This window comes from Microbulbifer sediminum, from assembly GCF_021729035.1.
Taxonomy (GTDB): domain Bacteria; phylum Pseudomonadota; class Gammaproteobacteria; order Pseudomonadales; family Cellvibrionaceae; genus Microbulbifer; species Microbulbifer sediminum.
Map to the genome: position 1 here is coordinate 57,672 of NZ_JAJSAP010000005.1, position 115,343 is coordinate 173,014.

Genomic DNA, 115,343 nt, shown 5'->3' on the forward strand with positions numbered 1-115,343 from the left:
AGGGCATGAACTGCGGCTTCGAGGACTGCGTGGTGCTGGATCAGTGTATCGAGCAGTACGCCCCGGATTGGCACCAGGTATTTATCGAGTACGATCACCTGCGGGCGCCGAACGGCGAGGCGATTGCGGACATGGCCCTGGAGAACTATGTGGAGATGCGCGATTCGGTAAACGATCCCCAGTTCCTGCTCAAGAAGGCCATCGGCTTCGAACTGCAGAAGCGCTGGCCGGACCTCTTTACCCCGCGCTATGGCATGGTCATGTTCCAGCGCATCCCCTACGCCGAGGCCCAGCGCCGCGGGGAGATCAACCAGCAGATCCTGGACAGGCTGGCCTCTGGCATAGAGTCAGTGGAGGATGTCGACTGGGGCCTGGCCGAAACACTGGTCAAAAAACACCTCGGCTCGACCGCCTTGACTGCCTGAATTGCCCTGCAGTGATCGGCTTCGAAGCCTTCGACGTGTGCCCTGCTTCTGCTCCAGGGCCGCTCCAAACGTGCCAGCCGGTGGCGCAGAGTGGACACAATATGTCGCGCAGGAGGCGGGGATTCGGCAGCGTCTAGATCCGGCAGGCCTACAGCACATCCATACAGACCACCAAAATGCCGGCGCCAATTTCGCCTTTCCCGATCAGGCACATCACTGCCTTGGGACCAACCGCGAACCTTCAGCAATGCCAGGGATACTACTGGGCGAGGTTTAGGCAGAGGTAAACCAGCCCCTACGGAACAGGGAGAGCAGCAACAACAGCAATATCGGCACCCCTATGCTCCCCCCTCCCCCACCGCTATCACTTTTGGCATCGGCCGGGCTTACCGTCACAATGCTGCTGTCTGCAGATGACTCTCCGCCGTCACTGGCGCCAGGCCCGCCCAAGTCAGCCTCGTCGGAAGACTCCCGATCATCCCCTGCTGAGCCAGTCCCCTGCTCCACACCCTCGGTATCTAGCTCAGCCTGTGTGATTGTGGCCGGGCGCCACTTCCCGTCAATACCATTACCCACCAGCTGCCCGGGCGCAAGGTCACCAGCATAAAAGTGTAGGGGGCGCCCGGTAAGTAACACCTGGTGGCGGCCGTCCGGCAGCTCCTCGAGGCTGATATCGGCGAATTCTTTAGCTGCTTCAATCTCCTCACGGGAGTTCACAGTAAGTGGTGGCCAGAAGGCCGCACAATGAGCCACGTTAATGCCACTACAGCTATACCCCTGGTACTCAAGATCGACCAGGTACAATGCATGCTGGGGGCGACTTGATGATCGGCCGCCCACCAGGCGGCGCCCGAGTTGCGGGTCGTCCAGAACCTTCAGGGGAAAACCAAAGCAGGCGTCCCCCTTGCCATTGCCGTCGACATCGCGCTGCATGACATTCGCCCTCAGAGGACAGTTATCAGCGTCATTCACCACTCCATCCCGGTCCAGGTCGTCATCGGCCAGCGCAGTGTTGAAGGTTCTCAGGGAGGACACGTGGATATGCTCACTGACCGGAAGGTGATTCCCTTGGTAGCCCCAGAAGTCAGCCCATACCGCAAAAGCCGCTGTGTCGGCGCCGGGTAATCTGACCTGCTCCAGTTTCTCGATTTCCGAAGCGGGGATGGGGAGCTCTACCACAAATTCACGTCGCCCTTCAGGTACCTGTGTCTGAATCACCGCCTTCGAGAAGTTTAAGTCCAAGACCGGCTGGTTACCGACCCAGGCTGTCATATGATCGAAAACCGTCGCATAGGTTTCCGGCAGTTTGACTCGAGCTGTCATACGCAGGTAGCCATCGTCCCCAACTAGCAAATGCCCCCCCTGGTGGACGTCGAGCAATTCCACATCCGGGAAATTCAGGTCGAAAACATCCCGACTGGCGGTGGGCAGTGCGGGAAGCTCGAATTCATAGAAACCATAATTCGCCCGACCCGCATTGTCATTGAAGAACAACACCACCTTTGCCGGACGCGGTTCAGGCTTCTGGAAATTGAGCAGGTTGACTTCGTGAAAAATAATACCGGTACCCCCGGTCGCCTTGGGCGGGCGTGAATAGATGCTGCGCTTTTTTCCAAGCACACTCGCCCCCAGGTGTGCAATCACCTGCGCCTTGCCTTCAAAGTCCCAGCCGTCGATGCCAATTTCACCATAATCATCCAGGACCCGCACTGCGCCAAAAGAAGAAAAGAGCAAATGGCCCGGCACGAGGTTACTCAGCGGAATCAAGCTGATTTTGTCCTCGCTAATTATTAACCTAGGCAACTGCGTATCACTATTCGGCGCAGGATTGCTGTTACTGGTCACCAGCCGAAATACCCCAACATCGAAATCCGTTGTCAGGTAATTTCCAGGGACATTCATGGGGTGTACATGGACGCTCAGCAGATTCTCTCCATCGAAAAAATCTGCGGTATCCAGGGTAAAGGTTGTCTGCCACATCTCTTGATCGACGAAATGGTTGTGGCCATCTGCTTCCAGCGTCCTGAAATTTTTATAAAATTGTACATGTTGACCTGTCTTACCATAAACAGTAATCCTGCCCGTTACCTCTCCCGACACAACTTGTCCGGGGTTCACGGGAGCACCGGTGATATCAAATACCTCGATGACAATCGCGGGGTTGAAGACGGACACCGCAAAAGTGAGTTCAGCCGAGCGCCCGCCGACATGTGCGCGCACCGTTAAGCGTTCCTCACCGGGAAAACCGGCAGCCTGCAGCTGTAATTCATTCCCGACCACGCTGGCAGCCAAGACATTGCTCCTGTTTTCCCTCTCGATTACATAGCCAAGCGATTCATCCGGATGGGAAAATACCCGGCCGAGATCGATCCGGACCAGGCCGTCTTGTTCGATACGCTGATCCGGAATTCCGTTTATCACCTTTGGCGCCGCCCCTGGGCCATTACGCCCGTAGGCCACGCGGTAGGCGGATAGAGTATCCCCTACCGCAAACAGTACCCCGTCCGCCAGGGCAATGGCGGGCCCGGCATTCGCCAGACGGAATCGCTCTTCCAAAGAGAAACGGTCCAGGGCGAGCACTCCTGCATAGGTCGGTAGAAACAGAGAGTCATCAGTGAGAATGGGCTGGGTATGATCGAAAACGCCCCACTCAGGGGCTAGCTCGGCAAGAACAGTGCCATCAACTTCACTGATCACGCTCAGCATACGATCATGGGTGACATAAAGAAGGCCATCCGCCACTGCCAGCGAGTCGGGCCTTACCAGCTCAATAGACCAGTGGACGTCAAGACTGTCCTGGTCGATAGCCATCAGGGATGCGGCACCAAGTACGTACAGCCGACCATCACTCGTATAGATATCATTGGCAAGACTATCATTTAATATCGAAGGACGATTCAGCTCCAGCGTGCGCATTAAGGCGGTCGTGGTACTGCCATACTCATCGAGCCTGTCATCACGACCGACATATACCTTGCCCCGATGTACCGTCGGTGCCAACTTAAAAGCAGTAGCGTCTGTAGGGAAGGAAAAACGCTGGTTACCACTCACAGCGTCATAACCATAAAAACTCTGCCCGGGCCTGGCCTGTACCCAGACAGTATCTTCGGCCACTACTGGAGGTGGCAGATCACCAAAATCATCCTGGTTATAAGCCTGATAGGTCGCCTGCCAAGTTAATTCACCACTTGCGACATCAACGGCGAGCACTTCTCCACGGCTAGACCCGGTACCAGCGCTAACGACATTGCGCTGGAAAAATACCTGACCGCCGGCGACGCTTGGAGGAGACACCCGCAGGTCGCTATACAGACCCGAGTCCCACAAGTGCGTCCCAGTTATGGCAGAGCGTGAAACGACACTATAAGAGCGTGTCGTACTACCTGGCAGATCGTATCCGGGGAGGGGAAGGAATAGCTGGCCATCCACAACGGCAGGTGGGAGATAGTGATCGGACTCCCAGCCTTCTAAGGGATGCGCCCAGACTGTTTCTGGATCCTGGTGCCAAACAAAACCGGGCTGATAACTCTGCCGGCCCGGCCCATTTCCATAACCTGCCCAGTCACCGGGAATCTGCTCATCGCCCGCCGGCTTGACATGAAACACGACCAGCCCCGGGGATTCCTCCCCGCTCTCACTCACCAGGACGTAATGAAGGCGGTCATTGCCGGTGAAACCCGGGTCCGGGACATAACTGAAGGAACCGTCCTCGAGCCAGGTGAGAGCGCCATGTTCCGGTGCCCGCGCCAAACGGCCCACCAGTAAGGCCTGCCCAACTGTGCCCTCATCATTCGCAAGCCAGCCCCCGGTTGCCCCAACTTCCAACTGGGTGTCCTGTGTTAGGCGATAGAGATCAAAGTTTGCTCGTAGGGTTTGTCCGCTGGCATTAATGGCAGCTAGCAGAAAGCCGATGAGTACCACACAACGTGCACCACTTGTCGGGCTGAACATGATTTGGGCTCTGGCTCTTATGTCTTTGGGCAGTTGCCTTAAGGGAATTCGCAAATGCCTTGTGGGACTGCTCCGCCATAGTATTAGTTATTTGACTGTACGGGGTGTATCCGACGTTTACTCTGGTGACAAGTTACCGGGTCCCGAAAGTCACGGCTGTTACGCCGAACCACACAGGGTCTCTTAGCCAGCATGGGCGGAGACAGGGGCTAGGGAAAGGACTTACTGGCAACCTGCACTATTATTACGATTGATATCGCTTCTCATTTGCCTTAAGATTGCCGCAACAATGACAGGAACGGTCGTGCCCTATTCAGCCGACCTTTCCGCAACGCGTAATAGCCCGACCTTACGACGCATCAAGGAACCGAAAATGCGCTACCTGAATACCACGCTCGCCCTGGCCATTGCCGCTGCCAGTTCCGCCACCTATGCCACCGAAGATGGCGCCCGCATTGATGAGGAGGTAGTGGTAACCGCCAGCCGTACCGAGAAACCGCTGAGCAGCATCCCCAATACCGTCACCCTGATCGACGAGGCAGAGCTGACCCGGGAGCTGGCCGCCACCAATGACCTGTCCACCGTACTGGGCAACCTGGTGCCGAGCTTCTCCCCCAGCCGCCAGAAGATGACCAGTTCCGGCGAGAGCCTGCGCGGGCGCAAGCCGCTGTACCTGATCGACGGGGTCCCGCAGTCCAACCCGCTGCGCAACGGCGGCCGCGACGGCCACACCATCGACCCGCTGATGCTGGAGCGCGTTGAGGTCATCCACGGTGCCAACGCCATCCACGGCATGGGCGCCTCCGGCGGCATCATCAACCTGGTGACCCGGACGCCCAGCGAGGAATTCCAGCAGAGCCTGCGCGTGGAGTCCGCGCTGCAGCCGGAAGACCTGGGCGAGACCGCCGGTTACGGCGGCAGCTATAGCCTGTCTGGTAAAAAAGATGCGGTGGACGTGCTGGCCAGCCTCAGCTACCGCGACACCGGTATCAGCTACGACGCCAACGGCGATGTTGTCGGCTTCGACAATACCCAGGGCGACACCATGGACAGCCAGTCCATCAATGCGTTTATCAAGACCGGCTACAGCTGGGACGACCAGCGCCTGCAGCTGACCGCCAACCACTACAAGATCGAGGGCAACAACAACTGGGTCAGCGTTGATGGCGATATCAGCGCCGGCATCCCCACCACCGCGGTGGAGGGCCAGGTCCCGGGCGACGCCCCCTCCAACGACGTCACCACCGTCAACCTGCAGTACAGCAACGAGGCGTTCCTGGGCCAGAAACTGCGAGCGCAGGTGTTTTCCCAGGACTTTGCCGGCACTTACGGCGGCGGCACCTTCGGCACGTTCCAGGACCCGGCCTTTGGTGCGGACATCTTTGACCAGTCCCAGAACAACTCCGAGAAGCACGGCCTCAAACTGACCCTGCTGAAAGACCAGGTGGCCGGCGCCCCGGTGAGCGTCGCCTACGGCGTGGATATGTTTGAGGACGAGACCTGGCAGCAGCTGGTGCAGACCGGACGCGCCTGGGTACCGCCGACCCGCTACCGCAATGTCGCCCCCTACGTGCAGGGCGAATTCACCGGCATCGAGCAGCTGACCGTCACCGCAGGCGTGCGCCACGAGCGCTCCAAACTGGTGGTGGACGACTTCACTACCCTGTTTTCCTATGGCAGCCAGCAGGTGGAAGGCGGCTCGCCGGAGTTCAGCGAGACCCTGGGGAACATCGGCGCCACCTACGCCATCAACGACGCCCTGCGCGCCTATGCCAATTATTCCGAAGGCTTCTCCATGCCGGACGTGGGCCGGGTGCTGCGCGGCATCAACCAGCCGGGCCAGAGTGTCGAGAGCTTCCTCGACCTGCAGCCGATCCTCACCCAGAACCGCGAGCTGGGCCTGGACTTCAGCGGCGAGCGCTTTGCCGCACAGCTGGCCTACTACAGCTCGGATTCCGATTTCGGCCAGCGCCTGGCCCTCGATGCGGACGGCATCTACAGCGTCAAGCGTGAGCAGACCGAGATCGACGGCGTTGAGGCCCGCGGCCAGTGGTTCGTCACCGACTCCGACACGCTGGACCTGCGCTATGCCTACACCGATGGCCGCTACGACTCCGACGGCAACGGCAGCGTCGATACCGACCTGGACGGCCGCAACATCGCGCCCAACCGCATTAACCTCAGCTGGGCCCGCAACTGGACCGACAACTTCGCCACCCGCCTGCAGGCCAACTGGCTGATGGACCGGGATTTCGAGAACGCTGGCGGTGATGTCACCACCGAGTTCGACGGTTACACCACCATCGACGCCAGCGCGCAGCTGCAGGCACTTTCCGGTGAGTTCGCACTGGGGATCCAGAACCTGACCAACGAAGACTACTTTACCTACTATTCCCAGACCGCGGGCAACGACGGCCGCAACTTCAAGGGCATGGGGCGCAGCGTAAACCTGTCTTACTCCCGGATCTTCTGATCCCACTCCGCCAGGCCCGCCACGCCGGCCAACCCCGGCAGGGCGGGCGCACCGGGTTCACCATGCGCAAAGCCCTGTTCACTCTGCACAAGTACGCCGGCCTGCTCCTGGGCCTGCTGCTGTCATTCATTGGCCTCACCGGCAGCCTGCTGGTGTTCGACCATGCGCTGGATGAACGGCTGGCGCCACATACCGTCACCTTCAGACCGAGTGGCGCGCCGGCCAGCTATGCCGATATTCTCGCTGCGGCCCGCACCGCCGTGTCCGGCAACCCCGCCCCCACACGCCTGATGACCCCACGCCAGCCGGGCAGCCCGTATGTGGTGCGCTTTCCGGGACCAGAGGGCGCACCGGGGCCGATCGAAGTGAGCGTGTCCCCCACCGATGCCGAGGTGCTGGCCGTGCGCGGCTGGGGCACCACCGGTTACACCATGAGCTGGCTCTATCGCCTGCACTACACATTACTGTCTGGCAAGAAAGGCAAGACCGTCGTCGGGTTGATGGGGCTGCTGCTGATGGTGTTCTGCATTACCGGCGCGGTGCTCTGGTGGCCGAAGAAAAACCGTGCCGGCGACGGGCGTTGGGGAAAAGCTTTCCGCATCGCGCGCAACGGCAATCGCTTCCGCTTTTACTTCGACGTGCACCGGGTATTCGGCATCTACTTCCTGCCGCTGCTGCTGGTGACCAGCTTCTCCGGCGTCACCCTGGTGTTCCCGCAGCAGGTACGGGCGGTGGTCAGCGCCGTGTTCCCCACCGAGCCACTGGCCGCCCTGCCCGGCTCACATGCCGAACGCGGCCAGCCGATTTCACCGGACCGTGCCGCCAGCATCGCACAGGCGGAATTCCCCGGCGGCGACCTGAAGCGGATATACCTGCCCCGTGGTGGCGGCGACAGCTACGGAGTCTCGTTCCGCGCTGCCGGCGAGATGTGGCGCAACTACGGCGCCAGCTTCGCGCGGGTGGACCAGTACAGTGGCGAAATATTGATGGTCGAGGATGTCACCCGGATACCGCTTGGCAACAAGATACTGCGCTGGCAGTTCCCGCTGCACAACGGCGACGCCCTCGGCCTTGTGGGCCGCTGGCTGGTGTTGCTGGCCGGCCTGGTGCCCGCCCTGTTGTTCGGGACCGGGGTTTACCTCTGGTGGAAGAAACGGCGACTGCGCCGGGCGTCGAAGCGGTCGTCAGAAAAACGCAACTGGAAGACAACGGCCGGCAGCGGATTGCGCTCCGCACCTTGAAAAGCATCGCGGAGAGATAAGTATTAATCGCCAACGCAGTGATGATGCTGGCCTACCTGGCAAAGCTCCGGAGCACAATCCCGGGGACTGATTTCGTCCCGTTCGCCATTGCCCTGGGCTTCTTCTTCCTATCGTTATTTATTGACCAGAATTCCTTTGACTGGCTACCGGATCCCTACCTTATGGAGGACGGCGCCAGGTTTGCGGGGATCCTGTTCTGGCTGTTCTATTTTTTCCGGACGGCTTGCCAGGCACAGGCCGTCATTCATGACAAACCCGTTGATACTGAGGATCCGGCGCCGTGAAAGGCTACGTCACTGCCAGAGCAGGCGCCGGCCGGATGGCTGTTCAGCCGCCCTTCCCTCCCGGGCCGGCGAAATACCAGAGGATCAGGCCAATTACCGGCAAAATCAGCACCAGTAACACCCATATAATTTTCTTGAGTCCCCCCGCCGAGCTCTGCAGTATTTTGATAATGGCGTAAATGTCAGCTATAAGGATGAGAATCCCAAAAATCGCTTCCATAGTAGCGCTCCCTTTATTGCTAGTTTATTGCCAGTTGTTATTGACAGTTGTGGCTGGAGTGGAACAAAGGCCAGAGTATAGCTAACGGCTGGCGGTCGCAGTAAAAGCCCCGCAGCCCAACCGGAAAGCCGGAAAGACAGCGCATATACTCAAGGGCAGCCAGGGGAAACATTCCCCCATGGAAAATAAATCCAGCGCCGGGACCCGATTCTGCCTGGAAACATTCTGGTTCAGGACAGCCCGGGAGGTAAATGGAGTAAGAACTACCCCCTGGGTTTCAATGCTATATCCGCTGTAGAGCAACTCCTGTACTCTGGAGTTTTTCAGCGCCACTTGAGGGATGCATGACTAGCGATCGCGTCGATGCACAGGTATCACCCGTCGGACAGTTCGACATTCTGTCCAAGTACGAAATTAACAGGCTCACGGACGACAGCCGTGGCCCGCAGTACCAGATTTTCCGCAACTGCTCCCTGGCCGTACTCAACAGCGGCGGCTATATGGATGACGGCAAGGAGCTGCTCGAGAAGTATTCCGATTTCGATATCTCGGTTATCCCGACCGAGCGCAGTGTCAAACTCAACGTCAGGAACGCCCCGGGGATCGCTTTTGTCGATGGAAAAATGATACGCGGGATCAGTGAGCACCTGTTTTCCGTGCTCCGCGACATTATCTATGTCAACAGCGAAATCACCGGCGACCCCCGCTACGACCTGGTCTCCGCCCAGGGCATTACCGATGCCGTGTTCCATATCCTGCGCAATGCCGGCACCTTTGACCGGTCCCGCTCGCCCAGGCTGGTGGTCTGCTGGGGCGGGCACTCCATTTCATCAGAGGAATACGACTACACCAAGCAGGTGGGCTACGAACTGGCGCTGCGCCACCTCGACATCTGCACCGGCTGCGGCCCGGGGGCAATGAAAGGCCCGATGAAAGGCGCCACCATCGGGCATGCCAAGCAGCGCGATCGCCACGGGCAGTACCTGGGCATTACCGAACCGGGCATCATCGCGGCCGAGGCACCAAACCCGATCGTCAACCAGCTGGTGATCATGCCGGATATCGAGAAACGCCTGGAAGCCTTTGTGCGCACCGGCCATGGCATTGTCGTATTCCCCGGGGGCGCAGGCACCGCCGAGGAGATCCTGTACCTGATGGGCATCCTCCTGCACGAGGACAACCGGGAGCAACCCTTCCCGGTGATTTTCACTGGCCCGGCCAGCGCCGCGGACTACTTTATCCGTATCGACCAGTTTATTGCCTCTACCCTGGGCGAGGAGGCCAGGTCGCGGTACCAGATCATCATCGACGACCCGGCCGAGGTCGCACGGCAAATGGCGGCCGGCATCCAGGCTGTGAAGGAGTACCGCAAGGCGTCCGGCGATGCCTACTACTTCAACTGGAAGCTGAAGGTATCCACCGAGTTCCAGCGCCCATTTATCCCCACACACCAGAACATGCATGACCTGGCACTGCACACCAACCAGGCGCCCTACCTGCTGGCCGCCAACCTGCGCCGGGCCTTCTCCGGAATCGTTTCCGGCAATGTCAAAAACGAGGGCATCTGCAATGTGCAGAAAAATGGCCCCTACCAATTGCGCGGCGACCCCGGCCTTATGCGCAGCATGGATACCCTGCTGGCATCCTTCGCACAACAGCAGCGGATGAAACTGCCTGGCAAGGAATACATCCCCTGCTACCAGATCAGTGCGGACTGATACAGGCGGGCCGGCTGCCACTTTGCTGCCGAGCAGTGACCGGTACCATGACCAGGCACCAAGCACCGGACACCTGAGCCAGGTGGCTCACCTGTTACACCGGGATGGGCAGCGCCGATAATGCATGCGGCGCCGCCTTTCACGACCGGCCGCCTGGCCCTCCCCACTTACAGGGCGAAAACCGCAGCGCCTGGCCGCCCCACCTGCATATAAAGCCACCAACTTGATGCAAAATCCGCCACCGGAACTTCCCACCTGCCATCGAGGCTGATGCCCGGGATTGATACCTGCCCCACAGGAAACCCTCGGCTCGAACTTCCCCTCTGCGAGCGTCCTTGATGTGCGTTTTTTGTTCTGTCGCGCCACGGCCACATGACTAGCGGTTCAATGACCGGGACTGGTCATACAACCGTCCAAGAACTGATATAGTTCACATATTCTCACCACCCCGGGTGCAGCTGACGACCAACGATAACAAGAAGGAGAGCCCTCCCGTTGATTACCAAGGCCAAAGGCATTTTGCGGCACACCGCCAACGGTCTACAGGTGCGCCTTGTCCGTTTGTTACCGCGCCGCGTCCCGATTGCGTTCAAACTGGCGCTGGTCATGACCCTGCTGCTGGTGCTGGGGATGACGAGCCTGGGCCTGTTTATCAGCGATAACCAGAACCGCCTGATCCGGACCCAGCTGCATGAGTTCGGTAACACCATGGCCCTGCAGCTGGCGAAACTGGCCGGTGAACCGATTCTGTCAGAGAACGACCTGAACCTGCGCATGCTGACCGCCAACCTTGGCCAGGACGAGAAGATCCTCGGGGCGGGTATTTACGCTCGCGACGGCGAAGTACTGTCAGCGAGCGGCATCCAGCCGGACCTGACCGGCTCTCCTTTCGAGGCCGCCGGGCCTTTCGAGGCCGCCGGGGTCATATCCCGGCCCTGGTTCCGGGACACGGCTGGCGGCTCGCCCGAGCGGTTGATCAGCTTTATCGCCCCGGCCACCTACCTGGACGTCCGCGTGGGCTCGGTGGTGGTGACCCTGTCGGCATCGCAGATGGACCAGGCCGCAGCCCGGGCCCGCGATGCCATCATCTACGCCACCCTGGCCATGACCGTGCTGGCGTCCCTGCTGGCCTACTGGCTGAGCCGGCGCCTGTCGCTCCCAATCCACCACCTGATGGAAGCCACCCAGGCTATCCACCGCGGCGACCTGGCAACCCGGATCGAGCAGCAGCGCAACGACGAAATCGGCTACCTGTTCGAGGGCTTCAACAATATGGCGGCCGGGCTGCTGAGGAAATCGCAGGTCGAGCAGGTCTTCTCCCGCTATGTATCCAAAAACGTTGCCGACAAGGTACTCGCCAACCTGGATGAAATCCGGCTGGTGGACCGGCCGATTGAGGCAACGGTACTGTTCGCCGATATCACCGGTTTTACCGCGATGTCAGAAAAGCTCCAGCCGAGCCAGGTTTCCGAGCTGCTGAACGAGTATTTCTCGTATATCTCACGGGCCTGCTCACTGTATGGCGGCGTGGTCGACAAGTTTATCGGCGACTGTGCGATGCTGGCATTCGGTGTGCTGGAGGACGATACAGACCACGCGTTCAACGCGGTCAGCTGTGCAGTGTTGATTCAGCAACTGGCGGCACAGTTAAACGAGCAGCGCCGTGCCGACGGGCGGCCCGAAGTGCATTTTCGCATCGGCATCAACTGTGGCGCGATGCTGGCCGGTAACCTGGGTTCCGACGAACGGATGGAATACACGGTGGTCGGCGATGCCGTCAACCTGGCTTCCCGACTGTGCAGCGAGGCCCAGCCGGATCAGATTATCATTCAAAAACAATTATTCACCATGCTGCAGCCGCGCATCACCGCCCAGTCAGAGCGGACAATCCCGATCCGTGGCAAGTCAGCGCCGGTGGGGATCTATTCCGTGCAGGACATCCATCACAACGACCAACCACGGCTGCAGGCCAACCTGCAGAAGATACTGGATAGCCGGCCCAGCAAACAGGGCCGGAAGAAGGCAGCCGGCCATGTCTGATCGCCGCCTAGCGCTTGTATGGTTTTTGCTGTTGCCGCTGCTCCCGGCATGCAGCCTGGCCCCGACAGAGCAGCAGGCGCTGGAAGGTTTGCCAGCCGACACGCTGCAACAGGCCCAACAACAGTCCGCCGAACTCGGCCGGCTGCAGGGACTGGATACCGCGACGCCGGCCCAGCAACAGCAAATCAAGCAGTTGCACAGCAGCCTGCGACAATTCGAGCGCAACGCGATCCGTACCGCGAGCCAGCTGGAGAAACGGGAGGACTGGCAAGGCGCCGAGGAGGTATTGCAGGCAGCTACAGATGTACTGCCAGGCAACCAGGCACTGGACAGGGCACGGCAAGAGTTCTCAGAGCGACGTAAGTTACACGAGGAACGGCTGCGAATGGAGTTGGCGATCCACCGCGGTGAACAGTTACTGAAAGACGCCGAAGCCTACCAGCGCCTGCGTCAGCTCAAGGGCCCCGGCGTGCTGACCTGGCTGGAACAGAAGAATTTCCACCGCCAGTGCCGTGGGTCGGCACAGGCACTACAGGAGCACGCACAAAAGGCCTTGCAGCGGGGGGACTATGCCCTGGCCCAACACGGCTTGAAGGTTGCACGGCGCCTGTACGGCAACGACCTTCTGCAGGACAAGAACCAGCGAGAAAACATCGACCAGCAACTGGCAGTGGCCAACCGCCAGCTCCACCAGGCGAGACGCCAACCGGCCAGGCGCGCCCCGGACAGGGACAACAAGGCCCTGGTTACGGAATTGCAACAGGCCCTGGACGCCGGTGACCTGCCCGGCGCCCAGCAACAGCTGAAGCGGCTACGCCAACAGTCGCCGCAGGAGCCGCAACTACCGTCCCTGCAATCACAGCTCCAGACGCAGCTGAACGCCCGGGTAGACGCCGCGATCAAGCGCGGCAACGACCTCTACAGCGAGGGCAAAATCGAGCAAGCGGTGGAGATCTGGCGCGAAGCCAAAGCCCTGGACCCGGATAATGCCGAGTTGCTGACCAATATCGCCAGGGCCGAGAAGGTACTGGAAAACCTGAAAGCCCTGTCGTCGCCGCCCCGGGCCAAGCCTTAGGGGCTGTATCCCGGACTCCGGGTTATCTGTTTACCATTAATAAAAAATGAGGGCCGCCAAGGACAGACAATGCTCAATTTCCTGCTCTGGCTCATACTTTTCGTTCTCTGCTGGCCGCTGGCGCTGCTTGCGCTGCTGGTATGGCCATTCCTCTGGCTGCTGTCGTTGCCCTTTCGCCTCGTCGGTATCACCTTTGAGGCAATGTTTGCCTTCCTGCGTGCGGTGCTGTTGCTGCCAGCGCGTATCCTGGGGCATAAACCTGCGGCTTGAAAGCTATCTAGGACATCCATCAGGTCTCGGCCTGCGCTGTTCACTTCCTACAGGGGCCACTTCTGAGAGCAGCCCCTCAAGTCCCTGGAGATAGCGTCCATACGGTACGCAGTGCCTGCGGGCAGCTCGGCAAGCGGTGGTCGCACAGGATTCGCTATTGCGAGCGCTTCCGCTCTCCGCCAACTACCTCGCCCTCACGCGCCGGCGGCCGTGATACTGCGGCTCTCATGTGCCCGAAAAAGGTTACTTTAGCGCGACAAGTCACACCCCAGACATCATCTCCTATTTACCCGGGTAAGCCCGAGCCCTGACCTACATAGACGAAGGATAGCTCGATATTGACATTTGATAACTGTCCTTCTTATTCGTATTCCTCTGGGCTCTGCCTTACCCGGAGCGAAGATGCTTTACGCGCCAACTTAAGTTAATGGGTGTGCTTTTTATTTTTTGTCGTGTTACAGGAATCGAAATTAACGCTTCAGGAAATGAATCTATATTGAAAACATCCATTTGCTTCGTTATTTCAAATCTGCGGCTTCCAGCAAGGTATAAGTAAATCGGTTGCGCCGTAGCTTCGCCGACTTATTGGCTAACGATATGAGAATATTAAAGTCATTAATTCGCTGAAAAACCTGACAACCTGCTGAGTATCGGCCAACGCGCTCAGTAGTTCCGGTCTTGCGCGCGCGGTGGATATTAATACCATACCACCCTTCATAGATCTTCCCGGCCCGATCAAGCCGATTATCCCGGTTGCCATCACGCCACACCCTGACTTTGCCACCTCGCTGGACAAGGGCCTCGTATTTTCCCAGGTGCTTACCGAGGGTATAGGTATCCTCGTACTGATCCGGAACCAGAATTGCCACACCATCCTCATTCAGAAGCCTTTTCTGGCTATAATAAGAACCTGGATCAGTGGTTATGCTAAATTCCTCCGCGATCTGCCGACCCTGCTCATCGCGGTAAATCAAAAATAGCTTGTCATCAAAATTGTCAAACTGACTGGAGTGAGATCGGACACCAACGATATTAAGATGAAACGGGTTACTGTCATCCAATACCTTATACCCCTTCCTCTTCACGGCACGTAACACTCTCTCAGCAAGCGCGCCCCCTCCGGCACGAGGGCTATTGGCATTCTGAGCTCTCTGACGGTCCGGGGTAGAACCAGTTTGCCCAACGGGACTGCACACTTTAGGTTCCTTGTTAGCAAACAGAGCCGACCAGGTATTTCTTCCGATTACTCCATCAACGGAGAGTTTTTCGTTTCTCTGGAATAGACGGACCTGTTGCTCAGTCCCTGGCCCAAAAACTCCATCCACAAAAGTATTCTCATCGAGTTCTGGCAGGTGCCCGCAAAGCAGTCCCTGCGCCTTGCGTACGGATTTTCCTCGTGACCACTTACGTAGGGTCGGATGCCGAACCCTGTCAAATTGTTCTGTCACCGGGACCTCCTTGGCCGTGGGCGGCGGCCCGGGCGGCGTCCTCTACCACTCTCGACTGGCGACTCTACGATTTTTCCCGAGACCTTGCCTTCGGCTCTTTCGAGTTCAGTCATATAGGTTTTCAGGGCAGTGAGGGTTCCCTCTGACTGCTCCATGTTTAACCTCAGTTCCAGTTTGCATGTCGGGCATCGAACTGGCTGCGCTGCCAACAACGTATAAGGGTCAACCACAATGGGATGCTGGCACTGCGGGCACGGTAAACCAGGGACCCGGGAAAACTCTACCTGGGAACTCCTACTACCATTATCATGTTTCATTAGTTTCGTCCTGAACACTGAGATCTGCTGAATTCAACAGCCGCTCTATACCGAGCGGCAACGCCGACTGTGCCAGCTTTACGTTGACTTTCATATCGGCCTCCAGTGTTTGTTTTCCGTTAGAACGCGCCAGCCGAGTCGATAATCGTCTTTTCTTGCTGAACAGCCGTGGAAGACCTGAACTGGAAGAGCCACTTTCGACCTTACTTTCGACCTTGGTCACCTGATCAACCTTGGCAGCAAATTCGATAGTTGCCGTATCTACGGTCAAGAGAGGCAACGGAACCAGCGTAAGCGCAGGAATGCTGATACTGTGAGTTCGGACTTGGCCATCTGAATCACGGCGTTCCATATCAAACGTGACCATGCGTAAGGACAACGAACCATCATCTTTTCGATCAAACCCCACGGCCTCGATAAAATCGCTTGTACTTTGCGCCGCCTCTAACTCAGCTTCCACGAGCGCACTAACCTGAGCTCCCACCAGCTGGCCGAAGTCAACACTTTTAATCATTTTCATTCTCCAGTGCAGAACTATTCATCAACCAGCTGCTGGACGGATTCACCTTCTTGCTCCTCAATCTCCTGCCATCGCTGAGCGGTGAGGTCAACCGAAAAACTTATCCTGGAAATAGCGTCGGGGTTTAGTTCCGACAAAACTTCGGGCGCAGTCTGAACTCGCGGACGCACCACCCTCTTTCTTGGTTCGGCAGCCGTTAGCTTTGTATCAGTCGCGGCAACTATCCTGTCTATAGTTTTTAGGTCCGTTGCTGAGAGGTCCTTAACTTTGGCTGCGGATAATGCTTTCTTGATTTGATCCCTCATAACCGACTGGCGATCCTCGATTCGGCTACTCCGATCACTCTTGGCCACCCGCATAAACCTGGCCTCAAGGTTTTTCTTGAGTTTATCTCTGTCAGCTCGATTCCGGACAGCATCCGCCACCGGGCGCATTCGAAGAACCGAACCCGACAACCCTTCAAATACGGACTCAACACCACTAAGATTATCCCCTCCCACAGGAGAAGATTCAGCTTGGGAGAAAACGAATCGCAAGTCGACATCGACACTAGAAATATTTAGTGACGGAATACTAAATGTCCGCAAATCCGGATTTGCGCGATAATGCTGTGCAAGCTCCGCAGCCGCAACATCTGCCTGGAAGCGAGCATCGATCAGATCCTCAACCACTCCTTCCAACAGGGTTTTCAAATCCGTTTCCATAGCTCACTCCTTATTTCTAATTAGGGACTACTGGGCTTGGGCTCTGCAATGCTGGTTTCAAGCATGTCCAATACACGGCTCATACCATTAGGTATATCATCTTGTACAGCTCGAACATTGATATTGATGGTGTGTTCAGTCTTGTATCGATTGCTAGTGGCACTGGAAGATGAGTGCTTCGTCGACAAAGATGCCTTAAAGCCGACCTTTACAGGTGACAAGAAGTTACTGTACTTAATATTCAGGGATGCATCTGCGTCCACTGATGTGTCCCGCTTTTTGGTGCGCACCAGCTCTTCAGTTATCTTCGACGTGAAATCAATAGTCATGTCGTCGATACGAAGGTAAGGTATAGGAACAATAGTCAGTAAGGGAACACGAATGTCAGCCGTTCTGTCTGTACTGGTTTCAGCGTCATTTACCGTATAGGTGAAATTCACGTGCCTTGTCGCTCCCCATTCGGCACTATCGTCCATATTTTCAAAACCGACAGTGCGAATAAAGTCAATCGAAGACTGCGCTGCAAGTGCCTGCGCCTCCACCGCAGCTGTCATTGGCGCGCCTATCAACGTGCCATAAGGGATACTGCCAAGTATGCGATTTGCGTACGACATTTTCCTTTTCCTCTAATTAATTATTCATCCATGTTACGACCACAAAAAATACGTGGCGGTTTATCACCGCTTATCTATATTCAGATATGCGCATCAATAAAAGCATGTTAACAATGTCTACACAACCACATGTAATACCCTGTAATTGTCCTGCTAGTTTTTTATAAAGGCAGCGATTTTTTGCCAAATATATAAAGCACCCACGAAACATACAGCACCTCCCGCCACCGATATTGGAATTTCTATAGAAACAAGCAGAATACTTTGCATTCATACCGTTCTGTTTGCCCAGCGGTAACCAAGCCCGTAAGACCCTTATCTTCCCAATCTCTACTCTGTACTTCCACTGTGTATCACGCTGTGTTCAGCGGGTATTTCTGTACCGGCGGGATGATCGCACCGGGCAGTGCTTTGGGCATCCGCAGCAATGGATTGAGGACCGGATCCTGGAGCCTGGGCAGACTTTCCCGTGGATATCTGCGCCATTGCGGTAATGAGCAATCAATACCATGAGGTTCGGCACATCAACTCCGCGCAGGCGGCCAGCTGGGCGCTTCGCGAAGTGATGGCGCGCTGGCACCAGCTGTGCAAGAGCTCTCTGCTCCCAGCGCTTCATGCATGGTGAAATGCTGGATTCGGCAGAGCAGGCACGCCTTTCGGAGGCCGCGGAGGGCTGGCGCTCACGACTTGCCGATATCAGTTTGTTTATACGCTCCCTGAATGAGTCCATCGCCCGGGAGGCCAACCGGGAAGACCGGTGCAACGGTCGCTTCTGGGAAGGGCGCTTCAAGTCCCTGGCACTCCTGGATGAGTGGGCCCTGGCAGCTTGTATGGCTTACGTAGACCTGAACCCGATCCGTGCTACCTAGCCCTTGCCGCCTGAGAAAGCGCCACCCCTCACGCCGATGCGACCCTCCTGTACCTGAAAAAGCCACTTTGGCGCTCAAGGCCACAATTCAGGCATCTTGCTCCAGTTAGCCCGCCTGCCCGGCGTCACCCCCGCTTAGAGGAAGACTCTTCAGCTCGATATCCTCAGTTAGTGGGTGTCCTTTTTATTCATTGCTATTGAAACTGCCCGTTAACCGCTCCCGGCGTTCGTCCCCGCGCGTAACTTTTCAATGTCGCGCCTTGGTGGCGCGCCGAACAGGCGGCTGTACTCGCGGCTGAATTGCGACGGGCTTTCGTATCCCACCCTGTACGAGGCCGTGGAAGCGTCCAGGTGTTCGTTGAGCATCAGTCGTTTCGCCTCGCTCAGCCGCAACCACTTCTGGTACTGCAGCGGGCTCATGGCAGTGAGCTGGCGGAAATGGTGGTGGAAGGTCGGCGTGCTCATCTGCACCAACGCGGCCAGGCTTTCGATCCGCAATGGTGAAGTGTAATTCTCCTTCAGCCAGTCGATTGCCTTGGCAATGCGATAACCCTGACTGTCTACTGATGCGATTTGACGCAACAGGGCGGACTGGTCGCCCAACAACAGTCGGTAGTGAATTTCCCGCTGGATCAGTGGTGCAAGGACGTGAATGGCACCCGGCTCTGCGAGCAAGTTCAGAAGCCGCCGGAAAGGCTCCATGATCGCAGGCGTCATGGCACCCAATCCGGCACTGATCCCTTCTGGGCGCTCACCGAGCTGCGGCAAACCGCCCTGTGCAATCAATTCCGCCAGCATCCGGATATCGAGTTTCATGACCAACCCCAGGCAGGGATGCTCAGGACTGGCATCCAGCACTTGCGTGCTGCCCGGCAGGTCCAGCGAGGTAATCAGGTAGTTGGTCGTATCGTATGGATACGCCTCACCTCCGATCAGCATCTGTTTTGTGCCCTGCACGACCAGCACGATGCTCGGTTCAATCAGGCAAAAGTCTGGCTCCGTGGGCCTGTCGCGCCGAAAGAAAAGCAGGTCCGGGATCGGTGTCTCCCAGTCTCCAGTGCCCTGCGCCCAATCAGCGATTATTTGCGCCATCTCCCGCTGAAACGGACGAATCTGTGCGCTGTGATCGAAAGCTTTCACCATAAAATGTCCCTGCCTCTTTAGGATGCACTATAACTCAGGACCAAACGAACCCACCAGCAAAGACGATGAGACGCCATAGGATCAGGCAAGAAGACAATCGTATCGCTCTAACGACCTGGCGGGACGGTGCGGGAGAATAGCTTCTACAGCAGGAGGGGCGGACAGCCCCTACCAGCGGGCCCAGAACCACCGGAAGACTACCGCAGTCATCAACCCAAGGTGGCAGGAACCCGAGGCCGGACTTCTGCCCGGGGGCCCAGGCAAACCTGCTTCTGGTCTTGCCTGAAGCAACTGAACAGCAATGCAATTCCGAAACCCATGTCATGAGGAGGCTTCCATGATAGATAACGTGAAAGGCAAAGTAATTGTGATTACCGGCGCCAGCAGTGGTAATGGTGAAGCCGCTGCACGCCACCTTGCGGAGCGCGGCGCAATCGTTGTCCTCGCGGCGCGCCGCAAGGACCGCATCGAGGCGCTGGAAAAAGAGCTGGCATCTACCGGACACCAGGCGAAAGCGATAGTGACCGATGTCGCCGATAAAGAGCAGGTTAAAAAGCTGCTCGACACAACTGTGGAGACGTTCGGCAAGGTCGACGTGCTGGTCAATAATGCGGGTTTGATGCCCCTGGCCCCACTCGAGCAGCTTAAAACCGATGAATGGGACCAAATGATCGATGTCAATCTCAAGGGCACGCTGTACGGCATCGCTGCCGCACTGCCACATATGGCGAAGCAAAAGTCCGGACACATCATCAACGTGTCGTCCGTCTACGGACATAAGCTCGGGCCCGACGCCACCGTGTACTGCGCGACCAAGCATGCCGTGCGGACACTTTCCGAGGGGCTCCGCCAGGAGGTCAAGCCCTACAACATCCGCACGACCATCATCTCCCCCGGAGCCGTGGCAACAGAGCTGCTCGAGCATATCAGTGATCAAGAGATCCAGGCGCAGACAAAGGATTTTGTCAGCCAGATCGCCATTCCCGCCGACAGCTTTGCGCGCATGGTAGCGTTTGCGATCAATGAGCCGGAAGACGTGGACGTGAACGAAATCCTATTCCGCCCGACGGCCCAACCGATCTGATTTGGGGTGCCAGCTGAATTCCCGGGGATATTTCCCGGGAATTCAGGCCACTGATCACCTTCACCTCAATGCAAATGGAGAGGGAGTATGGTTCACCAGATTCACAAAACCTCTGCTTTTATAGCCAGCCAGGTAAAGGCGTCGGTCATCGGCTTTGCCGCGGCCTGCCTCCTGGTAGGCGCACTCACAGCTGCCCCACCGGCCGCTGCGGAAACGAAAGCCAACATCAAGGAGAGTGCAATGATCTTGCGAAAAAACGGCTCACAGGACTCCATCAAGGGTCCGGCTGATTGGTTTACCGGTGATGTGCGTATCGACCCGATTCACCTGGAGGCACAGGAGCCTTCACGACTTACGTCCGCACTCGTCACGTTCGAGCCGGGTGCTCGAACCAACTGGCATACCCACCCGCTCGGGCAGCTACTGATCGTGACCTCGGGAAAGGGTTGGACACAATGCGAGGGTGAACCCCGTGTCGAGGTTAACGCAGGGGACAGCATCTGGTGCCCACCCGGCCACAAGCACTGGCACGGGGCGACCAGCAGCACAGGCATGAGCCATATTGCCGTTCAGGAAGCACTGGATGGAAAAAACGTTGAATGGCTCGAGCCCGTGACGGATGAACAGTACCTCGATTAAGCCAAGGCCCGGGCTTCCCTGCGAAATCACATGCAGGGATTGCGGGGAAATGCGACTATATGGGACAGCCAGCAAACATAAAGCATCCGCCGCCAGGGGTATTCAGCTTTCTGTGGGCACAGGAAAAGTACTGTACATATATTCACACCATGTGCCGAGCAATGACCAGGACGCGCACGACTCTTATCTGCCCCAGCACCACGCCGTACTACCACTGCGTGTCACGCTGTGTACGGCGAGCATTCCTGTGCGGGGGGAGGGGGGTGATCGCACCGGACAGTGCTCTGAGCACCGGCGGCACTGGATTGAGGACCGGATGTCGGAGCTCGGGCGAATTTTTCCCCTGGATATCTGCGCCTATGTGGTAATGAGCAATCACTACCACGTGGTCCTGCACATCAACTCCGCTGAAGCGGCCAGCTGGGAGGACCGGCGCAGCGGTCGCTTTTGGGAGGGACGGGCACTCCTGAATGAACAGGCCCTGGCAGCCTGTATGACCTATGTGGACCTGAACCCGATCCGGGCCTATATGGCGAAAACACCCGAATCCTCGGACCACACCTCTATCAAGTGACGAGTCCCGGCGGCCAGGGCCGGCTTCCAGCCCGGGGAGCTGATGCCCTTCGCCGACAACCCCCGCGATCCGATGCCCGAAGAGATGTCCTTGCGGCTACGGGACTATACCAAACTGGTGGACTGGAGCGACCGCTGCCTGCGTGAAGACCAGCGCAGAGCCATCGACAGCAAACTACCACCCATCCTCGAGCCCCTGCAGATAGATTCCAGGCACTGGCTCTACCTCTACCGGCACTTCGAGAGCTGTTTCAAAAGCCTGTTGGGCAGTTCGCAGCGCCGGGAAAGCGCTGGTCCCACGGGGTTCGCGAATGCGAGCGCCCCCTTTCACCGCCAGCTACCTAGCCCTTCCTTGTAAGAAGTCGCCACCCGTCACAACTATGCAGTCCTCCTGTATCTGAAAAGGCCACTTTGGCGCGTAAGACCACATCAAAAGAGTCTTGACCCAGTTAAACTCCCTGCCCGAATTGAGCCTCGTTTCGGGGAAGACTCTTCAACACGCCATCCTCAATTGGTGGGTGTCCTTTTTATTCTGTCAGTTAGTGGATGACCTTTTTATTTCTCCCTTTCTATTTGTTTACCGTACAAGGGACGTACAGAGTTTCGTCGCCCCTTGCAGCGTGTGGTCATGCCTGCCTTACTGGACGTCGTATATACGTATTACAGCGACTTTGCCTTCCTCGATTTCTAGAATTTCTAACTTATGGTTGGTGTAACTGTTTCGTTTACCGTTATCGGGATGCACACCACTGGCTTCCTGGTTATAACGGAGTGCAACTCCGTTCTTGCCGAATGAAAGAACCTCAATCAGCTCGGCCTCATATTTATCATGAGAAGCTAGATAGTAGGTCATGCCTTTGCGCATCCGGTCTTTTGCATCAGGCGATCGAGAGTCATCCGTATCAAATGGTATATGTTGATGCCCCACATCATCCTTCAGCAAGGACAGATAGTTCTCGATATCCTCTGGTTTAGCGTTTGGCCTTTGAGTGGCCACAAATGCCTGAAAATATTCATTCGCGAATTTTTCGGCATCAAATTCTGTTTCTTGGGCAGAAGACGCGATGGTCGATAAAGTTAAAGCTATAAACAGGAACATCTTATTCATATTATTATCCTCTGGTTTCTGTAAATGATGCCCAACTCAGTGGATTAGTTGGGCTCAGCGGAAGCTGACCCGCTGCATCTGCCTGTCATGCACTTCCCTATAACGGTAAAGGCTACAATATTGAATTGGATGGATGAGCGACTGAGCACTCACAGCACCATTAAACCCTTTATTTCGGCACCTGAAAAGCAAGATTGTATTCGGCCTACACTCACGAGCACCCAATGCTTATATCAACTTGTTTGGACCGGTATAGAGCTATCCAGGACATCCATCAGATATAAAGCATCCTCGACCTACGCTATTGCACTTTCTACTGAGGGCTTCAGGTCCCACGCACTCGTGGATGAACGGGCCCTGGCAGCCTGGATGGCTTACGTGAAACCGAAACGCCATCCGGGCCAGGATGGCGAAGACACCGGAATTGTCAGCTGACGCCTCCATAAAGCAAGAGTTCTCGGCGGCTGAGAACGGCACCCCGCCCTGGGGCCTGGTGTCCCTCGGGCAGCTGGACTTTGTAGAGCTGGTGGACTGGAGGGGGCTGCTGCCTGCGTGAAGACCAGCGCAGAGCCATCGACAGCAAACTAGCACCCATCCTCGAGCTCCTGCAGATAGATCCCGGGCACTGACTCTACCTCAACCGGCACTTCGAGAGCCGCTTCAAAAGCCCGGTGGGCAGCGCCCACGCGGTGCGCAGCGCCTGTGATCAGCTCGGCAAGCACCGGGCCCACGGGATTCGCGATTGTGAGCGGTTCCTTCCATCGCCAGCTATCTGGCTCCTCCCTTGCAAGAAGGCGCCACCCGTCACGACTATGCAGTCAGCCTTTATCTGAAAAGGCCCCTTTGGCGCGTAACGCCACACTACAAGCATCTTGGCCCAGCTAGACCGCTTTCCCGAATTCACCCTCACTTAGAGAAGGCTCTCTAGCCTGATACCTGCAGTTGGTGGGTGTCCTTTTTATGCCTAATTGCTATTGGGGCGCCTGGAGTTGTGCCGGGCACTGGGGAAAAGCGCAGCTGCTGAGTAAACTTCCAGCAGTTTGCAACAGAGGGTGTGTCGCTATGCGCTATGCCATCGCAGTTCTGTTCAGCTTTGCCGTCGGGCTGGCGTGGGCGGATGATCGGGTGAGGTCCCTGCCCAGCGGCGCCTCACAAATCCTTGTAGGCGGCCAGACGTATTACTATTGGGTAGGTTCATTCTACCGGTCGGCCAAAGGTGGTTTTGTCCGCGTGGATTCCCCACTGGGCGCGCGGGTGCCGAATGTTCCAGGCAGCAGCGGTACCTTCACCATGGGTGGTGAGCGCTACTATGTCACTTCCAGGGGCACCTTCTTCGTATACGAACCTGACGGCGACGATTTCACGGTCGTAACCCCGCCCTATGGCTGGCGCGACTATTACAGCTACAGCGCGCCGCAGAGAATTGCCTCACTTGCCCCACCAACTCCGGCCCCGGCTCCGGCTCCTGCTCCGGTAGCGCCGCCTCCGGAAGTACGCCGGGTCTACCCGCTCCCCGCGCCGGGTTATCGCGGCGGCGGTGACTACGGAAGCTACCGCGGTGAATACGAGGGTTATTACGGGCGCTACCGTTTCCGCGACGATATCCGAGGTGAAAGTTACCGCGAGCTCCAGTCGACATGCCGTCGCGTCGCCTCGGATCAATCGCGTCGTGCCAGGGTCGGCCCCTACCGCCGCGAGCCGGGCAGCTTCCGGGACGAGTATGCGCGTTGCATGCGCTATTACTAGCTACCTGTCATAGGCAGTGCAGCTTAAGGAGCAGGCTTGTTACTGTAGTGATGGATAGGGGGAGTAAGTTTTTTGGGAAGAGCCGGGCACTGTGATGCACCCGGTTCTCTAATTTCAATCCGCTGATTGTGACAATGCGCGGTGCTGTATAAGGCCTCTCTACACCTGAAAAAGCCTTGTTGACGCAGAGGGCCACTCCCCTACCGTCCCTTCCTAACTACATCCCTGAGGCCGAGTGCAACCTCCCCATGAGGAAGGATCTTGAGTGCAGCAACAAGGGACACCCAAAAAACATAAAGCATTCGCCGCCAGAGCTATTGAGCTTTCTGGGGACACAGGCAAAATACTGTATACATATACAGACCTCATACCCAGCGATGACCAGAGCACGTAAAACGCTAATCTGTCCAGGCACCACGCCGTACTACCACTGCGTCTCTCGCTGTGTACGGCGGGCATTCCTGTGCGGGCAGGACGATCGCACCGGACAGTGCTTTGAGCATCGCCGGCAATGGATTGAGGACCGGATGTTGGAGCTCGGGCGGGTTTTTGCCCTGGATATCTGCGCCTATGCGGTAATGAGCAATCACTACCATGTGGTCCTGCACATCAACTCGGCGGAGGCGGACAGCTGGGACCTTCACGAAGTGGTGGAGCGCTGGCATCGGCTGTACAAGGGCTCCCTGCTCTCCCAGCGATTTCTGCGCGGTGAAACACTGGGATCAGTTGAGCATGCCCGCCTCTCGGAGGTCGCGGAGGGCTGGCGTACACGACTTACCGATATCAGTTGGTTTATGCGTTCCCTCAACGAGTCCATCGCCCGCGAGGCCAACCGGGAGGACCGGTGTAGCGGTCGCTTCTGGGAGGGACGCTTCAAGTCCCAGGCACTCCTGGATGAGCGGGCCCTGGCAGCCTGTATGGCCTACGTGGACCTGAACCCCATCCGGGCCAGGATGGCGAACACACCGGAGTCGTCAGCACACACCTCCATCAAACGACGGGTCTCAGCTGCTGATGAGGGCATCCAGCCCGGGGAGCTGATGCCCTTCGCCGGCAACCCCCGCGATCCGATGCCAGAAGGAATGCCCTTCCGGCTCCAGGACTACCTGGAACTGGTGGACTGGAGCGGCCGCTGCCTGCGTGAAGACAAGCGCGGAGCCATCGATAGCGAACTACCACCAATCCTTGAGCGCCTGCAGATAGATCCCAGGCACTGGCTCTACCTCAACCGGCACTTCGAGAGCCGTTTCAAAAGCCTGGTGGGCAGTGCCCACGCTGTCCGCAGCGCCTGTGAGCAACTCGGCAAACGCTGGACCCATGGGATTCGCGATTGCGAGCGCTTCCTTTCACCGCCAGCTACCTAGCCTTTTCCGTCCAAGAAAACGCCACCCGTAACGCCTATGCAGCCCTCCTGTACCTGAAAAGGCCACTTTGGCGCATAAAGCCACACTTGAGGCATTTCTACCCAGTTAGAGCGTCTGCCGGAGTTCACCCTCGCATAGAGAAAGGCTGTTCAGCCGGATATCCTCAGTTGGTGGGTGTCCTTTTTATTATTACTCGCATAGAGAAAGGCTGTTCAGCCGGATATCCTCAGTTTGTGGGTGTCCTTTTTATTCCCCCCTCCCTTGGAGTTCTGTCAATAACTGTACGGCGATGAACACTAAACCTTTACTTTCATAACCGGGTGAGCCCGATCAGCACCACCACCTGGAAACTTCGAGAAACATACAGGATCATGATCTGCAATGCCTGGCCCATAAATACTGTCATTATGGTAAAAAACATCCGTACCATTTTCGGAGATAAACCCCCACCGATATCGAGCATCACGCACCGAGCCCAAATAACGCTGTTCAATGGGGTAGCAAAGCGTTTCACACTCTTGCACCAATTCTCTCGCTGTAGGCCGGTCTTCTATCGTACGAGACATACAACGAGTTGCAAGTGCATAAATCTGTTGCACTAAGCCTGCAAACTGAGGGTTTACAAGTAGCTCTTCGGGTAACGCGGGCTCTTTATCAGACAGAATTTCTGTAATCGCCATTAAACCTGTTCCAAACGGCTTAGTGCCGGTCAGAACTTCATACATCATCGCACCAAGTGACCAAACATCGGATGGGTAGGCAGTTTTATCGGGAGCACTAATTGCTTCAGGAGACATATAAGGTAGCGCGCCCACAGCAGTTTGAGAGTTTGTAATGCTCTCCCCTCCTCCTACTGCTGCTTCAGTCAACTCTTCATCAGCCAGCTTCGCGATGCCGAAATCAGTAATTTTTACTGCTTCTATACTGACATCTCCAACAAGCATAATGTTGCTTGGCTTTAAATCCCGGTGAACCACGCCTGCGTCGTGCGAAACCCAAAGGCCTTTACTTAAATTATGAAACAATCTCGCAACTAAATAAGGGTCAACTGCGTAAAATTTTCGCAACAGGCCCTTATCTAAATCATTCCCCTCAATAAACTCTTCAGCGAGATAGGATCGCTCATCAAATTCAAGATAATCCAATGTCTTTGCGACATTTGGGTGGTTCACCCTTGCTGAAACCACAGCACTTCTACGAAAACGTTTCTGCGCCGCATTATTTTTTGGGGTTTTTAGCGCGACATACCTTCCCAGTAAAATATCTTTAGCAAGATACACAAATTGCATGCCACCTTCACCGACATACTCCTGAATTTCGTATCTTTCCCCAACCAAATCTCCGTTGCCATGAGGACCAATCACAGAACCACCTCCGGATTCGAGACATCAAAGGTAATGAATGCTCTTTCGTAGTATTTCCTACTAGCCGAACCTAGAGAAACAACGCATGAGCCAGGTATTTCTTCTCCAACATCCGGCTCTCGATTGTTTATGTAGGCCTCTCCCTGTCGATCTTTGACATAAAATCCGAGTCCGTTATATTCAATCTTTAACGAACCAACAGTATTTAGAGCAAGGGAAATCAATCTATTTCCAGAGTTCAAATTATGATATTTACCTTTATGTGTAGCTATAGCCTGGTGACGATCACGAAGCAGGTACTTAGAAAGCAACCTATGTACATCCGCCATGAGAGGCCTATTTTCAGCATTTTCGCTCAGGCACCCTAAAAGTACATCTTGGATTGGGACATCAAGATGAGAAAAAATTGTTCTAACCTGCGATTCAGAAAGAGGGGAAGGAGGCACCATTAGCAGCTCATCTGGCAAGCTTTTGCTTAACAAAAATATTGCCGTCGCACCAAATGCGTACACATCAACAGCTGGCGTAAAATCGACATGATCACCGGAAAATAGCTCCGGAGCAGCGAATCCATAGGTACCTTTAAAACCTACAGTATGGGCGCCAAGATCAGTTGGGCGAGCCAAGCCAAAGTCAAAGACTTTCACAATACCCTTTTCGTCTAACTTCATATTATTAGGCTTTACATCTCTATGGATGATTCCCGCCTCATGAATATCAGCTAGTCCTTTTGAAATTTGCCACAGGCATTTCAAGTAATTTTCGGGACTAGACTGAGGGAAATGGCTATCCCACAGATCTTCTCCATCAATATACTCTTCGACAATTCCAGCCAGGGAATCGCCTTCATAAACTACATCAAATACCTGAACAACATGGTTTGACCTAAGACTCATCAACCCCTGAAGCTCATCAACCAGCCTTTCCTTTTCACTTTCGGAGAGAATGGTCTTAATAGCCACATTACGTTCTAGATGAGAATCCATATAAATGCTTACGGAACCAAAACCACCACTACCACAAGCACTAACCAGCTGATATCTACTTGGTATATCCACTGTCATCCATCCTTAGAGTCATCAAATTTCATTTTCAACTGAGGTTTATTTTTTCGACTACTGGCTTCATCATCTTTTTTCCCCGGAGCTTCCGCTTTTGGCTTCCGCTTTTTGTGGCCACCGGTAGACTTTTTATTGCCAGCTGACTCAGATGATTTTTTAACAAGAGACTCTTTTTTATCTGGATCTGACACAATGGGGCTGGCATTACCGCTACTCCTGCCCACGTCTTGCACTGCATCCGTACTGGGAACTGAATTATCTATAAATAATTGTAAATCCCCAAAGGAGTCCCAAATTTCCAAGAGACCAGCCACCGGCCCTCGGAAAAAGTCCCAACTTTCCTCTGGTCGAAGCTGTACTATGCAAGTGGCGTTGTCATTTCCGCCCAACCATTTAGACATTTCAGTAAGCCTAAATGCAGCCACACCTGATTCAGAAGCGTTTTTGGCGACTTTCTCAAGCACTTCCGATGCCATAAAATGAACACCATCGGTTGAAATCAGCCAACCTTTTGACTCCTGAGGGAAGGGAATTGAATTCGGAACAATATCGCCACCCATCCCGACAAACTGAATTAATTCATGTCTGCCCTGGAATAGATTCCCATCATTCCCAAATTGACCTTCTAAAGTATCGTCTTTTGAAAGCTGCTTAAGATTTCCTTCAATAATTCCATAGACTCGACTATCCCCGACATTGACTGCATACATTTTGCCGGTTTCAGCGAAACAAATAGCGGATAACGTGGCACCACCGCGTCCATGATGTGCATGGTGAACATGCTTATCTGCCGTCAAGACGGCTTCATGCAACATTTTCTCAATTGGGGCTTCGATGTGCTGTAAACATCCCATTAAGAATGAAGAAACAGCTTTTACCGCACAATCTAGACCGGATTCCATGCCCCCCATTCCATCCGCGGTAACACAAATTATTCTGCTGGATGATTCCTTTTTCGTAAATCTAGCTACTACTGCTCGATCTTGGTTTTCATCTCGGACCGATCCTAGGTCAGTTGATAGCGCTATATTCGAGGCACCAACTCGCCGAACACCATTGGACTTGGTCCTCCTCTTAAGCCAAGTTTCTATCAGGGAAACATAGTTAGTACTTGATTTCATTTAAGACTACTCGCTAAAAGCATCCATTTTCATCTATCGCACAACAAAAAAATTCTTTGTATTTCTATACTAAGCACCACTTACCGCTGAGGGTCACAATTGCCTAGTTTTCCGAGCTTGGGACGACTTAAGCAACAGACCAAAAGGACAAGATCAAAGGTACTTTATTCTAGGATTATTCAGAAAGGGAGCATAACATCTTATCCACTTTTCCTCTCCTGAACGCTCACCTGGCGCTACTGGGTTTAGAGATTTGCACACACCCAAACAAGCAGAAATTAAGCAGAGCCCGACGCAGCTCGAGTAGCGTCCCTAGTTAACGGCGACGAATAATAGTGACAGGGGAGCAAAAGACGACTTATACGCTAGCCCGGCAGACACCTTCAAAGCCAAGCGGAATCCAGCCCCTAAATTTCCACTTTGGACTTAATATGGACTTAAATTTGAGACACAAAAAAGCCCGCACAAGGCGGGCTTTTTCGATCAAATAATGGTCGGAGTGGCCGGATTTGAACCGACGACCACCACACCCCCAGTGTGGTGCGCTACCAGGCTGCGCTACACTCCGACGGAGGCAAACCAGGCGCTCAGTTTTGCCCTCTGCGGGCGCTAAGTGCTTGATTTGTAAGGGGCATCGCATTGCGATGAGGCGCAAATCATACATTGTTGGCCGGGGAATGCAAGCCCGGATTCGCTTCATTTTACCAACCCTGGAAACCTCTGAAGCACGTCGCGAGCGGGTGGCTGGTGGTGGCCGCCGGAGCGCAGTAACCGGAGTGTACTGAAGTACATGAGGATTGCGAGCACCGCCGGACGCCGCCAGGCGCCCGCGCAGTAGTGATTCAGGGGTTTCCGTCAGGTTTCCAGCAGGGTTAGGACACCCTCCAGCTCGGCAATCACCTGCGGCAGTACCTGCTGCAGCTGCACCTTCTCCGCCTGCTGGCTGCCGGCTTCCATCTGGTGGCGGGCGCCGCCGATGGTGTAGCCCTCCTCGTACAGGAGTGCGCGGATCTGGCGGATCAGGAGGACATCCTGGTGTTGGTAGTAGCGGCGGTTGCCACGGCGCTTGACCGGGCTGAGCTGGGGGAATTCCTGTTCCCAGTAGCGCAGTACATGTGGCTTGACCGCGCAGAGCTCGCTGACCTCTCCGATGGTGAAATAGCGCTTGCCCGGGATAACAGGCAGTTCGCTATTGTTGCTCGCTTCCAGCATCTTCTTCTACTCGTGCCTTAAGTTTTTGTCCCGGCTTGAAGGTCACCACCCTGCGTGCAGAAATGGGGATCTCCTCGCCGGTCTTGGGGTTCCGTCCCGGGCGTGGGCTTTTGTCGCGAAGGTCGAAATTGCCGAAGCCGGACAGCTTTACCTGCTCGTTACTCTCGAGCGCATTGCGGATCTCCTCGAAAAAGTATTCGACGATCTCCTTTGCCTCACGCTTGTTGAAGCCCAGCTCTTCGTACAGTTTTTCGGCGAGCCCGGCCTTGGTCAGTGCCTCTGTCATTGGTTCCTACCAACAGATTCAGAGGCGTCAGTCCCGGATCGGAAGCGGCCCAAACCGCGGCGGCTTTCAACCCGGGAGCTGACGCTCTCGGGGTGCCTTAACCCGTAGTACCACCGGGCTAAACCGCTTGCACCCCGAGCGGAGCCGGGGGTCAGCGCAAGCTGGCGTTATATTTTTGTTCTAGCTGCTTAACCACTGCGTCAACCGCGGCAGTGATTTCTTCGTCATTAAGGGTGCGCGACGGATGCTGAAAGGTCAAGCCCATAGCGACACTTTTTCTATTGAAATCAATGCCTTCGCCCTGATAGACGTCAAAAATCTTGAGGTCCGTCAACATTTCGCCGGCGGTCTCGGCAGCAGTTTCCACCAGATTGGCGGCCTGAACATCGGCGTCGATCAGCAGGGCCAGGTCGCGGCGCACGGCCGGGAAGCGTGACAGCGGGCTGAATGCCGGCAGGCGCGCCTCGCCAATGGCGTCCAGGTCCAGCTCGAAAACGAAGGCTGCCTTGGGCAGGTCCAGCTGCTTCTGCAGCTGCGGGTGCAGGGCCCCCAGCACACCCACCTCGCGCTCGCCGCGCAGGATGCGGGCACACTGGCCCGGGTGCAGCGCCGGGTGCTCACCGGCCACGAAGCGGAACTCGTCGGCGGCGTTGGTCTCGGCCAGCAGGGCCTCCACGTCGGCCTTGATATCGTAGAAGTCCACCCAGTCCTTACCGCCGGTCCAGCTCTCCGCCTGGCGGGTGCCGTAGACCAGGCCGGCCAGCATCGGCTGCTGCTGCAGGTCGGTGCCGGGCACGAATCGCAGGCCGGTCTCGAACAGGCGCACGCGCTCCTGCTGGCGGTTCAGGTTGTACTGCAGTGCCTTGCACAGGCCCGGGATCAGCGAGGTGCGCATTACCGCCAGGTCGGCGCTGATCGGATTCTGCAGTGCCACCGGCTCGGCCTTGGGGTCGAACAGGGCCGCGGACTCGCGATCGATAAAGCTGAAGGTGATGGCCTCGTGGTAGCCACGGGCTAACAGGGTCTGCTCCAGGGCGGTGCCGTCCAGCTCCACCTCGTGCTCGGGCAGGATATCCAGCGCGGCACTGAAGCTGATGCTGGGGATGCGGTTGTAGCCGTACACCCGCGCCAGCTCTTCCAGCAGGTCGGCCTCGATGGCCAGGTCGAAGCGGAAGCTGGGGGCCAGGAAGGTCCAGCCGGCGTCGTCCTGGTCGATCTTCTCCAGGCCCAGGCGGGTGAGGATATCGATGATCTCGTCATCGGCGATCTGTACGCCCAGGCCGCTCTCGACCCGCGCGCGGCGCAGGGTGATGTGGCGCTCGGCGGGCATGGCGTCGTTCAGCTCGCGCAGGTGTACCGGGCCCGGCTCGCCGCCGACGATGTCCAGCAGCAGTTGGGTGGCGCGCTCCACGGCCTTTTCCTGCAGGCGGTAGTCCACGCCGCGCTCGAAGCGGTGCGAGGAGTCGGTGTGCAGGCCGTAGGAACGGGCCTTGCCGGCGATGGCCAGCGGGCTGAAGAAGGCGCTCTCCAGGAAGATGTCGCGGGTCTGGCCGGTAACGGAAGACTCCTCGCCCCCCATGATGCCGGCCATGGCCAGCGGCTTGCTGTCGTCGGTGATCAGCAGGGTGCCGTCGTTCAGGGTCACTTCCTGGCCGTCCAGCAGGGTCAGTTTCTCGCCCTGCTCTGCCAGGCGCACCTTGATGCCGCCGTCCAGCTTGGCCAGGTCGAAGGCGTGCATTGGCTGGCCCAGCTCCAGCAGGACGTAGTTGGTGACATCCACCACCGGGTCGATGCTGCGCAGGCCGGCGCGGCGCAGGCGCTCCTGCATCCACAGCGGGGTGGTGGCGCTCACGTCGATATTGCGGATCACGCGGCCCACGTAGCGCGGGCAGGCGTCGCCGGCCATCAGGGACACCGCCAGGCTGTCGTCGATGGTGGCGGCCACCGGCTCGATGGCCGGGCCCTCGACCGGGCAGCGGTTGAGCACGCCCACTTCGCGGGCGATACCGGCAATCCCCAGGCAGTCGGAACGGTTGGGGGTCAGGTCCACCTCGATGGCCACGTCGTCCAGCTGCAGGTATTCCCGCAGGTCGGTGCCGGTGGGGGCATCGGCGGGCAGCTCCCAGATGCCGTCGCTGTCCTCACCCAGTTCCAGCTCGGTCTGGGCACACAGCATGCCGAAGCTCTCGACGCCGCGGAGCTTGGCTTTCTTGATCTTGAAGTCACCGGGCAGCTTGGCGCCCACCAGCGCGAACGGGATCTTGATGCCGGCGCGGGCATTGGGGGCGCCGCACACCACCTGCATTTCGCCCTCCGGGTGGCCGGCCACGGTGCAGACCCGCAGCTTGTCGGCGTCCGGGTGCTGTTCGCAGGCGAGGATCTCGCCCACCACCACGCCGGTGAAGTCCCCGGCCACCGGCTCGATGCCGTCCACTTCCAGGCCGGCCATGGTGACCTGGTCGGCCAGTTCCTGCGCGGAGAGTTGCGGGTTTACCCATTCCCGCAGCCATGCATTGCTGAATTTCATAGTCGTTCTCTGTCCGAATTCTGTTTTGCTGTCTGTTCTTCGTTTTGCCGGGGGCGGTCGTTGCCGCTCTTCCCGGGTCGCGGCCAGCGGCCGCACCTACGGGGCTTTAGAACTGCTTGAGGAAGCGCAGGTCGTTGTCGAAGAACAGGCGCAGGTCGTTGACGCCGTAGCGCAGCATGGCCAGGCGCTCCACGCCCATGCCGAAGGCAAAGCCGGTGTACTCGTCGCTGTCGATGTTGCAGGAGGCGAATACGTTCGGGTGCACCATGCCGCAGCCCATGACTTCCAGCCAGCCGGTGCCGGAGCAGACGCGGCAGCCCTCGCCGCCACAGGCGGTGCACTGGATGTCCACCTCGGCGGAGGGCTCGGTGAACGGGAAATAGGACGGGCGGAAACGCACCGGTACGTCGGCCTCGAAAAAGGCCTTCAGGAACTGGTCCACGCAGCCTTTCAGGTGCGCGAAGCTGACGCCCTTGTCCACCACCAGGCCTTCCACCTGGTGAAACATGGGGGAGTGGGTCACGTCCGAGTCGCAGCGATAGACGCGGCCCGGGCAGATAATACGGATCGGCGGCGCCGCCTTCTCCATGGTGCGGATCTGCACCGGGGAAGTGTGGGTGCGCAGCACGGTGGACGGGTCGATGTAAAAGGTGTCGTGCATCGCCCGCGCCGGGTGGTGCGCGGGAATATTGAGCGCCTCGAAGTTGTGGTAGTCGTCCTCGATCTCCGGGCCCTCTTCCACGGCAAAGCCCAGGCGCACGAACAGTTTCTCGATGCGGCGCAGGGTGCGGGTGACCGGGTGGGCGTTGCCGGGCGCCTCACCGCGGCCCGGCAGGGTCACGTCGATGGTCTCGGCGGCCAGCTTGGCGTTGATGGCGGCCTCTTCCAGCGCGATGCGGCGGGCGTTGATCTGCTCCTGCACCTGCTGCTTGGCCTCGTTGATCCTGGCACCGGCGGCGGGGCGTTCCTCGGCGGAAAGCTTGCCCAGGCCCTTCAGCAGCGCGGTCAGCTGGCCCTTCTTGCCCAGGTAATCGACGCGCACCTGGTCCAGCCCGGCCAGGTCTTCCGCCTTGGCCACGGCGTCCAGCGCCTGTTCGGTGAGGGACTGCAAATCTTGCATTGAATCGTTCCCGTTTGACTTCAATTTTTCTTCGTGACTCTGATACGTATGCTTCGGGCCCTGCTTGCCCCCGGGCCTGCCAACCCGTGAATGATAGGCGACATGCGGGCATCGTATCCGGTTGGCACAGGCGGCCTGCCTGTTTTGTGGCCGCCGGCACAAAAAAATAGGGAAGGGCCACTACAGCCCTTCCCTACTTTTAAGGTTCAGTCTTTCAACTGAAACGCTACTTAAGCTGCCAGGGCTGCCTTGGCTTTTTCCACTACGGCAGCAAAAGCGGCTTTGTCGTATACAGCCAGGTCGGCCAGGACACGACGGTCCAGGGCGATGTCAGCCTTTTTCAGGCCGGCAATCAGGCGGCTGTAGCTCAGGCCCTCGGAACGGGACTGGGCGTTGATACGAGTGATCCACAGGGCGCGGAAGTTACGCTTCTTGACACGACGGTCACGGTAAGCGTACTGGCCGGCCTTGATCACCGCCTGCTTGGCTACGCGGAATACGCGCGAACGCGCACCGTAGTAACCCTTGGCCTGCTTCAGAATTTTCTTGTGACGACGACGCGCCTCTACACCACGTTTAACACGGGCCATAACTCTATCCTCTTAAACCTGTTAGCGATGGGCCAATTACTTGGCGCGCAGCATACGATCGACCAGGGTGGCATCAGACTTGTTCATAGTCGTGGTGCCGCGCAGCTGACGCTTACGCTTGGTGGTCATCTTGGTGAGGATGTGGCTCTTGTTGGCGTGCTTGTGCTTGTAGCCCGCAGCCGTCTTCTTGAAGCGCTTGGCGGCGCCACTATGGGTCTTTGCTTTCGGCATTTTGTACTCCAAAAGTAATTGTGCCTGCGAACAGGCTTAACGTAGAACCGCCGGCGGGCCGGCGGCGTTGCGGGAGTGAGGAGGCAGCCGTCGCCCAATCACTTCCCGAGAGGAGGCCCGGCGGTTACCCGCCGCGACTCACTTCTTCTTTTTGCTCGGTGCGATGACCATGATCATCTGGCGGCCTTCCATCTTCGGCCGCTGCTCCACCGTGCCCAGCTCCTCGAGGTCTTTCTCGATGCGCTGCATCATTTCCATCCCCAGCTCCTGGTGGGCCATCTCGCGGCCGCGGAAGCGCAGGGAAATCTTCGCCTTGTCCCCCGCTTCCAGGAAGCGGGTCAGGTTGCGCAGCTTGATCTGGTAGTCCCCGATATCGGTACCGGGGCGGAACTTCATTTCCTTGATCTGCTGCTGCTTCTGTTTCTTCTTGGCAGCATTTTTGGCCTTCTTGGCTTCAAAAATGTGCTTACCGTAGTCCATGATCTTACAGACTATCGGATCGGAGTCCGGCGCAATTTCAACGAGATCCAGATTGGCCTGCTGAGCTTTCTCCAGCGCTTCCTCGAGGGTGACAATGCCAACCTGCTCGCCGTCGGCGCCGATCAGGCGTACCTGTGATGCCTCAATCTGATCATTAATGCGGGCCTTCTTGGACCGTCCCTTGTTGTCTCGTTTAATAGCTATCGTCTCCAGTTACCAAAGAAATCAGTGCTCAGAACCTTCGCCCTCAATAGAGGTACGGCCACGGCGGTTCACGTCCTGCTCGAGGATCTCCAGGAATGACTCGAAAGTCATGGTTCCCAGGTCCTCGCCGCTGCGCGTCCGCACGGCGACCGTCTGGTTCTCTACTTCCTTATCGCCGATCACCAGCAGATAAGGAACGCGCTGTAATGTGTGCTCGCGGATTTTAAAACCGATCTTCTCGTTTCTCAAGTCGGCGACCGCACGGTAGTTCAGGGCACCCAGGTGCTGCTCCAGGTCGCGGCAGTAGTCGGCCTGGCGATCGGTGATATTCATCACCGCCACCTGCTGGGGAGCCAGCCAGGTGGGGAAGGCCCCCTCGTAGTGCTCGATCAGGATACCGATAAAGCGCTCGAAGGACCCCAGGGTGGCGCGGTGCAGCATCACCGGGGTCTGGCGGGAACCGTCTTCCGCCACATACTGGGCGTCCAGGCGGCCCGGCATGGAGAAGTCCACCTGGATGGTGCCGCACTGCCACACCCGGCCCAGGCAATCCTTCAGGGAGAACTCGATCTTGGGCCCGTAGAAGGCGCCCTCGCCCGGCAGCTCTTCCCAGGGCAGGCCGGCCTCGTCCAGCGCCTGCGCCAGGGCCTTCTCGGCCTTGTCCCAGCTCTCGTCGGAACCCACGCGCTGCTCCGGGCGGGTCGAGAGGCGGTAAATCACCTCCTCGAAGCCGAAATCCCGGTACACGGAGTGCAGCAGGTCCATGAAATCGGACACTTCTGACTGGATCTGGTCCTCGGTACAGAAGATATGGCCGTCGTCCTGGACGAAGCCGCGCACCCGCATCAGGCCGTGCAGGGAGCCGGACGGCTCGCTGCGGTGGCAGGAGCCGAACTCCGCCAGGCGCAGTGGCAGGTCGCGGTAGCTGCGCAGGCCCTGGTTGAACACCTGCACGTGGCAGGGGCAGTTCATGGGCTTGATCGCGAACTGGCGCTCCTCGCTGGTGAGCGAGAACATGTCGTCACCGAACTTGTCCGCGTGGCCGGACTTCTCCCACAGGCTGAAGTCCACCAGCTGCGGGGTCTTGATCTCTTTGTAGCCCGCCTTGCGCTGGCGCTGGCGCATGTACTGCTCGACGGTGCTGTAGATGGTCCAGCCGTTCGGGTGCCAGAACACCATGCCCGGTGCCTCTTCCTGAATATGGAAGAGATCGAACTTCTTCGCCAGCTTGCGGTGGTCGCGCTTCTCGGCTTCCTCAATGCGGTGCAGGTAGGCCTTGAGGTCTTTCTTGTTGCCCCAGGCGGTACCGTAGACGCGGGTCAGCATCTCGTTGCTGGCGTCACCACGCCAGTAGGCCCCAGCCACCTTGGTCAGCTTGAAGGCCTTGAGCTTGCCGGTGGACGGCACGTGCGGCCCGCGGCACAGGTCTTCGAAGTCGCCCTGGCGGTAAAGGGAGATATCCTCGTCGGTGGGGATATCGGCAATAATCTGCGCCTTGTACTCCTCGCCGATTTCGCGGAAGTGCTTCACCGCCTCGTCGCGGGGCATCAGGCGGCGGCTGACCGGGATATCTTCCTTGGCCAGCTCCTCCATGCGCTTCTCGATCTTCTCCAGGTCTTCCGGCGTAAACTGGCGCTCGTAGGCGAAGTCATAGTAGAAGCCGTCCTCGATCACCGGGCCGATAGTGACCTGGGCGCCCGGGTACAGCTGCTTGACCGCCTGGGCCAGCAGGTGCGCGGTGGAGTGGCGGATGATCTCCAGCCCTTCCGGCTGGCGATCGGTCACAATGGCCAGCTGGGTATCGTGGTGGATCACATAACTGGTATCCACCTCTTTGCCATCGACAACACCGGCGAGCGCGGCCTTGGCCAGGCCGGGACCGATATCGGCGGCAACATCGTGTACGGAAACCGGGTCAGAGAATACGCGATGGGAACCATCGGGAAGAGTGACAACAGGCATTGTACGTCCTTCTATCAGTGGCGATCCCTACGAAAGACCGCGTGATTACCTGCCCGTCGGCTGTCTGCCTTGCGGGCAGTTGGCCCTGTCTGTGGGCCAGGGAAACCCGGCGCCTCGGCGCCGGGAAGAGAATCTGGTAGACCCGAGCAGATTTGAACTGCTGACCTCTGCCATGTCAAGGCAGCGCTCTAACCAACTGAGCTACGGGTCTGGAGGCTTGCATGCGGGGGTGCCCGCTGCAGAGGACGCGAACTTTAGCACCACGGTTTGGGCTTTTCAACACACTTATGCCAGAAATTTATTACGCCAGCTGGCGCGCGATTCAGCAAGCGGTTCCCGCTACCGGACCGCGGGGAATACCCACCGCATGGCCACTTACTGTAGCTGCATGCACATCCCCTGTAGCATGTCCGGCCCGATCCAACCCCGCAAGGAAACCGCCGTGCCGGCCAGACCAGCCACAGGACCCAACCTGCTCGACAACGGCTATGCCCTCGCCTTCCTGGCCGCGGCACTGTTTTCAATCAAGGCCATCTTTATCAAGCTGGCCTACCGCCACGGCGTGGACGTGGAAACCTTTATCCTGCTGCGCATGCTGCTGGCCCTGCCCTTTTACCTGGCGATCCTGGCCAGCCTGTGCACCCGCGGGCAGTGGCGGCCGGTGCCCGGGCGCACCCTGGTGCTGACCGTCGCCCTGGGCATCTGCGCCTATTACATGGCGAGCTTCCTGGACCTGCAGGGGTTGCGCTACATCAGCGCCAACTTCGAGCGCCTGATCATCTACCTCTACCCCACCATGGTCCTGCTGCTGGGCTGGTGGGTGCAGGGCAAGCCGGTCGAGCCGCGCCAGCTGCTGTGCATTCTCGGCGCCTACGCCGGCATCCTGTTGATCTACTGCAGGACCAGCAGTTTTCCACCGGCGAGGCGGTGCCGGGCTGGACCGGCCTGGGCGCCACCAGCTGGGGCGCACTGCTGACCCTGGGCGCCGCTTTCTGCTTTGCGCTCTATGTGACTTTCAGTGAGGCGCCGATCCGCAGGCTCGGCAGCCGGCAGTTCACCGCCCTGGCGATGCTGGCCGCCAGCGGCGCCATCGCCATACACTTCCTGCTGCAGGGCAGCTGGCTGCGACTGGTTCAGCCGTGGCCGGTATACACCTATGCACTGGCGGTGGCCTTCCTGTGCACGGTACTGCCCTCCCTGATGATGAGCGCTGCCATCGAGCGCATCGGCTCGGCCAGCACCGGCGCCATCGGCAGTTCCGGGCCGGTGGTCACCCTGGTGGCGGCCGCCTGGGTGCTGGGGGAACCCTTTTCCCTGGTGCATCTGCTGGGCATGGCGATCATTATCGGCAGCCTGCTGCTGTTGAAATCCGGCAGGGGTAGCCCGGCAAGTGCCGGGGCGAGGCAAAAGGCCGCAGCTGGCAGTGCGGCCGGGGAAAATAAACCGGAAGGCGGTAACCCGGGACGCGGGAGCGCCGGCTAGCGCTCCCGCCGGAATCAACCGGCCTCTTTCAGGGCGGTGATCTCGTCGCGCAGCCGCGCGGCGGACTCGAACTCCAGGTTCTTGGCATGCTGGTACATCTGCTCTTCCAGCTCCTCGATCCTGGCCCACTTCTCCTTGTCGGACAGCGGCTCGGGCCCGGCCTTGTACTTGCCCTTGCCCTCGGCCACCTTGCGCCGGCCCCTGGGAACACCGGGGGCGATGGCGCCCTCCATGATATCGGCGACACTCTTGCGGATACCCTGGGGCGTGATGCCGTGCTCCTCGTTGTGGGCGAGCTGCTTCTCGCGGCGGCGCTCGGTTTCATCGAGGGCGCGCTGCATGGAATCGGTGACCTTGTCGGCGTAGAGAATCGCCCTGCCCTCGAGGTTCCGGGCGGCGCGGCCGATGGTCTGGATCAGCGAGCGGTCGGAGCGCAGGAAGCCCTCCTTGTCCGCATCGAAGATCGCCACCAGCGAAACCTCGGGCATATCCAGGCCCTCCCGCAGGAGGTTGATGCCCACCAGCACATCGAACTCACCAATGCGCAGGTCGCGGATAATCTCCACCCGCTCCACGGTGTCGATATCCGAGTGCAGGTAGCGTACGCGGACACCACTGTCGCTCAGGTACTCGGTCAGGTCCTCCGCCATGCGCTTGGTCAGCACGGTGATCAGCACCCGCTGCTCCGCCTCCACACAGCGGTGGATTTCCGAGAGGCAGTCGTCCACCTGGGTAGAGGCGGGCCGCACTTCCACCACCGGGTCCACCAGGCCCGTGGGCCTGACTACCTGCTCCACCACCGCCTGCGCATGCTCGGCCTCGTAAGGCCCCGGGGTGGCGGAGACGAAAACGGTCTGAGGCGCCAGGTGCTCCCACTCCTCGAATTTCAGCGGCCGGTTGTCCAGCGCCGACGGCAGCCGGAAACCGTATTCCACCAGCGTTTCCTTGCGCGAGCGGTCACCGCGGTACATACCACCGATCTGCGGCACGGTGACATGGCTCTCGTCGATAAACAGCAGGGCGTCGTGCGGCAGGTAGTCGAACAGCGTGGGCGGCGGCTGGCCGGAGTCGCGCCCGGAGAGGTAGCGGGAATAGTTCTCCACGCCGTTGCAGTAGCCCAGCTCCTGCATCATCTCCAGGTCGTATTTCGTACGCTGCTCCAGGCGCTGCGCCTCCAGCAGCTTGTCGTTGTCGCGCAGCTGCTTGAGGCGCACCCGCAGCTCTTCCTTGATCTGGTCGATGGCGCTGACAATGGTTTCCCTGGGCGTCACATAGTGGGACTTGGGGAAGATGGTGATGCGCGGCACCTTCTGCAGCACCTCACCGGTCAGGGGATCGAACAGGGTGATCTCCTCGATCTCCTCGTCGAACAGGGACAGGCGCACCGCCTCCAGGTCCGAGTCTGCCGGGTAGATATCAATCACGTCCCCGCGCACCCGGTAGGTGGCGCGGCGGAAGTCAGTGTCATTGCGGGTGTACTGCAGCTCCGCCAGCCGGCGCAGGATGGTCCGCTGGTCCACCAGGTCGCCCCGGTCCAGGTGCAGCACCATCTTCAGGTACTTGTCCGGGTCTCCCAGGCCGTAGATGGCTGACACGGTGGCCACCACGATCACATCCCGGCGCTCGATCAGCGCCTTGGTGGCCGACAGGCGCATCTGCTCGATATGCTCGTTGACCGAGGCATCCTTCTCGATAAAAGTGTCAGAGGAAGGCACATAGGCCTCCGGCTGGTAGTAGTCGTAGTAGGAGACGAAGTACTCCACCGCGTTCTTGGGGAAGAACTCCTTGAACTCGCCGTACAGCTGCGCCGCCAGGGTCTTGTTGTGGGCCATGACGATCGCCGGTCGCTGCAGCCGCTGGACAATATTGGCCATGGTGAACGTCTTGCCCGAGCCGGTTACGCCCAGCAGGGTCTGGTGGCTGAGACCGTCCTCGATGCCCTCCACCAGACTGTCGATAGCGACCGGCTGGTCCCCCGCGGGCTCGTACTTAGAAACAACCTGAAACGGACGCGATTCCATAAACTACTTCGCCTGAACCTAGTGAAAGCAATCCCGGATTGTAGGCCGAGGCACTCGCCGGCCACAAATCGACACGCCAGATCACCGCAAAGTCGTAGAACTGGACGCCTGGTCGCCAGTGTGCCGTGTTTTTGTACAATCCGGTGTCAAAATTAAAATACTGGTAAATCAATAAGTTAAAGTGCAAAAAAGGGGTTGACCTACCCGGGGGCCGTCTATACTATACGCGCCATCTGAACGGCACGGCCGACAAGATATTCCGCCTTAGCTCAGTTGGTAGAGCAATTGACTGTTAATCAATGGGTCGCTGGTTCGAGCCCAGCAGGCGGAGCCAAATACGAGAAAGGCCCCTCAGCGAGAGTTGAGGGGCCTTTCTCGTATTTGGCCTTCAAGTATGCGCTGGGCGAGAAGAGCCCAGTTGGGTGAGGCAAGTGTTTGCGACGGACACGTCGCACGCAGCCGAACGACGCCAATCTATGATTGGCGGCCGGAGGAGCCAAACACGAAAGCCCCTAGCGAAAGCTAGGGGCTTTTTTTGTTTGCGGAGCCTGCTGGGCGCAGGCCAGTTGGGTGAGGCAAGCGTTGGCGACGGACACGTCGCGTGCAGCCGAACGCCGCCAATCTGTGATTGGCGGCCGGAGGAGCCAAACACGAAAGCTCCAGGTGAAAGCCAGGGGCTTTTTTCGCTCCGGCAGACCCCTCTCAAACCAAATAAAAAGGGCCCCCCGATCCACACCGGGAAGCCCCTGTCCTGTTGCCCCAGCCTTGTATTGGCGGGCCCAGCAGCCAGCCGCTCCGTTACTTCACCGCCTCACCACTGACCGGTAACAGTTTCACTTCGCCCCCTTTTCTGACGGGCGCCTCACCCTCCTGGCGGGACCACACCACGTCGACCAGGCTCTGCCGGGGATTGTAGTCACGGACGGCGCTCTGCAGGAGCTGATGGACCCTGGTGCAGTCATAGCGTTTGCAGGCTTCCCTCAGGTCGGCAATCAGGGCCTGCAGCTGCTCGCTCTCGAGGCGCTCTTCCTCGGCTCGCATGATCATGGGGTGATCGGTGCCGGAGACACTGTCACCGAGCAACAGCTCCTCATAAAGCTTTTCGCCAGGCCGCAGACCCGTGATCTGGATTTCAATATCGCCTTCCGGGTTTTCTTCATCCCGCACGGAATGCCCCATAATCTGGATCAGGCGGCGGGCCAGGTCGTAGATGCGTACCGGCTCGCCCATATCGAGCACGAATACATCGCCATTGCGGCCCATACTGCCGGCCTGCAGGACCAGCTGCGCAGCCTCCGGTATGGTCATGAAATAGCGCGTTACCTTGGGATGGGTCACGGTCACCGGCCCGCCGGCATTGATCTGGTCTGAAAACAGCGGGATTACCGAACCGGACGAGCCCAGGACATTGCCGAAGCGGACCATGCAGATGCGGGTCTTGTTAAAGCGACGGCCAAAGTCCTGGCAAATCAGCTCCGCCAGACGCTTGGTGGCCCCCATTACATTAGTCGGACGGACTGCCTTGTCTGTGGATACCAGCACGAACTGCTCGACGCCACAGGCCTCCGCGGCCTCGAGCACCGACATAGTCCCGAGTACGTTGTTGTCAGCACCCATGACAACATTCTGCTCCACCAGCGGCACATGCTTGTACGCTGCCGCGTGATAGATGGTCTGGACAGAGAAGCTGTCGATGATCTCGGCCATGCGTGCGCGGTCACGGACATCCCCCAGCAGCGCCGTGACCTGGATCTGCTCCCCCTCATCCAGCTGTTGCTGGTAAAGCTCGCGCTCTATCTGGTAAAGCGCGAACTCAGAAGTCTCAAGCATAATCAGGTGGGCCGGGCGCCAGTGCGCGATCTGGCGACAGAGCTCCGAGCCAATCGAGCCACCGGCACCGGTCACCATCACCACCTTGCCACTGATCGAGGAGGCGATCAGGGACTTCTCCGGCTCTACCGGCGCGCGGCCGAGAACGTTCTCGTAGATCTGGGAAAGGTCAGAGCTTCGCCCCGCCCCGTCGACCAGCTCCTCGAGCCCCGGGATTACCTTCACCACCAGCCCGCGTTCACGCAGGTCACGGGTAATCTCCCGGCGACGGCGCTTGGGCACACCCGGCATGGCCAGCAATACTTCGGAAATATCGCGCTCGGCCACCACATCCAGGATATTCCCGGGGTTGTATACCAGCACGCCGTCAATCAGCGTTTTCTGCTTGGCGGCGTTGTCATCAAAAAATGCCACCGGCTTGTAGATCTCACCGTGCACCAGGGCCTTGTAGAGCTGCAGCCCGGCGGTACCCGCGCCATAGATGGCCACGCGGGTCTTGTGGATCTCCATGGCCATCTGGTAATAAAGACGCACCAGCCAGCGCGATCCGCCCACGGCAATCAGCGCAAAGCACCAGTAGATCACCGGCACCGAACGCGGCACCCCGGCGTAAGTCAGGTATGAAGCCACGGCCAACACCACAGCGGAGGCCGTGACTCCCTGCAATACAGCCACCAACGCCTGCTGGCCCATATAGCGGATGACGGTGCGGTAAAGGCCAAGCCTCAGGAAAATAAAGCTACTCGAGCCAAGGGTTAACCCGAGGCATATGAGCATCTCACTCTCGATCGCCCAGGCCACGCCATTCAGGCGGATCGACATGGCCGCCATAAACGCGGCACTGAGCATCACCAGGTCATGGAAAAGCATCAATGCCGGCTTGTAGTTTTTGTGCACCGATCGCAATAAACGCGTCACTGTTCTTTTTAGCTCCAAGCTTTCCCCAGCTCCCGGCTCCGGCCGGGTCATTTCTTCTTGATTCTCAAAGTTGCCGTGAAGTCGCCCTCGACGGCTCAGGCCACTTCCAGCGCAGCCAGCCCAATTGCGGCAATGCCCGCAGCGAGCATAAAGACCACCTGCCTGTGCAATGCGCTGCGCACCCCGATACTCAGGGCGCTGCGCTGGTAAAGATGCTCGCGGTGCGCCTCCCACCAGCGCTTGCCGTTCAGCACCCGCCGCACCAGTGTATAGGTGGCGTCCACCCAGAAGGGCGCAAACACCACCACTGGCACCAGCAGCCCGAAAGTATCCCGCTGCCAGCCAAACAGGGATACCGCCACCGCCGCAAGCCCAAAACAGGTCGAACCCGCATCCCCCAGGAAAATCGTTGCCGGGGGCCAGTTAAAGCGCAGGAACACCAGCGCGGTAACCACGACAGTGGCGCAAAGCCCCGCGAGGCCCCAGTCGGCCCGCCAGGCAGCCAGGAGCCCCAGCGAAGAGAAACCAATGGCGGCCATACTGCCGGCCAGGCCATCGATACCATCCATAAAGTTGTAAAGGTTCACCATCCATACGCCGGCAAGCAGCAACAGCGGGTACCACCACCAGGTGAGACCTGCGGGCAAGGCCAGTAATATCAGGCCCACTGCTGCGAAATGCACCGGCAGGCGAATCGCTGCGGAAACATGGCGAAAATCGTCAACCACCGAAATCAGCAACAGTATCCCGAAGGCTGCAGCCACCAGGGGCGACGGCGCCACCGGGGCTACGCCAGCCGCCAGCGCCCATCCCGCCAGCAGCGCCCAGCCGCCGGTACGCGGGACCGGTGCGTCATGCATGGAGCGGTGGTTGGGCACATCCATGGCCAGCCGCCCTGCCCCCGACAGCAATATTGTCGTTGCCGCGTAACTGCCTATCGCGGCCAGCACCAGGGGCAGCCACCAATCCGACATCCATTCTGTCACAGGTTACCTCGTAAATACTGGCTACAGCGCTGTTCCGCGCCCCGGGACAGCGCCCGGCGCAGGCGCGCAGCACTATAGAACTGCCCGGCATCCAGCTCAAGCGCGGCGCGAGTCGTGGGTCGTGACCGCAATGGCCGCCGCCCCGGCTTCGTGGCATAGAAAACCCGGTCCCCGGACTGGAACACAAAACCCGGGTCGGCGCCCGGGTTCAGGGAAATGGACTCGCGGGTATGCTGGGGACTGCGCGCGCAACAGGGGTTACCTTGCTGCGCGCGGGATATGGACACCACCGGCAGTCCGGATTCGACCAGCTGGTGGCACAGTGCCGCACCAATATAACCGGTGCCCCCGATAATTACCCAACGACTCATTCAGTTACTTCGTTTGTTGTTGTTCACTCAACCCGTTCTGGCCACCCTAGTGGAAAAACTCCGACTAAAACACCGGATACGGCCAAAAATCAGCGATCAGAGTGTGATTTTGTCGCGATTCTTCTCGAGTGTCGCGGTGCCGACCCCCTTGATTTCCAGCAGCTGCTCCACCGAGGTAAAGGGACCATTCTTCTTCCGGTACTCGATGATCATCTCCGCCCGTACTACGCCAATACCGTCAAGCTTCTCGGCGATTTCCTCTGCGCTCGACTGGTTGATATTGACCTTGCCGGCAGGCAGCGCGGCCTCATCGACTTTCTTGTCAGCGGCTGCCTCTTCCGCAACGGCAAAACTCGAGCCGTAGACCAGGACAAATACCGCGAACAGTGCAATCAGCGGGATGCGGATCAGTTTCATAAGTTGCCTCCAAGCATTTTCTCGTCTCCTTGATACCGGGACCGCTTTTGACTCCCCAGGCCAGAGAAACTCTACCAGCCCGGGCTGTCATTTTGGGGGCAAACTGATTACACACGCTTACACTGTTATTGAATTTCCTCGAGTATTGCTTTAAGGGCCTCCAGTGGCCGCTCGGCACCGGTAATGGGCCGACCGATCACCAGATAATCGGAGCCCCGATCGAGGGCGTCACGCGGTGTCACGATGCGGCGCTGGTCCTGGGCAGCGGCCCCTTTCGGCCGGATGCCCGGGGTTACCAGGGAAAACGCCTGGCCACAAAGTTTTTTCAACGCACCGGCTTCCTGGGCGGAACACACGACGCCATCCAGCCCGCTCTCCTGTGCCAGTTTCGCCAGCGCCTGCACCTGCTCGGGCAGCGGTCGCTCTACCCCCACCTCCGACAGCTCCTCCGCTGCAGTACTGGTGAGAACCGTCACCCCAATCAGCAGCGGCCGCTCATCGCCCAGCGGGGCGATTGCCTCTCTGGCGGCCTGCATCATACGTGCACCGCCGCTGGCGTGGACATTGACCATCCAGACACCCAGCTCCGCCGCCGCACGCACCGCACCGGCAACCGTATTGGGGATATCGTGGAACTTGAGATCCAGGAAGACCTCGAAACCGCGCCCCACCAGCGCCCTGACCAACTCGGGACCGGCGGCGGTGAAGAGCTCCTTGCCCACCTTGACCCGGCAGAGGCCCGGGTCCAGCTGGTCCGCCATGGCCAGGGCCTGTTCGGCGTTTTTATAGTCGAGAGCGACAATAACGGGGGAGGAAACCTGGGATTGCAATGTATAACCTCTGAAGTGAATGCTGCGCCGGGGCGCATTATAAAGCAACGACGGCCGGTAGCCCTACTCCCCCTCGATCCCCTTCACCGGGCGGACTGTGTCCCAGTGCTTGCAGCTCGGGCAAAGCCAGTGCAACTGGTTGCCGGAAAATCCGCAATTGTTGCAGCGATAATGGGGCCGCGTGGCGATCAACTGGTCAATCAGGGTTTTGAGCAGGGAGAGGTTTTCCCGCGCACGGCCCTGGGTGCTGTCGATATGCAGGTCCAGGAAGTGCCCCAGCCCCCGCAGCGACGGGCGCTCGGCAAGTTGCCGCCCCATGAACTCCGCCGCTTCCGACTCGCTTTTGCGGCGCTCGATGCGCTCGGTCAGCGTTATCAGCACACTGTTGGTGGGATGCTCGCGGAGCAGCTGCTCCAGGTAGCGGTCGAGCCCGGCCTCATCCCCGAGCGACTCATAGCAGGTGATCAGCAGGTCGAGTATCTCGGGCACATAATCGGGGTTCTGCCGCGGAATCCGCTGCAGCGCCTTGACCGCCTCTTCCGGGCGACCCAGCAGGTATTCCAGGCGCGCCCATAACAGGTTGCCGCGGGCGGAACTGCGGTCGTAGCCAAGCGCCGCATCGATATGCTTGCGGGCACTGAGGTAATCCTTGCCATTGATCGCTTCCTCGGCCAATTCGCAACAGAAATGGGCCTGGATCGAGGCCCACTCTTCCGGCATCCGCTTGAAGCGACGACCGTGCAGCAGGTTGACCGCATGGATCGCCTTGGCCCATTCGCGCTCGTCCCGGTAGACCTCCACCAGGTGCTCCAGGCTGGTATTGCGCAGGTCCGGTGACGCTTCCACCAGCTCCTGCAGCAGGCGCTCCGCGCGATCGAGCCAGCCGGCGGCAATATAGTCCCGCGCCAGCTCCAGCTGTGCCCGTTGCTGGCTCGCGCGGGTCAGGCTGGGGCGGGCCAGCAGGTTCTGGTGCACGCGGATCGCCTGGTCGTGCTCGCCGCGTTTACGCAACAGGTTGCCCAGGGCCAGGTGGGTATCAAAGGTGGTGCTGCTCACCTCCAGCGAATCGATAAACTTGTCGATGGCATCGCCGTGCTGCTCGCTGAGCAGGTAGTTCAGCCCCTGCACGTAGGTACGCGCCAGCGCCTGCTGCTGGTCGCTGCAGTCGGCCTTTTTTCTCAGGCTCCTGCGCCCCAGCAGCCAGCCAATGGCAATGGCGGCGAGCAGGAAGAAGAAAAAGGTGAGATCAGCCAAATCAGTCTCCGGACACCTTGCGGCGCACGGTATAGAGCTCTTCCTCCGTGCGGTCGAGCTGTTTCTGCAGCCCGCGCACGCGGCGACGCTCGGCATACAGTGGCAGCAGGCTGACAACAAAGCCCAGCAGCACACCGAACAACAGCGCACCGATCAGCCAGAACCCCACGCTGCCCTCAGGCATGGCCTGGCCGACAAAGCGGGGGGCAATAGTCTGGGGATTATCAACCGCGAAATAGACACCGATTGCGATACAGATGAGGGCCAGGGCCCCATACAGGATACGCAGCAGCCAGCGCAAGAATGACAAGGGAACCTCCGCCTCGGGCAAGGGGTAACAAATCAACGACGGCAACTACCGCCAATCATACTTCGGAGATGGTCTCTTCGTGCATGCGCTGGTTGACCCTGTCGCGCAATTCCTTACCGGGCTTGAAGTGGGGCACATACTTCCCAGCCAGCGCCACCGCATCTCCCGTCTTGGGGTTGCGACCGGTGCGCGGCGCACGATAGTGCAGGGAAAAACTGCCAAACCCGCGGATTTCGATCCTCTCTCCTCTGGCGAGGACATCCGACATGGAATCCAACATTACCTTCACCGCCAGCTCAACATCCTTCACCGGCAGTTGGTCCAACCTCAACGCAATCCTTTCGATCAGCTCGGACTTGGTCATGCGCCCCTAAACCTTGTGTAAGTCATTGATTATTCTAGATTAGAGGGCAATCATGTAACAGAAAGCCGGACTGGGCAACCCCAGTCCGGCTTTCTTATAACCCCAGGCAATCAACCTGGGGAGATCAACAACCAGAGACTATTAGTCTTTGTTGTTCATCTGGGCCTTGATCAGGTCACCGATAGTCGCCGGCTGAACCTGCTCAGCCTGCTTCTTGCTGTGATCCTTGATGGCCTGCTTCTCGTCGTCCTGGTCCTTGGCCTTGATGGAGAGGCTGATCACGCGGTTCTTGCGATCCACGCTGGTGATCTTGGTCTCTACTTCTTCGCCTTCTTTCAGGACATTGCGGGCATCTTCCACCTTGTCGCGGCTGATCTCGGAAGCGCGCAGAACGCCCTCGACTTCGTCCGCCAGGGTGATGACAGCCTGCTTCGCGTCAACTTCCTTGATGGTACCGGTCACGATGGTGCCGCGATCATTGGCAGTCACGTAATCGGTGAACGGATCGGACTCCAGCTGCTTGATACCCAGGGAGATACGCTCGCGATCGGAGTCGATACCCAGGATAACGGTCTCGATCTCATCACCCTTCTTGAACTTGCGCACAGCTTCTTCGCCGGACTCGTTCCAGGAGATGTCGGACAGGTGCACCAGGCCGTCGATACTGCCGTCCAGGCCGATGAAGATACCGAAGTCAGTGATGGACTTGATCTTACCGGAGATCTTGTCGCCCTTGGCGTATTTACGCGCGAAGGCATCCCACGGGTTCTCCTGGCACTGCTTGATACCCAGGGAGATACGACGACGCTCTTCGTCGATATCCAGAATCATTACCTCGATCTCGTCGCCTACGGAGACAACCTTGGACGGGTGAATGTTCTTGTTGGTCCAGTCCATTTCGGAAACGTGAACCAGACCTTCGACGCCCTCTTCCAGCTCGGCGAAGCAGCCGTAGTCGGTGAGGTTGGTGACAGTCGCCTTGACGCGGCTGTTCTCCGGGTAACGCTGCTTGATGGAGACCCACGGATCCTCGCCCAGCTGCTTCAGGCCCAGGGATACACGGCTGCGCTCGCGGTCGAACTTCAGAACCTTGACTTCGATCTCGTCGCCAACGTTCACGATCTCGCTCGGGTGCTTGATGCGCTTCCACGCCATATCGGTGATGTGCAGCAGGCCGTCGATACCGCCCAGGTCCACGAAGGCACCGTAGTCGGTCAGGTTCTTCACGATACCCTTGATGGTCATGCCTTCCTGCAGGCTTTCCAGCAGCGCTTCGCGCTCTTCGCTGTTGGCCGCTTCCATGACCGCACGACGGGAAACCACAACGTTGTTGCGCTTGGCGTCCAGCTTGATGACCTTGAACTCGAGCTCTTTGCCTTCCAGGTGGGTAGTGTCACGTACCGGGCGGACATCTACCAGGGAGCCCGGCAGGAATGCGCGGATGTTGGATACGTCGACAGTAAAGCCACCCTTGACCTTGCCGCTGATAACACCCTTGACCACTTCGTCGGCCGCGTGGGCAGCGTCGAGGATCTTCCAGGCTTCAGCGCGCTTGGCTTTTTCGCGGGACAGACGGGTTTCACCGAAACCGTCTTCAACTGCTTCCAGGGCTACCTGTACTTCGTCACCCGGTTGCAGGCTGACTTCCCCATTCTCGTCGGCGAACTGGGAAGCGGGGATAACACCTTCGGACTTCAGGCCGGCGTGTACAGTCACCCAGTCTTTGTCCACGTCGATTACCACACCGGTCACGATGGAACCGGGGGCCATCTCTACGCTTTTAAGGCTCTCTTCAAAAAGATCAGCAAAGCTTTCGCTCATTACATTACCTATTTAACTGGACCCAGCCGATGGCAACATTGAATTGTAGTCAACCGCCAGCAAAGGCCCCACCCACGCTGCCAGCACGTGGGGTCGGATTACAACAACGGCCGGGCAATTCTGGCTGATCCCGGCCGCTGTCGTTGAATTTTCAGTTTGTCCGCACCGCGAGCCCCGCGGGAGCAACCTTCCTGGTCCTGCCGCCTATCCGGCAGTACCGATCCGCTCCTGAACCAGCTGCAGCACCCGCTGCAGGACACCGTCTATATCCACCCCGGTACTGTCCAGCTCGACCGCGTCGTCAGCGGGAGCCAGCGGGGAGGCCTCGCGGTTCATATCGCGCGCATCGCGGGCGCGGATGTCCTCCAGCAGGTCGCGGAGGCTAACAGAAACCCCTTTCTCCCGCAACTGCTCGAACCGACGCCGGGCGCGCTCTTCCGCGCTGGCGGTCAGGAAGACCTTGACCGGCGCGTCGGGAAACACGGTGGTGCCCATATCGCGCCCGTCCGCCACCAGCCCCGGGGCCTGACGGAAATCGCGCTGGCGCTGCAACAGGGCCGCACGCACCCCCGGCATGGCTGCCACCCTGGATGCGGCCATGCTGACGCGCTCCATCCGGATATCCCGGCTGACATCCCGTCCCTCAAGGATGGCAGCAGTCTCGCCATCACGCAGCTCGAAGTGGATATCCAGGTTGGCCGCGATTTCGGTCAGTGTAGCCTCGTCGGTCAGGTCAGCCTCGCGCTCCAGCGCCGCCAGGGCGGTGAGGCGGTAGAGGGCTCCGGAATCCAGCAGGCTGTAGCCCATTTGCTCTGCCACCAGCCGGGCGATGGTGCCCTTGCCGGAGCCACTGGGCCCGTCGATGGCCACCACCGGCGGCCGCTGTTCTGTATCAGTCATAGTGTTCGGCACTTTCTTCGCTACTTCTTTTTGGGGGCGCCTTCAGCCCGGGGAGTGGCCCGCGACATGGCCCCGGGCTCATTCTCGTCCAGCCCGCCCCGCTACTCCGCCCTGTTACTCCTGGGCCAGCTGCAGCCCGGCGCGCTGCGCCAGGCGGACGAAATCCGGGAAGGATGTCGCGACGTTGGCGCAATGCTGGATGCGAATGGTACCGCTTGCACGCAGGGATGCCACCGCAAATGCCATGGCAATGCGGTGGTCACCGAGGCTGTCCACGGTACCCTCGCCAAACACGCTCCCCTCGCCGGAGGCTCCCTGGATCACGATACCGTCCGGAGTCGGCTCCGCCCGGACACCGAGGATCCTGAGGCCGTCCGCCATGGCCTGGATGCGGTCACTCTCCTTGACCCGCAGCTCCTCGGCACCGGTGAGTACGGTCTCCCCCTGCGCACAGGCCGCGGCCACGAACAGGGCCGGGAACTCGTCAATCGCGAGCGGCACCTGGTCTTCGGGGATACGGATACCGGTCAACGGCGCGTAACGCACGCGGATATCGGCCACCGGCTCGCCACCCACTTCACGCCGGTCGAGCAACTCGATGTCCGCGCCCATGGCCCGCAGGATATTGATCACACCGTCGCGGGTGGGGTTGATCCCCACATGCTCCAGCAGGACCTCGGAGCCCGGCGCGATGGCCGCCGCCACCATAAAGAAGGTAGCGGAGCTGATATCGGCCGGCACGTCGATACGGCCGCCGTGCAGGCGCCCGCCCCCGCGCAGGCTGGCCCGGGGGCCATCGCGCTGCACCTCATAACCGAAACCACTGAGCATACGCTCAGTATGGTCGCGGGTGGGCGCCGGCTCGTTGGTACTGGTCTCGCCCTCGGCGTACAGCCCCGCCAGCAACACGCAGGACTTAACCTGAGCACTCGCCATGGGCAGCCTGTAGTCGATGCCGTGCAGCCGGCGGCCACCGGTAATCTTCAGCGGCGGTCGCCCTTCCGGCCCGGTCTCGATTTCAGCACCCATTTCCCGCAGCGGGTTAGCGACGCGGTTCATCGGACGTTTCGAGAGGGATTCATCGCCAGTCAATGTCACATCGAAAGACTGGCCTGCCAGCAGGCCCGCCAGCAGCCGCATGGAGGTGCCGGAATTGCCCAGGTAGAGCGGCCCGGGCGGCGCCTGCAGCCCGTGCAGGCCCACACCGTGGATGACTACACGCCCGCGATCGGGCCCCTCGATCAGCACCCCCATATCGCGGAACGCCTGCAGAGTGGCAAGGGCATCCTCCCCCTCGAGGAAGCCCTCCACCTCGGTAATACCCTCGGCCAGCGAGCCGAGCATGATCGAGCGATGGGACATGGATTTATCCCCGGGGACCCGCAGGCTGCCAGCAACTGCGCCGCCGGGGCTCGCGATAAAGGTAACTTCCTGTTCTTGCATGTTTTCTGTATACGCTTTCTTGGCCAACATTTTGGTGAAGTGATCCCGGGCCGCCTTGGCCCGGGTGAAAGTGCCCATCAGCCGGTCGCTGTCGCCGGTGGCAATGGCACCGCGCAGCTCGGAGAGGTTGGCACTGTAGAGGTCGATCGCCGCCAGGATGGCATCCCGATTCGCCAGCATGATGTCCCGCCACATGGTGGGGTCACTGGAGGCGATACGGGTGAAGTCGCGGAAGCCTCCGGCGGCATAACGGAAGATATTTTCGTTCTCGGCATCGTGAGCCAGGGTATCCACCAGCCCATAGGCAATCACGTGCGGCAGGTGGCTGGTGGCGGCCAGCACCTCATCGTGCTCGCGCACCGGCATGGTCAGAACCTCGGCGCCCACCGCCTGCCACATCCGCTCCACACGCCGGAAATGCTCACCAGCCGTCTCTTCCAGCGGCGTAAGGATCACCCGGTGGGCGATGTACAGGTCATCGCGGGCAGCGGTGACCCCACTCTGCTCTGAACCCGCGATAGGGTGCCCCGGCACCAGGAATTCCGGCAACCGGCCCCAGACCCTGCCTGCGGCCTCCACCACACTGCCCTTGACGCTGGCACCATCGGTCACAGTAACCCCCGGGGGCAACCGGTCCCGCAGGAGTTCGAACACCCCCTGCACTGCCAGGGTGGGGACTGCGACAAAAATCACATCCCCAGCCCCCAGTTCCGGCAAGACGTCCTCGAGCGATGTCACCGCCCGGTCGGCGATCCCCAGCTCCAGCGCCTGCTCACAGGTTTCCCGGCGCCGCGCGACGCCGATGACTTCGGCGCAGGCGCCGGCCGCCTTCAGCGACAGCGCCAGGCTGCCACCGATCAGGCCGATCCCCACTACCACCAGGCGGCCGACAACGGGCTCCGGCATCACAGTACCCCGCGCGGGTAGGATCCCAGGACCTTGAGGTCGGCGGCCCGGGCGCCGACCTCCTTCAGGGCCGCGGCCACATTGGCCGAATCGCGATGGCCGACGAAATCGATAAAGAATACGTAGGTCCAGTTACCCGACTGGGATGGGCGCGTCTCCACGCGCGTCAGGTCGATTCCGTGCTCCTGGAAAGGCGCCAGCAGGTCGTGCAGGGCGCCGGGCTCGTTGCGCATGGACACCATCAGGGAAGTCTTGTCATCGCCGCTGGCCGGCACCTGCTCGGAGCCGATGATCAGGAACCGGGTTGAATTGTCGGGACGATCCTCGATCTTTTCCGCCAGCACCTTGAGGCCGTACAGCTCGGCAGCCATGTCACCGGCGATAGCGGCGGCGTTCCACTCCCCTTTCACCCGCTTGGCCGCCTCGGCGTTGCTGGCCACAGCTATCCGTTCCACATTCGGGTAGTGGGCATCCAGCCACTTGCGGCACTGCGCCAGGCTCTGCGCATGGGAATAGATACGTGTGATGGCGTCGGGCCGGGTAATATCGGAGATCATCAGGTGGTGGTGGATGCGCAGCTCCACCTCACCGCAGATATGCAGGTTGGAGTGCATGAAGTTGTCCAGGGTGTGGTTGATCACACCCTCCGTGGAATTCTCCACCGGCACCACACCGTAAGCCACGGCACCGGCCTCCACCTCCCGGAACACCTCGTCGATCGCCGCCAGCGGCCGGCTCTCTGCGGAATGACCGAAATGTTTCAGTGCCGCCTGCTGGGTAAAGGTGCCCTCCGGGCCCAGGTAGGCCACCTTGACCGGCTCCTCGAGCGCCAGGCAGGCGGACATGATTTCGCGAAACAGGCGCGCCATTTCCTCGTCGGTCAAAGGCCCCTTGTTGCGCTCCATTGCGCGCCGCAGCACCTGAGCCTCGCGCTCGGGCCGGTAGTACAGCGCAGAGGCACCAGTGGCCTTCTTGACCTCGGCCACTTCCAGTGCGCACTCCGCCCGGGCACTGATCAGTGCCGCGATCTTGCCATCGATTTCGTCGATGCGATCGCGCAGCTCACCCAGCCGCGGATCGACGTTTACGGTTTTTTCACACATGCCCTTGCTCACATTTTCCCTGTTAAACACTCATCCCATACGCTTTTCGAAATCTGCCATAAACGCCACCAGCGCCTCTACGGCCTCCATCGGCACGGCGTTATACAGCGAGGCGCGCATACCACCCACGGACCGGTGGCCCTTCAGGTTCAGCAGGCCGGCGGCTTCCGACTGCTCGAGGAAAGCCCCATCCAGGCTGTCATCCGCAAGCACGAATGGCACGTTCATGCGCGAGCGGCTGCCGGGCTCCACCGGGCTGGAATAAAAGTCACTGCCGTCGATGAAGTCATACAGCATGGCGGACTTGCGCCGGCTTTCCAGTTCCATCGCCGATACACCGCCCCGCGCCTTCAACCACTTGAACACCAGTCCGGACAGGTACCAGGCAAAAGTGGGCGGCGTATTGTCCATGGACCCGGCATCGGCGGCGACCCTCCAGTTGAGGCTCCGGGGGATACCGTCCAGGGCCCGGTCCAGCAGGTCGTCGCGCACAATCCCCACCGCTATCCCGGAGGGACCGATATTTTTCTGGGCGCCGGCATAAATCATGCCGAACTTTTCCACCGGAATCGGCCGCGACAGGATGTTCGAGGACATATCCGCAACCAGCGGGCAGGACACCTCCGGCACATAATCAAACTCCACCCCGCCGATGGTCTCGTTGGGCGTGTAATGGAAATAGGCCGCATCCTCGCTCTGCTGCCAGCTGTCCGGGCCGGGGGCGTAGCTGAAGTTGCGATCTTCACTGGACGCCACCACATTGACCGGGCCATAGCGGCGGGCCTCGGCGATCGCCTTCTTGGCCCACTGCCCGGTGTAAATATAGTCCGCGACCCTTCCGGGGCCGCCAAACAGGTTCCAGGGTACGGCGCTGAATTGCGCAGTGGCGCCGCCATGCAGGAACAGCACCTTGTAGTTGTCGGGAATTGCGAGCAGGTCCCGCAGGTCCTGCTCGGCGGTTTCCGCCACCTCGGTAAATTCCGGCGAGCGGTGGCTGACCTCCATCACCGAGCAACCGCGGCCGCCCCAGTCGAGCAGCTCCTGTTGCGCCTGGAGTAAAACCGGTTCCGGCAAGGCCGCGGGGCCGGCACAGAAATTGAACTTCCTCATTGATTGAATTCCAACGCCTGAATAAATGGTTACAGAAAAAACTAGATGACTGGACGCAAAAACAGCGGTTAAGTGAAAGACCTGTCACTAAGCAGGACGATTTTTAGTGTACCGGGGTCAAAAAAGGCCGCGATAAATCGCAGCCTTTTCTGGGGAAGCCTGGGGGCGGTCACTCTTCACCGCCCTGGTCTCCATCCTCTCCGTCCTCGTCCTCACTCTCCTGGATACGCGCGAGGCCCCTGAGCTTCTCGCCCTCCTTAAGCCGGATCACCCGCACACCCTGGGTATTGCGGCTCAGCAGGGAAACCTCATCGACGCGGGTGCGCACCAGGGTGCCCAGGTCGGTGATCAGCATGATCTCCTCGCCCGGGTGCACCTGGCAGGCACCTACCAGCTCGCCATTGCGCTCACTCTCGGCGATGGCGATCACGCCCTGGTTACCACGACCCTTGGTGGGGAAATCCTCCAACAGGGTCCGCTTGCCATAGCCGTTCTCGGTCACGGTCATCACCGCGCCACCCTCTTCCGGGATCACCATGGCGATAACGTACTTGCCCTCGGGCATGCGGATACCGCGCACACCGCGGGAGATACGCCCCATGGAGCGCACATTGCTCTCGGAGAAGCGGGCGGCCTTGCCGCCACTGGTCAACAGCATGACATCGCGCTGGCCGTCGGTGATGGCAGTGGCCACCAGGCGGTCGCCCTCTTCCAGCTCAATGGCGCGCAGACCGACACTGCGCGGGCGCGCGAACGCCGGCAGCGGGGTCTTTTTCACGGTGCCGTTGGCAGTGGCAAAGAAGATGTAATGGTTCTCGTCGTACTCGGACACCGGCATCATGCTGCTGATGCGCTCGTCGTCCTCCAGGGGCAGCATGTTGACCATCGGCCGGCCGCGGGAGGCGCGGCCGGCGGTGGGCACCTCGTAAACCTTGAGCCAGTAGACCTTGCCCTTGTTGGAGAAGCACAGGATGGTGTCGTGGGAGTTCGCGATCAGCAGGTGCTCGACGAAGTCCTCGTCTTTCACCTGGGTGGCGGACTTGCCCATACCGCCGCGGCGCTGGGCCTGGTAGTCGGCCAGCGGCTGGCTCTTGGCGTAGCCGCCGTGGGAAATGGTGACCACCTTGTCTTCCGGGGTGATCAGGTCCTCGACGGTCAGATCCTGGCGCGAGGCCACAATCTCGGTGCGGCGCTCGTCACCGAAGTCACGCACCAGCTCCTGCAGTTCCTCGCGGATCACCTCCATCAGGCGCTCAAAACTACCCAGGATATGCAGGTACTCGGCGATCTGCTCCAGTCGCTCTTTGTACTCGGCCAGCAGCTTGTCGTGCTCCATGCCGGTCAGGCGGTGCAGGCGCAACTCCAGGATCGCCTGGGCCTGGGCCGGCGACAGGTAATAGGAGCCGTCATCCCGCATGCCGAACTCCTTCGGCAGGTCGTCCGGGCGGCAGGCATCGGCGCCAGCGCGCTCCAGGAACTGCTGCACCTCGCCCACGGCCCAGCCCTTGGACAGCAGCGCCTCACGGGCGTCCGCCGGGGTGGCCGAGGACTTGATCAGCTCGATCACGGGGTCGATATTGGCGATCGCAATCGCCAGGCCCTCGAGGATATGGCCGCGCTCCCGCGCCTTGCGCAGCAGGTAGACGGTACGGCGGGTGACCACTTCCTGGCGGTGGCGGATAAAGTGCTCGAGCAGCTGCTTCAGGTCCAGCACCTTCGGCTGGCCGTCCACCAGGGCCACCATGTTGATGCCGAACACGCTCTCCAGCTGGGTCTGGGAATACAGGTTGTTGAGAACCACTTCTCCCAGCTCGCCACGCTTGAGCTCGATCACCACGCGCAGCCCGTCCTTGTCAGACTCGTCGCGCAGCTCGGAAATACCCTCGATCTTCTTGTCTTTCACCAGCTCGGCAATGCGCTCGATCAGGCGCGCCTTGTTCAGCTGGTAGGGGATCTCGTGAATTATGATGGTTTCTTTGTTGGCCTTGTCGTCGCGGACCACCTCGGCCTTGGCGCGCACATAGATACGACCGCGACCGGTGCGATAGGCCTGCAGGATGCCGGCGCGGCCGTTGATGATGGCGCCGGTGGGCAGGTCGGGACCGGGGATGTGCTCCATCAGGTCGTCGACTGTCGCCTCCGGGTTTTCAATCAGGGCCAGGCAGGCCTTGACCACCTCCCCCATGTTGTGGGGCGGGATATTGGTGGCCATACCTACCGCAATACCGGAAGAGCCATTCACCAGCAGGTTCGGCACCCGCGACGGCAAGACTTCCGGCATCTGCTCGGAACCGTCGTAGTTGTCGATGAAATTGACGGTTTCCTTGTCGAGATCGGACAGCAGCTCGTGCGCGAGCTTGTCCATGCGGATCTCGGTGTAACGCATGGCCGCCGGGCTGTCGCCATCGATGGAACCGAAGTTGCCCTGGCCGTCCACGAGCGTGTAGCGCATGGAGAATGGCTGCGCCATTCGCACGATGGTGTCGTATACCGCAGAGTCGCCGTGCGGGTGGTATTTACCGATGACATCGCCGACCACACGCGCCGATTTTTTGTACGGCTTGTTCCAGTCGTTCTTGAGCTCGTTCATAGCGAAAAGCACGCGCCGGTGCACCGGCTTGAGGCCGTCGCGCACATCCGGTAGCGCGCGGCCCACGATAACGCTCATCGCATAGTCGAGATAGGACTGCTTGAGTTCTTCTTCGATATTGATCGGAGAGATTTCTTTGGCTAGCTCGCCCATATTTTTCCGGCATTCCTTAAATAGTTATCACCGCCGCCACTGCCCCCGGCGGCCGGGCTGGCTCAACAGGCGCCACTACTGGACGCTCGCCGCCCCCTTCCACCACGGGTCCGGGAATCGATCAAGCGCACAATGTTACCACAATTGGCGCACTGTAGGACGCTCCCTGTCACCCCCGGTCATGGACATGGCCGCCCCCGGTCGCCGCGGGTACGCCGGCTCAGGCCGGAGGCCTCACCAGCAGGCACCAGGTGTCCCGGCCCCGGTCCGTCTGCCCCCCCCCAACGCCCGTGAACACAACGCGGCTGCGGGCGCCGGCCATCTCCAGCCTGGACCACCCGTGCCACGCTACAGCAGTTGCAGAGGGAACCTGCAAACCGGGCGAACTGCGCCTTGCCGGCAACAACCCGGCGGCCCTGTTATCACCATTTGGCATCAGGCAGTACACTAGCCCGACCAACCGTTACCCGTTTCGCGACAAGGCGCACCACAATGCAACCCTCCAGGCCCCAGCACCAACTGATCGACACCCTGATACACGCCCGCTGGATCATTCCAGTGGTCCCCGAGGGACGGGTGTACGAGGATTGCGCCCTGGCCGTGAACCGCGGCCAGATTGTCGCCCTGCTGCCCGCCGCTGAAGCCGCCAGCCGCTATACCGCCACGGAGGAGATACGGCTGGACCAGCACGCGCTGATCCCCGGATTGATCAACACCCACACCCACGCCGCCATGAGCCTGCTGCGCGGCTTCGCCGACGACCGGCCATTAATGGAATGGCTGAAGCAGCATATCTGGCCCACCGAACAGGCCTGGGTGGAGCCCGGCTTTGTCGCCGACGGCAGCCGCCTGGCGATCGCCGAGATGCTGCGCTCGGGCACCACCACTTTCGCCGATCAGTATTTCTTTCCCGAGTCCACCGCCGAGGTGGCAAGGGAAGCCGGGATCCGGGCCCAGATCGCCTTTCCGGTAATCGACTCCCCCACCCCCTGGAGCCGCGACGGAGAAGACGCTCTGCAGAAGGGCCTGGCCCTGCGGGATGACTACCGTTCCCACGAGCGGGTGGGTGTGGTGATTGCTCCCCACGCCCCCTACACAGTGGGTGACAACACCCTGGAGAAGATTGCCGTCTACGCTGCCGAAGCGCAGATCCCGGTGCAGATACACCTGCACGAGACCGCCGGTGAGGTGGAGCGGGCGCTGGTGGAGTCCGGCGAGCGGCCTACCGAGCGCCTGGCGCGCCTGGGACTGCTGACCCCCCAGACACTCTGTGTGCATATGACTGCCACATGCGACCGGGACATCGAGCTGCTGCGGGAAAGCGGCGCCCATGTGGCGCACTGCCCCAGGTCCAACCTGAAGCTGGCCTCCGGCTTCTGCCCCACTGCGCGACTGCTCGACGAGGGAGTCAACGTTGCCCTGGGCACGGACGGCGCGGCGAGCAACAACAGCCTGGACCTGCTGGCCGAGGCAAACACCGCGGCGCTGCTGGCCAAGGCGGTCAGCGGCCGGGCCGACGCCCTGCCCGCACACCAGGCGCTGGCCATGGCCACCATCAACGGTGCCCGGGCACTGGGCCTGGACCGCCTGACCGGGAGCCTGGAACCGGGCAAGTCCGCTGACCTGGCCGCGATCAACCTGGGTGCCCTGGAGCAGCAGCCGCTGCATGATCCCGTTTCCCAGCTGATTTATACCGGCAGCGGCCACAATGTGAGTGACGTCTGGGTCGCCGGCCGCCAGCTGATGCGCGGCCGTGAGCTGCAGACACTCAACGAGACCGACGTGATTCTACGGACACGCTACTGGCGTGATAGAATCGCCGGTGAGATTCGCTGAAGCACCGGCAACGGCCGGGAGCAAACAGCGTTGCAAGTTGTCTGAAGCCCCACCGCCAAGAGCCCGGGGGCACCAGACCGAGACTGGAAGACTGAATGACCAACGTTGATCCGGCGGAAATCGCCAAATTCGAGCAACTGGCCAGCCGCTGGTGGGACCGCGAGGGCGAATTCAAGCCCCTGCACGAGATCAACCCCCTGCGCGCCAACTATATAGACGGCCGGGCCCCTGTGGCGGGCCGGTCGGTGCTGGACGTGGGCTGCGGCGGCGGCATTCTCACCGAGGCCATGGCCCAGCGCGGCGCAACAGTCACCGGTATCGACCTGGGCGAGGCACCGCTCAAGGTGGCCAGGCTCCACGCCCTGGAAAGCGGCGTGGAGGTCGACTACCGGCACATTGCCGTGGAAGAGCTGGCCGAAGAGCGACCGGGCAGTTTCGATGTTGTCACCTGCCTGGAAATGCTCGAGCATGTCCCCGACCCGGCCTCTGTGATCAAGGCCTGCGCCAGACTGGCGAAACCGGGCGGCCAGCTCTTCTTTTCCACCATCAACCGCACGCCCAAAGGCTGGCTGTTTGCGGTGGTTGGTGCCGAGTATGTGTTGCGGCTGCTGCCCAAGGGCACCCACGAGTACGGCAAGTTCATACGGCCCTCGGAACTGGGCGCCTGGCTCCGTGACGCGGACCTGGAGCTGCGCGATATCACCGGGATGACCTACAACCCCGTCACCCGCAACTACCGGTTAAACCCTCGGGATGTGGAGGTGAACTACCTGGTTCACGCCACGAAAATGCAGTAACCCCCCGGAAGTACCATGAAAGCAGTATTATTTGACCTCGATGGCACTCTTTTTGATACAGCGCCCGACTTTATCGTGGTGCTGAACCAGCTGCGCCAGCAGGAAAAGATGCCACCACTGCCCGCGGACAAGATTCGCGCAGTAGTGTCCAACGGGGCCGGGGCCATGGTGTCCCTCGGCTTCGGCCAGGACGAGGGGGCTCCCGAGTTCGAGAGCCTGCGCCAGCGCTTCCTCGATCTCTACCTGAATCACCTGGCGGTGGAGACCGTGCTCTTCCCGGGCATTGAAGAGCTGCTGGTACAACTGGCGGCCAACAACATCGCCTGGGGCGTGGTGACCAACAAGCCGGCCACCTATACGGTGCCACTGATGGAGGCCTTCGCCCACCTGCCAGCCCCCGGTGCCGTGGTCTGCCCCGACCACGTGGCGAACCGCAAGCCGCACCCGGAACCCATTCTGCTGGCCTGCTCGCAGATCGGCTGCGCCCCCGGCGAGGCGGTTTATGTCGGCGACCATGTGCGGGATATCGAGGCCGGTCGCGCTGCCGGCATGCCCACCATCGCCTGCAACTACGGTTATATCGACGCCGATGACAATGCGGCCAACTGGAACGCCGACCACCTGGTGGAATCCGCCCGGGATATCTGGCCCCTGCTTCAGGGACGCTACCTGGCCCGGGGCTGACGGCAGCCAACAGCCGGCGGCACCTACCCGCTAACGAAACCGAACAACAGGAGACAGGAGTCCCCATGCCTGAAACCATCGGCAACTATTCCCCGGCCCCGGACCTGCTCCGCGACCGGGTCATCCTGGTCACCGGTGCCGGTGATGGCATCGGCCGGACCGCGGCCAGGACCTTCGCTGCCCACGGGGCTACCGTCGTCCTGCTGGGCCGCACCACCCAGAAACTGGAGCAGGTCTACGACGAGATCGAGGCTGCCGGGGGCGCCCAGCCCGCCATTTTCCCCATGGACCTGGCCCAGGCCCGCATCGAGAATTTCGAGCATTTTGCCGAGGCGATAGACCAGGAGTTCGGGCGCCTGGACGGCCTGCTGCATAACGCCAGCCTGCTGGGCCAGCGCACGCCAATTGCGAACTACCACTTCGGGACCTGGGAACAGGTGATGCAGGTGAACGTCAATGCGGCATTCGGCCTGACCAAGACCCTGCTGCCGATGCTGGAAAAGTCGGAGGCCGGCTCCATTGTTTTCACCAGTTCGAGCGTGGGCCGCAAGGGCCGGGCTTTCTGGGGCGCCTACGCGGTGTCCAAGTTCGCCACTGAGGGCCTGATGGAGGTGTTGGCAGATGAAATGGACGGGGTCTCCAACATCCGCGTCAACAGCATCAACCCCGGCGCTACCCGCACCAACATGCGCGCGGCGGCCTATCCCGCCGAGGATCCCCGTGCGGTAACCCCCCCTGAGGACGTCATGCCCACTTACCTGTACCTGATGGGGGATGACAGCCGCGGGATCAGCGGTCGGCAGTTTGATGCCCAGGGCTAGACGCGCCGCATCCTACAGGGGCCCCAACTCGACCCGCCATGGCGGGTCGAGGCGATTCTTGCCTGCCCGGTACAACTTGACCTTGTTGCCACTGGGATCAAACAGTACCGCTTCCCGCCACAACCAGGGCATGTCCTCCGGCAGCTGGTCAAACTCTACTCCCTGCGCTCGCAGTAACGCGACCCGCTCATCCAGATCCTCCAACTCGAAGTAGATCACCGCGCCGTTATCTAGCTCACCCTCGGTGAGCGTAAGCGAGAAGGTGGCCCCGCCATCAGGGCATTCGAAGCGCGCGTAATGCGGCGTACTGACGATCTGGGTAAAACCGAGGCGCCGGTAGAAACAGCAGGCCTCGGTCATCCCGGAAACCGGGAGGGTTACCTGGTTGAGATTCATGGGCTCACCACCATGGCAGGGTCTATTGCGGGTTTATCCGGGACAAAAAAATACCCGGGACCAGCCCGGGTATTCTCGATGCGGGAGGGAAATCCCCTGAGTAACAGCGTTACTCCTCGGGCATTTCGTCCATCACCTCTTCGGCAGCCTCTTCCGCCTCATCCGCCACTGTGTCAGCAGCTTCCTCTGCGGCGTCCATGGATTCTTCCGCCATCTCTTCGGTGGCATCCATGGCTTCATCAACGGCTTCTTCGGCTTCCTCGGCCATATTTGCCGGGTCGGCAAATACATCACCCTCGGCGCCCGCCACGTCGTTGGAGGCCACTACACCTTCCTCTACGTCCTCGGCAGCTTCCTCAACCGCAGCCCCGGCCTCCTCGACCGCCGCATCAACTTCCTGCGCGATCTCGGACTCGGGCGCCGCCTGCTGGTTCTGGTAGTAGAGATAGCCACCGACCGCGGCGATTACGATTGCTGGAATAATGAGTTTTTTCATTTTCCGACCCCTGAATAGCGTGAGTTTATGGTTATTGAGTGGTCTATTGTTCCATTTCCCCCCGCTCGAGAGCGTGACTCAAAGCACATTTTGATTTGTCAGGGGCGCACTTTAGCGGCAGAATTTCCCACATATGAACGTAATGACAGCACCCATGCATAAGATCACCGCTCTCTCCATCCTCGCCCTGGTCCCGGCACTCGCCCTGGCCAAGCCCCTGCCCCAGCAACTGCGCGCCTGCGCCTCGATCCAGGCGGACGCCGAGCGGCTCACCTGTTTTGACAGGCTAGCGGACTCTCTCGACGAGCTGGCCCGGGAAAACTTCGGTAACGAGCAGGAAGCCGCCACCCGGGAAGCCCCGGACTCGATCCTTGCCACCATCGAGAAAGTCGAGGAAGGAGCCTATGGCAAGCATGTCTTTTACCTGGAGAACGGCCAGGTCTGGCGCCAGAATGACAGCAAGTTCGTCAGCTGGGAAGCGGGCCAGCAGGTGGAACTGGATCGCGGCCTCTTCGGCTCCTTCTTCATGCGTGACGCCGATGGCGGCCGCTCAATTCGTGTAAAGCGCGTACGCTAACGCTCCAATGTAGTTGTGGGCAAGGCCGCAGCTACGCTTTCTGCATCGCAGGAAGATACCGGTGCCGCCATGTCCCGCCGCCCCCCTGTTATCCTGACTTGGCTTTTGTGCCTGCTGTGGCTGCTCCCTTCCACGGCACGGACGCAGGAGGAAACCTACGTCGTCGAGGCGGGACGCTCCGTTCTTCACTGGCGTATCTACCGCAGCGGCCCCCTGGCCGAACGGGGACACAACCATGTGATTGCCGCCCGCGGCCTCTCCGGCGAAGTGAGCCTGGTCCATGGGGGCCCTACCCGCTTTACCCTGACGATTCCGGTAACCCGCCTCGAAGTGGACAACCCGGCATTGCGGCGCCGCTACGGGCCCGATTTCAACACCGGAATCAGTGAGCAGGACAGGACTGGCACGCGGATCAACATGCTGGGGCCGGCGCTCCTTAACAGCGCCCGCTTTCCACAGATTCGCCTGGACGGCACCACTACCATTGCCCCCGACAAGGGCACCCAGCAGGTTTCCATCCCGGTCAACATTGACATTGCCGGCCGGCGGGTCCGGGTACAGGTGCCCGCAACCGTGCAACACAACGGCCGCAGCCTGCGCGCCAGGGGAACCTTCAGTCTTACCCACCGGCAGCTAGGGCTGAAACCATTCAGTGCCGTCATGGGGGCGCTCAGGGTCGCTGAGCGCATCGACTTCACCTTTGACATACGTGCCACGGCCCCGCGGTAGGGGCGCTGCACAGCAAACACCGCGGACTTCCTGGTCACCAATAGTGCGGCGCGCTATTCAACCCTCTTCTATATTCAATGAAGAAACAGACGCCACCGCCCGCCCGGGCCGGCGTGCTGCCCGTCATATGACCAACAGAAGGTGTAGTCACTTGTCCCGCGAAAACTTTCACTCAAGGGATGAAGCATGGCTGAAGGAAACAGACGAGTCACTCTCCCGCAACGCTGATGCGGAAGGTACCGATAGCGGAGTCGAATCCACTGCTGAGCCGGCGGAAACACGCGACTCACCCCGGGAGGATCGCACAGCGGAAAGCAGCGGCTCACCGATGCAGAACTACCTCAAGCACCTGTATCGGCTGCAGCTACTTACGCCCGAGGAGGAAAGCGCCACCACCAGCATGCTCCGTGAGCTGGAAGACAAACTGATCGCCCTGCTGCAGAAGCGAGGAACAGAGCTTGTCGAGCTGCGCAGCGAGGGTGTGGAGCAGCGCGGCAGTACCGGCGCATACGACCATGGCCTGATTATTGCGCGCGCACAGCAATTGCTCGATACCGGTAAGCTATCCCGCCGGGACCGCAGCTCACTGCAGAGCCTGCTGCGGCGCTTCCAGGAACAGCGCAAGAAACTGATCCAGTGCAACCTGCGCCTGGTAATTGCCATTGCCAAACGCTTTCGCAATCCGTCCGTGCCTTTTATCGACTTGATCCAGGAAGGCAATGTCGGGCTGATGAAGGCTATCGAGCGCTTCAAGCCACAGATGGGCTACCGCTTTTCCACTTATGCATACTGGTGGATCCAGCAGGAGATCCAGTTGGCCCTCCGCCGCAACGACGATCTTGTGCGCCAGCCCGCCAATGTCCAGGATGACCTGCGAGCAATTTACCGGGCCATCGGTGAGGTGCGTGCCGAGGGCCTCCCCGCATCGGATGAGAACCTGGCGCAACATACCGGCCTGGATCTGGAACGTGTCCAGAGCCTGCTGAAGCTGCCCGGCCCCACCGGCTCACTCGACGAACCCGTGGCCGAGGACCAGAGCAGTACGCGCCTGGACTACGCGCCAGCCGATGAGCTGTACAACACCGATGAGCTGGTTACCAACCAGGAGTTGGCAGAGCGGTTGCGCGAAGCTGTGGCCCGGCTGCCACCACGCCAGCGCACCGTCCTCAATCTCCGCTACGGCCTGTTCTCGGACCGGGACTGCTCGTTCCGGGTGATCGGGGAACAGCTGGGACTCAGCCAGGAACGTGCCCGCCAGCTGCATTCCGACGCCCTGCGCCAGCTCAAACGGCAGTGGCGCTGATCGCCCCTGCCGGACGCACTACACCTGCCACCAATGCGCCAACGCCATCGATGGTGGCAGGCTGTACCTGACGCGCCACTTGCCATTGCCGCATATCTGGCTAGTCTTTTCCTGACCCGGTGCCACCGGGCAACCATTTGCAAAGCAGCCAAATACTCAAGCGAGCCTTCATGCGCGCAATTCCGCCTGCCATTATTCTCAGCGCCACTGTTCTCTCTTCCCCGGCATTGGCTGACCAGGAATTTATCCTCAGCATCGGCAAGGGCCTGGACAGCCTGTTGATCCAGAGGGAGTCCATCGCCAGCGCCGAAATGGCCGGCTTCAGTTATGCCCATGATTTCGCCGAATTCCCGTTTCGCTCCGGACTCTGGCAGTGGTGGGTGCAGGGTAGCTATTCCCATCTGTGGGAGCAGCACCTCGGTGAGGACCAGCACCAGGAAATTTTCGAGTTGAAGCCGGTGTTACGGTGGTATCCGGGCGGCAATCACAATGGCTTTTTCGCCGAGGCGGGAGTGGGAGCGGCTTACCTGACCCACAAAAGCTTTGGTGATATCGAGCTGACCACCAAACCCAATTTCGCCCTGCACTTTGTCGGCGGCTACCGCCTGCCCGGGGGTTGCTCCATGTCAGTGCGCTACAGCCACTTCTCCAATGCCTACACCAACACGCCCAATCCGGGATTCGATTTCGCCTCCATCAACTGGCACTTCTCTTTCTAGTTACTTGCGTCAACGCGGTAACAAAAGCGTCATCCGCGAATCACGGCAATGTCACGACTGGCGCCCAGACTTATCCCAACTGACAGACGCGCGGCCTTCCTGCCGCACATCCCGGTGCACTGGCGGGGCAGGTGCAGCAGCGCTTTGTTTTCACACAGGAATCGCTTTCGCCGGGGATCAGCAACAATAATTTCCGGCCGGCCTATTCGTCCGCGCTTGCAGTGAATAGCCCGGGAACGGACGCAGAGCGGATGCAACATGATCCAGAATATCTGCCACCTGATTGCCAGCCGCGAGCACGGCAGTATTGAGAGACATGTGGCCGACCTCAGCCGCTGGCAGGCACACAACACCGGTGCAGACGTGACCGTAATCGCCCACCCGCGTTACCGCGAGGCACTGGACCGGTCGGTTGCCTTTATTGCCCTGAACACTGACAGGAGTCGCCACCACCCCAACCTGGCCTGGCGGCTTGCCAACCAGTTGCGGGCCGGGAAATTCCAGATAGCCCACGGCCATGGCAGCAAGTCCGCACAACTGCTTGCCGCCGTCCAGCCCTACACTCAACTGAAACACATTATTACCCGGCACAATGTCCGCCACCCAAGGGACAAGTTGGCCAGCTCTTTCGATGCCCGTATCGCCGTAAGCGAGTCCGCAGTAGCCAATTCCAGGCTCTCCTGGCACGTAATTCCCAACGGTATTGAATTACCCCTGCGAGGAGATCTTGCCAGCGGGTCTCTCCTGCAGCCTGTCACCGACCTGGTGTTGCCCTGCCGCCTGACCAAACTGAACCGGGTGGATCAATTACTGCAGGCCATGCAGGGCCTGCCCGGGATAAGCCTCTCTGTGACCGGGTCAGGCCCCGAGGAAGACAGCCTGAGAAAAACCTGCGATTACCTCGCAATCAGTGACCGTGTCACTTTTGCGGGGCACCAGGCCACAGGGGCACAGCCCCCGCGCGCCCCCGCCATCACGGTCATTCCGTCCCATGGTGAAGAGTCATCCTACCTCTTGGTCGACGCACTGCTCAGGCGACAACCGGTGCTGTGTCGCCGGGTCGGTGTTGCGGAGGAGTATTTACCCTCCCGCTTTTTGCTGGAGACAGATGATGCGGAGCACCTGTCGGGAAGGGTCCGCACGGCGCTCCGGGAAAGGGACACCCTGGTAGAGGCCTTTGCTCCTGCATTCTCCCGCGCAGCCCGCCACCTGACCCTGGATGCAATGGCATCGGCCACCTGGGATGTGTACCGGGGGTTACTGGACCGCGATCAGGCAGTGGCTGACTGACAGAGTTCCTCATACAGCTCAACCACCTGCGTGGCCGTCTCATCCACACTGAGGCCGGAAAAGTCCAGGCCGCCACGACGATCGAGCACGGCGAGGCTTTTCTGCACCAGCCCCTCGAAATCGCCCCGCTCGGCCAACCCCTGGGGAAAACAGCGCTGCAGAGTCTCGGCCGCACCGTCATCGGTGTAACAGATCACCGGGCAATTCATCGCCAACGCTTCATTCACCCTGGCGGAATACGTCTTCGGCTGTTCCGCCAGGTGATAGGTGATCTGCGAACTCGCATACAGCTCACGCATATCACGGCGGGCACCGAGGAAAAGCACCTTGTCTTCAAGACCCAGGTCGAGGGCAAGCTTTTCCAGGTTGCGTGCAAATTTTTCCTGTCCGGCCGGAGGGTCGCCCACCACCAGCCCGAATATGTCATCGTGCTCCCTGCCCAGCGCCGACAGGAGCTGTAAAAAAACCCGATGACCGTTACCGGGCTCGAGCGCTGCAGGTATCAGCAACCAGTTTTTACCCTCGAGCTGCGGGTATTCATTCAATAAGCGCAGCTGCCACTGCCCGGACACTGCCGCAGAGCGATCGAATTCACGGGTATTGACCCCTCGCCAGATGACGCTGGGGGCCTGCGCCAGCCGCCTGGAGTTGCGCTCGAAAAGGGATTTGGCCAGCAGTTCCGACACGGCGATAACACGCTCTCCGTACACCTGTGCCCGGTTGAAGAAGCCGCGACCGGATTCTCCCTGGGCACTGGTGACCAGACGGGGACGCCCGGTTACGGGCATTCGCCGCCAGGCCTGCCAGGTAAGTCGCGCGGGGACGGCACCACTGACATGCAACACGTCCGCCTCGAGGTCCCGCAGTAAGCGGCGCAACCGCCCCACATGCCGCAGGCTCCAGAGGGAGGGCCGGTTGAGCGGCAGCTGGTAATGTCGTCCACCACGCATGGTGAGGCGCGGCACCAGTTCGCCGCCGCTGGAAATGACGATGCACTCGTGGCCCCGACGCATCAGCTCCTGGGCGAGATCCAGTATGGATCGCGCCAGTTCGCCCCCGTCGAAATCGGGTAATATTTGAACTACTCGCATGTAACGGCAATATCCGTACTGTGTTTTTTTCACTATTGTCCGGAAACCGGGAACTTTTGCCGAGGTGCACACCACATTTTTTACAATCTGCCGACAGGATCATTTCCGCAGCTCGAACCACCAGACGCGCTCGTGCTAGCATGTCCGGGCTAAATGCAAGGGAAAGCACTAAGGAAAATATTGATGAAACACATGAGAGTTCGCTCTTCCGCCCTCCCCCCCTTTTTTCGTGTCTGGACTGCCCTGCTGCTCCTGACACTTTCCTCGCTGGCTCCCGCCGCCAACGACACGGGAGTATTCTGGCTCGCCCAGAAAGATAACCAGACGGTTTACCTCCTCGGCTCGGTGCACCTGGCCAGCAGCGACTTCTATCCGCTGCGCGACACAATTGAGCAGGCCTATGGCAAGAGCGACGCACTGGTGGTTGAAGCAGATGTGCTGGCCGCAGAATCCGACCTGGCACTCCAGCAAAAAATCATGCAGGCCTCGGTCTACCAGGGGCAGCGAACGCTGAAAGATGAACTTTCGGCAGACGTTTACAGGCAACTGCTGGCATGGCTGGAACAGCGTAAAATCCCGGAAGCCATGTTTATTCGCCAGCGCCCGGCCATCGCCATGGTCAGCATGAGCATGGTCGAGCTGCGGGCACAGGGACTGGAACCGGGACTGGGCATCGACCGCCACTTCCTGCTGCAGGCACATAAGTCCGATAAACCGGTGCTGGAGCTCGAGGGCATCGTGGCGCAACTGGAAATGCTCAACAACCTCGACAATCCTGACCTGCTCCTGCAACAGACGCTCGAACAGCTCGAAGAGGTGGAATCCTTTGTACCGCGCATGGCCACCGCCTGGAAGTCCGGTGACATGGAAGCGCTTCACGAGCTGGTGATTGCGGAGGGACTGAGGGAACACCCCGAATATGCCTCGCTCTACGACGTAATTTTTTTCGACCGGAACCGCACCATGGCTGAAAAGATCACGGATTTCAGCGACCGTCACCGCACCCTCTTTGTCATTGTCGGCGCCGGGCACCTCGCCGGGGATAAAAGTGTGCTTGAGGGCCTGAAGCAACGCGGCTTCCAGCTCGAGCAACTCTGACAGGAAGGCTGGCCGGCGGCCATCCAGGAGAGCGTGCCTGCAATCCAGGTGGGCGCCGCTGTAACCGGGTGCCCAATAAACTGAAAGATTACTGAAAACTGTAAACAACAGCGCCATTCTTGCGGTGCCGGGAAACTTATTGACTAGACTCTGGTGGCACCATATTCGGTGCAAAGTGCAACTGAATTCCGGAGTCAGGCATGGATGCTCGCAAGATCGCCCTCCCGCTACTCAGCCCACTGTGGCTGGGCTTTTATCTGCTCCCCGCCCAGGCTGATATCGCCAAGACCAGCGGTGGCCTCGAGATCGTCTCTGATGACGGAAACTTCTCTGCCAAGCTGGGCGCACGCATCCACTTTGATACCTACCTCTTCGACGCCGATATCGAAGACCCGGTCAGCACCACTGAATTCCGCCGCGCGCGAATTACCCTCACCGGCGAGGCTTACAGCTGGAAATACAAACTGGAACAGGACTTCGCCGCCGGTGACACCCTGGCCGGGTTTCGCGACGTCTGGATCGGCCATGACTTTTTTGGCGGCACTATAAAGGTCGGCCAGTTCAAGCCTTTCCGGGCGATGGAGGAATTGACCAGCTCCAACGAGATCCTGATGCTGGAGCGACCCTTTACCACTGCCACTGGCATCTATGACGGGCGCCAGTTCCAGCAGGGGCTCGGCTGGAACAATCACTGGGACTGTTTCACCGCCGGCGTCATGGCCTTCAATCTCCGCAATGCCGATACCCCCCGTAACGAGGGGGTCGGGGCCGCTGGCCGCTTTACCTGGGCGCCTGTCAATAACGACCTGAGCACCCTGCACCTCGGCGCCTCCTACAGTTATGAGAATGCCAACCGTGCGTCCGAGCCGCTGGAGGCGGATGGGGACTATGCCGGTCGACGCGGACCCAGCCAGCTGATTGCGCTGACGCCTGGTGACGAGGAATTCTTCTTTGGGGACTTCGGTGACGAGGAGTTCTTCCTGGGGTCCCAGGGCGGCACCGTGCACGGTGCGGGCCTCGAGCTGGCAGGCACATGGGGGCCCTTTTACGCCCAGGCGGAATATACGTACGGCAACTACGAGGGCGATTACCGCGTCTCTGAGCTTTTTTTTGAAGAGCTGTTCGATGCCCCGCCCAGCTTCGAGTGTGATGAAGAGTTTGGCTGCTTCATCGGCGACCAGGATGTCCATGCGTGGTACATCCAGGGCAGCTGGCTGATCACAGGGGAGCACAAGCCGTACAACAGCAAGAAAGGCGTGTTCAAGTCCGCCAAGCCCAACAGCCCCTGGGGCGCCTGGGAGCTTACAGCACGGTATGAATCCATCCAGAATGATGAGATATCCGACCTCGAGGCGGACAGCTGGATTGTAGGCATCAATTACTACCACAACCCCAAAGTGCGCTTTATGCTCAATCTCCGCTTTGGTGACGACGATTTTACCGGCGACGGTACCGACCAGCTGGGCATCCGCGCGCAGATGAGCTGGTAACAGGCTGGACAGCCCGGAATCCCGGACAAAAAAAGGGGCCCGGTGGGCCCCTTTTTCTGTTGCGGCGTTTACCCAACCTGCTGTGCAGTCTCCGGGTCGAAGACTTTCACTGGCTGGCCTGCGCCGGCACCGCTGGACGGATTCTGGAAGCGCTCCAGCGCGGCGTCGCGGAAGCTACGAGCCTCCTCGACGCTGGCCTCCTTGACCGGGCCATAACCGCGGATGCGGTCCGGGTAGCTGAGCAGCTCAATGGCGGCCGCGTGGTTGTCCGCGTTGAGGGAGCCGATCACCCGGTCCACCAGCTGCTCGTATTCGCTGATCAACTGGCGCTCCATCTTCCGCTCGGCTGTATAGCCAAACACGTCAAATGCCGTGCCGCGCAGGAACTTGAGACGTGCCAGCACGCCAAATGCCCGGTGCATCCAGCCACCAAACTTCATCTTGCGCGGGCGACCCAGCGCCTTGTCAAACGGTGCCAGCAGCGGCGGCGCCAGGTTGAACTGCAGCTCGAAATCGCCGGTAAAGTTTTCCTCCAGGGCACTGGTGAAGCGACCATCCGTATACAGGCGGGCCACCTCGTACTCATCCTTGTAGGCCAGCAACTTGGCGTAATAGCGCGCGACCACCTCGGCCAGCGCCTCGCTCGCCGGCACCCGCAGTATTTCTGCATCCTTCACCCTGTCCACCAGTGCCTGGTAACGACGCGCCAGCCCGGCATTCTGGTAACCGGTCAGGTGCTCTACCCGGTGGGCGACGATCTCTTCCAGGGTGCGGGGCAGTTGCACCTCACGACGCGATCCTTTCAGCAGCTGGTCCAGTACGGCGCGATTGGCCGCAGCCAGGCGCCCGGCAGCAAATCCCTGCAGGTTTGCCTCTACCGCGACACCATTGAGCTCGATGGCCTCCTGCAGGGCACCCAGTCCCAACGGCAGCATCCCTTTCTGCCAGGCGAAGCCCAGCATAAAGATGTTGGCTGTCAGGGTGTCGCCCAGGGCTGCTTCGGTAAGCTTGTGCCCTTCCACCGCCTCCAGTTCACGCACCGTATCGCTGATGGTATCCAGTACAGCCTGGGGCGAATGCGCGTCTTCGCGCCCCAGTACCGAGGCGGCAGTCGGGCTCAGGTGCGTATTCACCACCGCACGGGTATGGGTTTCGTCCAGCTTGGCCAGGCACGCCTGCAGGTTGCCCGCTGCGATCAGGTCACAGGCAAGCAGCGAGTCCGCGCGCCCGTCGGAGATACGTACTGCTTTCAGGGCCTCCGGTGCCGCTGCGAACCGCACGTGGGAGTAGACAGCTCCCCCCTTCTGGGCCAGGCCGGTCTGGTCCAGTGTACTGGTTGCCTTGCCCTCGATATGCGCAGCCATTGCCAGCAGCGCACCGATCGTCACGACACCGGTACCGCCTACACCGGTCACCAGCAGGTTGTAGGGCTCGTCCAGCGGCGGCAGTTGCGGCGCCTCCAGCTTGTCGGCCTCAGTGCGCAGCACATCCCCTACGCCAGCACGCTTGTTCAGCTTGCCGCCCTTGACGGTGACAAACGAGGGGCAGAAACCGTTGACGCAGGACATGTCCTGGTTACAGCCGGTCTGGTTGATACGGCGCTTGTCGCCGAAGGCGGTCTGCACCTTCTCGACTGCGATACAGCTGGATTGCTGGACGCAGTCGCCACAGCCCTCGCACACCAGTTCATTGATAAACGGACGCCCCTCGGCCTGCGGCAGCAGGCCGCGCTTGCGCTTGCGCCGCAGTTCGGTGGCACAGGTCTGGTCGTAGATGATCACGGTACAACCATCGGTCTCGCGCAACTCCTCCATCACCACCGGCATATGGTCGCGGTGACGGATCTCGACCTCTTTCGGGAAGGTAAGCATGCCCCGGTACTTGTCCGGGTTGTCCATCACCAGCACCACTTTTTGCACGCCCTCGGCAATGACCTGGCGACAGATCATGTCCGGGTGCAGCTCGCCATCGTGGGGCTGGCCACCGGTCATGGCCACGGCGTCATTGAACAGGATCTTGTACGTGATGTTGACCTTCGCGGCCACGGCGGCGCGGATGGCCAGGATGCCGGAATGGAAATAGGTACCATCACCGAGGTTGACGAACACGTGTTCTTCACTGGTGAACGGCGCCTGTCCGACCCAGTTGACGCCCTCGGCCCCCATCTGGGTAAAGGTATAGGTTTCGCGATCGAGCCACTGCGCCATGTAGTGACAGCCGATACCCGCCAGGGCGCGACTGCCTTCCGGCACCTTGGTGGAACGGTTGTGCGGGCAACCGGCACAGAACATCGGCAGGCGCGATACACTGGAGCCGGTCTGGCGGGAAATCCGCTCAGCCAGGGCATCCAGGCGCATCAGGCGGTGCTTCGCCCGCTCACCCAGCTCCCGGTCACCCAGCACCCGTCCCAGGACCTGCGCCACCACCGCCGGCGACAGTTCGCCGTACATCGGCATCAGCGGGCGGTCATGTTCGTCAACCTTGCCGAGGATGCGGGGGAAATTGGGGTCCTGCAGATGGACGTTGTACAGCTCCTCTTTCAGCTGCACTTCCATCAGGCTGCGTTTCTCCTCGAGCACCAGCAAGTGATCGAGGCCGCGGGCAAACTCCTGGATTCCAGGCACGTCCAGCGGATAAGTCATGCCCACCTTGAGGATACGGATACCCAGATCGCGGGCCTGCTGCTCATCGATGCCCATGTCTTCCAGGGCCTGCATCAGGTCCAGGTGGGCCTTGCCGGTGCTGACAATCCCCAGGGTCGCCTGCGGGTTGTCCAGCACCACCTTGTTCAGTTTATTGGCGCGGGCAAACGCCAATGCGGCCGGGCGCTTGTAGCGCCACAGGCGCTCTTCCTGCTCCAGCGGGTTGTCCTGCTTGCGGATGTTCAGGCCACCCTCCGGGCGCTCCACGTCCGGGTAGCTGAACTGCACCCGCTCGGGGTCCACCTCTACCGTCGACGCACTATCCATATTTTCCGCCAGGGTGATCATCGCCACCCAGCAGCCGCTGAAACGAGACAGTTCCAGGCCGTAGTGACCGTAGTCCAGCACCTCCTGCACGGTGGACGGGTTCAGCACCGGGATATGCATATCCACGAAGGCGAACTCGGACTGGCCGGGATAGGATGAGGACTTACAGCCGTGGTCGTCACCGGCAATGATCAGGGCGCCGCCCCTGGGCGAGGAACCCGCAGCATTGGCGTGGCGGAATGCATCGCCGGAGCGGTCGACCCCCGGTGTCTTGCCATACCAGATGCCACAGACGCCATCCACCTGCGCGCCGTCGAACAGGCCGACCTGCTGCGATCCCCACACCGAGGTCGCCGCCAGTTCCTCATTCACCCCGGGTACAAACCGGATATTGTGTTCCTGCAGCAGCTTGCCGGCGCGGCTCAGCTGCTGGTCGTAACCCCCCAGCGGCGAGCCACGGTATCCAGAAATAAAAGTGGCGGTATTGAGGCCGCGGGCCCGGTCCATGCGCATCTGGTCAATCGGCAGGCGCACCAGCGCCTGGATCCCGGACAGCAATACCCTGCCCCTGAGGGTGGTATAGCGATCGTCCAGGGAAATCTTGCTGGGCTGGGGTTGCGCCGCGGTCTGCGGGCTCTTGACTGCTTCACTCATACGCCTACTTCCGGTTCTCTCTTCGCTCGAACTTCTGCTAAAAGCCCGTTTCGTGCTGATCGTTATTGTTCCGGCAATCCAGGTCCCCCTGCCGCTCCCCTCTGCGGGGATTTGCGGCCAAATCCGGGGCCGGCAGCCCAGTTCACAGCACCACATGCAATCCGGCGGTGGCCTGCGACGAGCTGGTCAGGTCATACTAGTGCTTAAAGCGCAATGAATCATTGCTTTATTCACATATTTGTGCGTAAAATTATGATGACCATCTCGAACAAAGCAAATTCTGTAGGACAGGAGTTTATATGAAGCGTTCGACAGACCTGGACGATTTTGACCGCAAGATTCTGCGGGCGCTGCAGGAAAACGCCGACTATTCCATGGCGGAACTCGGAGATAAAGTGGGCCTTTCCCACACGCCCTGCTGGCGCCGCATCAAACGCCTCGAGGCCGAAGGCATCATCCGCGGACGTGTGACGCTGCTCGACCCCCGTAAACTCGACCTGGGAGTCACAGTATACTGCTATGTGACCATCCAAAACCACGACGAAGAGTCACTGAACAGCTTCGAGTCAGCTGTGCACGACGTTCAGGAAGTGGTCGAGTGCTATTCAACCAGCGGCGATAAAGACTACGTGCTGCGTGTGGTGGTGGACAGCGTAGAGCACTACGAACAGCTACTCAAGCGGACACTGGTGCACCTGCCCAATGTCGCGTCGGTTAATTCAACCTTTGCCCTCAAACAGGTGAAGTACACCACCCAGCTGCCGCTCTAGGCCGCGTGGCAGGCTCCTGCCTGGCGGGGCCTGGCGAGCAGCCCCGTCCAGAGCACCGTGAGAGCTGAAGAGGCCAGGCTTCCGCCTCAACAACTGCTTGTAGGCCTCGATACCCTTATCAAAAAGGCCTAATCGCTCACTTAACAGTGGTACATGCAAGTAGTGTTCAATATTTTCCGGTTTAAGCGCGGTCAACCCCTCCAAACAGTCAAGCGGCTTCTCTAACTGTTTTAAGTTGATACACAAACGTACCAACCCTGCGAGAACTGACTCATTTTCAGGAATAACCTTCTGTGCTTCCAGAAGCAGAACTTCGGCCTGCCCCATATCACCGGAAGTAAGCAGCTTTATGGCGTCATTATGGTGTCATTAAACTTTTTATTTAAACCTGGAGCAGCTTTCATTGATACATATATAGAGGGGAAATTTCACTTAAGGGAAGGGAAAAAGAGACGACAACGTAACCTTTCTACTAAAGCCCCTCATTATCGCCTCTTGAAGCTTCTAATCAGGGATCATTACGAACCTTGTTGCGGGTATTCTTATCAAGCATTTTTCTTGTTTCATATGACATATTCTCCCACTCAGCAGCGGTCATACAAGTTTTCTGCTTGAAACGCGAACCGGTAATCTGTCGATACTTGCATATTTCCTGGTCTTTTGGATTCAAGTTGGTACCAGAAACAGCTTTCGCTTGACTAGCTGAGCCCTCATTTGCGTTATTGAGATCAGGGTTTCCAGCGCATGCCGCCAGGAATCCAATCACCAATAAGAGCAGGAATTTAGTTTTCAAATACACGACCATCTCCTCATACTTATTCTAGATAAGGGAATCCTATTCCCCACCCTGATTTTACATTGCAACTCTCTCTGCTGCATGCGAAATACGACGAACGGACCAGTAAGGGGCCCATTTTCATTTTGTTCTATTGAGCCACCTGGCTGATAGCGGGAGCAATCATCCTGCTTTTGATCGCAATCGGTATGGTCTTTCGACAAAAAGGAGGCATCACGGGGGAACGCCTTGTTGGGCGCTTGGGGAGTGTCGGCTGTCATTTTGCTGGCATCTGCACCACTGGTGCGCCTACTCGGTAACCGCGGTCTGATTGCTGCAGAAAGATTGATGGGCATGGTACTGCTAATGCTAGCCGTGGAGTTGTTCCTCGATGGAATGAAACAAAGCCTCGCTTAATTTTTAATCAGCAGCCTTGTCACAACAAGACTGCTCAAACTTTAACTAAACCACACCTCCCTCCACCTCGAGCGGCCTGTTCACTTTTAGATCAAAATGAAATGGTGGGACCCGGTCAGGCCCTCGCGTGTAGCTTTTCCAGCACCTGGTCCAGCACCTGCTGCAGGTTCCGGCCGTCACAATCGACGGTGATATCCGCATATTTGCGGTAGAGCGCCTGGCGTTCCGCGAACAACTCATCAAAGGACTGCCCGGGCGCCTTGGCGATCCCGCGACTGTCGTAATTGTGGATACGGCGACGCAGCTCCGCCGCAGAGCAATTGAGAAAGACCACCGGCCCGAAGCCCGCCAGGTTTTTCATGCCCTCCTCGCTATAGACAACACTGCCACCGGTGGCAATCACGTGATTCGGCAGGTGCGCCGCCCGGATCACCTCACCTTCAATCCGCCGCAGGTTCATGTAATCCGACTCGTCCATGATCTCCTGGAGGGTTTTGTTTTCCCGCAACTGGATCAGCACGTCGGTATCGACAAAATCCAGCGCGAGTTCCTTTGCCAGCAGGACCCCAAGGGTACTCTTGCCCGCCCCGGGCATCCCGACCAATACGATACTTTTCTGTTTCTTCATGAACTTATTGTGACTACTCAAATACCCTGACCGCAATGTCCCGCTGGATTTCCCATGCAGGCACCGACCGGAACCCTACCCCGCCCATGGCAGATCTCTCAATCCCCACGACGGGGAGCGACCAGCGCACGCAACCAGCCACGCAGGGAATTCCCCCCCAGTAGCATTCGGTCCAGCTCATCCATATTGTGCGCCTGGCGGAATGCATCGGCAAACAGTGCCTCCCGGGTAATCATGCGGCGCCCCGGATTGATCCTGCGAATCTCCCGCGCCGGGTTGCCGGCCACCACAGTATTTTCCGGAACATCCTTGGTGACCACACTGCCGGCACCGACAACTGAATTATCCCCGATGTGCACGCCCTTGCAGACAATAACGCTGTCGCCGAGCCAGACGTTGTTGCCCAGTCGTACCGGTGAAGTACAACGGAAGGGGCGGGTGCGGTTATACAAACCGTGCCAGTCCGAATCACTGATATAGGTATTGGCGGCGATCATGCACGCGTCGCCAATCTGAATGGACTCTTCAGCGGAGATACGCACCCCCGGTGAAATCAGAACGTAATCGCCGATGCAAATCTCCGCTTTCTTACCGCGGTGGCCAAGGGTGGTCAGGCGAATAGGGTTATCCGGTGTAGAGATCAGGTGCGGGAAGTCACCCAGGCGAATACGATCGCCAAACACCTGCACGGACCCCGGATCCATGATTTCCGGTTCCCGGCCAATAGCATCGAACTGTGGCCACAGGAAGCGGCGGGCGCGCCAGTTGCGCAGTCGCAACTGCAGTTGCTTGAGCCAGTACGGCCGGTGGTCCTTACGCATATCAATGAGTTACCCTGGAGAAATGCCCCCGGCTCCGGCAATGCATAGATGCCAATTGCTTTTCCCCCGGGGCCGGTTTACTGTGGCCCAAAATTCAGTGCAAAACCGAACAATCATGTCCATCAGCCTGCCTGTCGATATCCAGTCCATCAAGGGTTTCCTGGCCGCCCACGAGGGCGAAGCACTCTATCACCTTGCCGCCGAGGCCAGCGGCTCTGGAGCCTGTCTGGAAGTCGGTAGCTATTGTGGGAAGTCCACTATTTACATGGCTTCCGCGTGCAAGCTGATGAACGGGGTCCTCTATGCGGTAGACCACCACCGTGGCTCGGAGGAACACCAGCCCGGGGAGGAATACCACGACCCATCCCTTTACGACGAAAGCGCGCAGCTGATGGACAGTTTCCGCACTTTCCGCAGCAATATCCGCGCAGCCAACCTGGAAAACTGGGTTGTGCCGATCGTGGCAAGCTCGTCGGTGGCAGCACGCTTCTGGAACACCCCGCTCAGCCTGGTGTTCATTGATGGCGGTCATTCCCTGGAGGCGGCCATGACGGATTACCGCAGCTGGTCCCGCCATATCGTGCCCGGCGGATACCTGGCGATCCACGATATTTTCCCGGACCCCAATGACGGCGGCCAGGCACCTTACGAAATATACAAGCTAGCGCTGGCTTCCGCCCAGTTCGAGCTGGTCGAGCTGGTCGACACCCTCGGTATCCTGCGCCGGGTCTGACGGCAGGCTTACCGTGGTGAACAGGTCGCAGGCTGCCGTCAGCGAAGCCAGGGCATCCGCGGCCAGGAGCATGGCGCCAACGGTCCAGGTGGTTTTCTCCTCCGGCCAGACGGCATCGTCACGGTAGACATAACCCGTCCAGTAGCCGCCGTCCCGGTCTTGCCAGCGATGTAATGCCCGGTAGATTTCTGCCGCGCGCTTTTGCTCACCCGCCGCCAGCAGTGCCATGGTCAGCTCGCAGCTTTCCGCCACCGTCACCCATGGCTCGTCGTTGACACAACGACAACCCAGGCCCTCGACAACAAACTCCTCCCACCTCTGCTCCAGTCGTGCGCGGGCAGCGGCACCACGGAACACGCCGGTGAGCACCGGATAGAACCAGTCCATGGAGAAGCGGGCCTTGCTCTCCCACGTGCGGTCAAAACGCTCCGGCGCCAGCCGCAGCGCATCACCGAGCCTCTGACGCGCGAGCATCCAGTCCGGCCGGGGATGACCAAGGGTATGGGCGATGAAAATGCCGCACTCGAGGCTCTTGTAGATTGATGAACAACCGGTAACCAGCGCATCCTCCATAGGCCGCCCCTCGGCATCCACGGCCCAGTGGATGTCACCGAATCCCGTCTGCAGCCGCAGCACGAATTCAATCGCTCGCCTTACCATGGGCCAGTGGTGCTGCAGGAAATCACGGTCTCCGGTCACCAGGTAATGGTGCCAGATGCCCGTGGCGACATAGGCAACAAAATTGCTCTCCCGGCGCTCGCCGTTATCTATCGCGCTATCCCGGTACGCCGCCCACCAGCTGCCATCCTGTAGCTGTAACCGGGCCAGCCACTCATAGGCCCGCTCTGCAGCAGGGTACTCACCGGCGATACTCAGTCCCATTGCCGCCTCGACGTGATCCCAGGGATCCGCATAGCCGTCCGCAAACCAGGGAATAGAACCATCGGGCTGCTGCTGCGACAGGATATAACTGGCACTGTCACGGAGGAAATCCGGCGGGAACAGCGGCTCCTGATTGGGTATCGCAACACGGGCCGTCACAGGATTGTTCATGCACGCGCCTCCAGTGCTGGAACCGCCTGTTCCGACTGGCAGGGCGGCTTTACAAAATACAACACGATGCTTTTCCCCAGCACCGGGGCCAGCAGTTTTTCCAGCACCCTGGTCAGCAGCGGCTGCTGCATCAGGTCCCAGACCAGGAAGCGGTGATAGATCTCCAGCAGGCGGGAATCCTCGCGGTTCCAGAACAGGCACTTGAGCCACCAGTATGGGGCGTGCAGCGCGTGTGCCTTGTGCCGCGCATAACACCGATGGCCGAAAGACTCGATGGAGCGCCGTAACTGACGCTCACGAAAAATACGGATATGGCCGCCCTCCACCTGGTGATACTCATCGCTGAGTTTCCAGCACACCCATTCGGGAAAGAACGTCGGTACACTGGCGGCAAAGGTGCCTGAGGGCTTGAGGACCCGGTCGATCTCGGCGAGCATGCTGCGAAAGTCATCGATATGTTCGAGCACCTCGGAGCAGATCACCACATCAAAGCTGTTATCAGCGAACGGCAGGCGCAGGCCATCAGCCACCCCGAGCAGTAGCCGGCCGGCGGGCTCTCCCCCGTCCATAAATGGTGCCGCGCGGTCCCTGGCAGTGGATACATCAGCAAAATCCAGGTCAACCCCATAGACATCAACGCTGTCGGAAAGCGCCAGGTGAATGGCGTGACGCCCCTCTCCACAACCCAGGTCCAGCACCTTCTGTCCGGACTCCAACTTCAGCCGGTGCGGCTCCACAGTGATCATCAGGCGGCCTCCGCCTTGTCGTCCGCCACCGACACCGAGAGCGGTAACAATGCCCCGGCCTGTGGACCCGCGGAGATAATGCCCCGGTAATACTCCACCAGGCACACGGCCACATGCCGCCAGGAGAATTCGCGCTCGATGCGCACCCGGCCCCGCTTTGACAGGTCCGCGCGCAGGGTCGGGTCACCAAGTAACTCCGTAATGGCTGTAGCGAGCGCCTCGCTGTCACCGGCAGGGACCAGTAACCCGGCATCCCCCACCACCTCCGGCAAGGCACCGCCGTCACTGGAAATGACCGGGGTACCACAGGCCATGGCCTCCCCGGCCGGCAAGCCAAACCCCTCATAGAGGGAGGGGCACACCACCATTGATGCGGATGCGTAATATTCGGCCATCTGCTCGTTGGAGATACCGGATTCAAATCGCACCGCATCCTGCAAATGCAGGTCGCGCAACAGCGCAGCCGTGGGGCCGCCCTCACTCAGGCGGCCGATCACCAGCAGCTCCAGTTCCGGATACTGCTCACGAACCTGGGCCAGGGCCAGCAGCAGTACCCGCAGCCCCTTCAGGGGCTGGTCAGCGGATGCGGTCGTCATGATACGCAGCGGCAGCCTCTGGATATGGGGCTGCGGACGGAACACGGCGGTGTCGATACCGTTGTGGATGACCTGGATTTGGTGCTCGTGCACGCCGAACTGGTCAATGATATCCCGCCTTGACTGTGCGGAGACGGTCACGATATGAGCCAGCCGGCGGGCGACCCGCTTCTGCATGCGCAGGAAACTGTGCCAGCGACGCACCAGCAGGCGAAAACGCCAGTCGGGCGCGGCGTCCAGTGCGAGCTCGCGGTCGCGGGTAATCGGGTGGTGGATGGTGGCGACCACCGGCAGGCCGTTTTTCTCGATATCCAGCAACCCGTAACAGAGTGACTGGTTATCATGCACGATATCGTATTCGTTGCCGTGGCGGCGCAGGTATTTCGCTACCCGCCGGCCAAACGTGTACGGCTCGGCGAAGCCCCCGGTCAACTTGCTCCACCACTCGAAGAAATCCGCCCAGCTCAACAGGTGTCGCCAACGCAACGCACGGGTGGGGTTTTCAGATTCGTATAGATTCAGCCCCGGCATCTTGACCAGGCGCACGCGCGGATCCAGCTCTGGGTAGGGCTGGCCGGAAATCACATCCACCTGGTGGCCGGCCTCGATCAGGGCCTTGCTCAGGTAGTGCAGGTAGACCCCCTGCCCACCGCAATGTGGATGGCTGCGATAGCCCAGGAGACAGATCTTCAGTGGACGCGAACTCGAGACAGCAGGACCGTCGGCACGTTTCTCCAGGGCGGTCATTGATTCCCCATTCAATTCATATTATTGGCAAAGGCAGATACAGGCGAAGAATACACCGGCGAGGATATGACTGCCACCGCCAAGACGTCCACAAAACCCGCAGGGCCCGCCCCCGGCGACCAGGCATAAAAAACGGGAGGGCAGTAACCTGCCCTCCCGTACGAGACCTGCAAGCCAATCAGAAACTGAACTTGTAACCGACGCCCAGGTTGAAAATCCAGGGATCCAGCTGTAGTTCGTCACGGATTCGCACCGGCAATTCAGCGGGTTCACCGAAATCGGCCGGACGGGTGAAGGTATTGAAACCCAGGTCCAGATCGGGCTCCGAATCCACATACATGGCGGAGGCATTGATGATCCAGGTATCGTCGCGCCCAAATGCGAAGTCCACACCCACCTGGGCGGTCCAGCTGAAGTCGCTGCCGAAGCTGATCAGGCCATGATCCCGGGCACCATCAACCCGTGTCACGCCGCGGACAAAGTCCTCATCGATATTGGTGTAGGCCACGCCAATGCCCACATACGGTTGCCACAGGCAGGACGGGTCGAGGAAAAACCAGTCGAGATACAGGCTCACGGTGCTGTAGTCGAAGTCACCCAGCCCCTCGGAGAACTCCCCGATAAACTCGTTGGTATCGGCAACCACCGCATCAGATCTCAGGACCGCATCGAGGCTCGCCTCACTTTCCCAATAAAGCTCGATCGCCCAGTGATCCATAAAGATATATGTGCCACTGATAAACCAGGTGGTTTCATCATCGATATCCAGGCCTACGCCCACGTCAATCGGGACCGACTCGACCTCATCTGTGGAGGGATCATCGGCCAGGAAAGACTGGACGGTGCGATAATCTTCGTCCGGGTCCACCCAGGCGGCACCCGCGCGAATGATGGTCGAACCGGCAATATATCCGGATGGCGGGGGCGGTGTCTGGACCGGGTAACCTGAAGGGCCCGCAAGAGCCGACTGTGCGGCGAGGCCGGCATTAACCGCCACTGCCAGGGGTATGAGGAGGGGCTTCAGTCTCATGGGGTAACTCCTTGTAACGCTTAAAAGCTCCTTCGCCGCATGTGCGGTTACAAACAGTATAGGTGGGGTTTTGCGAGCTGCAGAAAGCCTTACCCAAAAGAAGAATAATTTGAGGAAATTAATTTTCGTAAAAAACTTTTCCGCAAAAAAAATGCCCGCCAGTTGGCGGGCCAGTTTTCTCGAACACACTTTCAGGAGGAGAGCGTCAGACATGCTGATTGCCTGTCTGACTCTAGGTATAGCAGAGGACTTTTCGCCATAGCCAGTGGCAGTCGCGAATCTCCTCTTTTTGCCGGCACAGGCCGGCCTCCCGCGTCAAACGCGGTGGAGGTAGCTCTGGTACTCCACATCGGTGACACGGGCGTCGATCTCTGCAAGCTCCTGGCGCTTGAGCAAAATAAACAACTCAACAAATCGCGGGTCGAGATATTTTTGCCAGAGGGCAGTCTGCTCAAATCGCTTGAGCGCCCCGCCCCAGGTATTGATCAGCTGCTCACTTTCCACCTGGTAGGCGTCACCCTCAACGGGCGCCGGAGCCTCGAGCTGCTGCTCGATACCGTGACAGACGCCCGCCAGGATTGCCGCCAGCACCAGATAGGGATTGACGTCGGCACCGGCAATCCGGTGTTCTATGCGGCGCGCTTCCGGGTTGCTCGCCGGCACTCGCAGGGTTGTCGTACGGTTGTCGTAACCCCAGCACAGATTCAGCGGGGCATGGGAGCTCTCCTGGAAGCGACGATAGGAATTCGCATGCGGCGCGAACAGCGCCATGGCGTCATTCGCCGTCGCCAGCATACCGGCCGCGGCCTGGCGCAGCAGCGGTGTACCCAGGTCGCCGCCGTCATTGAAAACATTGTTGCCGTCTTTATCGATCAGGCTCAGGTGGACATGCATGCCATTACCGGCCTGGTCACCAAAAGGCTTGGCCATGGTGCTTACCCGCAGCCCATGGCTCCGGGCCACGCCCTTCAGCAACCGCTTGAACAGCAGGGTCTGGTCCGCCACTTTCACCGGGTCGGCGCTGTGCAGCAGGTTGATCTCGAATTGCCCCGGAGCGCACTCTGAAAGAATCGAATCCGCCGGGATTCCCTGCTCTTCGCAGGCCGCGCGTACATCGGCAAAGAAGTGCCGCTGGGCATCCAGCTCCGACAGGTCATAAACGTCGGTGGAAGGCACCAGCTCCGCGTCGTTATCGCTGACCGGCCGCGGCCGCGCCAGGTGGTCTGCATCCTCGCGCAGCAGGTAAAACTCAAGCTCGGTGGCGCAGACGGCGCGGTAACCCAGCCCATCCAGTCGCTCAACCACCCGCTGCAGCTGGGTGCGGGGATCGGCGTAGAGGGGTGAACCATCCGCCTCGTGCAATTGCATATGCAGCTGTGCGGTTTTCTCCCGGTGCCAGGGTGCCAGGGATATCGGTGAGACCGGGATACAGACACCGTCACTATCGCCACTGGCAAAAACCAGCGGGCTGTTTTCAATATCCCTGCCCCAGACATCCAGGCTGACCGCGCTGCGCGGCATCTGCAGGCCGCCTTTCAGCAACTTGCCCGCAGCCTCGGCTGGCAGCCACTTACCTCGCGGGATGCCGTTGATATCGAATGCAAAGCCCTCGACCCACTTGAGGTCGGGATGCTCGGCAAGGAAAGCCTCGGATTCACTGAGAATCTCTGGCGATGGCGAGAGTTGTTCTTCTGACATAAATTGCCCGGGAATTAATAATGGCCAAAACGCGAAGCGGGCGCCGGCGGCGCCCGCTGGGACAGAGTTTACGCCAGAGCCTTGGCAGTATCATCCAGCGCGCGATGCGCCTTATCCACCAGCTCGTCCACCTGCTCGGTGGTAATGATCAGCGGCGGCGCAATGATCATGGTGTCACCGGTCGCCCGCATGACCAGGCCATGCTTGATGCTCATATCGCGGCAGACGCCCCCGGCGGTGCAGTCGTCATCGAAGCGTGCACGGCTGTTCTTGTCTTTCACCAGCTCCAGCGCACCCACCATGCCCAGGCTGCGTGCCTCGCCGACGATCGGGTGCTCGGCCAGCTCTGCCCAGCGCCTGGCCAGATAGGGGCCGGTAACATCCCGTACGTTGCCGATAATGTTCTCGCTGCGCAGGATGTTGATTGTGGCAAGGCCCGCCATACAGGCTGCCGGGTGCGCGGAGTATGTGTAACCATGGGTGAACTCACCGCCCTTCGCCTTGATTACCTCGGCGACGCGGTCGCTGACCATGGTACCGCCGAGCGGGAAGTAGCCGTTGGTCACAGCCTTGGCAAAGGTCATCAGGTCCGGCTCCATACCGTAGTAGTCGGCACCGAACCACTCACCGGTGCGGCCGAAACCAAAGATCACCTCGTCCATCACCAGCAGGATATCGTACTGGTCGAGGACTTTTTTCACTTCCGGCCAGTAGGTTTCCGGCGGAATGATTACGCCGCCGGCGCCCTGGATTGGCTCGGCGATAAACGCCGCCACTTTCTCCGGGCCCAGTTGCTGGATCTTCTCGTCCAGGCAGCGCGCCGCGTGTACGCCGAACTCCTCCGGGGACATTTCACCGCCCTCCCCGAACCAGTAAGGCTGCTGGATGTGCTCGATGTAATCCAGCGCCTGGAACTGCTTGTGCATGCCGTTCATGCCGCCCAGGCTGGCGCCACCGATGGTGGAACCGTGATAGGCGTTCTTGCGCGAGATCACGATGCGCTTTTCCGGCTGCTCTTTCAGGTCCCAGTAGCGGCGGATGATACGCAGGTTGGTATCGTTGGCCTCGGAACCGGAACCGGTAAAGAAGACGTTGTTCATGTGCGCCGGGGTCACCTCTGCCAGGGCGTCCGCCAGCTGGATGGAGGGCACGGTGGTGCACTGGAAGAAGCTGTTGTAGAACGGTAGCGTGCGCAGCTGCTCGTAAATGGCGTCAGCAATCTCGTTGCGGCTGTAGCCCAGGTTACAGCACCACAGGCCCGACATGCCGTCGAGCATGCGATGGCCGTCGATATCGGTGATATACGCGCCATCGGCATTGGTGATCACACGGGTGCCCTGTTTACCCAGGTCATTGAAATCGGTAAACGGGTGCAGCAGATGCTCGCGGTCGTGTTGTTGCAGCTCGCTCTTGTTCATATTCTCACTCCTGACTGGTTACAGCGCGACCGGGCCCCCACCGGCCGGCAGGGGCCCGCGGCTCGGCCGCCTCAATTTGTGATCACATTTTAGTGCGAGCCGCGGGAATAGCGCAAGGGCTGACTCCAGTCACTCTAGGGTAAGAATCCCCGGGGGCGCATTCAGACCGGGAGGTCGCGGCTCCCGGCAAGGGGCGCCAGCATCGCTTCAGGGCTCAGCAACGCCTCCAGCTGCTCCGGGCTCATCAGCTTTTCCTCGATCACCAGCTCCGCGACACTACGGCCGGTGGCCAGCGCCCGCTGGGCAATGGCGGAGGTCTTGCCGTAGCCCAGGTATGGATTGAGAGCGGTGACCAGTCCGATACTCTGCTCCAGGTAGCCCCGGCACACCGCCTCGTTGGCGGTAATACCCTGGATGCAGTCGCGCTGTAGCGATCCCATCGCGGCGCCCAGGTAGCGGATGGACTCCAGCAGCTTGAAGCCGATCAGCGGTTCCATCACGTTCAGCTGCAGCTGCCCGGCCTCGGCGGCCATGGTGATGGCGGTGTCGTTGCCGACCACGGTAAAGGCCACCTGGTTGACCGCTTCCGGAATCACCGGGTTGACCTTGCCCGGCATGATCGACGAGCCCGGCTGCTTCTGCGGCAGGTTGATTTCGTTGAGTCCGGCGCGGGGACCGGAGGACAACAGCCGCAGGTCGTTACATATCTTCGACAGTTTGATCGCGCAGCGCTTGAGCATGCCCGACAAGAGGACAAATGCCCCCATGTCCGAAGTGGCCTCCACCAGGTCGGCGGCGGCTTTCACCGGCACACCGCTGATACGCCGCAGGTGGCCGATGGCCAGGTCGCGGTAATCCGCCTCGGTATTCAACCCGGTGCCAATGGCGGTGCCGCCCAGGTTGACCTCGGTCAGCAACTCGGCCATTTCATTGAGGCGCGCCACTTCCTCACCGATATTGGTGGCGAAGGCATTGAACTCCTGGCCCAGCGACATGGGTACCGCATCCTGCAGCTGGGTGCGCCCCATTTTCAGGACCGGGGCGAATTCCCTCCCCTTCTCCGCCAGCGCTTCCTGCAACCGGGCAGCAGCGGCGGTAAGCTCGCGCAGGCCGAAGACCATCGACAGCCGCAGGGCCGTGGGGTACACATCATTGGTGGACTGGGACATATTGACGTGGATATTGGGATGCAGTGAATCGTAATCCCCGCGCTCGCGCCCCAGGATTTCCAGGGCCCGGTTGGCGATCACTTCGTTGGCATTCATATTGGTCGAGGTGCCGGCGCCCCCCTGGATCATATCCACACAGAAATGCTCGTGGTGCTGTCCCCCGATCAGTTCGTCACAGGCGTGCACAATCGCCCCGAGCTGTTCCTCGTCCAGCTTGCCCAGGTCGCTATTGGCCAGGGCACAGGCACGCTTGACCATGGCCAGCGCCACCACCAGGTCGGGAAAATGATTCAGGGGAATACCGCTGATACTGAAGTTCTCCAGTGCCCGCAGGGTCTGCACCCCGTAATAGGCCGCTGCCGGTACCGACCGCTCGCCCAGCAGGTCTTTTTCCACACGAAAGTTGGCGGTGTCGCTCATGTCGTTTTCCACAAAGAGGTCCGGCCGGCACGCGGTCGCGCCCGGCCCGGGAATAAAACGGGAAAGAATCAGTGCCCGGGTGCCGGGCGGGAGCATAGTAACGCCCACGGACTAACCGGCAATCAGGGCTGGCGATTCTCGCCGGCCCGGTGGCGAGAATTCAGTGGCCGGTCCTGGAAGCCAGCGGGGCCATGGATTTATTCAGGGCTTCCCTGGTGAATCTCCACCGCCACCGGCTCCACCGACAGCCTGACATCGCTGATCGAGTACTGGTCCTTGGTACCGGAGCCGTAACGCCAGTAGCCCCGGCTGTCATCGGTCTGCTCGAAGCGGAATCGTACCCCGTCGCCGGCCTCACTGAAGGCATAGCGGCGCAGCTCGCGGCTCTTGTCGTTGTCCAGCAGGGAGAATCCCAGCAGGTGATCCAGGCGGCTGTTGGGCAGCGCCAGGCCAGCGCCCTGCTGCGCCTCGTAGGAGAATGCCTCCCGGTCCCGGGTCTGGGCGCCATCCATGCGCTTTTCACCGGTTTGCCAGTTATAGCTGTCGCCGTGGCTGAACACGGACAGCAACAGCCCGTCCACGGCGAAGCGACCTTCGCCCGCAAACCGCGCATCACGTGCGTCCACCAGGATCAGATTGCCACTGCCGATCACCTCCAGCTCCCCGGAATCCAGATGCACCATCACCGCGGTATCCTCATCGATACCATAACCCAGGCGGAGGCCCGCACTGTGCGACGGTGCCAGCGCCCGGATCAGCCGACCCAGTCGGCTCTTGCGATCGAAGTGCTGGTCGACAATACCGCCGGGGAAAAATCCCAGGCCGGGCCTGACCACCAGCAGGCCGGACTCCTGTGCCTCCATACCCGCGTATTCGTCGGTCCCCGGTCGGGTCAGCGCGCTCAGGGAGTCCCCACCGGCAATCATCGGGTTGCTCATGATCGCGGCACCGGCGCTGGTACCGCCCACCACAGCACCCCTGGCGAGCTTTCCCCGGATCGCGGCCAGGAGCGGGGAATCCTCACCAGCCGGGTCCACCAGGGTCTGGGTAATGCGGGTCTGGTCACCACCCACGAACCAGATACCACCAACCCTGTTCATGGTGGCGACCACCTTTTCATCAAAGGCCCCACGGGCCCAGGTGCTTTCATCCTCCTCGGTGTCCCGGTCGTCGCGCACCGCGACCGGGAGCACATGCACGGGCCCCTTGTACCCGTGGTCGCGCAGGTCCTTCAGGAACTGCCCGGCATAATGCGCAGGGCGCCCGGAAGCCGCCGGCACGATGGCTACTTCCGGGTAGCCGGCCGGGATCGAGTCGATAAACGCCCGGTACACGGCGGCGTTATCACTGCGCAGCGCGCCGCCCACAATCAGCAACCGCCCTTCCCGGGCCTGCGCCTCTACAGGCGCCATCTCGCTGCCTCCGCCGCGGGCATCGCCACAGCCGGCGACAACGACAGCTGCGGCAATCAGAAGGGTTCGGTACAGTCTTTTTATCATCGTAAACACTCGCGGTAAGTGGTTCCCGTTGTCGGGCCGCAGCCGGGGTTGCCCCCACTGCGGCCCCGGCTAAAACCGGGATGAACAGGATGCTGCCGCTCCTCGCGGGGCGTGCAGCCGAAATAATTGCGAAAGGCACGGCTGAAATGTGATGGCGAGCCAAACCCGCAGCGCCTGCCAACTTCCTCGATGCTGAGGTCACTGTGGTGCAGCAGGTCGCGGGCAAGGGCCAGTCGCAGGCCGATATAGAATCGTGCCGGCAGCTGGCCAGACAGGCGCTTGAACACCCGCTCGAGTTTCTTGCTGGTAACCTGCAGGTAATCGGCAATCTCGCCGGTGGTCAGCGGCTCGGACAGGTTGCTGCGCATCAGTGCCTGCGCTTCAGCAAGCAGCGCCCGGTCACCGACCTCACCACGGGGGGAATCCCCCCGCCCACTGCCAGAGCCCTGCCAGTCTGCCAGCAGGGTATCCAGCATCAGGGGCAGCATTTCCTCATCGGAACAGGTCCAGATACGCTGGTCCCGTGCCATTCCCTGTGAAGACAGCGCGAGTCCGGGCTCAAGTGCCAGCAGGCGGGAGTGGAGCTCCTCCGGTGCACTGCAGGTCCGGTTCTCGAGCAGGCCAAGCTGGGCCAGCACCAGGACGCCTGAACCAATACCAATGCAGTAATGCGCCTGCCGGGCATGCGCCATGAGCCGCCCGCGCATGGCGGCGCGCAACGGTGGCTCACCTGAATGCTGGCGCCCACCACAGAGAAACAGTGCCTGCGGGGAACGCGGCACGGAGGCCAGCACCTCGGCCTGGATTCGCACTCCATGCCGGGCCGGCACCGAACTTCCACTGAGGCTGAAAACCTGCGGTGACTGCGCGGCAAGTGCAAAGCGCTCCATCAATATCCCCAGCGCTCCCATCGGAAAACCGGGCAGCAGCACCACTGCAACATTCGCGGTAGGCGGGGTATTCATATCAGGCAAAAGCACCCCGGAACTGCAACTGGCTGTCGAAATACTGCCAGCGCCCTTTTGCCATCACATGGCGGATCGTGAAGCTTTCGGGATCCACCAGGCTCAGGTCAGCATCGAGCCCCTCGCCAATACCCCCCTTGCGGCGCAGCCCCAGCACCCTGGCCGGGTTCGAGGTAACCGCCTGCAGCGCCCTGACGAAGTCGACCCCCTCTGCCTGTACCGCACGACGGAACTCATCGAACAGGCTCCCCACCGATCCCACCTCGATATCCTGCAGGGTGCCGTTGTCACAGAAGTTGGTCATCGAGCCCTGGGCATCGGAAGAGAATGTCAGGCGGTCCTCCGGTGCACCGGACTCCAGCGCCACCCGCAACGCACGGCTTGCGCGCAGCTCGCCCGACGCCAGGATTTCCGGCGTAGTGGATGTGGTGAAATCGATAAAGCCACCCGCCTGGGCAAACTCGACGCCGTGCTGCAGCAGGTTCTCGTTGCGATTGATATGGGTAGGGTAAAACTGGCTGATCGGGATATCCGAATTGCTGACCGCATCGAAGAGCGGCTGCAGGCGGCCGTCACAGCCACCCACATGGATGCTGATGACCCCGCTCTTGCCGCTCAGCAGGCCCGCGACCCGGGCATCGGAGGCGACCCGCAACAGCTCAGCCGTGGACGGGTGAGAAGAGCGATGATCGGAAATGGCCAGCTCGCCCACGCCAATAATATTGTCCACCAGCATGATGTCGGTACGGACACTGCCGGTAAGGGTATTGACCGGGAACTGGTATGAACCACTGTGCATATAGCAGGACAGTCCCTGGGCATCCAGGGCCCGGGCCTTGCCGTACAGTTCATTCAGGGTGCGCGTGGTGGCATCGGTGCCCAGCACGCCGATCACGGTGGTCACCCCGGAGGCAAAGGCCTCCCGCGGGTCCAGTTCTGGCGTGCGGGAGGCAAAGCCGCCCTCACCCCCACCGCCGCTGATATGGACCAGGGAATCGACCAGCCCCGGCAACAACCAGGCCCCGTCCGCATCCACCACCTGGCCGATATTTTCCGGCAGGGCGAGGTTGTGGTCGATCTTCGCAATCCTGTCCCCGGCCACCAGCACATCGCAGATTCCAAAATCCCGCGGGGCGAAGACGTGGGCGTTTTTTATCAGTGTTATTTGTGACATATCAATTGTTTACTGCTCAGAAGCCGGCCAGGGCGGCGACAAGTACTGACAGGGAGGCAAACAGGAACAGGCCCGTCCACAACGGCAACACGAAGCGAAGCCAGAGGCCCCAGTCCAGCCGGGCCGCCCCCAGGCAACCCATCAGGGCGGCCGAAGTCGGCACGATAATATTGGTGAAACCGTCACCCAGCTGGAAGGCCAGTACCGCGGTCTGGCGGGTAACCCCCACCACGTCCGCCAGCGGCGCCATGATCGGCATAGTCAGGGCTGCCTGCCCTGAACCGGATGTAATAAAGAAATTGAAAACCGTCTGGAAAACCAGCATGAACCAGGCGGAGACCGCGCCGGAGACATCGGCCAGCCCCTGGCCCGCCCAGTGCAGCAGGGTATTCAGGACACTGGCCCCGTTGGGATCGTCTCCCCCCAGCAGCAACACGATGCCCTTGGCCAGCGCTACCACCATGGCTGCCGGCAATAGCTGCTGGGCACCCTCCTTGAATGCAGCCGCCGCCTTATTCGCCGTCAGGCCATTGAGCCCGAAGGCGATGGCGACAATCGCAATCACAATCCCCATGGTGAAAAACTGGCTGGCGATTTCCGGCAGGAAATAACTGCGCTCCACCACGCCCCAGATCATCCAGGCGATACCCGCCGCGAACAGCAACAGGATCCAGCCGTCGCCGCGGACCATGGTCTGCAGGGATTCCGCCGACTGCTGCTTCCGGCGGAATACCGCATCCGAATCATGTGCCAGGGACGACTCAGGGTCGCGCTGGATACGGCGTGCGTAGAAGAGCGTGTAGCCCGCAAGCAGGCAGGTGGCGACAAACCAGATCGCCATGCGGGGCCCACTGCCGGACATCAGCGGCACATCGGCAATACCCTGGGCAATACTGACACCAAAGGGATTCATCCACGAGGTAGCGAAGCCCACCTGGGTGGCGACGTATGTCACCAGCAGTGCGGTGATACTGTCATACCCCATGGTCACCAGCAGTGGCACCACGATCAGCGTAAAGGGAATGACCTCTTCCCCCATGCCGAATACTGCCCCACCCAGGGAAAAGAGCACACACAGGATGCCCAGGTAGAGATGCCCGGCCTCGCGGTTGCGGGCGATGACCTGGAACAACCCGCGCTCCACCGAGCCACTGGCAAAAATCAGCCCGAAAGCGCCGCCGGTCAGCAGGATAAAGGCGAAAACCCCGATCGAGGCGCCCCACTTGCTGCCCGAGACCATCCCCTCGAAGGCGAAATTCAGCAGGCCGATCTCTCCGCCTTCTGCAAATACGGCCATACCCTGCGGCGCATCCGTCGCCTGCTGGTAAGTGGCCGGGTCGATCACCTTGCGTTCGACACCGTTGACCGTCTGCACAATGGTCTCGTAAGTGCCGGCCGGGATCAGGAAGTTGAGGGCAAATGCGACCAGTGCCACGCACAACAAGATCAGGTAGGTATCCGGCATTGCCCATTTGGGCTCTGCGACCACCTCATCGGCGCCTTGCCGTTCGACTTCAGGGGCAGAAGCTTGCATAGGGGTACACCAAGTTGGTTTTTATACTGGTTAACAGCCACCGCACCCCTGTGGGGGGCGGTGGTATCCGGCTCGATTAAAACGCGTGGCCGTAGCTCAGGGTGACGAAGCGGCCCATGGAACTGTGGTTGACGTGATCCACATTGGCACCGGTACCCAGGACCAGGGGGGGCTCCTTGTCGGTCAGGTTATTGACGCGCAGGCTGAGCCAGCTGCCGTTCTCGAAATCGCGGCCAACACTGGCATCCAGTACCGTCCAGGCATCCACCTCGACTTCGGCACCCTCGGGCAGGCCCGCCGCCTCCAATATCCGGAAGGTGGGGTCGTCAGCGTAGCTGTGGGTGTAGCGCGCGCCCAGCGAGGCAGACCACTGCTCGTTCATCCAGCGCACCCTGGCATTGGCCAGCCAGCGCGGGTACCGGTATTCCCCGGCCTCACTCACTTCGCCCAGGGCGTCCGAGGGGTAACGGTCAAACTCGGCCAGGTAGGTAGTATCGAGGGTGAAGCGGAAGCTGCCCAGGCTGTCGGTATCCAGGTACTGGGTGAATGCCATATCCACACCACTGGTTTCCTGCAGGCCCAGGTTGGTGAGCTGGAAGTGGGCATCCACCACATAACCGTTGGCAACCTCCAGGCCCGGGGTGCCAGTAGCCAGCTCGCCCTCTCCCACCACGGCAAACTCACCGGCCAGTGCCCGCAGGATAAAGTCGTCCTCCTCGACACCGATCAGGTTCTCGTGCTCGATATTCCAGTAGTCGATGCTCAGCTCGGTATCCGCAAACGGTTTAAGGAGTACGCCGGCACCCCAGGTGGTCGCCTCCTCCGGCTTCAGGTTGTCATTGCTGACTTCTTCCGAGAACAGGAACTCGCCGTCTTCATTGTTCGCTCCGCCACAGGCACCCGGGGTCATCGTGCAGTCCACGGTGTAGCTGCTCAGCAGGGTGCCGGCACCCACCTGTGCCAGGGAGGGCGCCCGGAAGGAAGTCGACCAGTTACCGCGCAAAACGACTTTATCGCCAAGGAGTGACTGGCGCATGGCGACCTTTGGATTGAAATCGCCACCAAAGCTGTCGTAGTAGTCATAGCGCATGGCCAGCTGCATTTCGGTGGTCGCCGTCAGGGGAATCGACTGTTCCATATAGACTGCCCACTGGTCGCGCTCGGCATCGGCCGAAGTGGAACTGAAGCCAAGGATCGGCTCCGGGTTCATTGTGGTGGAAACCGCCTCCCCCGACGGGGTGTCTTTCACGGTTTCGCGACGGAACTCGGCGCCCACGGCGACCTTGACCGTACCGGCCGGCAGATCGAACAGGTCACCGGAGAAATTGCCATCGATGGCGTACAGGTTGGACTCGCCACTGCGCGCGGCATCAGTGCGCACAAAGTCAGCGATGGCATCCACCTGGTCGCCCTGGCCCCCAAACGGGTTATACCAGGCTGTGGTCTTGCCCAGGTCTTCACAGGTCTCCCCGGTACCGTAGCTTGCACCTGGCCGGACAAGATCCACGTCCCACCGACTGACTACCGTGCCGTCGGTACACAGGTTGCCCAGGGAAGCGTTGTAGAAAGCCTCTGTATTGTAGAGGCCCGAGATACCACGCTGTTCGTTCTCGTTGCGACCAATATTCGCCGCAACCTCCCAGTCCCAGTTGTTCAGCTCACCGCGCAGGCCGGTGAGGAAACGCACCGACTGGCTCTCCACCTCGACCGCACGGGCATCCGGGAACTTGCCCCAGGCATAAACCGGGAAACCGTAGAAATCACTGAAATCCTGGGCCCCCTCAAACGATCCCTCCTCGACAATATCTGCCTGCAGCGCACCAGGCCACAGCGGGCTTTCCGGATCGAAAGGCGCGCGGCTGAAGTTGGCCGGGGAACTGGTGCCTTTCGCCTCGCTGGTCTGGAACATGACATTGTTGAACCATTCCAGGTTATCGCTCAGGTCATAATTGAAAGTCGCCACCACGCTGCCACTCTGGTAGTCGTCCTGGGTGGCGGCAACGGCGTTGGTATTGAATTCACAGTAGTCACCAAAGTCACCGAACTTGAATTGATCCTCAGGACAGCCACCGGCTGCGGGTCCCTCGGTCTGGTCATACGCCATCCAGAACAGGTCATTGAAGCTGGGATAAACCCCCTGCTGGCTGGGGCGAACAGAATTGGCAGAAATATCCCGGTCGCGGTCGTAGAGTGCATTGCGCTTGAACAGGTCCACCACCACCATGCTGTGGCTGCGCTCGCCGGTGCGCCCCCAGATCCAGTTCAGGTTGTACTTGCCCTCATCTGTACTGGCGGTGGAGTTACCGTGGGTGATACTGACTTCACTGCCTTCAAAATCATCACGGAGCACGAAATTAACCACACCGGCAACCGCATCGGCGCCGTATGTTGCAGCCGCACCGCTGGGTAGGACTTCGACGCGCTCAATGGCAGACAGGGGAATGGAGTTTACGTCGACAAAAGATTCCTGCCCCTTGGCGAAAGAACTGACAGATACACGACGGCCGTTTACCAGTACCAGTGTTGCCGAACTGCCCAGGCCGCGCAGGGAAACACCTGCAGCCCCCACCGGCGTATTGCTGGAAAGTGGCCCACCCGTCGCCGTGGAGAAGGTGCCGGAGCCACCACCGGTCTGCGTCAGCTCCTGCAGAATCTCGATTGCGGAGGTCGCGCCGGATGCCTCGATATCGTCACGGTTGATCTGCACAACCTGCACCGCGCTCCCGGTATCGAGCCCCTTGATGTGACTACCGGTGACGGTGATCTCTTCCACGGCTTCACCAGCGGGGTTGGGCAAGTCCTGCGCGAACGCACTGCCGGCAACCAGAGAACAACCGACCGCCAGGCGAATGGCTTTGTAAAGATGGGTTCTCTTATTCATTTGGATTCCCTCTGTATTCAGGCTCCGGGGCCCTTCTTATCCTGGATTTCGAATGTGCTTATTGAGGGCAAGCAATGCCCACAGGCAAACGCCGGCGGCCCGGTTGCGCACACAGGTCAGCATGCCGGAGACATACCGATAATGCGGGATACTGTTGGCGATATAAGGCGGGAAAAAGAGAACCGACTTATAGCTTCCCTGTGCTCGGCGGCACGCTCAACTTTGTCCTATCAAAACAGGGTCAAGCGCACGGTCAGGCCGATGCGTGGAAGCTACTCGTCAAACCACTCGCTAAGGTGGTAGTTGGCGGAGCAGCACTGGATGGCAGCAATGGATACCACGTTGCTTGTGTTCATAGTGCTTTTTCTTTGGAAGTGGTTGCTTGTTGTTATCCAACGAACTTCACCGATTTTTTATCACGGTGAAAAAATGCTGTAAAGCCTTTATTGGCATGCAGGGAAGACCGGTGTACCCCCCCCACCAAACAGAATTTTCTGCAGCCATCGATTACAAAACAGGCACCCATCAAACGATGCGGGCAGGGGAAAATTTCCCACAAACAAGCCGGGGCGGGAATCTCTCCCCGCCCCGGCCCCGCCGCACAGGGGACAACCGCGGTTACTGGTATGGCTGCTTGATATAGAAGTCGGTCTTGCTGCCGTCGATGCCAATCCTGACAGGCGCAACCGATGTCGCCCCAGTCAGTATGTTGTACTGGTCGGACTCGGAGAGCTGGTAACGCAGTACGTTCTCATAGATAACCGGCAATCCACAGGTCGCCTGGGTACGGGAAGTCGAGCCGTCCTCGGCCAGCACATAGACATTGCCGCTACCATCGACCACCCCTGTGCCATCGCTGGCAAAGAAGATCGAGGTCTGCTCGTCCACACCTATACCACGGATGCCCACCGGCAGGCCGGCCATAAAGGCCATCAGGCGCCCCATACGATCCCGCTCTGCAAAGTGGGAATCGACCAGTACATTCTCCATCGTGGCGGTGGTCAGGAAATCCGTCGAGATGTTGGTGTACTCGTGGCAGAGGTCGGTCACAGCCTCCGGGGAGTAGGCGCCGTTAGTCCCGTCGGGATCGTAGATATACTCGGATTGCACCGCCGCTCCGGCGGAGGTACCACCCAGCACGGCACCCCGGGCAAGGGCCTCATCCAGCGCCTGCTGCACCGGGGTTCCCTGCCACTGGTTGAGGTAGTCGGACTGGTCACCACCGGCCAGCCAGATAAACTCGGCGGACTGCAGGGCCCAGAGTACATACGCGTCATCTGTGTACTGGGCGCGGTCAACCATCAGGGTTTCGACCGAGTCGGCCCCCAGCAGGTTGTAGAGATAGTCGTTATAGCCATCACTACCGGAAGTCCGCAGGACCACAACATCGCCACCGCCAAACACTGGCTTGACGCGTCGCTCAAACGCCACGTCCACATCGGTACCTCCGCCCATGACCAGCAGCCCCCCGCCATTGGGGACGAGCTCCACACAGGTATCATCCGGATTACCGGTAAGGTAAGTGGTGAGGCCGCCGGGCTTGCCGGGCCGGGCGCCGAGATTGCAATTGCCGCCGTCACCCCCACCGGAGGACGGAATCCCGGCGACTGACAGACTATAGGATCCGCGACCGCTGTACTGGGTGACCTTCAATGTGTACAGCCCCGCGCCACCAACAGAAACGGGAGCACTTTCCGGGTTATCCCCGGTCTCCGCGGCATAGAGCTGCTGCTGTGGATCGTAGAGGTATCAGTCAAAATCATCACTACCGGCATGACTCAGGCTGATATCGAGGGTGGCCGCGTGATCGACATTGAAGTAAAACCAGTCCTGGTCGCGACGGTTGCCGATATCCCCGGCCACCTGCTGGCTTGAGCAGACGGGTCCGTCTGCCTCGGACTCGGCATCATTGGATTCGGATTCCTGCGTGATACAGGCCAGGGCACCGTGACTCAGGAATAATGTTGAAAAGAGTAACGCGAGCTTGCCGGGCATTGTGTTCTCCTTGACGTATTGCGCTCGGATGCAACCGGGCGGTTATTGTTATATCGTCAAAGAGTAACGGCTTTGTCATCGGCAAATTGCGGAGCCAGTTCGCAGCGGCTAAAAACGTCAAGTCCGGGCGCAATGCGAACATTTGCAAAGAAAGTTGCGCAATATTTCAGTGCATTTACACGACTATTTCCCACAAACTGTGCATGCGCAATGTCCACCCGCTGATGAACAGCTCAATTGCGGACCGCAGGTTAAATACCGCAACCAGCCCCATCAATCAGCATATGCGTCACCAGTCCCACCCCGAGCATGCGCACGGACTTCCAGGGCAGGAACAGCAGTGCACCCATGAGGGAGATAGGCAGCATGGTGTGCAACGGGTAAGAGTTTATGGCGCACTGGACCGGGCCTGAAGCCGCCGGCACAAACAGATGATCCAGGTCGACCAGGTTTGCCGCCAGCATGATCAGCGCCGCTTTCAGCCAGTCATCGCGAAAAAGCAGCCAGGCCAGTGCGATCGGCACCACTACATGAAGGGCAATATGAATAAATCCGTACATGAAATCCTACAATAATTCTTCTGCGGAGAGGGAACCGAGACCTTCCTCGATATCCTGGCGAATGGCTGTGCGCACCAGCTCCGGATCTTTCGAGGCTATTGCCTCCAGCAGGTCCTGGTGGCGATCGGGCAGCTCCTGTACACCAAAGCGCTGGAACACCAGGTGCTGCAGTGGGGCAGTCTGCAGCCAGAGGCTCTCGATCAGGGAGAGGATGATATGTGGCCGCCCGAGCCGGTAAAGGGTGAAATGGAATTCCAGGTTGGCCGTGACGTATTCTTCAATGTCTTTTTCTGCCAGTGCGTCGGTCACCCGGCCATCCAGCCTGCGCAACTGCTCCAGCTCCTCGGTCCCCACGTACGGCAGTGCCTGCTCGGCCGCCTGGCATTCCAGTGCAACGCGCGCAGCGCAGATTTCTGCCAGTTTTTCCGGGGTCATGGTGGGCACGGTTACCCGGCGGGTATCCGAGAGTTCCAGCGCCCGCTCTGAAGTCAGGCGACGCAGTGCCTCACGCACTGGCATGGGGCTGCAATCCAGCTCCGCCGCCAGGCCGCGGATCGTAATGGCATGGCCCGGCAGGAAGCGGCCGCGGAGGATGGCGTCGCGCACCTGGAAATAGACCCGCTCCTGGGTTGTGCGGTATTCCTCCTGGGGTGCGCTGAAATCCTGCTGTTCACTCATGCCGCACTTACCCGATCCAGTTTGTGCAGGACATCATCACGCCCGACTTCGATCATATGCTCAGCGAGCGTGCCCTGTTGCCACATCTCGAAAAAATCCTCGGCAACCCGCCGGCTGGCATCGACTACGGCGTTCCAGTACTGCAATCGTTCCGCGGTTGAAAACTGGTAAAAATCGTCACGATCCGGGATTTTACCGTGCGGCAGTGAAGCCACAAAGGCCGGCGAAGGTGCCACCAACAGGGTATTTTGCATGGCACCACCCTTTACCCAACGCCAGCTCAGGCTCTTGTCGAACCAGCCGGGAACCATGTAGGGGAAAAAGTGTGGATACAGCGCCACCCCCTCGGGATGGCGGAATCGCAGGTCAAAGTGGTAATCAGTGATGCCACCGTCCCGGTAGTTACCGAGCGGTGCGCCCTCCGGGTTCTGCACGCCCGCCATCACCAGCGGGATCGAACCACTGGCCAGCACCGACGAACGGACATTCCCGGCCGACAGAGGAATATTGACCGTGCGCAGGCTGTCGAAATGCACCGCCGGGGTATCGCCAGCGTGAAATACGACGCGATCCCAGAACGCGCTCAGGCTGCGACGGGAAAAAGCATTGGCCAGGGCCGAGGCCAGCAGCGCCGGGGCCAGTACCGCGCGGCGCTCACTGGCGAGCGGCCCACGGCCACGGACGGTCACAAAGTGACTCTGCCAGGTCCGGTTGGCCGCGACCTGGGCAGCGCCCTCTTCCCCCAGGACATCCTGCAGTATCTTCCCGGCGGTGGTGGTGATCTCCGCCGGGGTGGGCTTGCCGGAATCGTACACCTGGTTGACGTATCCATATTCCAGCGCTTCCAGGGCCTCCAGTGGCCGCGCCATGGCATAACACATGTTGCGAAAACTGCCGATAGACGAGCCTACCGTAGCGATGGGCTCCTTCCGGTCGCGGAAGAACTCCCCCATCAGCACCCGGTCCAGCTGGCTGATCACCAGCCACTTGGGCCCCCCAGAGGCGCCCACCAGGGTCGAAATCTGTTCCTGGCGCAGGCCCTCTTCCCGGACCCGCCGGGCAGCTTCCGCCCCAGCCAGTATTACGCAGGATCTTTTCTTCACTACATTATCCAAATTCAGATCGGGCCCGCCTTCAGGCCCCAATCACGGGCTGTATTGACACTTTGCGGTGCTCCACCGCTCCGCCCTACTCGAACCATCGTCGCGGGGCTGGCAGGCTGCCTGTGCCAGCACACAGGAAGCGGAATGTACTCGAGTACAAGAGCATTCCGGGCACTGCCACTGGCGGCGCAGTCAACCAACTGCCTTCCTCGAGGCGAAGAGTGACTCGGGAAGCGTCATGAGCGCCGGCAGGTTGGTCGGTGCCAGCGCGCAGTAACCGGAGTGTGCACAAGGCACATGAGGATTCCGAGCACTGCCACCGGCCGGGATGCCAAGCGCAATAGCTTCCCGTTCACTCTTACCAGGTGCCGGTGTTTTCCATTGACGCCCAGGGCTCCTCCGGCTCCAGTGCCTCCCCCTTTTGCAGCAGCTCGATCGAGATACCGTCCGGTGAGCGCACGAATGCCATATGACCGTCCCGCGGTGGGCGGTTGATGGTGACTCCCTCGTCCATCAGTCGCTGGCAGATGGCGTAGATATTATCCACACGGTACGCCAGATGGCCAAAGTTCCGGCCACCGGTGTAGGTTTCCGGGTCCCAGTTATGGGTCAGTTCCACCAGTGGGGCCTTGTTCTCCCGCGCGCTCTCCGCATCCCCGGGCGCGGCCAGGAATACCAGGGTAAAGCGCCCCTTGTCATTGTCGACACGGCTGATCTCCTGCAGGCCCAGCTTCTCGCAGTAGAACTTGAGGGATTCCTCGAGGTCCGCTACCCGGACCATGGTATGCAGGTATTCCATCGTATAACTCCTCTGACGGTAGGCTTGGTTGGTCGGGTGACCCGGTCAAATATTGCTCGCACCGGAAAGCCGGAACGAGCACGGTGCCAATTGTGAACGGCAATCGCGCAGATATACAGGCATAAACGCCGCCGCTGCACTAATGGGTGCATATCTGCGCAGGGCCAAACCGGCTACAATCGGGCAGTAAAATAAAGGTTCAAGATTACGGACGCCAGAGCCAGATGTATCAAAAGTATTATCGTCAATTCCTGCAGGGCGCTGCAGAAAGCGCCGCCAGCGGCGCCAAAGCACCGCTCCACATGGCCTGCCACTCCCACCACTACTGGCCGGACATCACCCTGGAAGCGGTTCAGCAGTACTGGCAGGACTCCGCCCGCCTGGCGGACAGCAAGTGGGGGCCAATTTTTGAGCAGAAGATTCCCGCCTGGCAGGCAGCGGTCGCCCGCGTCCTCAACTTGCCGGCGCCGGACCGGATCGCCCTGGCACCCAATACCCACGAACTGGTTTTCCGCCTGATCAGCGCCTTCGACCTTTCCCGTCCCCTGCGCATCCTGACCACGGACGGGGAGTTTTACAGTTTCACCCGCCAGCTGCAGCGTCTCGAGGAAGAGGCCAATGTCGAGGTTACCCGGATACACAAGGAGCCCTACGACACCCTTGCCGAGCGATTCGAGCAGGAACTGCACCACGGGCATTACGAACTGGCCTATGCCAGCCAGGTATTCTTCGATTCCGGCATCGCCTTCCCCGACCTGGCCGGGATCGCCGGGCGCAAGCCGGAGCGCACCGAGTTTGTCATCGACGGTTATCACGGCTACTTCGCCCGCCCCACCGACCTGGGAGAGATAGCGGACAAGGTTTTCTATACCGCCGGTTCCTATAAGTACCAGGGGGCCGGTGAGGGCCTGTGTTTCATGAGTATTCCTGCGGGCTGCACCCTGCGCCCACTGTACACCGGCTGGTTTGCGGATATGGCCGAACTGGAAAACCGGGCTGACCAGGTCGGGTTCGCAGATAACTGGCTGCGTTTCGCCGGCTCCACGATGGATTACTCCACGCTCTACAAGGCTGTGGCCATCCTCGAGCTGTTCGAGCGGGAAGGCATCACGGTGGAAAAAATCCATGAATACGTCCGGGGTCGCCAGCAGCAATTCCTGGCGACCATGGACAGCGCCGGCCACCCGCTCCTGAATCGGCAGAACCTGATTTACCACGACCTGGAGCGGGGGCATGGGCACTTCTTCACCTTTGATTGCACAACGGCACAACGTGCCAGGCAACTGCAGGAGGAGCTGCTCACACGCGGCGTGCTGTGTGACCGCCGACAGCAGCTGCTGAGGCTGGGCTTTGCCATCTACCAGGACGAAAATGAAACATTTCAGCGCGTGTTCAGCTAACAGACACAACAATTACAACTGACTGTTCTGATATGAATCCATGGAAAAGTAAGGAAAACGCCATGCAGAAAATGATGAAGTTAATCTCCGGCGGCCTCGTTGCAGGCCTGATCCTGTTCGGCGCCGGCTGCGGAAACGGCGGCGAGGGAAAACCCAGCGGCACCCTGGTGTCCATTTCGGCCCGGGGTGAGGCGAGCAAGGTTCCCGACGTGGCCGACATCTCTGCTGGCGTGGTCACCGAGGCGGCAGAAAGCCAGCGGGCCATGCAGGCCAACGCCGAACAGATGGAAAAACTGATCAAGGCCATTGAGAAGACCGGCATCGACAAAAAAGACGTGCAGACCAGCGGTATCAGCCTGACCCCGCGCTACACATCCCGCCCCAACAGCGAGGGTCCCAATCGCCAGATCACCGGCTACATGGCCCGTAACACCGTACGCATCACTGTGCGTGAGATTGACGACCTGGGGAATGTCCTCGACAGTATGGCCGAGGCCGGGGCGAACAATATTTACGGGCCCAGCTTTTCCATTGGCGAGCCGGAGCCACTGCTGGCCGAGGCCCGCGGCAAGGCCCTGGAACAGGCTCGGGAGCGCGCGGCGTCCTATGCGGAATCCCTGGGCATGAAAGTGGCCCGCATTGTCAGCATTTCCGAGGGCGGCAATGTCGGCGCACCGCGCCCGATGATGCGAGCAGAGATGGCTTCAGCGGATGCCCGCACACCAGTCGCCCCGGGCGAAACCACAGTATCGGTCAACCTGGAACTCGTCTTCGAGTTACAGAACTGAGCGTTTCAGCGTCTGCGCGGGTCGTCCCCGGCCCGCGCCCCGCCACGGCAGCACTGTCTCCGGCCCCAAAACCATCCCCTTGCACCGGTCAGTCCCGGACCCGGAAACGCTCAAACCGGCTATCATCCTCGAGGCTGCGAAAGGTCGCGGAATCCGTATCAATGGATAGGATCTGATCTCGCATTTCCTTGATGTACTCGCCATCGGAATAACGGGCATCGGTGATCACCAGTATGCCCTGCTCCACCCGCCAGTTGCTGGAATAGGTCACCCGCTCCACCTCAGTCATATTCCCGTCGTCCTGGAGAACGACGTAACTGATATAGCCCTGAGCAGACCCGTCGGCTTTATAGCTTTTTTCCCCGTAAACATAGAGCCGCCCCTCCATGTGGACGTATGACCCACGCCAGGTTCCGACCAGGGACTTGCTGATGTACTCGTCACCTGCATTCCCCCACACCGATTGGACCTGGAGCAAGAGCAGAAGTACAAAGGCCACCCTCGGGGATACGCTTGCAAACCATGATGAGAGCCGGCGCCCGGAGCATTGCATACCAACTACCTCAGCGGGGCTGTGGCGGCTGCCGATAGATCTTGCCGCCTTTCATAATAAACCGGACCCGCTGCAACTGGGTAATGTCTTCAAGCGGATTGCCCGCAACGGCGATGATATCGGCGTGCTTGCCGGCACTGATACTGCCCAACTGGTCTTGCATATGCAGTAGTTCGGCTGCATTCCAGGTGGCACTGCGCAGGGCATCGGCGGGGGTCATACCGGCATCCACCATCAGTGCAAACTCCTGCGCGTTGTCACCGTGGCGGCTGACGCCGCTGTCCGTACCGAAGGCAATCTTGACCCCGCGCCGGTAGGCCTCGGCAAATGTCTCCTTGATCAGTGGGCCGATGGTGGCCGCCTTGGTGCGCACAATCTCCGGGAAAAAGCCCTCAACCCGCGACTTCTCCGTAACCCAGTCACCCGCCAGCAGCGTGGGAACATACCAGGTACCATTGCGCTTCATCAGCTCAATGGTCTCACCATCCATATAGGTACCGTGCTCGATGGAGTCAACACCTGCGCGAATCGCCCGCTCCATTCCCTCCTTGCCGTGCGCGTGGACCGCCACGGTAAATCCGTAATCCTTCGCGGTGGATACAACCGCTTCCAGCTCATCCTTCATGAACTGCGGGTTCTGGCCACTCTTCGCCACACTTAACACACCGCCCGTAGCAGTGATCTTGATCAGGTCGGCACCATCCTTGTAGCGCTGGCGGACGGCTTCACGGGCACTCGCCACACCGTTGACCACGCCATCAATCGGGCCAGGTTGCCCCATCAGCTCCATCCGATAACCATTGGTTGGGTCCGCGTGCCCGCCGGTAGTGGCAATCGACTTGCCAGCGGTGAAGATACGCGGACCATCAATCGTGCCCTGGCCTATGGCCTTACGCAGGCTCACAGTCACATTATCGGTATCGCCCAGGTCACGCACAGTCGTAAACCCGGCCATCAGTGTACGGCGGGCCGTATCCACCCCGCGCAAGGCATAATCCGCCGGATTCCAGGTATATCGCTCGACGTAGGTGCGCGGACCGAACTCTGTCACCAGGTGCGTGTGCATATCCATCAGCCCCGGCAAAACGGTATATCCCCGCAAATCCACCAGCTGCTCCCGGTCCCGCTTGGCAAAGCCCTTCTGTACAGACTCAATGCGTCCGTCGACGACATGGATCGTCCGGTTTTCCAGCATATTCCCGGATTCACTGTCGAACATCTGTCCGGCGAAGATCGCCAGGGATTCGGCCACCGCCGGCGCGGCGCAAATGGACGCCAGTAACGCCGCCGCCAGAGTCGCGGCGCGAATACGAAAGATTCCCCGATTGGTCATTGTGGTCATTGCTACCCCTTCTCGGACTGGCTTAGCCTCGGTTATTGTTGTGCTTCCTCTAGGCGCACAATCTACCCTATTCCCTAAGCGGAGAGAAACAGCTGATGAGAATCTATGAATATGCTCAGGCCCCCAACTGCCGACGGGTGCGCATGTTCCTGGCAGAAAAAGGCATCGAAGATGTGGAGTTCGTGCCTGTGGACATTGCCCGTGGCGAGAATCGAACAGATGAGTACCGGCGCAAGGACTTCAATGGCAAGGTGCCGGTTCTGGAGCTACAGGACGGGACAGCCATCGCCGAGTCCGTTGCCATCAAACGCTACTTCGAGGAACTGCACCCCGAAAAGCCGCTGTTCGGCCGCGATCCCCATGAGAAAGCCGTGGTTGAGATGTGGGTACGACGGGCGGAGTTTAACCTGATGTTCAACGTGGGTATGTGCTTCCAGCACACCACCGGCTTCTTTGCCGACCGCATGAACACCTTCCCGGACTATGGTGAGGACTGCGGCAGCAAGGCGCGAGCGTTTTTTGAGCAGCTGGACCAACACCTGGAAAACAACCGCTTCCTGGCCGGGGATTATTTCTCGGTGGCGGATATCAGCATGCTGTGTGCCCTGGATTTCGGCAAGGTCGTCAACCTGCGCCCGTCGGCGGAACAGCACCCGCATCTGGAACGCTGGCGGGATGAATTGAGCGAGCGACCCAGCGCACGGGCCTGACAGCCCCGGCCAGCGACCTCTTGCGGATCTTCCTGCCACGCACGGGAGTCACAGCTCAAACGTACGCCGGCTTCGCCCAGCATGGTCGCGCTCGCATCCCCCGTGCCAGGCACTACCCCGGCACGGCGTCCGCGGTTGTGCTGGCCGGGGTGCTGAGAACCCGCACGTCACGCTGCGGGAAGGGAATCTCGATACCATGCTGCTGTAACGTCTCAAAAATGATCAACAGCAGGTCGCCACCGACACGATTGCGACCATCATCGATCCCTTCCATCCAGAATTCCACGAACATATTGACGCCGTTATCTCCGAAACTGTCAATCTCACAGTCAGGGCGCTCCTCAATGGGGAGGTGGTCGCCACTCAGTACCTGTGGATGGGCTGCCACTGCACGTTTGATGATCTCCACCATCTCGCGGATATTGGTCCGGTAACTGACAGAGAAGTCCACACGGTAACGCTGCTTCTTGTTTTTGTGTGTCCAGTTGATAAAGGAGTTGGAGACAAACTTTTCGTTTGGTACCACGATATCCTTGCCATCAAATGTCTCCAGGGTGGTAGAGCGCATGTTCAGTCTCGTCACCACTCCGGTGCGCCCGTCCTCCAGCTCGATATAGTCGCCCACCGTCACCGAGCGATCCACGAGAATGATGATGCCGGAAATAAAGTTAGAGGCAATCGTCTGCAAGCCAAAGCCGACGCCCACCCCGACGGCGCCACCAAAGACCGCCAGCGCCGTCAGGTTGATCCCCATCAGTTGCAGGATGAGCAACGCGATCAGGGTAAACAGGCCGATCTCAAACAGCTTTGCCGCAACTTCACGGGTGCGGAAGTCCAGGGTCTCCTGCTTGCGAATGATGTTCTGGCCGGTAGAGTTCGATACCCGTCCCAGCCAGAACAGCAATGAGCCGAAAATCACCGTGCGGACAATGCCGTAGGCAGAAAGCCGGATATTGCCAATCTGGAGCGCCATGGCATCCAGGACCTGCACAATATCGTCCAGCACCCCGATGACGTAGAGAAACAGGATCGGCATCCCGACCCAGCGGAATATATGGGCCGCCACCGGGTTGGTGACCACCACCCGTACAAAGGAATTGAACAGCAGGATAATCGCAATAGCCAGCGCAGCCTGAACCACCCAGCTCTGGCCGATCACCATCGGAATAAAGGCGACCGAAATTTTCAGCAACAGGATGGCCAACAGGGGAAAAAGCAGCCTGCCGAAGCGATAGGCCAGCATCCGCAGGGGATGCATCTCGGGATATTCCGGCGGGCGGGCGAGCGTGGGGATATAGCTTTGCAAGCGATGGGTAACCAGGAAAGCGAGCCCGTAGATCAGCACAATGATGCCGATCTGGCTCAGTACAGTTACCTCACTGGTGGAGGCGAGCAGCGCACTCGTCCGCTCTGACAACTGTTGCAGCAATTCCTTGGTATCCATATCCGTCACCGGACAGTTTCCGGGTATCGCCCTGTAGACCCGCCTGAAACCATTAAAACACTGTAACCGGCGCAGGGGTATAGCACCACGCCCCTTTATCGCACATGGCGGTGCTCCACCCGGCCAGGTCAGTCGGCCGATTCCGCTTCCGTGTCCGCAACGGTAACCGCGTCATCCGGGAGGCTGGTGATATCCGGCTGGCGCCGGCGTCGGGTCTTGGCCGGGATCATGTCACGCATGACCTCCAGCTTGCCGAAGCAAAGGAGCTTGTCGTTGGCCTCCAGCTCCCGTGTGGCTTTGGGGTTGGGGATCACCTTGCGGCCCCGGTAAAGGGTCAGGACATTGATATCATGCTCTTCCGTACGAATGTCGGCGATGGTCCGGCCCACAAACTTGGAACCCTCCGGCACATAGATCTCACTGACACCGTAGCCCTTACTGACGGTAAGGCGCTGGCGCACGTCGATCTCGGGAAAGTCCACCTGGGCGGCAATATACTCAATCACGGCCCCGGCCACATCGAGCCCGGTACAGGTCTCAATGCCTTCCAGACCGGGCGACGAATTCACCTCCATGATCTGCGGACCATTCGCGCCCTCCAGCATATCCACGCCGGCCACCTGCAGGCCCATGATCTGCGTGGCGCGAACGGCGGTTTCGATATATTCCTCGGGCAGCTCCACCGCCTCGGCCAGGCCCCCACGATGGACGTTGCTGCGGAATTCCTGCCCCTGTGCCACCCGACGCATGGCCGCAACCACGCGATCGCCCACCACAAAGGCGCGGATATCCCGCCCCTTGCTCTCGGCGACAAACTTTTGGATCAGCACGTTCTGCTTTTGTGCCTGTAACAGTTCGATAATGGCCTCTGCCTGCTTGACGGTATCGGCCAGTAGCACGCCTATGCCCTGGGTGCCCTCGATCAGCTTGATCACCACCGGCGCTCCACCCACCCGCTCGATAGCAGGCAGCACGTCCTTCTTGTCATGTACGAACGTCGTGCGGGGAATGCCCACATAATGGCGACTGAGTAACTGCAGGCTGCGCAGTTTATCGCGGGAGTTATTGATTCCGTGGGCGGTGTTTGCGCAGAAAACATCCATCTCCTGAAACTGTCGCACCACCGCCGTGCCGTAGTAGGTGATCGACGCCCCGATACGCGGCAGGACGGCATCAAAATCAGCGATCTGTTTCTGCCGGTAGTACAGATCCGGTGCTCCGCGCTGCAGGTCGATGGCAAACTTGATTGTGTCAAGCACCTGCACCTCATGTCCGCGCTTCTGGGCGGCTTCCTGCAGGCGCATGGAGCTATAGCATTTGGGTGAACGGGACAGGATCGCAAGCTTCATGGGCATCACCTTTTATTTTTCGGCCAGGCGGGCGCACCAGCCGGGACCGGACGAGGTCGGGCGAATAGATTGTACAGGTATCGCGGGCAATCCCCGCGTGGCGACAGCAACGGATTATTTTTGAACTCTGGCATCCCCTGCCGGGTACGCCGCACAGATCAGCGCACCCGACGGGAAATACATTCCAGCCTAGTAGAAAACGGAGGAAACGCCAATATCGGGCTCTCAACAGCCGGATTCAGGTTTCCCCGGGCAAGACGGTCACCGGGCCGACATCCAGCGCCTCGATATCCTCCCGGATCTTGTCCAGGTCGCCCACAATCACCCAGGTAAACTGGTCAGGGGCCAGGAAATTTTCCGCCGCCTGCATGACATCCGTACGCGTCAACGCGGATACCCGCTGCGGGTAGTCGGCGAGGTACTCCGGCGGCAGGCCTTTTTCCACCTGCCAGGCAATGCTGGATAACAGCTGCCCCTTGGTCTGGAAGCGCGCGCTCTGTTTCAGCACTTCGTCATCCCGGTAGTCTGCCAGCTCCTCGTCCGTTACCGGCTTCTCCCCCAGGAACAGGTTGTACTCCCTGAGCAGCTCGGTGATGGCCTGGGCCGTTTTGTCGGTCTGCACCGGGGCAAACAACAAATAGGGCCGCTGTCCTTCCGTATCCAGCGAAACCGCCCTCGCCCCGTAGGACCAGTGCTTGTCCTCCCGCAGGTTCATATTCACCCGCGAGGTAAACTTGCCGGCAATTACACTGGCCATCGCATCGAAAGCCTCGGCACCTTCGGGCTGCCACGGGGGCACCACCAGCCCCGCGAGGATGTAGCTCTGCTCGGCACCCGGCCGGTCCAGCAGGTATACACGGGGGCGTGGAGGGCGCTCCACCGTCGCGACCTCGATCTGTGGCAGCTCCGTATCCGGCGCCTTCCAGCCCTTCAGGGCGCCATCAAGCTTCGACTTCAGGTCTTCTGCGTTTACGTCCCCCACCACCGTCAGCACGGCGTTATCCGGGCGCACCCAGGTATTGTGGAACTTTACCAGGTCGTCGCGGGTCAGCGACCGGATCCCCTCCACGGTTCCGGAACCGGTCAGCGGCGCACCATAGGGATGCCCGCCACCGTAGAGCAGCGGTGGCAGTTCGCGCAGGGCGAGCCCCTGTGGCTGCGCTTTTTCCTGGGCGATGGCATCGATGCGGTTTGACTTTACCCGCGCCAGGTCCCCTTCCGGGAACAGAGGTTTCTTGATGACCTCGGCCAGCAGGTCCAGGGATGGCTCAAGCTGAGTGGTCAGCGCGCTGAAATTGATACTGTTGTAATCCAGTCCACTGCTGGCGCTGACACTTGCTCCCAGCTCTTCCTGCCGGCTGCTGAATGCGAGGCTGTCGTATTTGCCCGCCCCCTCACTGAGCATACGGGCGGCCACGGAAGCGAGGCCCGGCTTGTCGCCGTCCGCCGCCGCGCCACTGCGGAATTGCAGGTTCATGAAAACGGCCGGGGTATCATGGCGCTCGGCCAGCACTACCCGCAGGCCATTGTCGAGTGTGAACGCCTTCTGCGGCGGCAACTCCAGCGCCACCGTCTTGTCTACCGGCGGCAGGGCACTGCGATCCGCTCCCTCGCTGGTCGTTCGGTATTCCTCCTCCGGCTTGATGACCAGGGTGTAATTCTCAGGTGTCAGCCAGCGCTCCGCGACGTCCTGGACCTCCAGCGCCGATACCCGGGAGTAATCCTCCAGTCCGGTGATCAGCGCGCCGGGATCGCCATAGTAGAACTCGGAGCGCGCCAGGATATCGCTCTTGCCACCAAAACCACCGATCTTTTCCAGTCCCTTGACCAGCCCGGCAAACTCACTCTGCTTGATGCGGCGCAGCTCAGCGACACTGACCCCGCCCCCGGCAAACTGTCGCAACTCTTCCTCGAGCAGTTGCTCGACTTTTTCCACGGGTTGCCCCGGCTTGACGTCGACAACGATAAAGAGCTGGCCAGCGAGCTGGCGGCCAAAATAGTACGCACTGACACTGGTAGCAACCTGCTCCTCCCGTACCAGTCGCCGGTATAGCAGGGAGTTATTGCGGTTGGCCAGCAACGAGGTCATCAGGTCAAGTGCGTTTTCCTCATCGCTCCCGAGCCCGGGCACGTTCCAGACTTTGTAGATCCGTGCCTGTGGAACCTGGTCAGTCATTACCTCGCGCTTTTCGGGTTGCACCGGCAGCTCCCAACTCACCAGCCGCGGGGGCACCGAGGTGCTGGGAATGTCGCCGAAGTATTTCCGCGCCCTGGCCATAGCGTCCTCAACCGTGATGTCACCGGCGATCACCAGGATGGCGTTGGCGGGCTGGTAATACTCCGTAAACCACTGCTTCACATCCTCCAGGCTGGCATTGTCCAGATCGTCCATGGAACCGATGGTGGTCCAGGAATATGGGTGATGCGGGGGAAAGGTACTTTCGGCAATGATTTCAAACGCCCTGCCATAGGGCGCATTCTCTCCCTGGCGCTTCTCGTTTTTCACCACGCCACGTTGTTCATCCAGCTTTTCCTGGCTGATGGCCCCCTGGAAATGCCCCATTCGATCGGACTCCATCCACAGTGCCATATCCAGCGCGCCCACCGGCACAGTTTCAAAATAGTTGGTGCGATCATTGTTGGTGGTGCCATTCATATCGGTGGCGCCGGAGCGCTGGAACGGCTCGAAGTATTCCCCCGGGTAGTTTTCCGATCCATTGAACATCAGGTGTTCGAACAGGTGCGCAAACCCGGTTTTACCGGGTTTCTCATCCTTCGAGCCCACCTTGTACCAGATATTGACGGCCACTACCGGCGCCTTGTGATCCTCATGCACGATCACGGTCAGGCCGTTGGCAAGCTTTTCCCTGTGGAAAGGAATCTCAATATCGGGCACTTCGACATAGGCTTCCTTTTTTGCCGCCGCCGCACGGCTGCTGGCAGCGGCCTCCTTGTCCACCGTCAGGGCGCGGTGTTCACCCTCACCATTCTGCCGTGACTGCTCGGGCGCTCCGCAGCCACAGGACAGTAATGCCCAAAGGACGATCGAGAAAAAAGCTAAACGCAAGTACATGAATGAATTCCCCGCTAGAGGTCGCCGTTATTCTGCCCGCACTGGCGCAGGCGCCAGGAGCCAGGAGCCAGGAGCCAGGAGCCAGGAGCCAGGAGCCAGGAGCCAGGAGCCAGGAGCCAGGAAAGGATAGTTTAGGCAACAAATTGCTTTACAGGCCGGGCAAATCGACCGACTACCGTCACCTGACGGAAAGCAGGCCCGGGGAAAGAAAGGCGAAACAGATCAAGGGAGGGCGGATAAAAAACCGGGCGCACCAGCGCCCGGGAAATACTTCAGTTGGACTTCGCGACGATACATCGCCAGAGGGAGAAAACTTTCAGGCACCTGCCCCGCCACTACTGTTACTGGCGGGGTCTGGTGCGCCGGGATCAGGCTGCTGCAGAGTCAGTTTTTTTTACTGCATCCTCGTGCCCGAAACGCTCTTCGGCTATCCGGTCTGCCACATGCGCGGTGGTTTCACCGGTTTCCTCAGCACGCTGAAAAATTTCCTGCATGGTGTCGCCGATACGCTCAATGTGCTCCTTTACCTGCGCCGGGTTGTAGTCACCCTGCTGCTGGTAGTAGACGTCGATAATGCCGCCGGCATTAATAACGTAATCCGGTGCGTAGAGGATACCTTTCTCACGCAGTGCCTGGGCGTGACGCTCTTCGGCCAGCTGGTTATTGGCTGCGCCGGCAATGGCACCGACCTTCAGTCGCGCAATGGTGTCATCGTTAAGGATGGCTCCCATGGCACAGGGAGCGAACAGGTCGACATCCAGGTCAAAAATCTCATCGGAGCCCACGGCCGTGGCTCCCAGCTCGCTGACAGCACGGTCGATATTGTCCTGGAAAATATCCGTTACATAGATCTCGGCACCAGCCTCTTTCAGAAGTTTCGCCAGGCGGAAGCCCACATTGCCCACGCCCTGGATGGACACCTTCAGGCCCTGCAGGTCGTCGCGCCCCCAGCGATGCTTGGCGGTGGCCTTCAGGCCCACAAATACACCGTAAGCGGTAGAGGGAGACGGATCGCCGCCGGTCTCGGAGCCCTCGATCAGGCCGGAAACGAATTTCGTGGTCTCGCCGATCACCTTCATGTCGGCAACACTGGTGCCGGAATCTTCAGCGGTGATGTAACGGCCGCCCAGGGTATTGATGAACTCACCCATGGCGCGCAGCAATTCCGGCGTCTTTTCCTTGCGCGGGTCACCGATGATCACGGACTTGCCACCACCCAGCTTGAGCCCGGCCATGGCAGACTTGTAGGTCATGCCACGGGACAGGCGCAGTACGTCCTCCAGCGCCTCACCGTCATCGGCGTAAGGCCACATGCGGCAACCGCCCAGTGAGGGTCCCAGATTGGTGTTGTGCACCGCAATAATCGCCTTCAGTCCGCTTTTGGCATCCTGGTAAAAAGCCACTTGTTCGTGCTTATCGTAGGCGGGATGGGAGAATATGCTCATTTTGTGTTCCTCTCCGGAGACCGGTTCTACAGCTGGGGAACAACCACAGCCCTTTGTGCGTTTTTATTTGAAGGTAAGATTATATCTATGATCAGGATATAGAGTTTGCAATCTTTGCACAAACAGGTGCCCTTAGGGCTAATTTATCATCCTATATGCCTTATATTAGGACGCAGGGTCACAATGGACTGCAGGTGGCTTCCCGGTCATTTACCGCCGGGCCCCGGTGAAGGGTTTAAACTGGTTCCGCAATTTCTGTCTGGTAGAATCCGCGCCCAAATCGACCCGTGTAGAGACCTCCCGCATGCTGAACCCGGATGCCCTCAAGCAACTGAACCAACTGAAAACCGATATCCGCTCCACCAAGGAGTTTGCCGAGGGCCGGGTCCGCGGCAGCAACGGCAAATTCGGTTTTGTCGTACTTGACGACGGGCGCGAGGCCTTTCTCCCGCCCCCCGAAATGGAACGCGTGTTCCCCGGTGACCGGGTGCGGGTGAGCCTCACTGAAGAGGACAAGGGCAAGCTGTCCGCCGAACTGGACGCCCTGCTCGAGAGTGAACTGGATTACCTCGTCGGACAGTACGTCCAGCGCGGCCAGGGACATTTTATCCAGCCCAGCCAGAACGGCCTGACCCGCTGGATCTTCCTGCCTCCGAAGGCCCGCGGCAAGGCCACCCCGGGTGAGTTTATCGCCTGCAAGGTAACCCGCCACCCGTTCAAGGACGGCAAGGCCCAGGCCAGGGTGCAGGAAGTGATCGGCAAGCCGGAAATGCCGGGTATCGAGCACGCCTTTGTGGTGGCCCAGCACCGGCTGCCGGAAAAGTTCAGTGACACCGCCCTGAAACAGGTCCGGGAGATCAGGGAGAAACTTGCCGGCGTCGCCGCCGGGCGCGAGGACCTCTCCGGACAGGGATTTGCCACTATTGATGCCGAGTCCACCCGCGACATGGACGATGCCATTGCCGTCTCCGCGCGCGATGATGGCTGGACGCTGCATATTGCCGTGGCCGACCCATCGAGCCTGATTGAACCGGGTAGCCCCCTGGACCGGGAAGCCTTCGAGCGCGCCCACAGCCAGTACCTGCCTGGCGAGACACTCCCCATGCTGCCCCGCGAGTTGTGCGAAGACGCCTTTTCCCTCCTGCCTGGTGAATTGCGCCCGGCACTGGTCCTGCACGTTGATGTCAACGGGGATGGCAGTATCGGCAACAGCCGCTACCAGTTCGCGGCCATCCGCTCCCGGCACAAGTTGAGTTATGACAGCGTG

The 115,343-nt window shown here is 59.8% G+C and carries 101 protein-coding genes, 3 tRNA genes and 1 pseudogene (2 of these 105 cut by a window edge); 37 read left to right on the plus strand and 68 right to left on the minus strand.

The features are described 5' to 3' along the window. A protein-coding gene (locus LVD11_RS09565) for an FAD-dependent oxidoreductase (RefSeq protein WP_237058402.1) crosses the window boundary here: on the plus strand, positions 1-425 show its final stretch. It extends 949 nt beyond the left edge of the window; only the last 425 of its 1,374 coding nucleotides appear in the window; the start codon falls outside the window, past its left edge; its stop codon occupies positions 423-425. A gap of 273 nt (positions 426-698) precedes the next feature. Here LVD11_RS09565 and LVD11_RS09570 read toward each other — a convergent pair whose 3' ends face one another. Then, on the minus strand, positions 699-4,376 hold the full coding sequence (locus tag LVD11_RS09570) for an outer membrane protein assembly factor BamB family protein (protein WP_237058404.1): 3,678 nt from the start codon (positions 4,374-4,376) through the stop codon (positions 699-701). A 373-nt stretch (positions 4,377-4,749) separates the two neighbouring features. Between LVD11_RS09570 and LVD11_RS09575 the strand changes: the two genes are divergently transcribed. The 3 genes from LVD11_RS09575 (at position 4,750) to LVD11_RS09585 (ending at position 8,395) form a co-directional block, all read left to right on the plus strand. Next, positions 4,750-6,849, plus strand: a complete 2,100-nt coding sequence (locus tag LVD11_RS09575; RefSeq protein ID WP_237058406.1) for a TonB-dependent receptor — start codon at positions 4,750-4,752, stop codon at positions 6,847-6,849. 62 nt (positions 6,850-6,911) lie between these two features. Beyond that, the gene (locus LVD11_RS09580; RefSeq protein ID WP_237058408.1) at positions 6,912-8,090 is read left to right on the plus strand and encodes a PepSY-associated TM helix domain-containing protein; all 1,179 of its coding nucleotides are present in this window, start codon (positions 6,912-6,914) and stop codon (positions 8,088-8,090) included. Positions 8,091-8,131: 41 nt separating this feature from the next. Further along, positions 8,132-8,395, plus strand: coding sequence for a DUF8692 domain-containing protein (locus LVD11_RS09585; protein WP_500793346.1), 264 nt, complete (start codon positions 8,132-8,134; stop codon positions 8,393-8,395). Positions 8,396-8,438: 43 nt separating this feature from the next. Here the strand turns inward: LVD11_RS09585 and LVD11_RS09590 are convergent, their stop codons facing one another. Next, entirely contained in the window at positions 8,439-8,615 is a 177-nt protein-coding gene (locus LVD11_RS09590; protein ID WP_237058412.1) for a PLDc N-terminal domain-containing protein, read from the minus strand. 344 nt (positions 8,616-8,959) lie between these two features. Between LVD11_RS09590 and ppnN the strand changes: the two genes are divergently transcribed. The 4 genes from ppnN to LVD11_RS09610 all read left to right on the plus strand — a co-directional run bounded on the left by ppnN (position 8,960) and on the right by LVD11_RS09610 (position 13,718). Then, entirely contained in the window at positions 8,960-10,333 is a 1,374-nt protein-coding gene (gene ppnN, locus LVD11_RS09595) for a nucleotide 5'-monophosphate nucleosidase PpnN (protein WP_237058414.1), read from the plus strand. Between the two features lie 495 nt (positions 10,334-10,828). Then, entirely contained in the window at positions 10,829-12,373 is a 1,545-nt protein-coding gene (locus LVD11_RS09600; RefSeq protein WP_237058422.1) for an adenylate/guanylate cyclase domain-containing protein, read from the plus strand. Further along, positions 12,366-13,448, plus strand: a complete 1,083-nt coding sequence (locus LVD11_RS09605) for a tetratricopeptide repeat protein (RefSeq protein WP_237058424.1) — start codon at positions 12,366-12,368, stop codon at positions 13,446-13,448. Before LVD11_RS09600 ends, LVD11_RS09605 begins: the two co-directional genes overlap by 8 nt. 69 nt (positions 13,449-13,517) lie before the next feature. Next, the gene (locus LVD11_RS09610; RefSeq protein WP_237058426.1) at positions 13,518-13,718 is read left to right on the plus strand and encodes a hypothetical protein; all 201 of its coding nucleotides are present in this window, start codon (positions 13,518-13,520) and stop codon (positions 13,716-13,718) included. 518 nt (positions 13,719-14,236) lie between these two features. Here the strand turns inward: LVD11_RS09610 and LVD11_RS09615 are convergent. The 4 genes from LVD11_RS09615 to LVD11_RS09630 form a co-directional block, all read right to left on the minus strand. Beyond that, the gene (locus tag LVD11_RS09615) at positions 14,237-15,166 is read right to left on the minus strand and encodes a peptidoglycan-binding domain-containing protein (RefSeq protein WP_237058428.1); all 930 of its coding nucleotides are present in this window, start codon (positions 15,164-15,166) and stop codon (positions 14,237-14,239) included. A 306-nt stretch (positions 15,167-15,472) separates the two neighbouring features. Beyond that, positions 15,473-15,997 (minus strand): DUF2589 domain-containing protein, encoded by a 525-nt coding sequence (locus LVD11_RS09620; RefSeq protein WP_237058430.1) that lies wholly within the window; start codon positions 15,995-15,997, stop codon positions 15,473-15,475. 20 nt (positions 15,998-16,017) lie between these two features. Next, entirely contained in the window at positions 16,018-16,707 is a 690-nt protein-coding gene (locus LVD11_RS09625) for a hypothetical protein (protein WP_237058432.1), read from the minus strand. Positions 16,708-16,727: 20 nt separating this feature from the next. Continuing rightward, a complete protein-coding gene (locus tag LVD11_RS09630) occupies positions 16,728-17,321 on the minus strand; it encodes a DUF2589 domain-containing protein (RefSeq protein ID WP_237058434.1) in 594 nt (197 codons plus the stop codon). 626 nt (positions 17,322-17,947) lie between these two features. Here LVD11_RS09630 and LVD11_RS09635 point away from each other — a divergent pair. Then, positions 17,948-18,190 carry a hypothetical protein gene (locus LVD11_RS09635; protein ID WP_237058436.1) on the plus strand — a complete coding sequence of 81 codons (243 nt, stop codon included), beginning with the start codon at positions 17,948-17,950 and terminating at the stop codon, positions 18,188-18,190. 209 nt (positions 18,191-18,399) lie between these two features. Here LVD11_RS09635 and LVD11_RS09640 read toward each other — a convergent pair whose 3' ends face one another. Next, positions 18,400-19,332 (minus strand): AraC family transcriptional regulator, encoded by a 933-nt coding sequence (locus LVD11_RS09640; RefSeq protein WP_237058438.1) that lies wholly within the window; start codon positions 19,330-19,332, stop codon positions 18,400-18,402. 337 nt (positions 19,333-19,669) lie between these two features. Between LVD11_RS09640 and LVD11_RS09645 the strand changes: the two genes are divergently transcribed. The 4 genes from LVD11_RS09645 (at position 19,670) to LVD11_RS09660 (ending at position 21,986) form a co-directional block, all read left to right on the plus strand. Beyond that, entirely contained in the window at positions 19,670-20,416 is a 747-nt protein-coding gene (locus LVD11_RS09645) for an SDR family oxidoreductase (RefSeq protein WP_237058440.1), read from the plus strand. 240 nt (positions 20,417-20,656) lie between these two features. Beyond that, positions 20,657-21,055, plus strand: coding sequence for a (R)-mandelonitrile lyase (locus tag LVD11_RS09650; protein ID WP_237058442.1), 399 nt, complete (start codon positions 20,657-20,659; stop codon positions 21,053-21,055). Positions 21,056-21,371: 316 nt separating this feature from the next. Then, positions 21,372-21,629 carry a hypothetical protein gene (locus LVD11_RS09655; RefSeq protein WP_237058444.1) on the plus strand — a complete coding sequence of 86 codons (258 nt, stop codon included), beginning with the start codon at positions 21,372-21,374 and terminating at the stop codon, positions 21,627-21,629. A 42-nt stretch (positions 21,630-21,671) separates the two neighbouring features. Continuing rightward, positions 21,672-21,986 carry a hypothetical protein gene (locus LVD11_RS09660; RefSeq protein WP_237058447.1) on the plus strand — a complete coding sequence of 105 codons (315 nt, stop codon included), beginning with the start codon at positions 21,672-21,674 and terminating at the stop codon, positions 21,984-21,986. A gap of 279 nt (positions 21,987-22,265) precedes the next feature. Here the strand turns inward: LVD11_RS09660 and LVD11_RS09665 are convergent, their stop codons facing one another. Then, positions 22,266-22,736: a nuclear transport factor 2 family protein gene (locus tag LVD11_RS09665; RefSeq protein ID WP_237058450.1), complete on the minus strand. Its 471-nt coding sequence runs from the start codon at positions 22,734-22,736 to the stop codon at positions 22,266-22,268. A 406-nt stretch (positions 22,737-23,142) separates the two neighbouring features. On the opposite strand from LVD11_RS09665, the gene LVD11_RS09670 reads away from it, so the two are divergent. The 3 genes from LVD11_RS09670 (at position 23,143) to LVD11_RS09680 (ending at position 25,846) form a co-directional block, all read left to right on the plus strand. Next, a complete protein-coding gene (locus LVD11_RS09670) occupies positions 23,143-23,292 on the plus strand; it encodes a hypothetical protein (protein WP_237058452.1) in 150 nt (49 codons plus the stop codon). 506 nt (positions 23,293-23,798) lie between these two features. Then, entirely contained in the window at positions 23,799-24,482 is a 684-nt protein-coding gene (locus LVD11_RS09675) for a DUF6515 family protein (protein ID WP_237058454.1), read from the plus strand. Between the two features lie 377 nt (positions 24,483-24,859). Next, positions 24,860-25,846, plus strand: coding sequence for a transposase (locus LVD11_RS09680; protein WP_237058456.1), 987 nt, complete (start codon positions 24,860-24,862; stop codon positions 25,844-25,846). A gap of 296 nt (positions 25,847-26,142) precedes the next feature. On the opposite strand, the gene LVD11_RS09685 is transcribed toward LVD11_RS09680, so the two are convergent. From LVD11_RS09685 to LVD11_RS09745, 13 genes are all read right to left on the minus strand, one after another. After that, positions 26,143-27,210 carry a serine/threonine-protein kinase gene (locus tag LVD11_RS09685; protein WP_237058458.1) on the minus strand — a complete coding sequence of 356 codons (1,068 nt, stop codon included), beginning with the start codon at positions 27,208-27,210 and terminating at the stop codon, positions 26,143-26,145. Then, a complete protein-coding gene (locus LVD11_RS09690) occupies positions 27,207-28,268 on the minus strand; it encodes a serine/threonine-protein kinase (RefSeq protein ID WP_237058460.1) in 1,062 nt (353 codons plus the stop codon). Before LVD11_RS09690 ends, LVD11_RS09685 begins: the two co-directional genes overlap by 4 nt. A 2-nt stretch (positions 28,269-28,270) precedes the next feature. Next, positions 28,271-29,392 carry a PP2C family protein-serine/threonine phosphatase gene (locus LVD11_RS09695; protein WP_237058462.1) on the minus strand — a complete coding sequence of 374 codons (1,122 nt, stop codon included), beginning with the start codon at positions 29,390-29,392 and terminating at the stop codon, positions 28,271-28,273. A 491-nt stretch (positions 29,393-29,883) separates the two neighbouring features. Continuing rightward, positions 29,884-29,960 (minus strand) — tRNA-Pro (locus LVD11_RS09700). Between the two features lie 287 nt (positions 29,961-30,247). Next, a complete protein-coding gene (locus LVD11_RS09705) occupies positions 30,248-30,604 on the minus strand; it encodes a MerR family transcriptional regulator (RefSeq protein ID WP_232941773.1) in 357 nt (118 codons plus the stop codon). Next, complete coding sequence (gene ihfA, locus LVD11_RS09710; RefSeq protein ID WP_232941771.1) at positions 30,582-30,890, minus strand: integration host factor subunit alpha; 309 nt, start codon at positions 30,888-30,890, stop codon at positions 30,582-30,584. The genes LVD11_RS09705 and ihfA overlap by 23 nt, the downstream gene beginning before the upstream one ends. A gap of 151 nt (positions 30,891-31,041) precedes the next feature. Continuing rightward, the gene (gene pheT, locus LVD11_RS09715) at positions 31,042-33,417 is read right to left on the minus strand and encodes a phenylalanine--tRNA ligase subunit beta (RefSeq protein WP_237058464.1); all 2,376 of its coding nucleotides are present in this window, start codon (positions 33,415-33,417) and stop codon (positions 31,042-31,044) included. A gap of 106 nt (positions 33,418-33,523) precedes the next feature. Further along, positions 33,524-34,537 (minus strand): phenylalanine--tRNA ligase subunit alpha, encoded by a 1,014-nt coding sequence (gene pheS / locus LVD11_RS09720; RefSeq protein ID WP_237058466.1) that lies wholly within the window; start codon positions 34,535-34,537, stop codon positions 33,524-33,526. Positions 34,538-34,767: 230 nt separating this feature from the next. Beyond that, entirely contained in the window at positions 34,768-35,127 is a 360-nt protein-coding gene (rplT, locus tag LVD11_RS09725) for a 50S ribosomal protein L20 (RefSeq protein ID WP_073271297.1), read from the minus strand. Positions 35,128-35,163: 36 nt separating this feature from the next. Further along, positions 35,164-35,358: a 50S ribosomal protein L35 gene (gene rpmI / locus LVD11_RS09730; protein ID WP_091508623.1), complete on the minus strand. Its 195-nt coding sequence runs from the start codon at positions 35,356-35,358 to the stop codon at positions 35,164-35,166. Between the two features lie 138 nt (positions 35,359-35,496). After that, the gene (infC, locus tag LVD11_RS09735; protein ID WP_255701187.1) at positions 35,497-36,051 is read right to left on the minus strand and encodes a translation initiation factor IF-3; all 555 of its coding nucleotides are present in this window, start codon (positions 36,049-36,051) and stop codon (positions 35,497-35,499) included. Positions 36,052-36,063: 12 nt separating this feature from the next. Next, positions 36,064-38,004: a threonine--tRNA ligase gene (gene thrS, locus LVD11_RS09740; protein WP_237058468.1), complete on the minus strand. Its 1,941-nt coding sequence runs from the start codon at positions 38,002-38,004 to the stop codon at positions 36,064-36,066. 134 nt (positions 38,005-38,138) lie between these two features. Further along, positions 38,139-38,215: transfer RNA gene (locus LVD11_RS09745), tRNA-Val, on the minus strand. A gap of 231 nt (positions 38,216-38,446) precedes the next feature. Here LVD11_RS09745 and LVD11_RS09750 point away from each other — a divergent pair. Continuing rightward, entirely contained in the window at positions 38,447-38,980 is a 534-nt protein-coding gene (locus LVD11_RS09750; RefSeq protein WP_237058470.1) for a DMT family transporter, read from the plus strand. Beyond that, a complete protein-coding gene (locus tag LVD11_RS09755) occupies positions 38,932-39,486 on the plus strand; it encodes a DMT family transporter (protein ID WP_237058472.1) in 555 nt (184 codons plus the stop codon). The genes LVD11_RS09750 and LVD11_RS09755 overlap by 49 nt, the downstream gene beginning before the upstream one ends. A gap of 14 nt (positions 39,487-39,500) precedes the next feature. Here LVD11_RS09755 and uvrB read toward each other — a convergent pair whose 3' ends face one another. Then, the gene (gene uvrB, locus LVD11_RS09760; RefSeq protein ID WP_237058475.1) at positions 39,501-41,507 is read right to left on the minus strand and encodes an excinuclease ABC subunit UvrB; all 2,007 of its coding nucleotides are present in this window, start codon (positions 41,505-41,507) and stop codon (positions 39,501-39,503) included. Positions 41,508-41,765: 258 nt separating this feature from the next. Here uvrB and LVD11_RS09765 point away from each other — a divergent pair. After that, positions 41,766-41,841, plus strand: a tRNA-Asn gene (locus tag LVD11_RS09765). Between the two features lie 464 nt (positions 41,842-42,305). On the opposite strand, the gene LVD11_RS09770 is transcribed toward LVD11_RS09765, so the two are convergent. The 14 genes from LVD11_RS09770 to gyrA form a co-directional block, all read right to left on the minus strand. Continuing rightward, complete coding sequence (locus LVD11_RS09770; RefSeq protein ID WP_237058477.1) at positions 42,306-44,255, minus strand: polysaccharide biosynthesis protein; 1,950 nt, start codon at positions 44,253-44,255, stop codon at positions 42,306-42,308. A gap of 95 nt (positions 44,256-44,350) precedes the next feature. Beyond that, the gene (locus tag LVD11_RS09775; protein WP_237058487.1) at positions 44,351-45,241 is read right to left on the minus strand and encodes an MraY family glycosyltransferase; all 891 of its coding nucleotides are present in this window, start codon (positions 45,239-45,241) and stop codon (positions 44,351-44,353) included. Further along, positions 45,238-45,612, minus strand: coding sequence for an NAD-dependent epimerase/dehydratase family protein (locus tag LVD11_RS09780; protein ID WP_237058489.1), 375 nt, complete (start codon positions 45,610-45,612; stop codon positions 45,238-45,240). Before LVD11_RS09780 ends, LVD11_RS09775 begins: the two co-directional genes overlap by 4 nt. 96 nt (positions 45,613-45,708) lie before the next feature. After that, entirely contained in the window at positions 45,709-46,029 is a 321-nt protein-coding gene (locus LVD11_RS09785; protein WP_237058491.1) for a ComEA family DNA-binding protein, read from the minus strand. 125 nt (positions 46,030-46,154) lie between these two features. Then, positions 46,155-46,859 carry an orotidine-5'-phosphate decarboxylase gene (gene pyrF, locus LVD11_RS09790; protein ID WP_237058493.1) on the minus strand — a complete coding sequence of 235 codons (705 nt, stop codon included), beginning with the start codon at positions 46,857-46,859 and terminating at the stop codon, positions 46,155-46,157. 63 nt (positions 46,860-46,922) lie between these two features. Then, positions 46,923-48,113: a lipopolysaccharide assembly protein LapB gene (gene lapB, locus LVD11_RS09795; protein WP_237058495.1), complete on the minus strand. Its 1,191-nt coding sequence runs from the start codon at positions 48,111-48,113 to the stop codon at positions 46,923-46,925. 1 nt (position 48,114) lies between these two features. Continuing rightward, a complete protein-coding gene (locus tag LVD11_RS09800) occupies positions 48,115-48,423 on the minus strand; it encodes a LapA family protein (protein ID WP_237058497.1) in 309 nt (102 codons plus the stop codon). Positions 48,424-48,478: 55 nt separating this feature from the next. Continuing rightward, positions 48,479-48,787: an integration host factor subunit beta gene (gene ihfB / locus LVD11_RS09805; protein WP_237058499.1), complete on the minus strand. Its 309-nt coding sequence runs from the start codon at positions 48,785-48,787 to the stop codon at positions 48,479-48,481. A 141-nt stretch (positions 48,788-48,928) separates the two neighbouring features. Next, entirely contained in the window at positions 48,929-50,608 is a 1,680-nt protein-coding gene (gene rpsA, locus LVD11_RS09810; protein WP_237058501.1) for a 30S ribosomal protein S1, read from the minus strand. Positions 50,609-50,812: 204 nt separating this feature from the next. Next, the gene (gene cmk / locus LVD11_RS09815; RefSeq protein WP_237058510.1) at positions 50,813-51,508 is read right to left on the minus strand and encodes a (d)CMP kinase; all 696 of its coding nucleotides are present in this window, start codon (positions 51,506-51,508) and stop codon (positions 50,813-50,815) included. Positions 51,509-51,622: 114 nt separating this feature from the next. Beyond that, positions 51,623-53,857 carry a bifunctional prephenate dehydrogenase/3-phosphoshikimate 1-carboxyvinyltransferase gene (locus tag LVD11_RS09820; protein ID WP_237058512.1) on the minus strand — a complete coding sequence of 745 codons (2,235 nt, stop codon included), beginning with the start codon at positions 53,855-53,857 and terminating at the stop codon, positions 51,623-51,625. Then, entirely contained in the window at positions 53,857-54,960 is a 1,104-nt protein-coding gene (gene pheA, locus LVD11_RS09825) for a prephenate dehydratase (RefSeq protein ID WP_237058514.1), read from the minus strand. Before pheA ends, LVD11_RS09820 begins: the two co-directional genes overlap by 1 nt. A 30-nt stretch (positions 54,961-54,990) precedes the next feature. Continuing rightward, the gene (gene serC, locus LVD11_RS09830; protein WP_237058516.1) at positions 54,991-56,070 is read right to left on the minus strand and encodes a 3-phosphoserine/phosphohydroxythreonine transaminase; all 1,080 of its coding nucleotides are present in this window, start codon (positions 56,068-56,070) and stop codon (positions 54,991-54,993) included. Between the two features lie 169 nt (positions 56,071-56,239). After that, positions 56,240-58,813, minus strand: a complete 2,574-nt coding sequence (gene gyrA, locus LVD11_RS09835) for a DNA gyrase subunit A (RefSeq protein WP_237058518.1) — start codon at positions 58,811-58,813, stop codon at positions 56,240-56,242. A 492-nt stretch (positions 58,814-59,305) separates the two neighbouring features. On the opposite strand from gyrA, the gene LVD11_RS09840 reads away from it, so the two are divergent. The 4 genes from LVD11_RS09840 to LVD11_RS09855 all read left to right on the plus strand — a co-directional run bounded on the left by LVD11_RS09840 (position 59,306) and on the right by LVD11_RS09855 (position 62,951). Continuing rightward, the gene (locus LVD11_RS09840) at positions 59,306-60,649 is read left to right on the plus strand and encodes a TRZ/ATZ family hydrolase (RefSeq protein ID WP_237058521.1); all 1,344 of its coding nucleotides are present in this window, start codon (positions 59,306-59,308) and stop codon (positions 60,647-60,649) included. Positions 60,650-60,744: 95 nt separating this feature from the next. Continuing rightward, positions 60,745-61,446 (plus strand): bifunctional 2-polyprenyl-6-hydroxyphenol methylase/3-demethylubiquinol 3-O-methyltransferase UbiG, encoded by a 702-nt coding sequence (gene ubiG / locus LVD11_RS09845; protein WP_237058531.1) that lies wholly within the window; start codon positions 60,745-60,747, stop codon positions 61,444-61,446. Positions 61,447-61,461: 15 nt separating this feature from the next. After that, entirely contained in the window at positions 61,462-62,130 is a 669-nt protein-coding gene (locus tag LVD11_RS09850; protein ID WP_237058533.1) for an HAD family hydrolase, read from the plus strand. A 65-nt stretch (positions 62,131-62,195) separates the two neighbouring features. Beyond that, positions 62,196-62,951 (plus strand): YciK family oxidoreductase, encoded by a 756-nt coding sequence (locus tag LVD11_RS09855; RefSeq protein WP_237058535.1) that lies wholly within the window; start codon positions 62,196-62,198, stop codon positions 62,949-62,951. 12 nt (positions 62,952-62,963) lie between these two features. Here LVD11_RS09855 and LVD11_RS09860 read toward each other — a convergent pair whose 3' ends face one another. Together LVD11_RS09860 and LVD11_RS09865 are read right to left on the minus strand one after the other, a co-directional pair. Continuing rightward, positions 62,964-63,347 carry a VOC family protein gene (locus LVD11_RS09860; protein ID WP_237058537.1) on the minus strand — a complete coding sequence of 128 codons (384 nt, stop codon included), beginning with the start codon at positions 63,345-63,347 and terminating at the stop codon, positions 62,964-62,966. 109 nt (positions 63,348-63,456) lie between these two features. Next, positions 63,457-63,843: a hypothetical protein gene (locus LVD11_RS09865; protein ID WP_237058539.1), complete on the minus strand. Its 387-nt coding sequence runs from the start codon at positions 63,841-63,843 to the stop codon at positions 63,457-63,459. A 154-nt stretch (positions 63,844-63,997) separates the two neighbouring features. Between LVD11_RS09865 and LVD11_RS09870 the strand changes: the two genes are divergently transcribed. The 5 genes from LVD11_RS09870 to LVD11_RS09890 all read left to right on the plus strand — a co-directional run bounded on the left by LVD11_RS09870 (position 63,998) and on the right by LVD11_RS09890 (position 68,461). Then, a complete protein-coding gene (locus LVD11_RS09870) occupies positions 63,998-64,420 on the plus strand; it encodes a hypothetical protein (protein WP_237058541.1) in 423 nt (140 codons plus the stop codon). A 69-nt stretch (positions 64,421-64,489) separates the two neighbouring features. Then, positions 64,490-65,149 carry a YceI family protein gene (locus LVD11_RS09875; protein WP_237058543.1) on the plus strand — a complete coding sequence of 220 codons (660 nt, stop codon included), beginning with the start codon at positions 64,490-64,492 and terminating at the stop codon, positions 65,147-65,149. Between the two features lie 151 nt (positions 65,150-65,300). Next, complete coding sequence (locus tag LVD11_RS09880) at positions 65,301-66,452, plus strand: sigma-70 family RNA polymerase sigma factor (protein ID WP_237058545.1); 1,152 nt, start codon at positions 65,301-65,303, stop codon at positions 66,450-66,452. A 170-nt stretch (positions 66,453-66,622) separates the two neighbouring features. Next, positions 66,623-67,171 (plus strand): acyloxyacyl hydrolase, encoded by a 549-nt coding sequence (locus LVD11_RS09885; RefSeq protein ID WP_237058547.1) that lies wholly within the window; start codon positions 66,623-66,625, stop codon positions 67,169-67,171. A 258-nt stretch (positions 67,172-67,429) separates the two neighbouring features. Further along, positions 67,430-68,461 carry a glycosyltransferase family 4 protein gene (locus LVD11_RS09890; protein WP_237058549.1) on the plus strand — a complete coding sequence of 344 codons (1,032 nt, stop codon included), beginning with the start codon at positions 67,430-67,432 and terminating at the stop codon, positions 68,459-68,461. Here the strand turns inward: LVD11_RS09890 and LVD11_RS09895 are convergent. Next, on the minus strand, positions 68,443-69,552 hold the full coding sequence (locus LVD11_RS09895) for a glycosyltransferase (protein WP_237058551.1): 1,110 nt from the start codon (positions 69,550-69,552) through the stop codon (positions 68,443-68,445). The genes LVD11_RS09890 and LVD11_RS09895 overlap by 19 nt on opposite strands. 183 nt (positions 69,553-69,735) lie before the next feature. Here LVD11_RS09895 and LVD11_RS09900 point away from each other — a divergent pair, with 183 nt between their 5' ends. Next, complete coding sequence (locus LVD11_RS09900) at positions 69,736-70,650, plus strand: TraB/GumN family protein (RefSeq protein WP_237058553.1); 915 nt, start codon at positions 69,736-69,738, stop codon at positions 70,648-70,650. A 200-nt stretch (positions 70,651-70,850) separates the two neighbouring features. Continuing rightward, positions 70,851-72,140 (plus strand): OprO/OprP family phosphate-selective porin, encoded by a 1,290-nt coding sequence (locus LVD11_RS09905; protein ID WP_237058556.1) that lies wholly within the window; start codon positions 70,851-70,853, stop codon positions 72,138-72,140. 68 nt (positions 72,141-72,208) lie between these two features. On the opposite strand, the gene LVD11_RS09910 is transcribed toward LVD11_RS09905, so the two are convergent. Then, positions 72,209-75,763 carry an indolepyruvate ferredoxin oxidoreductase family protein gene (locus tag LVD11_RS09910; RefSeq protein ID WP_237058558.1) on the minus strand — a complete coding sequence of 1,185 codons (3,555 nt, stop codon included), beginning with the start codon at positions 75,761-75,763 and terminating at the stop codon, positions 72,209-72,211. A gap of 299 nt (positions 75,764-76,062) precedes the next feature. Here LVD11_RS09910 and LVD11_RS09915 point away from each other — a divergent pair, with 299 nt between their 5' ends. Beyond that, on the plus strand, positions 76,063-76,533 hold the full coding sequence (locus tag LVD11_RS09915; RefSeq protein WP_232941730.1) for an Lrp/AsnC family transcriptional regulator: 471 nt from the start codon (positions 76,063-76,065) through the stop codon (positions 76,531-76,533). A 508-nt stretch (positions 76,534-77,041) separates the two neighbouring features. Here the strand turns inward: LVD11_RS09915 and LVD11_RS09920 are convergent. Continuing rightward, positions 77,042-77,332 (minus strand): hypothetical protein, encoded by a 291-nt coding sequence (locus LVD11_RS09920; protein ID WP_237058559.1) that lies wholly within the window; start codon positions 77,330-77,332, stop codon positions 77,042-77,044. Between the two features lie 279 nt (positions 77,333-77,611). Between LVD11_RS09920 and LVD11_RS09925 the strand changes: the two genes are divergently transcribed. Beyond that, entirely contained in the window at positions 77,612-77,725 is a 114-nt protein-coding gene (locus tag LVD11_RS09925; RefSeq protein ID WP_237059058.1) for a MarC family protein, read from the plus strand. A gap of 115 nt (positions 77,726-77,840) precedes the next feature. On the opposite strand, the gene LVD11_RS09930 is transcribed toward LVD11_RS09925, so the two are convergent. Further along, complete coding sequence (locus LVD11_RS09930) at positions 77,841-78,353, minus strand: shikimate kinase (RefSeq protein ID WP_237058561.1); 513 nt, start codon at positions 78,351-78,353, stop codon at positions 77,841-77,843. Positions 78,354-78,451: 98 nt separating this feature from the next. Further along, positions 78,452-79,174 carry an acyltransferase gene (locus LVD11_RS09935; protein ID WP_237058563.1) on the minus strand — a complete coding sequence of 241 codons (723 nt, stop codon included), beginning with the start codon at positions 79,172-79,174 and terminating at the stop codon, positions 78,452-78,454. Positions 79,175-79,289: 115 nt separating this feature from the next. Between LVD11_RS09935 and LVD11_RS09940 the strand changes: the two genes are divergently transcribed. After that, positions 79,290-79,907: a class I SAM-dependent methyltransferase gene (locus LVD11_RS09940; protein ID WP_237058565.1), complete on the plus strand. Its 618-nt coding sequence runs from the start codon at positions 79,290-79,292 to the stop codon at positions 79,905-79,907. Here the strand turns inward: LVD11_RS09940 and LVD11_RS09945 are convergent. The 18 genes from LVD11_RS09945 to LVD11_RS10030 all read right to left on the minus strand — a co-directional run bounded on the left by LVD11_RS09945 (position 79,836) and on the right by LVD11_RS10030 (position 101,972). Next, positions 79,836-80,960, minus strand: coding sequence for a prenyltransferase/squalene oxidase repeat-containing protein (locus LVD11_RS09945; RefSeq protein WP_237058567.1), 1,125 nt, complete (start codon positions 80,958-80,960; stop codon positions 79,836-79,838). The two genes, LVD11_RS09940 and LVD11_RS09945, sit on opposite strands and share 72 nt — an antisense overlap. Then, entirely contained in the window at positions 80,957-81,706 is a 750-nt protein-coding gene (locus LVD11_RS09950) for a class I SAM-dependent methyltransferase (RefSeq protein WP_237058569.1), read from the minus strand. The genes LVD11_RS09945 and LVD11_RS09950 overlap by 4 nt, the downstream gene beginning before the upstream one ends. Further along, complete coding sequence (locus LVD11_RS09955) at positions 81,706-83,049, minus strand: glycosyltransferase family 4 protein (protein WP_237058571.1); 1,344 nt, start codon at positions 83,047-83,049, stop codon at positions 81,706-81,708. Before LVD11_RS09955 ends, LVD11_RS09950 begins: the two co-directional genes overlap by 1 nt. 178 nt (positions 83,050-83,227) lie before the next feature. Continuing rightward, on the minus strand, positions 83,228-84,079 hold the full coding sequence (locus LVD11_RS09960) for an OmpW/AlkL family protein (protein ID WP_237058573.1): 852 nt from the start codon (positions 84,077-84,079) through the stop codon (positions 83,228-83,230). A gap of 315 nt (positions 84,080-84,394) precedes the next feature. Then, complete coding sequence (locus tag LVD11_RS09965; protein WP_237058574.1) at positions 84,395-85,777, minus strand: glutamine synthetase family protein; 1,383 nt, start codon at positions 85,775-85,777, stop codon at positions 84,395-84,397. Positions 85,778-85,845: 68 nt separating this feature from the next. Beyond that, a complete protein-coding gene (locus LVD11_RS09970; RefSeq protein ID WP_237058575.1) occupies positions 85,846-87,195 on the minus strand; it encodes an aspartate aminotransferase family protein in 1,350 nt (449 codons plus the stop codon). 161 nt (positions 87,196-87,356) lie between these two features. Continuing rightward, positions 87,357-88,784 (minus strand): aspartate ammonia-lyase, encoded by a 1,428-nt coding sequence (aspA, locus tag LVD11_RS09975; protein ID WP_237058576.1) that lies wholly within the window; start codon positions 88,782-88,784, stop codon positions 87,357-87,359. 197 nt (positions 88,785-88,981) lie between these two features. Then, a complete protein-coding gene (locus LVD11_RS09980) occupies positions 88,982-90,283 on the minus strand; it encodes a cyanophycinase (RefSeq protein WP_237058577.1) in 1,302 nt (433 codons plus the stop codon). Then, complete coding sequence (locus tag LVD11_RS09985; RefSeq protein ID WP_237058578.1) at positions 90,280-91,248, minus strand: GlxA family transcriptional regulator; 969 nt, start codon at positions 91,246-91,248, stop codon at positions 90,280-90,282. The genes LVD11_RS09980 and LVD11_RS09985 overlap by 4 nt, the downstream gene beginning before the upstream one ends. 1 nt (position 91,249) lies before the next feature. After that, on the minus strand, positions 91,250-92,422 hold the full coding sequence (iadA, locus tag LVD11_RS09990; protein ID WP_237058579.1) for a beta-aspartyl-peptidase: 1,173 nt from the start codon (positions 92,420-92,422) through the stop codon (positions 91,250-91,252). 16 nt (positions 92,423-92,438) lie between these two features. Next, positions 92,439-93,956 carry a putative basic amino acid antiporter YfcC gene (gene yfcC, locus LVD11_RS09995; RefSeq protein ID WP_237058581.1) on the minus strand — a complete coding sequence of 506 codons (1,518 nt, stop codon included), beginning with the start codon at positions 93,954-93,956 and terminating at the stop codon, positions 92,439-92,441. 76 nt (positions 93,957-94,032) lie between these two features. Beyond that, positions 94,033-96,837 carry a TonB-dependent receptor plug domain-containing protein gene (locus LVD11_RS10000; protein ID WP_237058583.1) on the minus strand — a complete coding sequence of 935 codons (2,805 nt, stop codon included), beginning with the start codon at positions 96,835-96,837 and terminating at the stop codon, positions 94,033-94,035. A gap of 618 nt (positions 96,838-97,455) precedes the next feature. Further along, positions 97,456-98,490 (minus strand): cyanophycinase, encoded by a 1,035-nt coding sequence (locus tag LVD11_RS10005; protein ID WP_237058585.1) that lies wholly within the window; start codon positions 98,488-98,490, stop codon positions 97,456-97,458. A 96-nt stretch (positions 98,491-98,586) separates the two neighbouring features. Further along, a complete protein-coding gene (locus LVD11_RS10010; protein ID WP_237058587.1) occupies positions 98,587-98,832 on the minus strand; it encodes a hypothetical protein in 246 nt (81 codons plus the stop codon). Positions 98,833-99,083: 251 nt separating this feature from the next. Further along, positions 99,084-99,392, minus strand: a complete 309-nt coding sequence (locus tag LVD11_RS10015) for a DUF6122 family protein (protein ID WP_237058589.1) — start codon at positions 99,390-99,392, stop codon at positions 99,084-99,086. A 6-nt stretch (positions 99,393-99,398) separates the two neighbouring features. Next, positions 99,399-100,070, minus strand: coding sequence for a GntR family transcriptional regulator (locus LVD11_RS10020; protein WP_237058591.1), 672 nt, complete (start codon positions 100,068-100,070; stop codon positions 99,399-99,401). Next, complete coding sequence (locus LVD11_RS10025) at positions 100,067-101,173, minus strand: hypothetical protein (protein WP_237058593.1); 1,107 nt, start codon at positions 101,171-101,173, stop codon at positions 100,067-100,069. The genes LVD11_RS10020 and LVD11_RS10025 overlap by 4 nt, the downstream gene beginning before the upstream one ends. Positions 101,174-101,531: 358 nt before the next feature. After that, a complete protein-coding gene (locus LVD11_RS10030; RefSeq protein ID WP_237058595.1) occupies positions 101,532-101,972 on the minus strand; it encodes a VOC family protein in 441 nt (146 codons plus the stop codon). 224 nt (positions 101,973-102,196) lie between these two features. Here LVD11_RS10030 and LVD11_RS10035 point away from each other — a divergent pair, with 224 nt between their 5' ends. Further along, entirely contained in the window at positions 102,197-103,372 is a 1,176-nt protein-coding gene (locus LVD11_RS10035) for an aminotransferase class V-fold PLP-dependent enzyme (RefSeq protein ID WP_237058597.1), read from the plus strand. Between the two features lie 62 nt (positions 103,373-103,434). Further along, the gene (locus LVD11_RS10040; protein ID WP_237058607.1) at positions 103,435-104,160 is read left to right on the plus strand and encodes an SIMPL domain-containing protein; all 726 of its coding nucleotides are present in this window, start codon (positions 103,435-103,437) and stop codon (positions 104,158-104,160) included. 88 nt (positions 104,161-104,248) lie between these two features. Here the strand turns inward: LVD11_RS10040 and LVD11_RS10045 are convergent, their stop codons facing one another. Both LVD11_RS10045 and LVD11_RS10050 read right to left on the minus strand, forming a co-directional pair. After that, positions 104,249-104,620, minus strand: a complete 372-nt coding sequence (locus tag LVD11_RS10045; protein ID WP_237058609.1) for a hypothetical protein — start codon at positions 104,618-104,620, stop codon at positions 104,249-104,251. A 103-nt stretch (positions 104,621-104,723) separates the two neighbouring features. Next, the gene (locus LVD11_RS10050; RefSeq protein WP_237058611.1) at positions 104,724-106,055 is read right to left on the minus strand and encodes a metal-dependent hydrolase family protein; all 1,332 of its coding nucleotides are present in this window, start codon (positions 106,053-106,055) and stop codon (positions 104,724-104,726) included. Between the two features lie 95 nt (positions 106,056-106,150). On the opposite strand from LVD11_RS10050, the gene LVD11_RS10055 reads away from it, so the two are divergent. Then, the gene (locus LVD11_RS10055) at positions 106,151-106,765 is read left to right on the plus strand and encodes a glutathione S-transferase family protein (protein WP_237058613.1); all 615 of its coding nucleotides are present in this window, start codon (positions 106,151-106,153) and stop codon (positions 106,763-106,765) included. 112 nt (positions 106,766-106,877) lie between these two features. Here LVD11_RS10055 and LVD11_RS10060 read toward each other — a convergent pair whose 3' ends face one another. The 5 genes and pseudogenes from LVD11_RS10060 to LVD11_RS10080 all read right to left on the minus strand — a co-directional run bounded on the left by LVD11_RS10060 (position 106,878) and on the right by LVD11_RS10080 (position 114,076). Beyond that, positions 106,878-108,209 (minus strand): mechanosensitive ion channel family protein, encoded by a 1,332-nt coding sequence (locus LVD11_RS10060; protein WP_237058615.1) that lies wholly within the window; start codon positions 108,207-108,209, stop codon positions 106,878-106,880. A gap of 128 nt (positions 108,210-108,337) precedes the next feature. Further along, positions 108,338-108,619 (minus strand): cation:proton antiporter regulatory subunit, encoded by a 282-nt coding sequence (locus LVD11_RS10065; RefSeq protein WP_439651289.1) that lies wholly within the window; start codon positions 108,617-108,619, stop codon positions 108,338-108,340. Positions 108,620-108,634: 15 nt separating this feature from the next. Next, positions 108,635-109,558, minus strand: a pseudogene (gene rimK / locus LVD11_RS10070) (30S ribosomal protein S6--L-glutamate ligase); the annotation flags it as partial. Between the two features lie 238 nt (positions 109,559-109,796). Then, positions 109,797-112,631, minus strand: coding sequence for a M16 family metallopeptidase (locus LVD11_RS10075; RefSeq protein WP_237058617.1), 2,835 nt, complete (start codon positions 112,629-112,631; stop codon positions 109,797-109,799). Between the two features lie 368 nt (positions 112,632-112,999). Beyond that, the gene (locus tag LVD11_RS10080) at positions 113,000-114,076 is read right to left on the minus strand and encodes a Glu/Leu/Phe/Val dehydrogenase dimerization domain-containing protein (protein ID WP_237058619.1); all 1,077 of its coding nucleotides are present in this window, start codon (positions 114,074-114,076) and stop codon (positions 113,000-113,002) included. A 304-nt stretch (positions 114,077-114,380) separates the two neighbouring features. On the opposite strand from LVD11_RS10080, the gene LVD11_RS10085 reads away from it, so the two are divergent. Further along, positions 114,381-115,343, plus strand: the beginning of a protein-coding gene (locus LVD11_RS10085; protein WP_237058621.1) for a VacB/RNase II family 3'-5' exoribonuclease. The gene runs 1,020 nt beyond the window's last position; the window shows 963 of its 1,983 coding nt (coding positions 1-963); it begins with the start codon at positions 114,381-114,383; its stop codon lies beyond the right edge, outside the window.

Bases quoted from the DNA above. Each gene is read 5' to 3' on its own strand.
- LVD11_RS09635 (WP_237058436.1), top strand. From the start codon at position 17,948: ATGCTGGATTCGGCAGAGCAGGCACGCCTTTCGGAGGCCGCGGAGGGC.
- LVD11_RS09950 (WP_237058569.1), bottom strand. From the start codon at position 81,706: ATGATCACTGTGGAGCCGCACCGGCTGAAGTTGGAGTCCGGACAGAAG.
- LVD11_RS09940 (WP_237058565.1), top strand. From the start codon at position 79,290: ATGTCCATCAGCCTGCCTGTCGATATCCAGTCCATCAAGGGTTTCCTG.
- LVD11_RS09910 (WP_237058558.1), bottom strand. From the start codon at position 75,763: ATGAGTGAAGCAGTCAAGAGCCCGCAGACCGCGGCGCAACCCCAGCCC.
- LVD11_RS10040 (WP_237058607.1), top strand. From the start codon at position 103,435: ATGCAGAAAATGATGAAGTTAATCTCCGGCGGCCTCGTTGCAGGCCTG.
- LVD11_RS09930 (WP_237058561.1), bottom strand. From the start codon at position 78,353: ATGAAGAAACAGAAAAGTATCGTATTGGTCGGGATGCCCGGGGCGGGC.
- LVD11_RS09660 (WP_237058447.1), top strand. From the start codon at position 21,672: ATGCCCTTCGCCGACAACCCCCGCGATCCGATGCCCGAAGAGATGTCC.
- LVD11_RS09865 (WP_237058539.1), bottom strand. From the start codon at position 63,843: ATGAAAAAACTCATTATTCCAGCAATCGTAATCGCCGCGGTCGGTGGC.
- LVD11_RS09965 (WP_237058574.1), bottom strand. From the start codon at position 85,777: ATGTCAGAAGAACAACTCTCGCCATCGCCAGAGATTCTCAGTGAATCC.
- LVD11_RS09570 (WP_237058404.1), bottom strand. From the start codon at position 4,376: ATGTTCAGCCCGACAAGTGGTGCACGTTGTGTGGTACTCATCGGCTTT.
- cmk (WP_237058510.1), bottom strand. From the start codon at position 51,508: ATGACTGATACAGAACAGCGGCCGCCGGTGGTGGCCATCGACGGGCCC.
- uvrB (WP_237058475.1), bottom strand. From the start codon at position 41,507: ATGGAATCGCGTCCGTTTCAGGTTGTTTCTAAGTACGAGCCCGCGGGG.
- gyrA (WP_237058518.1), bottom strand. From the start codon at position 58,813: ATGGGCGAGCTAGCCAAAGAAATCTCTCCGATCAATATCGAAGAAGAA.
- LVD11_RS10060 (WP_237058615.1), bottom strand. From the start codon at position 108,209: ATGGATACCAAGGAATTGCTGCAACAGTTGTCAGAGCGGACGAGTGCG.
- rpmI (WP_091508623.1), bottom strand. From the start codon at position 35,358: ATGCCGAAAGCAAAGACCCATAGTGGCGCCGCCAAGCGCTTCAAGAAG.
- LVD11_RS09885 (WP_237058547.1), top strand. From the start codon at position 66,623: ATGCGCGCAATTCCGCCTGCCATTATTCTCAGCGCCACTGTTCTCTCT.
- LVD11_RS10015 (WP_237058589.1), bottom strand. From the start codon at position 99,392: ATGTACGGATTTATTCATATTGCCCTTCATGTAGTGGTGCCGATCGCA.
- ppnN (WP_237058414.1), top strand. From the start codon at position 8,960: ATGACTAGCGATCGCGTCGATGCACAGGTATCACCCGTCGGACAGTTC.
- LVD11_RS09890 (WP_237058549.1), top strand. From the start codon at position 67,430: ATGATCCAGAATATCTGCCACCTGATTGCCAGCCGCGAGCACGGCAGT.
- LVD11_RS09575 (WP_237058406.1), top strand. From the start codon at position 4,750: ATGCGCTACCTGAATACCACGCTCGCCCTGGCCATTGCCGCTGCCAGT.
- LVD11_RS09645 (WP_237058440.1), top strand. From the start codon at position 19,670: ATGATAGATAACGTGAAAGGCAAAGTAATTGTGATTACCGGCGCCAGC.
- LVD11_RS09605 (WP_237058424.1), top strand. From the start codon at position 12,366: ATGTCTGATCGCCGCCTAGCGCTTGTATGGTTTTTGCTGTTGCCGCTG.
- LVD11_RS09895 (WP_237058551.1), bottom strand. From the start codon at position 69,552: ATGCGAGTAGTTCAAATATTACCCGATTTCGACGGGGGCGAACTGGCG.
- LVD11_RS09785 (WP_237058491.1), bottom strand. From the start codon at position 46,029: ATGAAACTGATCCGCATCCCGCTGATTGCACTGTTCGCGGTATTTGTC.
- iadA (WP_237058579.1), bottom strand. From the start codon at position 92,422: ATGTCACAAATAACACTGATAAAAAACGCCCACGTCTTCGCCCCGCGG.
- LVD11_RS09610 (WP_237058426.1), top strand. From the start codon at position 13,518: ATGCTCAATTTCCTGCTCTGGCTCATACTTTTCGTTCTCTGCTGGCCG.
- LVD11_RS09675 (WP_237058454.1), top strand. From the start codon at position 23,799: ATGCGCTATGCCATCGCAGTTCTGTTCAGCTTTGCCGTCGGGCTGGCG.
- LVD11_RS09855 (WP_237058535.1), top strand. From the start codon at position 62,196: ATGCCTGAAACCATCGGCAACTATTCCCCGGCCCCGGACCTGCTCCGC.
- aspA (WP_237058576.1), bottom strand. From the start codon at position 88,784: ATGAGCGACACCGCCAACTTTCGTGTGGAAAAAGACCTGCTGGGCGAG.
- LVD11_RS09850 (WP_237058533.1), top strand. From the start codon at position 61,462: ATGAAAGCAGTATTATTTGACCTCGATGGCACTCTTTTTGATACAGCG.
- LVD11_RS09900 (WP_237058553.1), top strand. From the start codon at position 69,736: ATGAAACACATGAGAGTTCGCTCTTCCGCCCTCCCCCCCTTTTTTCGT.
- LVD11_RS09650 (WP_237058442.1), top strand. From the start codon at position 20,657: ATGATCTTGCGAAAAAACGGCTCACAGGACTCCATCAAGGGTCCGGCT.
- LVD11_RS09630 (WP_237058434.1), bottom strand. From the start codon at position 17,321: ATGTCGTACGCAAATCGCATACTTGGCAGTATCCCTTATGGCACGTTG.
- ubiG (WP_237058531.1), top strand. From the start codon at position 60,745: ATGACCAACGTTGATCCGGCGGAAATCGCCAAATTCGAGCAACTGGCC.
- LVD11_RS10035 (WP_237058597.1), top strand. From the start codon at position 102,197: ATGTATCAAAAGTATTATCGTCAATTCCTGCAGGGCGCTGCAGAAAGC.
- LVD11_RS09585 (WP_500793346.1), top strand. From the start codon at position 8,132: ATGATGCTGGCCTACCTGGCAAAGCTCCGGAGCACAATCCCGGGGACT.
- LVD11_RS09860 (WP_237058537.1), bottom strand. From the start codon at position 63,347: ATGAATCTCAACCAGGTAACCCTCCCGGTTTCCGGGATGACCGAGGCC.
- LVD11_RS09945 (WP_237058567.1), bottom strand. From the start codon at position 80,960: ATGAACAATCCTGTGACGGCCCGTGTTGCGATACCCAATCAGGAGCCG.
- yfcC (WP_237058581.1), bottom strand. From the start codon at position 93,956: ATGCAAGCTTCTGCCCCTGAAGTCGAACGGCAAGGCGCCGATGAGGTG.
- pheT (WP_237058464.1), bottom strand. From the start codon at position 33,417: ATGAAATTCAGCAATGCATGGCTGCGGGAATGGGTAAACCCGCAACTC.
- LVD11_RS09970 (WP_237058575.1), bottom strand. From the start codon at position 87,195: ATGAACAAGAGCGAGCTGCAACAACACGACCGCGAGCATCTGCTGCAC.
- LVD11_RS10000 (WP_237058583.1), bottom strand. From the start codon at position 96,837: ATGAATAAGAGAACCCATCTTTACAAAGCCATTCGCCTGGCGGTCGGT.
- LVD11_RS10055 (WP_237058613.1), top strand. From the start codon at position 106,151: ATGAGAATCTATGAATATGCTCAGGCCCCCAACTGCCGACGGGTGCGC.
- LVD11_RS09590 (WP_237058412.1), bottom strand. From the start codon at position 8,615: ATGGAAGCGATTTTTGGGATTCTCATCCTTATAGCTGACATTTACGCC.
- LVD11_RS09705 (WP_232941773.1), bottom strand. From the start codon at position 30,604: ATGCTGGAAGCGAGCAACAATAGCGAACTGCCTGTTATCCCGGGCAAG.
- LVD11_RS09820 (WP_237058512.1), bottom strand. From the start codon at position 53,857: ATGCCGGAGCCCGTTGTCGGCCGCCTGGTGGTAGTGGGGATCGGCCTG.
- thrS (WP_237058468.1), bottom strand. From the start codon at position 38,004: ATGCCTGTTGTCACTCTTCCCGATGGTTCCCATCGCGTATTCTCTGAC.
- LVD11_RS09620 (WP_237058430.1), bottom strand. From the start codon at position 15,997: ATGATTAAAAGTGTTGACTTCGGCCAGCTGGTGGGAGCTCAGGTTAGT.
- LVD11_RS09955 (WP_237058571.1), bottom strand. From the start codon at position 83,049: ATGACCGCCCTGGAGAAACGTGCCGACGGTCCTGCTGTCTCGAGTTCG.
- LVD11_RS09905 (WP_237058556.1), top strand. From the start codon at position 70,851: ATGGATGCTCGCAAGATCGCCCTCCCGCTACTCAGCCCACTGTGGCTG.
- LVD11_RS09875 (WP_237058543.1), top strand. From the start codon at position 64,490: ATGTCCCGCCGCCCCCCTGTTATCCTGACTTGGCTTTTGTGCCTGCTG.
- LVD11_RS09665 (WP_237058450.1), bottom strand. From the start codon at position 22,736: ATGAATAAGATGTTCCTGTTTATAGCTTTAACTTTATCGACCATCGCG.
- LVD11_RS10020 (WP_237058591.1), bottom strand. From the start codon at position 100,070: ATGAGTGAACAGCAGGATTTCAGCGCACCCCAGGAGGAATACCGCACA.
- LVD11_RS09980 (WP_237058577.1), bottom strand. From the start codon at position 90,283: ATGATAAAAAGACTGTACCGAACCCTTCTGATTGCCGCAGCTGTCGTT.
- LVD11_RS09680 (WP_237058456.1), top strand. From the start codon at position 24,860: ATGACCAGAGCACGTAAAACGCTAATCTGTCCAGGCACCACGCCGTAC.
- LVD11_RS09840 (WP_237058521.1), top strand. From the start codon at position 59,306: ATGCAACCCTCCAGGCCCCAGCACCAACTGATCGACACCCTGATACAC.
- LVD11_RS09640 (WP_237058438.1), bottom strand. From the start codon at position 19,332: ATGGTGAAAGCTTTCGATCACAGCGCACAGATTCGTCCGTTTCAGCGG.
- LVD11_RS09695 (WP_237058462.1), bottom strand. From the start codon at position 29,392: ATGAAATCAAGTACTAACTATGTTTCCCTGATAGAAACTTGGCTTAAG.
- LVD11_RS09935 (WP_237058563.1), bottom strand. From the start codon at position 79,174: ATGCGTAAGGACCACCGGCCGTACTGGCTCAAGCAACTGCAGTTGCGA.
- LVD11_RS09625 (WP_237058432.1), bottom strand. From the start codon at position 16,707: ATGGAAACGGATTTGAAAACCCTGTTGGAAGGAGTGGTTGAGGATCTG.
- pheA (WP_237058514.1), bottom strand. From the start codon at position 54,960: ATGTGTGAAAAAACCGTAAACGTCGATCCGCGGCTGGGTGAGCTGCGC.
- LVD11_RS10075 (WP_237058617.1), bottom strand. From the start codon at position 112,631: ATGTACTTGCGTTTAGCTTTTTTCTCGATCGTCCTTTGGGCATTACTG.
- LVD11_RS10010 (WP_237058587.1), bottom strand. From the start codon at position 98,832: ATGCCCGGCAAGCTCGCGTTACTCTTTTCAACATTATTCCTGAGTCAC.
- pheS (WP_237058466.1), bottom strand. From the start codon at position 34,537: ATGCAAGATTTGCAGTCCCTCACCGAACAGGCGCTGGACGCCGTGGCC.
- ihfA (WP_232941771.1), bottom strand. From the start codon at position 30,890: ATGACAGAGGCACTGACCAAGGCCGGGCTCGCCGAAAAACTGTACGAA.
- LVD11_RS10080 (WP_237058619.1), bottom strand. From the start codon at position 114,076: ATGAGCATATTCTCCCATCCCGCCTACGATAAGCACGAACAAGTGGCT.
- LVD11_RS09870 (WP_237058541.1), top strand. From the start codon at position 63,998: ATGCATAAGATCACCGCTCTCTCCATCCTCGCCCTGGTCCCGGCACTC.
- LVD11_RS09780 (WP_237058489.1), bottom strand. From the start codon at position 45,612: ATGAGTCGTTGGGTAATTATCGGGGGCACCGGTTATATTGGTGCGGCA.
- LVD11_RS09655 (WP_237058444.1), top strand. From the start codon at position 21,372: ATGTCGGAGCTCGGGCGAATTTTTCCCCTGGATATCTGCGCCTATGTG.
- LVD11_RS09580 (WP_237058408.1), top strand. From the start codon at position 6,912: ATGCGCAAAGCCCTGTTCACTCTGCACAAGTACGCCGGCCTGCTCCTG.
- rplT (WP_073271297.1), bottom strand. From the start codon at position 35,127: ATGGCCCGTGTTAAACGTGGTGTAGAGGCGCGTCGTCGTCACAAGAAA.
- serC (WP_237058516.1), bottom strand. From the start codon at position 56,070: ATGAGGAAGTTCAATTTCTGTGCCGGCCCCGCGGCCTTGCCGGAACCG.
- LVD11_RS10030 (WP_237058595.1), bottom strand. From the start codon at position 101,972: ATGGAATACCTGCATACCATGGTCCGGGTAGCGGACCTCGAGGAATCC.
- rpsA (WP_237058501.1), bottom strand. From the start codon at position 50,608: ATGAGCGAAAGCTTTGCTGATCTTTTTGAAGAGAGCCTTAAAAGCGTA.
- LVD11_RS10050 (WP_237058611.1), bottom strand. From the start codon at position 106,055: ATGACCACAATGACCAATCGGGGAATCTTTCGTATTCGCGCCGCGACT.
- ihfB (WP_237058499.1), bottom strand. From the start codon at position 48,787: ATGACCAAGTCCGAGCTGATCGAAAGGATTGCGTTGAGGTTGGACCAA.
- LVD11_RS09670 (WP_237058452.1), top strand. From the start codon at position 23,143: ATGGCGAAGACACCGGAATTGTCAGCTGACGCCTCCATAAAGCAAGAG.
- LVD11_RS09960 (WP_237058573.1), bottom strand. From the start codon at position 84,079: ATGAGACTGAAGCCCCTCCTCATACCCCTGGCAGTGGCGGTTAATGCC.
- LVD11_RS09985 (WP_237058578.1), bottom strand. From the start codon at position 91,248: ATGAATACCCCGCCTACCGCGAATGTTGCAGTGGTGCTGCTGCCCGGT.
- LVD11_RS09915 (WP_232941730.1), top strand. From the start codon at position 76,063: ATGAAGCGTTCGACAGACCTGGACGATTTTGACCGCAAGATTCTGCGG.